The following is a 115,343-nucleotide window of genomic DNA, read 5'->3' on the forward strand; positions in this document are numbered from 1 at the left end:
CACGGGCTGTGGTGGTCAGTGTGGGTGTTTGTCATGCGTTTGCCTTCGTGCATGAAAGTAGCCGAAGGTTTGCCAGGTACCCGGCCGTCCGAGTGAGGCAAACCTGCTGGGCTGAATAGCTGGCGCTCTTGCGCCCAGGAGCAGTGCCAACGACACACCGAGCATGACCGTCAAAGAGCCTTCATTGGCCAGATTGACGCCATCAAGGCTTACGCCGGCATTGGCGAGCGCAAATAACGGCATGATTACATAGGCGACCCAGATGACCGGCGAAGAGCGAACCACGCCGTGGCGCACTTAGCGGATGGCAGCATTTTTTTCGACAGGGAGAGTTCATAGGCAGCGTAGATAGGGGGAGCAGGGACGGGCATAAAATTATTAAAATTACATATTTACAAATCTATATATGGCGAATAGCATTTGCATGTCCGTGAAGTAGCCACGCACCGGACACACAGACCGAAGCGACGTTGTAACGCGCGGGGCGGCTAACCTGCGCCAGCCAAGGGCTGGCTCGCTGCTCCCATCCCTCAATAGAAGGAGACCCAAAATGACCCGTGTTGTCCGTTTTCATCAGATCGGCGGCCCCGAAGTCTTGCAGATCGAAGAGCTCGAAGTTGGCGCTCCGGGCTCCGGCGAGCTGCGCATCCGCGTCGAGGCGATCGGCCTGAATCGCGCGGAAGCCATGTTCCGCTCGGGTGTGTACCTGGAGCCGACGCATCTGCCGGCCCGGCTCGGCTACGAAGCTTCCGGCATCGTCGAGGCGCTGGGCAGCGGCGTTCACGGCTTCGAGGTTGGCGAAGCGGTCAGCGTGATTCCGGCTTTTTCCATGAACAAGTTTGGCGTCTATGCCGAGCAGGCGATCGTGCCGGCCACGGGGGTTCTGAAGCGGCCGGCGGGCGTCGGCGCGGTGAAGGGGGCGGCGATCTGGATGCAGTATCTGACCGCCTATGGCGCACTGATCGAGATTGCCCAACTCAAGCGCGGTGATGCGGTGATCATCACGGCGGCTTCGAGCAGCGTCGGCTTGGCCGCGATCCAGATCGCCAACAGCGTCGGCGCCATTCCGATCGCGACGACCCGGACGCGCGCGAAGGAGGCGGCGCTACGCGAGGCGGGGGCGGCGCATGTGATCGCCACCGAGGAGCAGGACCTGGTCGCGGAGGTAATGCGGATCACCGACGGCCGCGGCGCGCGCATCGCCTTCGACCCGGTCGCGGGGCCGCAAGTCGAAACACTGGCGCAAGCGATGAGTCAGCAGGGCCTGCTTTTCATCTATGGCAATCTCAGCGGTCAGGAGACGCCGTTCCCGGCCTTGGTAGCGATGAACAAGGCCCTGAGCGTGCGCGGCTACACGCTGTTCGAACTGACCGGTGATCCGCAACGCTTGGCGCCTGCGCAAGCCTTTATCACGCGCGGCCTCGAGGCCGGACAGCTGAAGCCGATCATTGCCAAGACCTTCCCCTTCGAGCAGATCGTCGAAGCGCACCGTTACATGGAATCGAACCAGCAGTTCGGCAAGATCGTCGTCACGGTATCTCGGTAGAGGCAGTTCGTGAAAGACCAGGAGAGGGCAGAGTCGCCTTTCCCGCGACTGCGGAAATGACTCGACGCTGCCCCTTCATCCCCGCCACGCTGGAGCTGGGCGGCAAATCGGCGAATATCGCGTTGGGCTTACTGGAATACGTCACGCATGGTGATGTCGTCGTAACAACAGGAGGTACGTCATGGTCAAAGTAGCGTTGTTCGTTCGTCTGGAAGCAAAGCCTGGGAAAGAGAAAGAGGTAGAGAACTTTCTCTTGGATGGCCTTCCAATAGTGGAGGAAGAGCCAGCCACTACGGCGTGGTTCGGAATCCGCTTGGGGCCGTCCACCTTTGGCATCTTTGACGCCTTCCCGGATGAAGCAGGTCGGCAGGCTCATCTTTCGGGCAAGGTCGCAGCGGCGCTTATGGCAAAGGCTGCCGAGCTGTTTGCCAAACCGCCGTCAATCGAGAAGGTTGACGTCCTGGCGGCCAAGCTACCCGGCTAAGCAAACCCAACAAGGCGCTCCAGTCGCGTCCCTGCCGCTTTGCGGCGGCAGGGACGCGACTGGGCTTGGACGTCCACCGGCCTGTTCTAAACGGAGCGCTCGAGAGGTGCCTGTCCAGGCACTAGCATCTATTTATCTACAAACGCAAATATATAGGTAGTTACACATGAAAGATTCCATTCTTTTCGAAAGCACCACGCTGGGCCCCTACAGCCTGAAAAACCGCATCGTCCTGCCGCCGCTGACCCGTTCGCGTAGCTCGCAGCCAGGCAACATTCCCAATGACCTGATGGCGACCTACTACCGCCAGCGTACCGGTGCCGGCTTCATGGTCACCGAGGGCACCCAGATCGAGCCGCGCGGCCAGGGCTACGCCTGGACCCCGGGCATCCACAGTGCCGAACAGATCCTCGGCTGGCGCAAAGTGACCGATGCGGTACACGCCGAGGGCGGCACCATCTTCGCTCAGCTCTGGCATGTCGGCCGGGTCTCGCACACCTCGTTGCAACCCAATGGCGAAGCCCCGGTGGCGCCATCGGCGATCCCGGCCGAGGGCGTCAGCGTATTCATCGAGACAGGTCCCGGCACCGGCGCCCTGGCGCCGCCTTCGATGCCACGTGCACTGACCACCGCCGAGGTCAAGGAGCTGGTACAGCTCTATGCACAGGCCGCTCGCAACGCCCTCGACGCCGGTTTCGACGGCGTGGAAATCCACTCCGCCAACGGTTATCTGATCAACCAGTTCATTTCCGCGCACAGCAATCAGCGCGACGACGAGTACGGCAGCTCGTTGCAAAATCGCCTGCGCTTCCTCCGTGAGGTGACCCAGGCGGTGGCCGCGGTGGTCGGTAAAGACCGGCTCGGCGTGCGTTTCGCCCCGTTGTTCGCCAGCACCGACGAGGCCCGCGTATATCTCGGCCTGGTCGAAGAAAACCCACACGAGACCTATGTCGAAGCGGTCAAGGTGCTGGAAGAAGTCGGCATCGCTTACCTGTCGCTGGCCGAGGCGGATTGGGAAAACGCACCGGAGCTGCCGGAAAGCTTCCGCAGCGCGGTGCGCGAGGTCTTCAGCGGGCGCATCCTCTATGCCGGCAAATACACCGCCGAGCGAGGCAAGCGTGTGCTCGAGGCGGGCTGGGGCGATCTGGTCGCCTTCGGCCGTCCGTTCATCGCCAACCCGGACCTGCCCAAGCGGATTGCCAATGGCTGGCCGCTGAACCCGGTCGATCCGGCCAGCATGTACGGCGGAACCGCTGTCGGCTACACCGACTATCCGACCTATGGCGGATAGTCCGCTCGAGGTGCCGGCCCCCGAGCGATACGGTTCGGGGGCCGGCGCATTGTCGGTTGAGCGGGCATATCGTAATATAGCAAAAAATAGTTATCGTGCGTGACCTATGAGTATCGACGTAAGCGAAGCGCTGAAGGCGCTAGACAACCCAACACGCCTGAACATCCTCAGTTGGCTGAAGGATCCGCGTCATCATTTCCCCGAGCAGGAGGTGGATCCTGAGCAGGTCGGTGTCTGCGTGAGCATCATCCAGGATCGGGTAGGCCTGTCGCAGTCGACCGTCTCGCTGTATCTCGCTGCCTTGCAGCGGGCGCAACTGGTGACCTCACAACGCATCGGTCCCTGGACTTATTACAAACGCCATGAGCAGAACATCGCGGCGTTCCAGGTGGCCTTGAAAGCGCTGATTTGATGCCTGCTCGCAGGCGTTTTTTCAGCCCTTCAAAATCTATATTTTGAAATATGTAGGAGAGAAGATGTTAACTCCGAATTCCATTCCCTATCAGCAACAACCTGGCTTTCAGCACACCTACCGCCAAGGCCGCCTGAGCCTAGGTCTTTTCTTCCCCCTCGAAGCCTTTACCGGCGATACGCCGAGTATGCTCGACCAAGTGAACCTGGCCCAACGCGCCGAGAAGCTGGGTTTCTCTGCCCTCTGGTTTCGCGACGTGCCGTTACGCGACCCCAGCTTCGGTGATTCGGGCCAGGTCTTCGATCCCTGGGTCTACCTGGGTTTTATGGCGGCACACACTCGCTCGATTGCGCTGGGCACCGCGTCGGTCATCCTGCCAATCCGCAATCCCCTACACACCGCCAAGGCCGCAACTAGTGTCGATCAGCTCAGCGGTGGCCGCCTGTTACTCGGCGTGGCTTCCGGTGACCGTCCAGTAGAGTTTCCGGCATTCGGTGTCGACCCGGAGCAACGCGACAGCCTGTTCCGCGAATACCTCAAGGTATTTCGCGAGGTTCAGCGCAGCAGTTTCGTGCCTTTGACCTGGTCCGGCGGCACGCTTGAGGGGGCCGATCTGATTCCCAAGCCGACGACGGCGGAAATTCCTTTCTTCGTCACCGGCCATAGCCGCCAGACGCTGGAGTGGATCGCCCGCTGCAGTCATGGCTGGATCAGCTATCCGCGTGCACCGAAGACTCAGCAGCTGATTGTCGAGGACTGGCGCAAGGCGGTTCGTGCCGAATGTGGTGAACTGTTCAAACCCTTCACCCAGTCGCTATACATCGACCTGACAGATAACCCGCAGACACCACCTCGGCCGATCCACCTGGGCTATCAACTGGGGCGACATCACCTGATCCCGCTGCTGCACAGCTTGCAGGAGATCGGCGTTAACCATGTGATCATCAATTTGAAATACGGCCAACGCCCCGCAGGTGAGGTCATTGAGGAACTCGGTCAGTTCGTTCTACCTGACTTCGTCATGTCAGCATAAGCCGGCGTGGTGAGGCATCAAATCATTATCCGTGGGGATTGCTCATGAGTTTCAAGGCAGTATTGCTTAACAAGGACCAGCAGGGGTTCTCTGCTCGTGTGACTGAGCTTGGTTGATACCACGGCCGCTGGCGATTCGTTCAACGCGGGTTATCTCGCCAGCAGGCTGGACGGCGGCACTCCACAACATGCAGCTGCCGAAGGCCATAGGCTGGCCGGGCGGGTGATTCAGTATCCGGGGGCATTGATTGCAAGGGAGGTGATGCCGGATTGACAACATGTAGCCGTTTGACTCCGGCCGGAATGGCTCAGGTAACGTCGCGGTGAAGCTGGTAGGCGATGCTACGCAACGGCACTGATAATCAACCGGATCGGGCAACTGCCTGACCCATTCATCCCGAAAGAAGCACCCTCATACCGCGATTGCGAAGCAACCCGAACAATAGTAAACCGGTCGAACCGGCGTCGGCAAAACCCTCGAATGACCAGGTGCGTAAAGTACGTAATAGCAATTGGGAACCGACGCGCGAATAGCCCATCATGGCTCTGCTGGTGCAGATGTCACTCGTCTATCAGAGGTCGGTGACCAACCCTCCGCAGCCCACGTGACCTATCAAAGGGTCAGCGAAGTACCATCAAATAGACACCGCAGGCGAGTGCCATTAGCCCAGCCGGGATGGCCAGCAAGGAGATCCGGTCGATCAGCTTGGACTGATAAATGACATCGGCGAGGTCGTCTGTCTCTGCGGATGCACGTCGCTTCAGTACGGGCACAAGGCACAGTGCATTGCCGAGAACAGCGATGCCTCCTGCCACAACTTTTAGGGCATAAATGCCGTCGAAGCGCGCAGGCTCGATGAGCAGCAATCCGGTCACCAGCACCACGCTGAAGGCGGGCATCTCGAAGAACAGATCGATCTGGCTGTGCAGCCTGGCGACTGTGAAGCCCTGACTCCGACTCTGTGCTCGGGTGCGTTCAAGCAGGTACTCGACCGCTACGACGCCCAGCCAGAAGGCCACGGCGAAAAGATGTAGTTGAAGCAAAAGGTTAAATCGCATGGTGTTCTCCTCAGTCCCTGATCAAACCTGGCGTCTTAGTTGGTGCATCGGAGCGTCTGTCGGGATGATCGCGCTCAAGAAAGCGACGCAGCCCCTCGCGGGTCTCGGGTTGATGGATGGAACGGTTGAAGCACTCCGCCTCGATGCGCAAGCCCTCAGCCAGGGGTTGACCATAGCCGCGGATCGCGGCCTCCTTGTCCGCGCACATGGCGGGTTGAGGGAGGGCACAGAGGAATTTGGCCAGCTCCATCGCACGCTCCAGTGAGCGCCCTTTGGGGACCACTTCATTGGCCAAGCCAATGGAGAGGGCTTCAGAGGCCGAGATGACCTTGCCTGTCAGGATCAGCTCCATTGCCCTGCCCAACCCCACGATGCGCGGCAGGCGTTGGCTGCCGCCATCGGCCAGGCCAATGTTCCAGCGGCGACAGGTCACACCGAAGGAGGCGTGCTCCTCGGCGATGCGCATGTCTGCGAAGCAGGCCCATTCCAGGCCGCCGGCGTAGGCAGCGCCATTCACAGCAGCGATCACGGGCTTGTAGATGTCCGTCCAACGGCTGGGTCCGAGAATACCCGGGCGCTCGCCGCGGTCGTGCGCAGCAATCTCGTCCGCGGTGGAAGGCACCAGGTCAAATCCTGCCTCAAGGTCTCCACCGGTACAGAAAGCTTTGTCGCCGGCACCAGTGATGATCGCAACCAGAGCACTCTGGTCATCCCGGAAACGTGTCCAGGCCTCCACCAGCTCCAAGTGGGTGGTTGGCCCAATGCAGTTGCGCTTGTCTGGGCGATTGAAACGGATGACCCTGATAGGGCCGTGTGTCTCATAGTCGATTTGGGTAAAAGCCATAGCAGCTAGCCCTCTTGTTATTGTTCTGTGCGGATGATCAATGCCACGCCACGCGCTGATTGAGCGGGAAGCGCAACCGTGGGTTGTAGACCGCGCGTTCTCCCGGCATCCCGACCGCCAGCAGCATGACTGGGATTGCGCCTTTCGGAACGGGCAGCACCTGCTTCAGACGCTTCTCATCGAAGCCCTCCATGGGGCAGGTGCTGTAGCCGTGGCTCTGGAACGCCAGCATCAGGTTCTGCGCCGCCAGCGCTGTCGACTTCACGGCCCAGAGTCGCATCTGTTCCAGGCTATTGGGCGTGCGCATGACGGGGCGCCTGAAGCCCATCAGCCTGACCATCTGTCGTTTGAGCAAACCGCGCCAACCCAACCAGCCCTGGTTGTACTGGAATGGGGCGCTGTTCTTGTAGAAATGCTCAATCGCCTTGGGCACAGCGGGTTCTGGCCAAAGCCTGAGTACATCGGCACATGCCTGTTCCCAGGTGTTCGAATGTGCGAACACGGCAATGATCAGCGGTGCTTTCGCAGCGCTCTGGCCCAAACACACAGGCTGCAGTTGTTGCAGGAGATCGGGATTGCGTACGACATGAAAAGACCAAGGCTGCAGATTGCATGAGCTAGGTGCCAGCATTGCCAGCTCCAGGCACTCCTGGATAACCGCCTTGGGCACCGCTTCGGCCGTGAAACGTCGCACTGCGCGCCGACTTTCGACCAGTGAGCGGAATACCTTGGCGGATGCAGAAAACTCTGTGCGTGGCGCGGTGGTGCTCATCAGCGGCATCCCGTGCCAGCGCGACTTTGCGTCGTTGTACTGTTGCTCTGCGCCGCAAACCAGTTGAGCACCTCGTCCCAGGCATCCGTAGCTGAAGCCCGGAAATACCCCATGTGACCGATGGGGTGCTTTTTCGTCTCGGGATGGAGATCACGCGTCAGCAACGGAGCATTGCGATAACCCTTGAGGAAGGCGTCTCGCGAGGCAGGAGGCGCCCATGGGTCATCCACCGCATTGGCGAAGACGCAGGGCATGCGGACTTCTGCATAAAGGCTGGCGACCGGAGCCATTGAGGGATCGTCGAAGAAGTAATGGGGGTGGGCACACCAGCGCCGCCAGTCTTTGTAGACACCCAGCGGCAGGTCATCGCCCATCCCCAGCATGCTCCAGGCCATGTAGCCCTTGTACGCGACGATCAGCGGCAGAACACAAGACCACAGCAGGCGAACCTTGAAGGCTTCAAGCCTGGGCATCCACCCGGCCCATCCGGCGCCAGTACCGAAGCAATAGGCAGAAGTGATCTTGTGATGATTGGGCAGCAAGCCCAGAGCATGCCCACCAAAGGAGTGGCCGACCCAGAACAGCGGAGTCCTGCCATCGTCCATGTGCTCAACGGCTGCTGCCAGATCGCGAAAGCCCCAGTCCAGGTAGGACATCTCGAAACCTTTCAGGGATGTGGGCCTGGACTCTCCGATACCTCGGTAATCGACAGTCAGGACGTTGAAGCCTTGTTTACTGGCATGCTCGGCGAAGCGGCGGTAGAAACGCTGTTGCACACCGGTCGCACCGGCCATGATCAGGTTGCCCTTCAGATTGCCCTGTGCTGAATAGCGGGTGGCGGCGAGGCGGTAGCCGTCGTCGGCCACTAGCGTCAGTTGATCAATCACCGAGAAGGTGGCGGCTGAATTAGGCAGAGTCATTCAGAGCACTCCTGCTGTTCTGCGCCAACCAGTTCTTTTCGGAGAATCTTGCCCACATTGCTCTTGGGCAAGTCGTCTCGGAAGATGATGCGGCGGGGACGCTTGTAGCTGACTAGATACTTTTCGCAGTGTGCGATCACGTGGGCCTCATCCAGATAGGGTTGGCGACGAACGACGTAGGCGATGGGTATTTCTCCGGCCTTCTCGTCAGGAGCCGGCACGACCGCCGACTCCATCACCCCGGGGTGAGCATTCAGAACTCGCTCGATCTCCGAAGGGAAGACTTTGAATCCCGAGGAAATGATCATTTCCTTTTTGCGGTCGACCAGGCGCAGATAGCCGTCCGGGTCGAAGAGACCGATGTCCCCCGTGCGGAAGAAGCCATCGCTGGTGAATGCAGACGCGTTTTCTTCGGGCCGTCGCCAGTAACCGGCCATGATGGCGGGGCTGCGCACACATATCTCGCCGGCACCGACGGTGACCTCGTCGTCATTCTCGCTTCGTAGGGAAATTTCAATTCCCGCTACTGGCAAACCTACCGAGCCGGGGCGGGAGCGTCCGGCCGGGTTGCAGGAAATCAGTCCGGTTTCAGTCATACCGTAGGCTTCGGTGATATGGCAGCCAGTGATCCGGTGCCAGAACTTGGCCGTGGACTCGCTGACCGGCATGCCCGCACCGAGGCAGAGAGCGAGGTCCGTGAAGTCCTGCGAGTGAAATTCTTCGTTCTCCAGGAGCGAGTTGTAGAGGGTGTTGACGCCGGGGAAACTGCTTATGCGGTGCCGGGACCACTCTTTGACAAACGCCGTGGTATCGCGTGGATTCATCACCAATACCGCTTTACCGCCTTTGGTCAGGGTGAAGAGCAGATTGCCCAGGCCGAGAATGTGGTAGAGCGGCACCGCGAGCAGCAACACGTAATCCGGCTCGGCCCTGCCTAAAAGATGCGGACGCAGAGCCGAATGCTGTTGGCCAACGTTGAACAGCAAAGCCCGATGACTGATGGGCACTCCTTTGGGCTGCCCTGTAGTGCCACCGCTATAGATTATGAAGGCCGTCTGCTCGGCTGTAATGGGCGCGCGTTGACTTAGTTTGGTCGCACGAGTCGCTACGACCTTGCGCCAGTCGACGGCTCCTTCTATGCGGGTGAACTTACTACCCAAGCGTCGATGAGCTACCCAATTAACCAATGTCCGTCGCCAGCCTAGTTGATCACCTGGGGCGACTTGCACAGCAATACTTACACCGGCCTTGAGCATGGCCTGCTGGACACCCTGGCCCATGGGTTCGAAGAGAAATACAGCTTTGACTTCACTGTCCTTGAAAACCTGCGCCAGCTCCTGCGGCGTATACAAAGGGTTCACACAGACGGCGATCAAACCCGCCCGGATTATTCCCAGGCACGCCACCGGATGGGCGAGCATGTTCGGCAAAGCGACTGCAACCCGAGCTCCCGGTTGCAGCCCCTGGTTGATCAACCAGGTCGCTACCGCAGCACTCAGATTCTGTAATCGCTCGTAGCTTATGTTGGCACCCATTGCCGACACGGCCGGGGCTTTAGGCGTTTTCATAGCGCTACGCTGCAGCAGCTCTTCTATGGTGCAAACCCCAAGGTCAGCAAGCTCGCTGCCACTCTGCCGGGTACTGACTAACTTCAGTTTCTCATTATCTTTTTTATTTGAACGATTCATCTGTGGTCCGCCCTAGCAGAGTTGGATCTGTTCGAGCAGCCCAAGACGCGATGCATTGCGCTTCAGCTTTTCGATAAGTGAAGGAACACGTACTTCGGCTTCGGAAAAATACAGACGGGCCAGGGCAGGTTTGCTTCTGAGGAATTTTTCATCAGAAGTTGACGGCGCGGCGGCATCCGCGATCCATGCCCACAAATAGCCAAAAACAACGGTACCCAGCAGTTCAAGGAAGTCCGGCGCAACCAAACCCACAACGTCCCGGTTGAAAACCGTATCGACCGATAGTTGCTGAACCAATGGTTCGAACTCGGCCCCCCATGACGCCAAGGTCGTGACGACCCCTTCCAGTCCTGGACGCTGGCGCAGACGCTCGGCTAGCGCGGGGATGTGGCTGAGGAAGATCCCCAAGCGCTGTCCCTGATCGCTCAGGGTCTTGCGCCCCAGCAAGTCCAGAGACTGGATGTAGTTTGTGCCTTCATAGATCGGACAGATGGCCGCATCGCGCAGCAGCTGCTCCATGCCGGTTTCGACGATGTAACCGTGCCCACCGAACAGCTGGAGAGCGGACGAGATATGTGTACCCGCGTGCTGAGACAGGTAGCCCTTGACGATGGGGGTCAACAACTCTGCCAGCTGTGAGGCCTGCTTACGTCGCGCGTCATCCGGGTGGCAACGCGCTTCATCAAGCAGGGTGCCGACCCAGGCGCAGAGCAAGCGTGCTGGCTCAATAAACAGCCGCTGCTGAACAAGGCTCGACTTGACGCCAATATGACTTAACAGAGGGTCAGCGGGTTGATCGGGGTGCGTGGCACCATTCAGCGCGCGGCCTTGCAAGCGCTCCTGGGTGTAGCGCAGCGCGTTCTGGTAAGCGACCTCGGTCAAACCTACGGTTTGGACACCGACGGCGAGCCGTGCGCTGTTCATCAGCAGGAACATGCAGGCAAGGCCACGGTTCAATTCGCCGACGCGGTAGCCCCTGGCATTCTCGAATGCCAGGGCGCATGTGGCGTTGGCACGAATGCCATGCTTGTGCTCAAGCGCGATGACCGACACCCCGTTGGCTGAGGCAGGAACCTCCAATTGGTATTTCGGCACGACGAATAGGCTGAGGCCGCCAGTACCTGCCGGGGCCCCTTCCGTTCTGGCGAGCACCAGGTGAACGATGTTCTCGGTCAGGTCGTGATCGCCGTTCGAGATGAATATCTTGGTTCCACTCAGGAGGTAGGAGCCGTCCGACTGTGTGACTGCAGTCGTGCGAATCAAACCAAGATCGCTGCCAGCCTGAGGCTCGGTAAGGCACATGGTGCCAAGCCATTCGCCACTGGCTAGCTTGTCGGAAAACAGGGATCGAACCCGCTCATCGCCGAATCGGTCGACACAACGGAGAACACCTTCGCGCACGTTGGCGAAAATGCTGAAAGACAGGTTGGTGGAGGCGAGCATCTCGTCAAAAAAGACACCTGCCGTTCCTGGGAAACCTTGCCCCCCAATGGACAGTGGGACCGTCAGAGCAGGCCAGCCGTTCTCCTGAAACAGGCGGTAAGCTGACTTGAAGCCCTGTGGGGTTTTGACCCCACCCTGTTCAAGCCTGCAACCCTCGGCATCGCCGCTGCCGTTCAAGGGCAGCAGTTGCTCTTGGGTGAGCTCGGCACCGACCTCCAGAGTGGCCCTGAACAGGTCGGCGTCGATATGGTGGTGCTCTGGCAGCAGAGGCAACAGCTCTGAAAGTCGAAGAACCTTGTGAGCGAGGAAGTTGAACTCCTCCAGTGGTGCTTGGTACTGCAGCATCTCTTGCCCCTGCCTTATTGGTTAACGACCTTTGAACACCGGTTCGCGCTTCTGCATCATCGCCATGACGCCTTCACGCACGTCTTCGCTCTTGATCAGCGTGAACAGCAGTTCGTTGAGCTTGGAGAGCGCAGCATCGTCACCCTCGTCGCGCGCCTGGAAGGCAGACTGCAGGGTGGCCTTGATGGCCAGCGGTGCGGCTTTGGCGATGCGCTCGGCGTACTCGATGGCGCGCACCAGCTCTTGGCCGGACTCAACGACCTCTGTCAGCAGACGCATACGCAGAGCATCGTCAGCACCGAACTCTTCACCGGTCAGCATGTAGCGCATGGCATCGGTCCAGCCGGCAGCTTGGGTAAAGCGCACGGTGGAACCGCCAGATGGCGGAATGCCGCGCAGTACTTCCAGGTGAGCGAAGCGGGTGTTGCTGGCGGCGATTGCGATGTCGGCGTTGAGCACCAGCTCGATGCCCGCGGTCCAGCAGGTGCCTTGCACGGCGAGGACCACTGGTTTGGTGCGGCGCGGCTTCGAGACACCCCACGGGTCGATACCCTCGTCCGGGTACTTGAAGCCGCCCGAAGCCAGCTTCGGCGTCAGCTCCATTAGATCAAGGCCTGCCGTGAAATGGTCGCCGTGGGCGAACACGACGGCGCAGCGCATTTCATCGTTGCGCTCGAATTCACCCATGGCCAGGGCCAAGTCATTGAGCATGGCGCTGTCGAAAGCATTGCGTTTGCCGGCCCGGTCGAGGCCGATAAGGAACAGATGACCACGCTGCTCTCGAGTGACGCGACCCGGACCGCTGTTTGCTTCGCTCATGAGAGCTTCTCCTGACTTTATGAGGGGCTGCCTGGTTTTTTCCAAGCTGAAGATACTTACCGAATGTTCGGTTAGCTGAAACTAAACAAACATTCGGTAACCGTCAAATTGTTGCAGCAAGGCTTATGACGTAGAATCAGCGAGGATTATCGAGAGCAGGTTTACCCCGTGCGCCCATTGAAAGTATCCCGCGATGAACTGCTGCAGCGCTGCGCCAACACTTTTAAGCGTCTCGGCTACCACGGCACCACCATGGATGCCTTGTCGGTTGCTTGCGGGCTGACCAAGGCGTCCTTCTACCATCACTATCCCAACAAGGAGTCGCTTCTGAGGGATGTGCTGGAGTGGACCCATGGGCGCTTGAAGCAATCGCTGTTCTCCATCGCTTTCGATGAAAGCCTGACTCCTCAGGAGCGACTCACAAGCATGGGGCGCAAGGCAAAGAAACTCTTCCAGGACGACTCGATTGGATGCTTGATGGGTGTTGTGGCAGTCGATGCCGCTTATGGGAAGGTCGATCTCATGAAGCCGATTCGGCACTTCATGGATGACTGGGCCGCCGCATTCTTCAAGCTCTACAGCGTCGGGCACAGCCAGGAGGACGCGCAGAATCTGGCGCGACAGCTGGTGGCTGATTTCGAAGGGGCTATTCTGCTGGCTCGTATCTATGGCGATCCGAGATACATAGATGCGGTCACTGAGCGTGGACTGCGGCAGCTGGAGCCCGCGGGTGCTGGTGGCTAGGCCAGTTCCCGTGCAAAACTCCGTTTCACTTCCTGCCAGATAAGGTCGAGCGGTGCCGCGCTGCGCGCGGCTCGGCACAGGGCAACAGAGCCCTCGATAGAGGCAATGGCCAGCAGCGCCAGGCTACGTGAGCGAACGTCGGTCACTCCGGCCTCCTGCAGCGACCGGCCGACAATCTCCTGCCACTCACCAAAGATAGCGTTGGCTTGATCCAGTAACTGCAGCTGGATCTGAGCTTCGAGCTCCGGTTCAGGCTCGCCGCGCTGGTCGGAAGAGTACTGCTCAACCGCCACGGCCAGCACTGCACAGCCGGCTTGGAAGGCTGTCTCTTCAAGCGTTTTTCGCCACAAGGCAACGAAGAGCTCCATGCCTTTCACAGGGCCATGTTTGCTCAGCAGCTGTGCCAGCGGCTCGCTGACTTCCCGGCCGGCGTGCTCCACGGCTGCTTCGAGCAGTTGGCGCTTACCGCCAGGGAAGTGGTGGGTGATGGAGCCGCGTGGCGTGTTCGAGTGGCGCACGACCTCGCGCATGCTGGTTGCAGTCATCCCCTTGCGGCGCAGTAGATCCGCAGCGCCGACGATCATTCGGTCACGAGTGGAAGTAGTCATCTTAATAAATTATGCCATCTGTCATATTATGGTGTAGCCTCAGGCTCGACTATGCCACTTGTCATAGTCGTACATCCACCTATTCCGCTACGAGGCACCGAAAAGATGACTGCTCGTCCTAAGCTCCCCAATCCGATCGATTCTGTAGTTCTGGCATCGTTGGACACTCCCGATGGATGGCTTGAGTACCCGCTGGGCAATGATGTGATCGAGGGCAATCCGGACACTCGGATGAAGCTCTTGCGAACCGTTGGCGTGAAAACCCCGCACAAGTCCGTGGCGTTCTTCACCTCTCGTCCTGCGAAGTTTCATTGGCGCTTCGAAAACGATGAGGCTTTTGTGCTGATCGAAGGTCGTATCGCAATCACTATGGACACTGGTGAGAGGTTCGAAATGGTTGCGGGGGATGCCGTATCGATTCCGGCTGGGCACACGGGGGTCTGCGAGGTCTTCGAGTTCAGCCGGAAATTCACCGTGGTTACCAGTGGAATCGCTGATTAACGGTAGACCTATGAAGGTGACCATGTCTCTGTAGCCGCGTACGCTGGAAAAGACATCATCGACTCGGTCGGTGGGTGTTCGTAGGTTGAGGACAACACGGCACCGAGTCGATCACCCAACAGATTCCAGGCGCGTTTCTTCTCTTCGGCATAATCGTGATGCAGATAGTGTCGCCTCACCCGGGAGCCGGCAAGCACATGGTTCTGACATCGATCAATGACGTCCAGGCTGACCCCCAAGGCCTGCATCATGGTCGCGCCTGTGCGGCGTAGGTCATGCGGTGTCCAGTCGCCATTCTGGCCGTCGGCAAGCACCAGTGTATCGTCATGGCGACGTCTGGAGAGGGCTTTGCGGTTTTTGAATCGGGCCTGGCGGTCACCCACCTGCTTACTCACCACTTTCACGTCCACATGCCCATCATCCTGCTTGTTCGGAAAGCACCATTGAGTATCGCCCGTCATGGTCTTGAGTTCCTGAAAGAAGTGCAGGGCAAAGGGTGAGAGGAAAACATAATGGTCTTGTTTTTTGCGCCGGCTGCCTTTGACGTTCCCGCTCGGGATGAACCAGGTATGGTTCTCCAGATCGACATTCTTCCATTCGGCCTGAAGCAGTTCACCGATCCGGCATAACGTTCCCAAACAGATCCAAAGCGCAAGTTGGGACTCTGGTTTCAGGGGGCGAATTCCACCGTACTTCTCGCCGGCAGGTAGCGCTGCATAGTCGGTAGTCATTTTCTGAAAGCGTTGGTGTAATTCTTGAAGTTCGGTGGAGGAGAGGGTCCGAGTACGTTCCTCTTGGTAGTCACTGGGTACAAGCTTATCGATTTCGACCAAGTCTGCTGGATTTCCGTCGATCAGCAGTGTTCGCCATGGCTGTCGTTTCTGGGCCCATCCAAACATCTGAACGATATCCGAAAAAAGACTAATGGCTTGGCGAGTAGCGCCGCGAGCCATGACGGAACGCACCAGACCCCGCAGGTCATGCTCACTGACTGTACTGATGACTTTTGAGCCAACGGCGGGGTAAAGATCTTTCGCGAATTTTCTCCGTAGCTCGGCATTACCATCCTTTCGTGCCACACCATCGCGAAGCCATTCTCCCGCTAGGTCTAGCAGCGTTAGCTCCATAGATTTTTGCTGATCGGCTTCTGCGAGTTGTGCAGCCAGCTCCGCTTTCAGTCTGACCTTCCCTGCGCGCTTGTTCTCATTAGGATTGATCCCTTTTGCTACAAGGTCTCGTGCTTCGTTGCGCTCCTTGCGGATTTCGGTCAACGACTTGTTTGGCCAGGTACCACACGAGAAGCGGGTGTAAATCCTTTCCCAGCGAAACTGGAAGTAAAAGGGGATGGCGATACCTTTTTTGCGGAGTGAAACCCTGCCCGCGAGGCTGCCTTCGTCGCGTATGATGATGCCGACATCCTGCTCGGTCAGTGCTTCCAATTCCTTGGCAGTGAGCTTGGCCATAATCAACCTCCTGATAAGTTTACTCCCACATTTACTCCCACTAATTCGTCAGCTAAGGGTAGATCAGGATAGAGGTCGTTGGAAGAGTGAAGCGCTCAAAGGCCTTGTTTTACTGGGTTTGAGGATTCTATAGGGGCGCAGCGCGAACCAGGGATGCATAATGCATAACTGAATGGGGTGCTAGGGGTCGAGTGTTCGAATCACTCCGTCCCGACCATATAAATCAAGGGGTTGCGAGATTTTATTTCGCGACCCCTTTTTATTTTTAGGCGTTTTTACCCCTACAAAACGACTGGCTCTCGGTGGAATCCTCACCACTTGTGTCCGAATTGAGGCCAGCTTTGGCAATTTCTCACGGTGTTTTTGGCGCATGGAGCTCCACGTGATCAGGCATACCTGCTTGCAGTTGTTCCTCTGAAGTGGGCATGGACCACTGCATATTAAGTATTCACATCCGTTCCTAACCTGACTGCCTCGCTCATCTCGGTTTATGACCTTTGATCCTTCGATATTTGCTCACCTGTTGAGCACAGTACCTCCACCACACCATTCAAAAACTTGTCTGCAATTGGGGACACCAGGCAGCGTCGATTTTTTCGTTACGTGAAGGGTGCGGGTTCCTCCCTGCTTGCCCGGTGACTCCGCATTTAGCGGAATTCCCGGCCTTCATTGAAAAACTTTCCCTCGCCTGAATAGGTAAGCACTTGCTGAAAGCCTCACATGGACGTTCGCTTACGGCTGAGCAGGTCGCCGCAGGCTCGATGAAGCCGCAGGACTGCGGCATTCATCGGTACTGGCGGCGGAATTAATCAAGGCACTGGCGATTCTGTGGGGGGGCGGTATCGAACCTGACCTTGGTCTTTGCAATGCCGCTGCTTACCTGGGCCTGTTCGTTCCAGTGCTGGTTGGCTGGCTTTGGTTACGCCAGGCGTTAGTTGCAGGGCGGAGGCAAGGCACGATGGCGGGACATCAAACTTTTAATTTCGTTCTGATAATAGAATTAAATACTGTATAAAGAATAATGCAGGATAAATTGCCAGCCTAGTCACGCCCTATAAAAACAAAAACGGTAACCAACATGTCATTTCTGAAAGGCTTCTCAATCGGCGCCAAGCTCCTCGTGCTGCCCGGGTTATTTGTGCTCGCTCTACTGGTTGTCTCGGGTCTGGCCTACCGCGGGCTGGCTAAGCAACAAGCGGTAATCGAGGAAATCGACCAGTTGCGTTTCCAGCAGTATCGGCAAGTGTTAGAAACCTCGGCCGCCTCGCAGGCGGCGATGGTCGGCGCATATGCCACAGGCGCGCGCATCCTTGAATCCAGTGGGCAAGCTTCCGCGGAAGACCTTGAGTCATATCTTGAAGATATGCAGGCCAGTGTTGACGACATGCGTGCCGGGCTGGACAAGGTGGCCCGTGAAACTCGCCTGGGCGAAGAGGAGAGAGCGCTCTATCAAGCGGTGCAGGAGCAGGCCGCAGTGGTCGGCGAGGGGCTTGCCGAATTCAAGCGCACTGCTTTGAGTGACCAGATACAGGCTGCCTCGCTGCTGGGTCGGGTGCGTGCCGACAACAATGGCCTGCAAGGTCAATTCAACCGGCTGTTGGGCCTACAAGCCGAGCTGACCTCTGGCGCCTTCGCTGAGGCGGGCGCAACACAACAGCAGGTCTCACGGATGCTCGTCGCGGTGCTGCTGGGTGGCAGCTTACTGGCTGTGTTAGTCAGTCTTTTGTTGCGTGCGCAAATCATCCGGCCCATTCGGGAAATCGAGAGGGCGTCGATCGAGTTGCGCGATGGCGACCTGACCCGACGCGTGCGGGTCATGGGTCGAGACGAGATTGCCCACACGGCTCAGGCATTCAACGAACTCATTGATAGCTTCCAGCAGGCAATGCGCAAGGTAGCCGGAGTCGCGGCATCGGTCGGCGCCTCGGCAGAGGAGCTGGTGGGCGCTTCGGCGCGTGTGGCGCAAAGCTCTACGGCGCAGGCCGGTGCGGTGGGCGCGGTGTCGATGACCATCGAGCAGATGAGCGACGGGATTGCGGCAATCTCCAGTCATGCTGAAAGCCTGCGCAGCTGCACCGAAGCCAGTTTGCGCGGTGCGCAGGATGGACACTTGGCCTTGTCGCGACTGCTCGAGAAAATCGACAGCGTGCGCCATGCATTCTCCGCCATCCGTGGCTCGGTGGGCGATTTTGTCGAAAGCACTACTGCGATCACCGCCAGCATCGGTCAGGTCAAGGACCTTTCCGCGCAGACCAGCATGCTGGCGCTCAATGCGGCGATCGAGGCGGCACGGGCTGGCGAGAGTGGACGCGGCTTCAGCGTGGTGGCGGACGAAGTGCGTAATCTGGCACAACGCTCTGCGCTGGCAGCCAACTCGATCAACCAGTTGACGGTAAAGCTCGAGAGCCAGTCCGAGGTGGTCGACGAAGCCCTGCGCGCCGGCACGGTGGCATTGGACGACAGCGGCCGACTGCTGAGTGAGTTGGAAAGTACCCTGCAACAGGCAGCGGAACTGGTCGGCGACTCCACGCGTGGGGTGGACCGGATTGCCGATGCGGTGAGCGTGCAGAACGAGGGTGGGCGGGGCATCGTTGCCAACGTCGAGCACATCGCACGCATGGCCGGCGAGGGCGATGCGATCACTCATCAGGTGTCCGGAGCTGTGGTGTCTTTGCGCGAACTGTCCGATGAGCTGAATGTAGCAGTGGGACGTTTTCGCTACGAGGCCTGATTTGCTTGAGACTTCGGTGTCCTGAATATCAGCAGCAGGGGTATGACGCCAATGGATAACCACATCAGCAGCTTGAAGTCATCCAGGTAGGCCACCCAGCTGGCCTGCACAGTGATCATGCCATCCAGCGCCGCACGCCCGCCGGCGGTTAATGGATTGAGTTGGTTGTTTACAGGCCAGGCATCGAACAGGCGGTTGAACGGCGTAACGTATGCGCCGATTTCGGCATGATTGATCTGAGTGTTTTGAGCCAGCAGCACCGTAACGATCGAGATGCCAACGCTTGAGCCGACATTGCGTGACAGGTTGTACAGACCAGTGGCTTCGCCACGCAAATGCGGCGCTAGGGTGGTAAAGGCGATGGTGGTCAGTGGGACGAACAACAGACCCAGGCTCGCGCCCTGAATAAAGCCGACGTACACGATGGTGTTGATGGACACTGCCGGCGTCCAGCCGGTCATCATGTACATCGACCAGGCGGACAGCAACAAACCGCAAAACAGTATCCAGCGAATATCCACTTTGCCGATGATCTTCCCGGCAAGGAACATGCTAAGCATGGTCCCCAGTCCGCGTGGCCCCATGACCATGCCGGCGGTGAGCACCGGGTAACCCATCAGGGTTTGCAGGTAGGGTGTCATCAGCGCCAATGACGCTAAATAGGTAATGCCGATGATGAAGATAAACACGACCGCCACCGAGTAATTGCGGTCCTTGAACAGTTTCAGACTGATAAAGGGCTTGTCGTGGGTGAAGGTGTGGACGATGAAAATGTACGAAGCGATGGCGGCCACCAGCGCCTCCAGGATGATTTCTCCTGAATCGAACCAGCCCAGCTGTTCACCGCGGTCGAGGAACAATTGAATCGACAGGATCGCCACGCTGAGCGAGCCAAAGCCTAGCCAGTCCAAGCGGGCGGTTCTGTCGGCCGGGGTTTCCTGAATGAAGCGCATCATGCCGACAAAGGCCAGCAATCCGATAGGCAAGTTGATGAAGAACACCCAGCGCCAGCTGAGGTGTTCTGTTAGCCAGCCGCCGATCATCGGACCCAGCACCGGACCAACCATCACCGACACGCCGAACAAGGCCACTGCCGAGCCACGGTCTTTCTGCGGGTAAATATCCAGCAGAATGCCTTGCGATAACGGCACCAATGCTGCCCCTGCCAGCCCTTGCAGCAAACGGAACAGGATGATTTCTTCCAGGGACCGGGCAATGCCACAGAGCACCGACGCCAATACAAAACCGAAGATCGACCACAGCAATACGCGCTTGCGACCGAAGCGTCGGGCAAGGAATGCCGAGGGCGGCGTCATGATGGCGGTGGCGACGATGTAGGAAGTCAGTACCCAGTTAATCTGGTCGGCACTGGCCGACACACTGCCCTGCATATAGGGTAGGGCGACGTTGGCGATGGTGGTGTCCAAGGCTTGCATGACCACTGCCAGCACCACACACAGCGTAATCAGTACTCGTAGCGGCGAAGGTGGCAGCGGCCCAGTTACTTCACTCATGATGGCGGGCGAGCAGGTTGGCCAGCGGTTTCGGCAGACCACGGGCGGTTCCGGTATCGATCTCTACCAAGGCACTCATGCCGTGGCGCAGCGCGGGTTTGCCTACGGCATCGTCGATACGGATCCTCACCGGAATACGCTGCACAACCTTCACCCAATTGCCCGTGGTGTTCTGTGCCGGCAGTAGCGAAAAGCTGGAGCTGGAAGCCGGGCTGATGCTTTCCACGGTGCCGTGCCAGGTCACGCCGGGATAAGTGTCTACCTCAATGGTTGCGTCCTGGCCGACGTGAGCGTTGGTCAGCTCGGTTTCTTTCGGCGAGGCAGCCACCCATAGGTGTTCGCTGGACACCAGGCTAAAGCCTGATTGTGGGGGTTGCAGGTAGGCGCCCACTTGCAACGAGTCCACGTTGGTCACCACGCCGTCGAACGGGGCGGTCACCACCGAGTTACGCAGGTTGCGTTCGGCTTCATTGAGCGCTGCTTGTGCTTGTAGGTAGGAGGGATGTTGCTCGAGAGGCCTGTCCAGCCGTCCTCCCAGTTGGGCTAATGCCGCAGCAGCCTGGGACTTGGCTACCAAAACCTGCTGGCGGGTATTGTCGAGGTCCTGATGGGCGTCGTCGTAGATTGTCTTGGAGACGGCGGCAACGCTGACCAGTTTTTCCAGCCGTTGGAAATTGGTCTGGTAGTAGGGCAGCCTGGCTTCAGCCTGGGCGATTTCGGCCAGTGACTGGTTGTAGCTGGCCTTGAGGTAAAGGATCTGGTTGCGCGCGCCTTCCAGTTGCGCGCTGGCACTGGCCAAGGCGATTTCAAAGGGTTCTGGCTTCAAGCGAAATAACACTTGGCCCTTGCTCACGACTTGGTTGTCACTGACCTCAATGGCCGCCACGATCCCGGCCACATCGGTCGAAACGCCCACCCGTTCGGCCTGAACGTAGGCGTTGTCGGTACTGACCACTTGGCCACCCAACACATACCAGGCGCCACAGGCCACGACGACAATCGGCGCCAGCAAAAACAGGCCGACGCGCCAGCGTTGCCGTGGAGCGCCGGAGGATTCTGGCCCATGACGATCAAGGGTGGGAGCTTCAGGCGCCTGCGCGTCAGGTTTCGCCAGTCGGTCGAGTGGACGGGCTTCTGCCTGCACCGCATGACGCTGCAATGTGGACTCAGCCATGCGTCACCTCGTCTGCCCCGCAGTCAGTGAGCTCATCCACCGGCTGGCTGCAAGCCGTCAGCAAGTGTTCACGCATGCGTTCGAGGTACTGCAGCAATTGATCGTGCTCCTGAACGGAAAAGTCGGCCATGGTTTCCACTCGAGTCTGCTCGCCAATGGTGCGCATGAATTGCAGCAGCGGATGGGCATCCGGAGTGAGAAATAACAAGGAAAAACGGCGATCGGTGGGGTGGTTGCGACGTTCGATCAGACCGCGCTCCTGCATTTTGTCCAGCAAGCGCACCAGCGTGACCGACTCGATTTCAAGCAAGTCGGCCAGACCCTTCTGGTGAATGCCTTCATGCGTGGACAGTTTGGCCAGAACTTGCCATTGAGAGCGCGTGAGACCGGCTGCGCGGGCCCATTGTTCGAAGCGTTTACGCATCAAACGAGCAACATCATGGAGGACAAAGCCGAGGGTGGATTGGGTCATCGTCAGCGCACCTGAAGTAAATGAGCATGCTCATGGTGATCAGGCTTATAGGTTTTCTGCTGATCCTTTTCAAGGAAAAAATGGGCATTAAAGTTAAAAATGTTCATATTTATCGATTTATTTGGCTGATAATCCATTTTGTTGAGCAGTGTTCGGAGTATTTCTGGGTTTTAGATAGGGTTTTATGATTGTGAACATAAATCATTAAAATGTTTATTTATGGTTGCCCTCACAGCATTGTGCCGCTACCGTTAGCGTTGATTGCATTGCAAACAAAAGCCCAAAAACACAACAACAATGAGGCAAACCGATGACGACCCCTGGCTGGTGGGCCATGGCGCTTTCCGAGGCTGTGAATGATCAAAAGCCATTGGCGGTGGCCTTTGGTGGCGAGGAACTGGTCCTGTTTCGCAACGCAGCCGGGCAGGCTTTTGCTCTGGAAGACCGTTGTCCACATCGGCGGGTGCCGTTGGCTCTGGGACGAGTTGTCGAGTCTGGTTTGCAATGTGGTTACCACGGCTGGACCTTCGATGGTGCCAGTGGCGGTTGTACAAAAATTCCCAACCTTAATGATGATGAGCGCGTACCGCCACGCTACGCCGTGCGGGCCTTTCAGGTGAGCGAAGCCAATGGCTTCGTCCATGTGTGGTTGGGTGAGGGCGCATCGCAAGGGGAGCTCCCCAGCAGCGATTACCGGCCAAGCGGTCGCGAATTTACCGGTTCCACCGTCGTCAACATGAGTCACGACCAGTATCTGGCGGCGATGCTCGACGGCCCGGAATGCTTGCTCGGCTTTACCCATGTGCGCCTCACCGATTTCTTCCTTGGCGATCTACGCAGAGAGCAGGGCCGCGTGGTTCTGGAGCGCGGTGCGGTATGGTCCACACAATTTCTGCCATCGCAGTTTGTGGTGGACTACCCCTTGATTGTGCGCACCGCAGTACCCCTGAGCGGCGGCAGTATTCGGGTGGATTTGCTCAACGAAGAAGAAATGCCGCTCGTTACCCTGATGATCGCAACCGGGGCCAACCGCCGTGGCACCACCAGCCTGTGCTGGCGAGGATTCGTGACTGAGCACGTGCCGGCCAAGGCACCGTTGCGTTGGCGTATTGCCCGTGCATTCAGCAGGTCGCCGTTCCGGGTGAACCACCTGATTGACGGCGTAGCCGTCGCGGCCCTGCTGCAAGCCCCATCCCGCGACCTGCGTGCCTTGCGCCGACCGCATCTGATTCCCGCAAGCGCGATCGTCTGAGCACAGGAGAACTCACCATGCATACCGTGCCTTCCTCTACCGATACTCCGTCGCGCAAAGTGCGGGGTGACTGGACACCGATCAACTATGACCTGCGTGACACCTGGTTTCCGGTCTCCCATAGTCGCGACCTCAGTGCCCAGCCAATCCGTCGAATCATTCATGCCCAACCCTATTACCTGTGGCGGGAAAACGGGCAGCCGAGAGCAGCTGAATTCCATCCCTATCGTCTGCGTGAAAATACGTGCGTGCTGACGGCATTCACTGGCGGCAGCGGGTTTTATCCGCTGGTCGAGCGTTACGGCTACATTTGGGTCTGGTACGGCAACCCGGATGCCGCCGATACATTGCTGCTGCCGCATATCCCGTTCCTGCCGCAAGACGGCAGTCTTCCTGGCTACACCCAGCGCACCGTGCGATTCGATGCGACCTCTGCGCTCTCTGTAGAAAACCTGATTGACCTGACCCACGCCGATTTCCTGCATGCCAATACCATCGGCGACGGCATCAGCGAGTCGGACGAGGTCGAGGTGCAATGGACCTCTGAAACGGTGACCCGCACCCGTACAGTCGCACAAAAATCAGTGGCGCCGATCATGCGTTGGGTCGGCGGGGTGCGCGCCAAATACCAGGATTTTCGCGCGGTGCTGCACATCCATTTGCGCAGTAATGTGTGCATCTCCTACCCGCGATTTCGTCCCGGTTATGACGTTCCTAACTTGCAACCGTTCTTGCCGGTGGGCAAGCATCGCTCGCGCTGTGACGTCACGTTCAATACCACCGCTGCACCGTCACCGTTTCGCTACGTGATGCCGCGCATCAACTACATCATCCAGCCCCAGGACAACTCGGTGGTGCGTCCGCAGAATCAGCGCTATTTCGAGACCGATGAGCGACGTGACCTGCATTCGCGTTTCGATACGCCAGGTACTCGTTATCGCTACCAGATGGAACAACTGGTCGAACGCCAGCGCGCCGGTCAGTTCGCCTACGGCAGCGATGCTGAACCCGGACGCGATATCAGCACGTTGTTGGGCATGAAAGACTGACCCCATCACGCAAGGAGTACGGCTATGGATCTGGGCATTGGCGGGCGCATGGCGGTGGTATGCGCGTCTTCACGAGGGCTTGGCAAAGCCTGTGCGCTGGCATTGGCGCAGGAGGGTTGCGAGATACTGATCAACGGCCGCAATGCCGAGACCCTGGCGCAAACCGCGCAGGACATTTTTCTCGGCACTGGCCGGCTGCCCCGCACGGTGGTGGCGGATCTGTCCACCTCTGCCGGGCGGGCGACATTGTTGGCCGCGTGCCCGGTAGTCGACATTCTGGTGACCAACAATGGCGGCCCTGCGCCGGGTCGTCTGGAGGATTGGGATCACACCGCCTGGCTGGCTGCCATTGAGGCCAATATGCTCTCGGGTATCCTGCTGATTCAGGCTGTGGTCAGCGGTATGCGTGCGCGAGGTTTCGGCCGTATCGTCAATATCACCTCGGCGATGGTCAAATCGCCACGCTTGCCCTTGGGTTTGTCCACGGCTGCACGTGCCGGGCTGACCGCTTTTTGCAAAGCCCTGTCGGTCGAAGTGGTACGGGACAATGTGACGATCAACAATCTGCTGCCGGAGCGCATTGAGACGGACCGTCTGCGCTTTATGACCGAGCAGCTGGCGGAACTTCGCCAGCTCAGTTTTGAGCAAGCACGGGTGGAAATGCTCAAGCCGATAGCGGCGCGACGATTTGGCCAGCCGAGCGAATTGGCAGCCGCCTGCGCGTTTCTCTGTTCGGCGCAGGCTGGCTATATCTCCGGGCAAAATCTGCAGATCGACGGCGGCAGTTATGCCGGATTGATTTAGCCGCCCCGGCGTTCCTTCCAGTTGGCGGGCGGCACTTCGCTGGCGTCGAAATCCAACTCCACTTCAACTCCATTGGGGTCCTGCATGAACAGCTGCCACGTGCGCTCGGCACCGGGAGCACGGATCACCTTGAATCGCACGCCGTACTCATCCAGGTGCGTCCACATCTTCTGCAAGCCCCGGACACGAAACGCCATATGGTCGAGCACGCCACGTCGCGGCTCCGGCATTTGTGATACGCCTACCACATGCAGAACTGGTTGTTCCTGGGTGTACAGCCAGAACCCGGGAACCGGGAAGGGCGGGCGTGGCCCGTCGACCAGACCCAGTACCTCAACATAGAAATCCCGTGTCGCCTCCAGTTGGTTGGTGACGATGGTGAAGTGGTCCATGCGCAGGATCATATCGAGCCCCTCGATCGGCGTATTCTGGTTATCTGAACGTATTTTTATTTATTGTTTATATTCAGGCTTATGATTCTATATTCGGAATACTAATCTATCTATGGAATATTATTGGGGCGGCGTAGGGTGACGCGATGGGATGCGTTCTGCAGCTTTGCTGCAGAACGCTATGAACACAACAAGACACTCGAAGGTGCTGCATGAACCAGGCAATCCTCGAAGGTATTCGCGTCATCAGCCTGTGTTCCGGCATTGCCGGGTCTGCTGCCGGCTTGCAACTGTGCGAAGCGGGCGCCGAAGTGGTGATGGTTGAACCACCCAGCAACCCTGCCAGAGATCAACAGGCACTCTTTGCGGTGCTTAACCGAGGCAAGCGCAGTGTCATCCTTAGCCTTGATAACGCCGAAGATCGCCAGCAGTTGCAACTGCTGCTAGCCAGCGCCGATGTGCTGCTGCATGACTTCACCCCCGCGGTAGCGGAGGCCCATGGTCTGGCAGACGCGCAGCTCACTGCAGACTTTCCTCGATTGGTGATCTCGGCGATCAGCGGCTGGCCGCAACGGCATGCACTGGCGAATGCCATCCCCCGCGAGACGTTGATCCTGGCGCGCCTGGGACTGTTGGACGAGCAGCCGGCGCATCGCCCCGGCCCGGTATTCGTGCGCATGCCCTTTGCCAATTGGCTGGCCAACTGGTTGTGTGTAGTCGGGGTGATGGCGCGGTTATTGGCGCGTGACCGTGATGGCTGCGGCGGCATCGCTCATACGAGTCTGGCGCAGGCGGCGTTGGTGCCAATGACCATGCATTGGAACCGCGCACAAACACCGACCTCGGCCTTTGCGAAAGGTCTGAATAAACACATTCCAATTCCATTGCACCAGTGCGCCGATGGTCGCTGGCTGCATGTGCATTACTCCCCGGACAAATCACCGTGGATGGCTGCGGCCCTCAGTGAGTTGGGTGAAGCCGAAGTGGCGCGCCTGAATGCGCTGTGGCCACCCAGTCATGTGGCACCCAACTTCGGCGCCAACAAGGCCGTCATCGCCACACGACCAGCACAGGACTGGGTCGAGCATTTCTGGCAGCACGATGTGGCCGCACAAATGGCCGCTCCCTTTGGCGATATTTACTTCGACGAGCAAGCCCGCCTGAATGGCTACGTGGTTGAAGTCGACGACGTGCAGTTGGGAAAGACCCTGCAACCAGGCCCGGCCTGGCAGGTGCAGCCACCCGCGCGAGTGGGCGGTAGCGCGCCACTGGCGGGTGAAGGGAACGCCGGATTTTCAAGCGCTGACGCCACGACACCGACACAACGGCCCGGATTCGCGCCAGCGTCTTTGCCGCCGCTTCACGGATTAAAAGTGTTGGACCTGGGCGCCTACCTGGCCGGGCCGTTTGCTTGCATGCTTCTGGCGGACCTCGGCGCCGAAGTCATTAAAGTCGAAGCGCCCAAAGGCGATGCCATGCGCCGCCTGGAGCGGATTTTCAGCGGCACCCAGCGTGGCAAGTTGGGGGTAGCGCTGCAGTTGGGCGATCAGCAAACCGAGCCCGCCGTAGAAGCGTTGGCCCGTTGGGCCGATGTTGTTCACCACAACATGCGGCTGCCGGCCGCACGCAAACTCAAGGTCGACTACGAGAGCCTCAAAGTGCTCAACCCGCAGCTGGTGTATTGCCATGTCAGTGCCTACGGACCGACCGGACCGCGCGCGGATTGGCCGGGTTTTGACCAATTGATGCAGGCTTCCTGCGGCTGGGAGAGGGAGCAGGGCGGAGAGGGGCAGGCGCCGATGTGGCTGCGTTTTGGCGTGGGCGATTTCTTTGCCGGTTTATCCTCGCTCTATGCCTTGCTGCTGGGATTGTACGAGCGCAACCGCAGTGGCGTCGGGCAAATGGTCAGCTCGTCATTGTTGGGCGCTACGTTGCTATCGATGAGCGAAGCGGTGGTGCTTGAAGACGGCAGCCTGACCCCAATCGAACATATGGATGCGCAACAGACTGGTGTGAGTGACGCACACCGTTTGTATCTATGTAGCGATGCCTGGCTGGTGGTGGCAGCGCTGCAACCGGATGAGGTCCAGCGTTTCAAGGCGCTCATGGGCGATCAGCCCGAAACCTGGTTTGCAGGTCTTACCCGGCAAGCGGCGCTCGCAGCATTGGCTGAAGTGCAAGTTCCTGCGCAGGCCGTCCTGGAGGCGCAGATGGATGCCTTTCTCGACAGCCCCGAACACGCCGCCGCGGGTCTGCACGCGCATTACTCACATGCTGTTTACGGCGATTTGCAACAGATCGGCGCGTTCTGGGATTTCGGCAACTTGCCGTTATCGCTGCAGCGCCCACCGCCCGCCCTCGGCCAACATACCCGGCAAGTTCTGGAAGGCCTCGGCTTTACCGGCAGCGAGCTCGAACGATTGGCCTCGGCTGGCCTGGTGGCGCTGTAACGGTGGGCCTATTGCCCGGCAGCATTTTTCGACAAGCACAAGGAATACCCATGTACGAGTTGGATTTCAGCGGTAAAACCGTGCTGGTAGTCGGCGGGTCCAGTGGCATCGGCAATGGCATTGCGCAGAACTTTCGCCAGCGCGGTGCCGAAGTGCATGTCTGGGGTACGCGTGCCTCGGCGGCGGCCTATCACGACTCACCCGACTCTAACCTTGAAGGCTTGCATTACGCGCAGGTCGACGTCGCGGATGCAGCGTTGATCGAAGCGGTCTGTGTGCCATTCACCCGTCTGGATGTGTTGGTGCAAGCGCAAGGCACGGTGCTCTACGACCGTCAGGAATTCCTCGCTGAGGGCTTCAAGCGCGTGCTCGACATCAACCTCACCAGCCTGATGGTCTGCGCGCAGAAATTTCACCCGCTGCTGATGGAAGCCAAGGGTTCGATGATCACGGTCAGTTCGGCAGCAGCGTTCCATTCTACCCGTGGCAACCCTGCCTACAACGCCTCGAAAACCGGCGCTTTCGGGCTGACTCGCACCTTGGCCGAAGCCTGGGCTCGTGATGGTATCCGGGTGAATGGCATTGCCCCGGGGCTGGTGGAAACCAAGCTGACACGGGTGACCACCAGCAACCCGAAGCGCCTGGAAGGTGCGCTGCGCGCCATTCCTCAAGGGCGCCTCGGCACGCCTCAGGACATGGCTAATGTGGCTCTGTTTCTCGCCTCGCCGCTGGCCAGCTATGTGCTCGGCCAAACCCTATTGGTCGACGGCGGCATGCTGCTGGCCTGATCGCTATTTGCTAGGAGAAACACCATGGCCTGGGACTTTCAGACCGACCCCGAGATTCAAGTGGAACTGGATTGGATCGAGCAGTTCGTGCGTGAGGAAGTCGAGCCTCTCGACCACGTGTTGGGCAGCCCGTGGAATATCCACGACCCGCTGTTCAAGCAACTGGTCAAACCGTTGCAAGCGCAGGTGAAGGCGCGCAACTTGTGGGCTTGTCACCTGGGCCCGGAACTGGGCGGGGCAGGGTATGGCCAGGTGCGCCTTGCGTTGATCAATGAAATTCTCGGCCGCTCGCTGTTCGGACCGATTGTGTTTGGTTGTCAGGCACCGGACTCCGGTAACGGTGAAATCCTCGCCCATTACGGCACGCCGGCGCAGAAGCAGCGCTACCTGCAACCCTTGCTCGACGGCGATATCGTGTCCTGCTTCGCCATGACCGAACCCCAAGGCGGCGCAGACCCTGCGGTGTTCACCACCGAAGCGGTGCGTGAGGGTGATGACTGGCTGCTGAGCGGCGAAAAATGGTTTGCCTCCAATGCCCGCTACGCCGCGTTCTATATCGTGATGGCGGTCACCGATAAAAACGTGTCGGTGTATGAAGGCATGTCGATGTTTATTGTTGCCGCCGATGCTCCGGGGGTGAGCATTATCCGCAACGTCGGTATCGCCGATGACCCGGCCGCAACCCATGCCTACCTGTCGTTCGACAAGGTGCGAGTGCCTGCTGGCGACATGCTCGGCGCGCCCGGTCAGGCGTTTGTCGTGGCCCAGGTACGACTGGGTGGCGGCCGCGTGCACCATGCGATGCGGGTGATTGGCCAAGCGCAGAAAGCCCTGGATGCACTCTGTGAACGATCCCTGTCGCGTAGTACCCAGGGCAGCCGCCTGGCGGACAAGCAGATGGTCCAGGAAAAAATTGCCGACTCGTGGATCGAGCTCGAACAATTTCGTTTGCTGGTCATGCGCACGGCATGGCGCATCGACCAGTATCAGGACTACAAACGGGTACGCAAAGACATCGCTGCGGTGAAAGCCGCCATGCCCAAGGTGCTGCATGACATCGCCGCGCGCGCCCTGCATGTACATGGCTCGTTAGGGGTAAGCGAAGAAATGCCGTTTACCGGGTACATCGTCCGCTCCTTCCAGATGGGGCTGGCCGACGGGCCCACCGAAGTGCACAAAATCACGGTCGCCAAACAACTGCTACGCGATTATCAACCCTGCGACGAACTGTTCCCCGATTACCACCGGCCCACCGCGGCGGCCCGAGCCCGGGAAAAATACGCCGATGCATTGGCCAGTCTGGGCGAGTACGACGCATGAACGACTGGCAGGATCTGGTCGAACTCGAGCGCCTGGCTCTATGGATGGACTCAAAGGGTCTGGAAAGTGGCTCCATCGAGGCCCCACTGCGATTAACCGGAGGCACTCAGAATCTGTTGCTGCGCTTTCGGCGTGGCACGCGCGAATTCGTATTGCGTCGGCCTTCCAGGGAGTTGCGCGAAGTCGGCAGTAAAACCATTGCCCGTGAAGCACGGTTGCTCAAAGCGTTGGCCGGATCGCCGGTGCCCCATGCCGGCCTGATAGCCGACTGCGCCGACCAAGACGTTCTGGGCGCCAGTTTCTATTTGATGGAACCAGTACAGGGCTTCAATCCCAACTGCGCGGCAGGTTTGCCGACGCCGCACGCGCAGCAGCCAGCAATGCGCCGACGTATGGGGCTGGCCATGGTGGACGCGTTATTGCGTCTGGGAGAAATCGACTATCAGGCGGTGGGCCTGGGGGATTTTGGGCGGCCCGAAGGTTTTCATCAACGCCAGGTCTCACGTTGGCTGGCGCAACTGGACAGCGTCAAAGACTACCCCGGTTGGCCGGGCGCGAGCGGTCTGCCGGGACTTGCCCGGTTGGCCAACTGGTTGAGCGAGCATTACCCGACGCAGTTCCAGACCGGTATCCAGCATGGTGACTTTCACTTGTCCAACGTCATGTTTCGCCACGACAGCGCGGAACTGGCCGCAGTTGTCGATTGGGAGCTGGCGACCATCGGCGATCCGTTGCTCGACCTTGCCTGGCTGGTAGTCACCTGGCCCGGTGCTGATGGTCGTGGTGCCGGCACCATTGAAGTTCGCCCCTGGGAAGGCTTTTGCAGCAGCGACGAACTGGTCGCCCATTACCGCGCCGGCAGCTCGCGCTCGTTGGCGGACTTCACCTGGTACCTGGTGTTGGCCGGCTTCAAGCTCGGCATCTTTCTCGAAGTCAGTTACGCCCGTGCGTGTGCGGGCAAAGCCTCGATGGTCTCGGGTGAAAAACACCACGCCTCAGCGTTGCGTCTGTTCGCTACGGCGTTGCAGCGCATCGATCAAACAGTCTGATATCAGAGGAACAGCCCATGCAACTGGCCGGTAAACGCATCATCGTCACGGGGGGCGCCAGGGGTATTGGCGCGGCAGTGGTCAAAGCATTTGTGGAGGAGGGAGCCTATGTCGTCAGCCTCGACCTGGGCGAAGCCGCCTCGATGACGGGGGACGGTGGCGGGTGGGCGCATACACGAGTCTGCGATATCGCTGACAGCCAATCCGTGGACGCCGCTTTCGCCTGGGCCAACGAACGGCTCAATGGTCTGGATGTGCTGGTACATGCTGCGGGTATCGCGCCGAATGCCAGTGCCGACAGCATCACGCTGGACGAGTGGGAAAAAGTCTTTGCGGTGAATACCCGTGGCACATTCCTGACCAACCGCGCGGCCTATGAGCTGCTGAAGGGCAGCGGTGGGCGGATCATCAACTTCGCCTCTGCGGCAGGCGTCATCGGACAGCCCGGCAAAGCCCATTACGCGGCCAGCAAGGGAGCCGTGCTGGCGTGGACGCGCACGGTGGCGCGGGAGTGGGGCCCATTGGGCATTACCGTCAACGCTATCGCCCCGGCGATGTGGACGCCGATGTACGAGGCGACTCGCGCGAGCATGAGCGCCGAACAACTGCAGCAGCACGATGCGTACATGGCAGGGCAAGTGCCCATCGGCGGACAACTGGGTGAACCGGCCCGGGATCTGGCGCCAGTGCTGGTATTTCTTGCCGGAGAAGGTTCTCGATTTGTCACCGGGCAGACGCTGATGATTGACGGCGGGATGCTGATGCTCAGTTGAGTTGAAGGTGGGGCGCCTGGCGCCTCGCCTAGCGGCTGCGGATCAGCTGCAAAAATTCCTGACGGGTGTTGTACGACTCGCGGAAGGCGCCAAGCATCACTGAAGTACTCATCACCGAGTTCTGCTTCTCCACACCGCGCATCATCATGCACATGTGTTTTGCCTCGATCACTACCGCCACTCCGGCGGCATCGGTCACTTGGGAAATCGCGTCGGCAATCTGCCGTGTCAGGTTTTCCTGAATCTGCAAACGGCGAGCGAACATATCGACAATGCGGGCCACTTTCGACAGCCCCAGCACCTTGCCGGTGGGAATATAGGCGACATGGGCCTTGCCAATAAACGGCAGGAGGTGGTGTTCGCAGAGTGAGTACAGTTCGATGTCACGGACGATGACCATCTCATCGTTGTCCGATTCAAACAGTGCGCCGTTGACGATTTCTTCCAGCGTTTGCCGGTAGCCATGGCAGAGGTAATGCATGGCCTTGGCCGCGCGTTCTGGCGTATCCAGCAAGCCTTCTCGCTGCGGATCTTCGCCCACTGCCTGGAGAATTTCCCGGTAGTTTTTAGCCAGTTCTTCGTTCATTGCTCGACCTTATTGTTTTAGCCAACTCCCGGGCTCACTGCATGCCGCCCGGGTTGCTGCTTACAGTTGAGTCACGGCGATTTTGCCGGTGACCTGGCTGGCATCGTGAAACGTGGCACTCGGACCATTACGCCATTGCCCAAGCAACTGCGCCTGGCGCTGTTCGGCGTGGCCGAGGAAACGCTCTTTCACCGGACCATAACCGCGAACGCTGTCTGGCAGCTCCGCCAACTCCTGAGCCAGGCTCAGCTTGTCGGCAGTCAAGCCAGTGAGTACTTCATCGAGGACGCTTTCGTAACTGGCCAGCCAGTTGCGCTCCACTTTGCGCTCGTGGGTGCGGCCGAACGGATCGAGCCAGGTGTTGCGCAGAAACTTGAGCCTGGCCAGCAGCTTGAAGCCTTGCAGCATCCACGGGCCGAAGCTGCGCTTTTTCGGCTCACGGCCGCTGCCGTTATCATTCAGCAACGGTGGCGCCAGGTGGAAGCGCAGGCGGTAGTCGCCCTCGAAGCCCGCCTGGATTTTTTCCAGGAATTGGCCATCGGTGAACAGGCGTGCCACTTCGTATTCATCCTTGATCGCCAGCACTTTAAAGTAGTAACGGGCGACGCTTGCCGACAGCTTGCCCGGTTGCCCGAGCAGCGCCGTTTCCGCCTTCATGAATTGCTCGACCCGTTGTCGGTAACGTTGGGCATAGGCCTTGTTCTGGTACGCCGTGAGAAATTCCATGCGTCGTTCCAGTGTTTCTTCAAGGCTCTGCGACAACAGGCGGTCTGCGTTCTGTACTTTGCCTGCTTCCAGTTTGCGCAAGACCCGTGGCAAGTCTTCGGCACTGCGCCGGCCCCAGGCAAAGGCTGCGAGATTGAAGGGCACCGCAGTGCCATTCAGTTCGATAGCCTGCAGCAGCGCGGCTTCGCCCACCGGCAACCAGCCTTTCTGGTAGGCGTAGCCGAGCATGAAGGTGTTGGTGGCAATCGAATCGCCCATCAATGCCGTGGCGATTTTGCTCGCGTCGACAAAGTCCGCCTGGGCATGGCCAACCGCTTCGGCGATTTGTGCCGACATGTTGTGGGTGTGGAATTTCGGGTCCGGGTGCTTCAGCAAATCTCCGCTTTCCGCCTGTTGGGCGAAGGTCCGCACGAATGCGCTGGTGATGGTTTCTTCGCTGTTGATCAGGGCATGGGTAACGCCTTGACGTAGCTTGGACAAAGTTTCGGTGTTGGCACTGACCACCAGGTCGCAGCCTAACAGCAGCGCCGCTTCACCTTCGGCAATCCGGGGAGCGAACAATTGATCCTGGTGCGCGGCAATGCGGATGTGCGACCACACCGCGCCGCCTTTTTGCGCCATGCCGGCCATGTCCAGATTGAGCGTGCCTTTGCCTTCGATAAACGCTGCCATTCCTAGCAAGGCGCCGATGGTCACCACGCCGGTGCCACCCACGCCGGTCACCAGAATGCTGTAGGGCTCATCCAGCGTAACGGTTGATGGCGTGGGCAATGCCCATACTTCATCCGCTTTGGCTGCCAGCGCTTTGGGTTTGCGCAACGAGCCCCCTTCGACCGTGACGAAACTCGGGCAAAAGCCGTTAAGGCAGGTGAAATCTTTGTTGCACGAGGACTGGTCGATTTCCCGTTTGCGGCCGAACTCGGTTTCCACCGCCACCACCGACATGCAGTTGGATTTGCTGCTGCAATCTCCACAGCCTTCACACACCGCTTCGTTGATCACGACCCGGCGTGCCGGGTCCGGGAACTTGCCGCGCTTGCGACGCCGACGTTTTTCCGCAGCGCAGGTCTGGTCATAGATGATTGCGGATACGCCTTGGAACTGGCGCAGCTGTTCCTGCACTTCGTCCATCTGGTCGCGACGCAGCACCGGCACGCCGTCTGCCAGTTCATGGATGTGCTGATATTTCTCGACATCTTCGCTGACCACCACCACACGCTGCACGCCTTCGGCAACGAGTTGCCGGCTGATTTGCGCCACGCTGAGGCTGCCGTCCACCGGTTGGCCGCCGGTCATGGCCACGGCGTCGTTGTAGAGAATCTTGTAGGTGATCTGCACCTTGGCCGCGATGGCAGCCCGAATCGCGAGAATGCCGGAGTGGAAATAGGTTCCGTCACCGAGGTTGGCGAACACATGTTGAGTAGTGGTGAACGGTGCCTGGCCGATCCACGCCACGCCTTCGCCGCCCATCTGACTGAAAGTCTGGGTTTGCGGGTAGATCCAGGCGGCCATGTAATGGCAGCCAATGCCCGCCAGTGCGCGACTGCCCTGCGGGACTTTGGTCGATGTATTATGCGGGCAACCGGAACAGTAGTGGGGCACGCGTTCCATCAGGTTACTGAATTGGTCTTTGCTAGCCAGTTGCGCATCCAGCACGGCCAGGCGCACTTGCAGCGGGCCACTTTGATGCAGACGCAGAATACGCTTGGCCAGCGCACGGGCGATCATCGCCGGGGTCAGGTCGTTGATGGCTGGTAGCAACCAACCCGTGTGCGGCAGGCTCCACTCACCCTTGTCGTCAAACTTGCCGACGATGCGCGGGCGTACGTCCTCGCGCCAGTTGTAGAGTTCTTCTTTCAACTGGTATTCGATCATGTGGCGTTTTTCTTCCACCACCACGATTTCTTCCAGGCCCTCGGCAAACTGCCGGACGCCTTCAGCCTCCAGCGGCCAAACCATGCCGACCTTGTAGACCCGCAGGCCAATCTGCTGGGCGAGTGTTTCGTCGATGCCGAGGATTTTCAGTGCCTGGCAAACGTCGAGGTACGATTTGCCTGACGTGATGATGCCGATGCGCGCTTTCGCTGAGTCCATCACGACACGGTCGAGGCGGTTGGCCCGGGCATAGGCGAGGGCAGCATATAGCTTGTGTTCCAGCAGGCGCTGTTCCTGTGCCAGGGGCGGGTCTGGCCAACGGATATTCAAGCCACCTTCGGGCAGCGGGATATCGGGAATGATCGGTTGTACGCGATGAATGTCGATGTCGACGACGGCCGCGCTCTCTACGGTGTCGGCCACCGCTTTGAGGGCGACCCAGCAGCCGGAATAGCGCGACATGGCCCAGCCATGCATGCCGTAGTCGAGGTATTCCTGCACCCCCGATGGCGCCAGCACCGGCATCATCACCGCTTTGAAAATGTGCTCGGTCTGGTGCGGTAGTGAGGAGGAGCGCGCGCCATGGTCATCTCCGGCAATGGCCAGCACACCGCCAAATTGCGAGGTGCCGGCGGCGTTGGCGTGGCGGAACACATCGCCGCAGCGGTCGACGCCCGGCCCCTTGCCGTACCACATGCCAAACACGCCATCGTAGGTGGCGCCTTCGAAGAGATTGACCTGTTGCGTACCCCAGATTGAGGTAGCAGCGAGGTCTTCGTTCATGCCTGGATGGAACACCGTGTGGTGTTCCTTGAGGTAGTCGCGCGCCTTCCACAATGCCTGGTCGAAACCACCCAGCGGCGAGCCACGGTACCCGGAAATAAACCCGGCGGTGTTCAGACCATTGGCCAGATCGCGTTGGCGCTGCATCAGTGGCAGACGCACCAGCGCCTGAATGCCGGTGAGCAAGACTTTTCCAGTGTGCTGGACGTATTTGTCATCCAGAGATGGGGGCGCACTCATGTTCATCCTCCAGGCTTTATTGTCATGGCGGCGCCAGGAGAGCGGCGTTGCCTAGTTATTGGCTGGAGTCTAGGGAGCGGTTTTGCCATCGTAAAATCACAAAAACAATGGGGCGGTATCGGTTATTCAAATACCGGTATGCACACTGTTCTTCACGCTGTTGTAGATAAAGCCGGTTACCGGTCTGGTGTCATTTTCACCTTGTTTCTGGCTTGATATCCCCACAGAAAATATCCACGTTGCCATCGGCCGGTGTGGTCCTTACCACTAAGTAATATCCACCAGAAAGCAGCTCTGACAGCGCCACTGGCGCACTTCGTGAATAGGTCCAGCCGCGCGTTGCAGAAATGCGATTGGTGTTGATCCGGTCATTCATTGCATAGGCGACAGACCCGGGCCGCTCGCAGCTGCCTTTGTTGATAAACGTGTAGAGATTCAAGGGCCGAAGAGTGCCGCTTGGAACTCCACTGACGACAAAGGAAAACGCTGTCTCATTGCCCTGAACGGCCAGCGTTGTATTGGCGATCTGACCGCCGTTGCGTGGTGTAGCGTTCAAGGGAACAGTCACTGTCTGGCTTGATGAAGTCGTACAGCCGACGATTATCGCAGCGGCTAGGAGTGCCGCTGTCTGGGTTCCCGATTTCATGGTCACCTCCTGTACTCAAAAAAGCACAATCCAGGGCCTTTGAGTATAGGTCGGGAGTATTTGACCAATACCAAAATGCATTTCAGCAATACTCCCAATCGTTGTCTCAAACCTCCCCGTCCCGTCTACTTCAGTCCATACCGAAAGCCCACGGATCAGCGCTCATTGGCGCGGTCCAGACGGCCCAACGCTTCGGCTGCCAACAACAATAAAAAAGTAATGGGAGTGTTGATGATCGACGCAAAGCTAAAGCCGTTAAGCCTGGCTGTCTGGTTCAGCGTGACCGGGTGTGCCTTGACTGTTGGCGCTGTGCAGGCCGCCGAGTTTGATACCGGCAATCCGGACTGGACCGCGCGCTGGGACAACACCGTGCGCTACAACCTCGGGATCCGGGCCGAGGGGCGCGACTCCGCGTTGGCCAACAACGCCAGCTACGACGAGTCCGATGCCAAGTTTGATCGCGGCGATGTGGTGACCAATCGGGTCGATTTGATGAGCGAAATGGAGGTCGCGTACAAGCAGTACAACGGCTTTCGCATCAGTGGCGCTGGCTGGTACGACCAGGCATATGAAAACACTGATGTCGAAACCAGCCCCGGCAATGTTTACTACCCAGGCGCGTTTCCCGGTACCAGCACGCCGAGCTACAACAACGGCAAATACTCCAGCTTCACCAAGCGTTACCACCGCGGACCCAGCGGCGAGTTGCTGGACGCCTTTGCGTTTACCCGCTTCGACCTGGGTGAGATTCCGGTCAGCGTGCGTGCCGGCCGGCATACCGTGTACTGGGGCAACGGCCTGCTGATTGCCGGGCATGCGGTGTCCTACTCGCAAGCACCGTTGGATGGGCGCAAGGCGGTGAGCAACCCCGGTACCGAGACCCGTGAAATCTTCCTGCCGCTGGCGCAGATTTCAACCCAGGCTCAGGTCACCGACAAGTTGTCGCTGGCAGCGCAATACTTCTTCGAATGGGACACCACGCGCGCGCCTGAAGGCGGTACCTATCTGGCCTCCGCCGACGTCGCCCTGGAAGGGCCGGACCGTTTGCCGTTGTTCAGCGGTGTTTCGCGGCCTTTGATTGATCCGGTCAAACCCAAGGACAGGGGCAACTGGGGCGTGATGGGCACCTACAGCTTCGACTTCCTGCATTCGGAGGTCAGCGCGTTCTATCGCGAGTTCGATGACTACAACCCGTGGGGCCTGCAAGTGGCGCCGACCTTCGCCCGTTACGTGTACGCCGAGAACGTCAAGCTCTATGGCCTGGGTTACTCCGCAGGCCCGGTGTTGGGGGGCGGCTCCCTTGGCGTAGACCTGTCGTATCGCCAGAACACCTCGCTGGTCTCCAGCAACATCAGCACTGCCGACAATCAGGGTGCTCGCGGTGACACCTGGCACATGGTGGTCAACGGCCTGTGGCTGCTACCGCGCACCGATTACTTCGACACCGGCAGCCTGATCACCGAAATGGCGTTCAGTCATGTGCAACGGGTGACCAAGCACGAGGAACTGTTCAAAGGTGAAGGCTATGGCGGCTGCCCGGAGGGGCAGGACAAGCACTACGGCTGCGCCACCAAGAACTATGTCGGTCTGGCCGTCAGTTTTGCGCCGCAATGGCTGGGGGTGTTTCCCGGCTGGAATATTTCCACTCCCATGAGTGTGGATTACGGCGTAAACGGCAATGCCGCCACGGGCGGTGGCAACGAAGGGAAATACACCTGGAAAGCGGGTGTGAAGGGCACCTACGACGAGCGCGTCGACGTGACTCTGTCGTACATCGGCTACGGCAGCGAACGCAAATATGCAGACGTCGCCGGCGTCGGAAAAACCGTCGTCGGGGGCACCGGCGACGTCGGCCTGACCGACCGCAACTGGGTCTCGCTGACCCTCAGCACTGCGTTCTGAGCCGCGCCTGAACTGCAATGCAGTGATCACCGGACTCGGCGATCACCCATCTGAATGGAGAACGTTATGACGGTTAATGCATATGCGATGGGCCTTGTAGCCATTGCTTTGGCGGGGTCGGCTGTGGCCGATGAGGGCGCTACCACCGCCGACCTGGGCGGCAAGCTGACGACCTTTGGCGCGATTGTGGCGGGTAACGCGGCAGGCACTATTCCGCCCTACGACGGTGGCCTGAAAGTGCCCGCAGGGCTGGTGCCGGGCGACGGCAACTGGCCCAACCCGTTTGCCAATGAAAAACCCCGCTTGCGCATTACGGCGGCCAACGCCGACCAGTACGCCGACCAATTGGCGGCCGGGCAGCTGCAACTGCTCAAGCAGAACCCCGACACCTATTACCTTGAGGTGTACCCCACCCACAGGACGGCAACCTTTCCGGCGAATTTCCTGGCAGCCACCCAGCGCAACGCCAGCCGCAAGGACTGCAAAACCGAGAACGACGGGCTGTCGATCAGCGAAGGGTGCCGGGGCGGCCTGCCATTCCCGCTGCCGCGAGATGGCCGGGAATTGATGTGGAACTACATCCTCAACTATCAGGGCGTGAATGGCTGGGACTGGAACCACAGTGCCTACGTGGTCAATGAAGGCCACGCGACGCTAACCAACACCAATCGGTCCACCGGCGAAAAACCCTTCTACCAGATGGATGTTCCCGGGCGTGATCCGAAAATCGCCCAGCGTATCTGGTCGCGCATCGTCGCGCCGGCCCGTACGGCCGGGCAGGCATCCGGGTATTGGGACTATCTCGACCCGGTCTCCGACTCGCGCTACGCCTGGAGCTACAGCACCGGCCAGCGCCGCGTGCGCAAGGCTCCGGAATTCAACTACGACACCCCCAACTCGGCGTTCGGCGGGGTGGCGTTCTACGACGAAATCTTCCTGTTCTCCGGAAAGATGGACCGTTTCGACTGGAAGCTGGTGGGCAAAAAGGAAATGTTCATCCCCTACAGCAACTACACGCTGAAATGGGGTTGCGACATGGACAAAAAACTCATGCCCAAACACATCAATCCCGCGTGTGAGCGCTGGGAACTGCACCGTGTCTGGGTGGTGGAAGCGACCCGCAAGGACGGCGTCCGCCACGCGCAGAAAAAACGTCGCTACTACATCGACGAGGACACCTTTGGTGCTGCGGTCTACGACGCCTGGGACGACAGCGGCGCGCTGTTCCGTACCGGCTCGCAATACAACATCGAGGCCTATGGCATTCCCAATAACCCGCAACAGGATTCCTACTCGTTGTACGACTTCACCCGTGACCAGTACGGCATGTTCGGCAACGGCTCGACGCGCTACCGCCAGGAACCGGTCGCCGAGCGTGAAGCCAATCCGCAGACCATCGCCGGTGGCCAGACCCGCTGACCTCATGCTCCTTTTCGGCGCTCGTCACGGGCGCCGATTTTTTTATCCGTCCCGAGACCCTTTTATGAGCGAGATTGTGCAACGTTTAGACGGCAAGGTCTGCGTGATCACCGGCGCCGGCAGTGGCATCGGCCGCGCCTCGGCACTGCGTTTTGCCCGGGAGGGCGCCACGGTAGTGGTCACCGACCTTTTCGTCGAATCGGCGCAGGCCGTGGCAGCTGAAATAGGTGCCAAGGCAATGGCCATGCAAGTGGATGTTGGTGAGGAAGACGCCTTGCGGCAGATGGTCGAGCAGACCGTCGAGACCTTCGGTCGTATCGACGTGTTGTTCAATAACGCCGTGTACAGAAACCCGGCCACCACCCGCGATATCGACTTCATCAACTTCAACACCGAGCTGTTCCACAACTGCATGCGCGTCAACGTGTTGGGCGGCGTGTTGGCGTGCAAATACGCCTTGCCGCACATGCTCGCCCAGGGCAGCGGTTCGATTCTGTTCACCTCGTCCACCAGCTCGATTGCCGGCGAAATTTCTCAGTTCAGCTACGGCGCCTCCAAGGCCGCGCTCAACTGGTACGTGCAAAGCATTGCCGCCACCTTTGGCAAACGCGGCATTCGTTGCAACGGCATCCTGCCGGGAGTGATTCGCACGCCAGCCATGGAAAGTTGGGCCAACGAGGCGATGAAGTCGGCCTTTCTCGACCTGCAAAACGTACCGCAACTGGGCGAGCCGGAAGACATCGCCGCCATGGCCGCTTTCCTCGCCAGCGACGACGCCGCCTATGTCAACGGCACGCTGATGCGCGTGGACGGCGGTATGAGTTGCGGCACACCGATGGTGCCGGTGGTGCGCAACTTCCTGCTGCCCCAAACCTCGGTCTGATCCCGATCCATTCACTGCACTGGAGCCCGTTTTATGGCACTCGAACAGGAACGCTTCATCCTCGACATGCTGGCCGCCTGGGGCGATGGCAGCGACGGCAGCCGCCCCGATATCGAACGCATCATGGCCACCTTCGCCGACGACGCCGTCTGGCAACTGTGGGTGCCCGGTGGTCCTGTGATCCGGGGGCGCGACGCGTTACGCCGGGAGATAGAGCGACAGATGAGTTATGTCACGCATAACCGTTGCACCACGCGCCACATCGTCTCTTCGGAGCGCGTGGTGATGACCGAACGCGACGATTACTGCGTCAGCAACGGCGTCCCCATGCCGCACTCGATGGTGGCGGTGTATGAGCTGGACGAACACGGACTGATCTGTGCCTGGCGCGAGTACCTGGACACCGCCGACCTGGCGAAGAAAAAGGGCGTGCCGCTGGAGCAGGTAGGCGGGCCGAACGCTGGTAGCACCAGCACCCATTGAGAGCGGCGCTGAACATCAGCGCCTGAGGAAGACCCCGTATGCCAACAACAATAAATGCGACTGTTGATCCGGTCGAAGAAAAGCTGCGCACCTTTGTCGAAGGGCTGCTGGGCGGGAACATCACGGCCATGCAACGCCTGCTGCGCTGGCGTCCGGCGTGGAACCTTGAACTGCAACGCGATGGCGAAACCCTTCAATTGCATATTCGTGGCGAGCGAGGTGGTGATGTCAGCCCATTCCCAGATCTGCGCCGGGAGGCGGATATTCTCACCTTGCTCGGCCAGCAAGGTGTGCCGGTGCCGCGTATCTACGGCTTCTGCGAAGACCCGCAAGCCATCGTGATGGAGTTAGTGCCGGGCAGTCGTGATGTCAGCACGGCGACCAGTGATGCCGAGCGCCATGCTGTCGCACGCCAGTGGGTCTACGCCATGGCGCGCATGCACCAACTGCCGTTGCAACCCTTCATTGAGCAGGGCATTCATCTGCCGACCAGTGCCGAGGACATCACCCTCGCAGGCCTAGAGGCTTATTACCCGCTGTATGCGCGCAATAAAACCAGGCCTCAGCCGCTGGCTGAATTCGCCCTCGGCTGGTTGCGCCGCAATGTGCCGCAGCACCGTACCCGGCCTGCTTTCGTGCAGTACGATTCAGGGCAATATCTGTTCGAGAACGGACAGGTACAGGGTCTCTACGATTTCGAATTTGCCATGATCGGCGATCCCTTGGCCGACCTGGCGTCGGCGCGCATGCGTGACAATTACGAGCCGCTCGGGGACAGCTTCGCGGCCCTGTATCGCTACTATCAGCAAGTAACCGGCGAACCGGCGGACCCCGATGTGGTGCGTTACCACACGGCACTGTTTGCCACCGTCAGCACGATGCAGTTCTCGGCGTCGGTGGCCACGCCACAACCGGGCGACCCACATGACACCTACACCGAGTTTGACATCGCCCTGCGCCGGGTGGTGGTGCATGCGCTGGCCGAAGCCATGGGTGTGCCTCTGCAAACGCCGAAACTGGACATGGTCAGCAGCGGCCCGAATGCCCAGTTGCTGACCATGCTCGCCGATGCCCTGGCGCAGGTGGAGGTCGGCAGTGACTTCCAGAAAACCAAGCTGAGCGCGGTGAGCAAACTGGTGGAGTACCTGGGCCGTGGCGATGCCATGGAATTGCACTTGCGCGAGCTGGAACAGCAGGAGGCGCAAGTCCTGCTGGACCGCACGTTCAACGATTACAGCGAGATTGACACAGCGCTGGAAGCCTTCGTCAACAGCGCCGGGCCGGAATACGACGAACCCTTGCTGCGCCTGTTCATGGCGCAAATCGAACGACGTGTTCTGGTCTACGGCAGCACCGCCATTGGCGCCTCCGCCAGCCACATCGACCTGCCACCCGTCGCCTGACAGGGTGAAACCTTTCTCGCCCGGTGGCTGGTCGCCGGGCCTTCGTTTTCGGAGTGCTTATGTCTGTTTCTGATAATGCCTTCCTGCATCGCTATGGTCCGTGGGCGGTGATTGCCGGTGCCTCCCATGGAGTGGGCGCGGCGTTTGCCCGTGCCCTCGCCGAGCGTGGCCTCAACTGCGTGCTGGTGGCGCGCCGTGGCGACGCCCTGGCGCAATTGAAAGGCGAATTAGAGCAACGTTACGCCATCGAAGTGCTGGTGGTAATCCAGGACCTTTCTCAGCCCGATACCTGTGAGCGATTGCTCGCGGCTGTCGGTGAACGTCAAGTTGGTCTGTTTATCTACAACGCGGGTGGCGACCCCTACATCACGCGCTTCCTCGATACCTCGACCGAGAACTGGGGCGCGTTGCTGCGCCTCAACTGCTTGACTGTGATGCAATGCAGCCATGCCTTTGGTGCCGCGATGCTGGAGCGCGGGCAGGGCGGCTTGCTGCTGGTCGGTTCCCAGGCTGCATTGGGGGGCATTCGCAAACTGGCGATGTACACCGCCACCAAAGGGTTTGCGCTGAACCTCGGTGAGTCGTTATGGGCGGAGTGGAAAGACCGTGGCGTCGATGTGCTCAACCTGCTCATCGGCACTGTCGACACACCCACCATGCGCGATGCCATGGTCAAACTGAATATTCCCGACGCCCTGACCATGGCCTTGCCCAAGGCTGAAGACCTGGCGCTTCTGGCGCTTGAGCAATTGGGTAATGGCCCGACGCTGATTCACCCCGAAGACACCCTTGTCCAGGTCGCCAATGCACCTGGCCCGGCACGCCGTGCCCAGGTGCTGAGCAAGAGCGCGCAAGCGGCTGTGTTTATCGGTAACGACTGAGGTCACACACCATGAAAGGCTTTGATAACGCAGAATTCAAACGCGGCTGGCGAGTGCTGATTCTGGCGCTGGTGGGCGTTGCCACCAGTTCCAGTTCGTTGTTGCTGTACAGCTTCAGCTCCATGGTGATTCCGCTGGAACAGGCCATGGGCTGGGGCAGGGCGGAGTTGCAGGCGGCAATCACCGCACTGTCGCTGGGCACCATCGTCGCATCGCAATTGGCTGGCTGGCTCAACTCGCGCTACGGCTTGCGCCGGGTCACGTTGCTGTCGCTGCTGGCGTTGTCCCTGAGTGTCTTCACCCTGACCTGTATCAATGGCTCGATCTGGACCCTCTACCTTGGCTTTTTCCTGGTGCCGCTAGCCGGGCTGGGGACGTTGCAGGTGACCTGGTCGCACCTTGTGAACTTGTGGTTCCAGGAAAACCGTGGTCTGGCGCTGGCGATCATCCTCAGTGGCTCCGGACTGGCGGCCATCATGCTGCCGCTGATCACCGCCTGGACGATCAGCCGGTGGAATTGGCAGGCGGGATTCCTCGCGCTGGGTGTATTGCCGGTGCTGCTGGCGTTGCCCTTGGCCTTACGCTGGTTGTTGCCGACCGCCAATGTCAGCCACAACTCGACGCGACTCCCCGCCACCAGTGAACAAACCGGCGGGCTACTGCTGCGCGAGGCAATGCGCTCTTGGCGTTTCTGGGTGTGCAACCTGTCGATGACGTTGGTTGTGTCGTGCGTGGTGGGCATGGTCACCAACATCGTCCCGTTGCTGCAGGATCGTGGCCTGAGTGCCCTGCAGGCCAGCCAGATTTTCGCCAGCTTCGGCGTGTCGCTGATTCTTGGCCGGCTGCTGGTGGGCTACCTGATCGACCGGTTGTGGGCGCCCGGTGTCGCCTCTCTGGCGCTGCTGATGCCGGCATTTGCCTGTGGCATTTTTGCCTATGGGGATTCCAGTATTGCGATGTACACCCTCGCCACGTTGCTGGTGGGTGTGGGTGCGGGTGCCGAGTTCGATATCGCTGCTTTCCTGATCGCCCGCTACTTCGGCATGCGCGACTACGGCCGCTTGTTTGGCGCGCACCTGGGCTTGATTACCGCAGGTGCGGCTATCTCGCCGTTACTGTTCGCCGGGTTGTTCAAGCTCACCGGTGGCTACTCGGCCATGCTGCTGTTCAGTTTTATCTGCTTTGTCGTCGGCCCCTTGCTACTCCTGACGTTGGGTGGGTATCCGCGATATCAGTCCGAGCCATTAGTGGCCAGTTAGAGAAGCTGCCGAAGTAAATATAGACAAATAACAGAATAATGTTCAATTATTGCCTCAAGTGCAGCCTGACAATAAAACAGACAAGGAGAATGCCATGCGTGCAGCAATCATTTCCGAGCGCAATGCGCCGCCGGTAGTGGGTGAGTTTCGTGATCCGCAACTGCAAGACGGCTCGGTGTTGATCGATGTCGATACCGCTGGCCTTGGCGGCTGGGATGTACTCGGCGCCTACCGTCTGGGTGTTGAATATCCCTGTGTCATTCGCGGCGAAGGCGTCGGCCGTGCGCCGGATGGCCGCCGGGTGTATTTCGGCGAACGCTCGGTGTTGCCGTTTGGTGCGTGGGCAGAGCGCACCCTGGTGCCGCAAGCCGAAGTATGGAATGTGCCGGACGACGTGGACGATAAAACCGCGATCAGCATGGGCATTGCCGCGACCGGCGCCATCGTGCCCCTGGAAAAAGCCGCGATTCAGAAGGGCGAGAAAGTGCTGATCCTGGGCGCCACCGGCACTCTCGGCCAGATCGCCCTGCAACTGGCGCGCGGTCTGGGTGCGGGCAAGGTGGTCGGTGCTGCCCGGTCCGCTGAAGCACTGGGCCGGTTGAAATCGCGAGGCCTTGCCGATGAAGTGGTGACCCTGGGTGGCAGCGATGATGTCGCTGCGCTCAAGGATGCGGCCGATGGCGGATTTGATGTGGTGCTCGACCTCGTGTGCGGTCAACCGATGTTGACGTCCCTGAAAGCCACCAATTGGGGAGCGCGGATCATGACCATTGGCACGGGGGCTGGGCGTCAGCTCAATCTGGATATTGCCGATCTGTTGTTTCGCAACTTGTCGTGCATTGGCACTGGCCAGCGCCCGCCCGCAGACCGTGAACAGATCTGGCTGCGTCTGCTGAAGATCGCCAAGGAGCAGCAGATTCAGGTGGATTACCTGGATTTTACCCTCGATCAGGCGGCCGAAGCCTGGGCCGCGCAGGTCAATGGGCCACACGCCAAAATCACCGCCACGATTCGTCGTTGAAGCCGCGAGCGTTAGAAGGCGCCCTTGTCAGGGTGCCTTCTAACGCTGACGCTGGTGGCGAAATTCCTCGGGTGTGACACCGAGCTCTTTACGGAAGGCCGCACTGAAAGCGGCGGCATTGTTGAAGCCGGCCTGATAGGCCACTTGTTTGATCAGCAACCGTGGGTCAGCCAACAGCGCCACGGCTTTTTGCAAGCGGGTATGCGCGGCGTACTGGCGCAAGGTCATGCCCGTTGTGTTTTTGCAGCGACTGGACAGGGTCCGCAACGGCAGTTCGCAGGCCCGCGCCAAGTGGCCCAGAGAGCGGCCTTCGTCACTTGCGCTGTCGAGCAGTTCCCGCAGGATGTTGAGTTGCCGGGGGCTGAGTTTTTCAGCGTTGAGTGAGTCACTGCCGGACTCGTTGGGCGCGTCGATAAATTCGCGGCGCAGGTCCAGGGCAATGCTGGTGAGCAGGCACTCGGTGTGCAGTTCGCTGGCGAAGCCGGGGTTGGCGACTTCTTCGGCCAGCCGTTGCAGTGAGGCATGCAAGTAACCGCTTTGCAGGTTGAGCATGGCTGCGCTGACGTTGTCCTGCCAGTTCCAGCGATAGCTGCCGAGGACGCCGAGTGATGAGGGATCGAACAGACACACGAGGGCCTTTTGCTCACCGGCATCGTGGCGCAGGTGGAATTCGGTGCCATGGGGAATGAACAACAGCTTGCCCAGAGGCTGGAATTGAGGCACGCCGTGGCTGGAAAAACCGCCGCAGTTAGGCTTGATCTGCGAACTGGCAGGCAGCATCAGACGTAACAGGCAACTGTCGCCGGTTTCGATCAAGGCTGTGCCGGTGTTGGACCATTGCGCATGTTCAACCCGGATGTCGAAGCCTTGCCTGGCCAATGAAGCTTCGGTCAGGAAATTACCCGACGCTTCACAGTCGTACTCGCTGTAGTGGATCGCGTTCATTTTTCAACCTTCAGCCATTTTTATTATTGGCGCTGAAATTCGAAGGATAACGATACGTCAGGGCAGCTACCCGGTCTCGAGTGTAACCAGCGTGAGGACCGAGCTGTTTCATATATTCAGGCGCCAGGTATCAGAAAATCAGATGACAAAAGGCAAAGATATTTCGATGCGTCAACTGCGCTATTTCGTTGCCGCCGCCGACGCCGGGCAGTTTTCCCAGGCGGCACTGAAGGCGCATGTCTCGCAATCGGCGATTACTGCAGCGGTGTTGCATCTGGAGCAGTCGATGGGCGTCAGCCTGTTCGACCGCTTGCCCCATGGCGTGACGCTGACTGCTGAAGGCAATAAGTTTTCCCAGCATGCACGGCACATTCTCGACACCCTGCAGGACGCCCTCAGTGAACCGCTGTTCCTTGGCCATGCGATGCAGGGCACCGTGCGTGTCGGTGCCTCCTACACTGTGCTGGGCTATTTTCTGCCAGCGCTGCTGGCACGCTTCAAGCGTAGCTATCCTCAGGTAGAGATCGACCTGATCGACATGGACCGCCAAAGCATTGAAGCAGCCCTGAGCAATGGCGACCTCGACGTGGGCCTGGCGATTGTCTCCAACACGCCGAACTTGCACGGTTTTTCTCACCATGTGCTGATTCGTTCGCGCCGCCAACTCTGGTTGGCCAGTCAGCACCCATTGATGTCTGCCACCTCGATCAATCTCGAAGACGTCGCCGAGCATGCCTATATCCTGGCCACGGTCGATGAGGGGGAGACCTCGACCATGCGCTATTGGGAATCCCGCGGACTGGCACCCAAGGTGGCTTTTCGTACCTCATCCATGGAGGCATTGCGCGGGCTTGTGGGGCATGGATTCGGCGTGACCATTCTCTCGGACATGCTGTACCGGGCCTGGTCTCTGGAAGGCAAGAAGATTGAAATCCGGCCGCTGGTGGATGTGATTCCACCCATGGAACTGGGGCTGATCTGGCTGCCGGATAACTGTTTGTCGGCACCGGCCCAGGCATTCCGACAGTTTCTGATCATGGCCTGCGCCTCTTGATCCCGCTACTGGCGCACGTTGTTGTCAGGCGGCCAGGTGCCGTTGTTCATCAGGCTGTCGAAGGTTTCGGTCATTTCCCGCGCCGGGTTCGGATAGTCGTGGCGCACCCACCACAACCACAGCCCCACCAAGGCACCGACGAAACAGCGCACGGCGGCCTCGCCACGCAGTTGATCGATTTGGTACAGGCCCTGTTTCCGGTAGTGTTCCCGGACCTGGATGATCAAGATATTTTCCAGGTGCGCGAGAATCACGTTCTGTCCCGGGCCGCTGAAGAACGCCGTCGTCAGTGCCGCATGACGTTCGGTGGCGCTGAACAGCCAGGCCGAAACATCCAGCAGGACACGGCGGTCGCCATCGACTTCGGTGACCTTGGTCGAGGGAACGCCAATGGCTTCGTACCCGGCGACGATCAGATCCTCCTTGTCACGAAAGTGCGCGTAGAAGGTGGAGCGCGCGACCCCTGTACTGTCCAGTAATTGCTGGACCGTAATTCCTTCGTAGCCCTTTTCCAGCGCCAGGCGATACATGTGGTCCAGCAGCAATTCCCGGGTGCGTTGGGAACGTAAGGCGTGGCGTTGACTGGCGTGATTTTTATCGGCTGTTTGCACGGAAGCTAGGTGAGACATTCTGAACCTCGGCAGCGCTTTTTATTGGTTTCATGGCGTCGGGTACAACGGCTTCCCGGCGGTGATGGGCACACAATGACAGAGGATGTTTTGCACCAGCAGGGTTAGTTTTAGAACATTTTCAGTGAAAGTGTTAATTAATTCCGTTTGTGCCGTACAGATTTGCGCTTCTGTTCGTTGTGGCTTTGTTCCTGCGGCCTTACCGTTTCTCCAGTCCGATAGAGACCTGGAGAACAATAATGAATAACGCTCCTGAAACGCCTGCACCTGTTCCTGCGCACATTCCCAAGCACCTTGTCCGCGATTTCGATCTATGGGCAGAGCTCACCGCCCAGGCTGAAAATGCTTACACCTGGGCCGCCGAACTGCACCAGACGACCCCACCGATTTTCTGGATTCCACGTCTAGGCTTTTTACCCGGCACTTGGGTACCTCGGCGTGCCGAGGACCTGCGGCGCATTTTGCAAGACCCTCAGACCTTCAGCAGTGTCGGCTTGACACCCTACGCGATGTTGCTCGGGGAAAGCTGGCGCCTGGCGCCACTGGAAATCGATCCACCTGAACACGCCAAATATCGCGCATTGCTCAACCCGCTGTTCACACCGAAAAAGGTTGAGGCGCTGGAGCAGAACATTCGCCAGTTGGCCAACCAGCTGATTGACGAGGTGCAAGCCGACGGTCGTTGCGATTTCAACGAAGCGTTCGCCAAACCGTTTCCCACGTTGATCTTCTTGACCCTGATGGGCTGGCCGCTGGAAGACCGGCCATTGTTCCAGCACTGGACGCAGACGCTGATCAAAAGCGTCGACCTGCAAACGGTGACCGACAACGCGCGGGCGATCACCGCCTGGATCCGCAACCACATCGCCGAGCGTCGTGCCGATCCCGGTGATGACTTCACCAGCTATCTGCTGAACAGTCAGATCGACGGTCGGCCGCTGACGGACGATGAAATGCTCGGCATCAACTTCCTGATATTCATTGCCGGCCTGGATACGGTGACCTCTTGCCTGGGGCTATTTTTCCGGCATCTTGCGCGCAATCCGGAGCAGCAAACCCAACTGAGGGCCACCCCCGAGCTGATTGGCGATGCGGTGGAAGAACTGCTGCGCTCGTACTCGATCGTCAATATGCGCCGCACGGTCACCTGCGACGTGCAGATCGGCGAGGTCATGATGAAGAAGGGCGACATGGTGCTGATCAGCACCGAGCTGGCCAATCTCGATCCCGAAGTGTTCGAAGAGGCTGACAAAGTCGACTTCCAGCGCAGTACCGGTGCGTCTCCGCACATGGCGTTTTCCTATGGTGTGCACCGTTGCGTCGGCTCGCACCTGGCGCGCCGTGAACTTCGGATTGCCCTGGAGTTGTGGTTGCAACGGCTGCCGCCCCTGCGCATCGCTGACGACACCACGCCCAAATTCAACGCCTTTGGCGTATTTGGCATGGAAGACCTGCACCTGCAATGGGACCAGCCGGGTACCACGGCAACCGCCTCGAACAAACAGGCAGCCAACGCATGAAAGTGTTGATCAACCAATCCGGCTGCGTAGGTCATGCCCGCTGCAACAACGTCGCGCCCGCGCTCTATCCACTCGATGACAACGGCTACATCGCCAGCAGCGGCTTCAGTGTGCCGATTGGGCAAGAGGGGCTGGCAAAACGCGGTGCCCGTGCCTGCCCGGAACGGGTCATCGAGGTTCGCGATACATCCGACGAACACCGGTGAGTACCGCCCTGGAGATGGAAGGCTTACAGCAACCAGCGAAAGTAGAACCACAATGAGCAAAACCTACGACTACATCATTATCGGTGCGGGGTCATCCGGCTGCGTCCTGGCCAATCGCTTGTCTGCCGACTCGACCGTTTCGGTGCTGCTGATCGAGAGCGGACCGGATCACACCAGCCCGTTGATTGCCATGCCCCGTGGCATTGGCAAACTGCTCAGCCCTGGCAATCCGCATGTGTGGAGCTACAAGGCCGCACGCGGCGAGGGTATGACCGACGAGCAATGGCTCAAGGGCAAAACAATCGGCGGCTCCAGTTCGGTCAACGGCATGGTCTATGTGCGCGGAGCGCCAGCCGACTATGACCATTGGGAAGCGCAAGGCTGCGCGGGCTGGGGCTGGAAAGACATGGGCCGGCAGTTTGTCGCCCTCGAAGACCACCAGTTGGGCAAGAGCCAATGGCGCGGAGTCGGTGGCCCGCTCAAAGTCACCGTGCACCCGTCGGGCCACGCCCTGTGCGATGCCGTCATCAACGCGGCCGGTGAGCTGGGTGTGGCGCGTACTGAAGACACTAATCATATCGACTCGGTCACCCAGGGTGGCTTTGGCTATCAGCCGCAAACCACTTGGAAAGGCCAGCGATTCAGCGCAGCTAAAGCCTTTCTCGACCCGGTGCGTACACGCCCGAACTTGACGGTTATGACCAGCACGGATGTGCAACGCATCGAGTTCAGCAATCACCGTGCCTGTGCCGTGCTGGTCAACAACAATGCCGGCAAGGGACGCTTCGACGTGCGGCGCGAGGTGTTGTTGTGCGCCGGTGCCATTGAATCGCCGAAGCTCTTGCAACTGTCTGGCATCGGCCCGGCCGCATTGTTGAATTCGCTGGGTATCAGTGTGCTGCACGACGCCCCCGAGGTCGGGCGCAACCTGCGTGAGCACGTGTACATGGCCATGCAGTACCGGGTCACCCGTGGCAGCTTCAATCACTGCTTCCATGGGATTGGGTTACTCGGTGCAGTGGCCCAATACTTTTTGCGCAAGAAGGGACCGATGACCCATGCCGCCCACGAGGCCGGTGGTTTCATCAAGACGCGCCCGGAGCTGGATCGTCCGGACGCGCAAATCGGCGTCAGCCTCTATTCCATGGACGGCGACGGCAACAAAGTCGAAATCGACAAGCAGCCCGGCCTGACCATCGGTGGCTATTTCCTGCGTCCGCAGAGCCAGGGTGAGGTGCGCATTCAATCGGCGGACGCCACGGTTCCACCCCGGATCAACGCCAATTACTTGAGCGCCGAGATCGATCGTACCTCCGCGATTGCCTTGTTTCGCTGGTTCCGCCGTCTGGCTGCACAGCCGGTGCTCAAGCCATTCATTGTCGGCGAGCTGACACCGGGGCCGAAGGTAGAAAGCGACGCGCAAATTCTTGCCGCGTTCCGCCGCTTCGGCCAGACCGCCTATCACGTTTCCGGGACCTGTCGCATGGGGGCCGACAGCGCGTCGGTGCTCGACCCCGAACTGCGAGTGCGTGGCGTCGAGGGGCTGCGTGTGGTCGACACCTCGGTGATGCCGTGCCTGGTTTCTGGCAACACCAATGCCCCAGCCATGGCCATTGCCATGCGCGCTGCAGAAATTATCACCGGCAAAGTCTCAGGAGATCCAACACCATGAGAGTTCCCTTTACCCAGCTGGACAAGCTGTACATCGATGGTGCGTGGGTGGGTGTCAACGGTCCGCGCGAAGCGGTGCTCAACCCGGCCACCGAAGCGGTCATCGGTCATGCACCGAGCGGTGATCTGCACAGCGCCGACGCGGCCATTGCCGCTGCTCGCAACGCCTTTGATAACGGCCCTTGGCCGTGGTTGAGCATGGCCGAACGAGTCGGGTACATGCGGCGGATGCACGCCGCTTTGGTGGCCAAAAGGGAGCAGCTTGCCGCGCTGATCATCGCTGAAGTCGGTTGCTCGCAAGGCGTGACTTACGCCATGCAGGTGGACATGCCGCTGGGCCATGTGCTGACCGCGATCGAGCAGTCTCTGCACAGTGACAGCCTGCAGATTCCGGTGCAGGCCAATCCCAATTCGTTCAACCCGACCGGGCCGATGATCCTCGGCAGCGGCACGGTGGAGCGTGAGGCGATTGGGGTGGTGGCCGGTATCACCGGCTACAACTTTCCGTTTCTGCTCAATCTGGCCAAGGTGTTTCCAGCCTTGCTGGCCGGCAACACCCTGGTGCTCAAGCCTTCGCCATTTACCCCGTACTCGGCGCTGTTGTTCGGTCAGATCGCTGAAGAAATCGGCCTGCCCAAGGGCGTACTCAACATTGTCACCGGCGGTATTGAAGTGGGCAGCCTGCTGAGCAGCGACCCGCGGGTGGACATGGTCTCGTTCACCGGTTCGGAAACGGTGGGCATGAGCATCATGAGTCAAGCGGCGCCGACCCTGAAGCGCGTGCATCTGGAACTGGGTGGCAAATCGGCATTGATCGTGCGCGCCGATGCCGACATTCAGGCCACCGCCCTGGGGGCCGTCGCCGGGCTGGCGGTCAACGCGGGGCAGGGCTGTGCGTTGCTTACGCGCTTCGTGGTGCATCACTCGGTACGTGAGCAATTCGTGCAATGCGCCAAAGCCATTTCCGGGCAGTGGAAGGTCGGTGACCCGGCGGACCCCAGCGTGATGATGGGCCCGCTGATCCGCGAGTCCCAGCGCGCCAAGGTCGAGCATTTCATCGCCAGCGGCCGCGACGCCGGGGCCACGCTGGTGTGTGGTGGGGGGCGGCCTGCGCACCTGAGCCAGGGCTTCTTCAGCGACATCACCCTGTTCGATGACGTGCGCAACGACATGCTGATTGCCCAAGAGGAAATCTTCGGGCCGGTGGGGGTGGTGATCGGTTTCGACAGCGATGACGAAGCCGTGGCCATCGCCAATGATTCGCGCTTTGGCCTCAACGCTGCCGTGGCCTCGGCCGATGCCGCCACCGCCTACGCCCTGGCCAGACGCATTCGTGCGGGCAGCGTGTACCTCAATGGCGGCAGCGGCAGCCTGCCTTATGCGCCGATTGGCGGCTTCAAACGTTCAGGCCTGGGCCGCGAATTCGGGCCGAACTGGCTTAAAGAGTTCACCCAGGAAAAATCCATCATTTACCCCATCGGGCGCTAGCCATGACGCCCTGCGGCCGGGGTGCAGCCAAAACGACTGACAATAAAAACAAAAGGTGGTTTGCATGAAAAAGATGAGTAAACAGGGGCGCATGCGAGCCCAGCGGGCGATGGTACTGCTGGCGGTCGGGGAAATGGCGTTGGGTTACGGTGGTGCGGTGCTGGCGGCGCCGATCGAACTGTCCAACCCGGACTTTCACCTGCGTTGGGACAACACCCTGCGCTACAACCTGGGGATGCGCATGGAGGACCAGGACCGGCGCATCATGAACAACCCCAACTACGATGAATCCGACGGCAAGTTCGACAAGGGCGACATCGTCACCAACCGCATCGACTTGCTCACCGAACTCGATTTTGCCTACCGCAAGGACTGGGGAGCGCGGCTCAGCGCTGCCGGCTGGTATGACCAGGCGTACCACGATAACGATGTGCGCAGTCATGTTGCCGGCTTCCAGACCAGCTACGACAACGATCACTACAGCTCTGAAGTGAAGCGCTACGTCGAAGGGCCGTCGGGGGAAATTCTCGATGCCTTTGTCTGGAAGAACCTGCGCCTGGGCGATGCTTCGGTGAACGTCAAGATCGGCCGCCATACCAATTACTGGGGCGAGGGATTGCTATTCGGCGCCCATGCGATTTCCTATTCGCAAGCACCACTTGATGGGGCCAAGGCGGTGACCAGTCCCGGTATCGAAACCAAGGAAGTGTTCTTGCCCATCGGGCAGATTTCCGTCAAGGCCCAGGCCACCGACAACCTGACCCTGGCCGCGCAGTATTTCTACGAATGGGATTACACCCGTATCCCGTACGGCGGCACCTACTTCGGCGCGGCGGACCCGTTTTTCGAAGGCCCGGACCGCTTGCCGGTAGCCCCGGGTTTTTCCTTTAACCGGGAGAAATCGAAATACGGTCGCGACTCCGCCAACTGGGGTCTGATGGCCAAGTACGACGTTGAAGCAATTCAATCGACGTTGGGCGCGTATTACCGCCAGTTCGATGACTACCAACCCTGGCTGGCGCCAGAAGTCTCGGCCGCTACCGGCAGCTACCGTCTGGTGTACCCACGCAGCGTCAAACTGGTCGGCTTGAGTTTGTCGACTGTGCTCGACACGGTGTCGATCGGAAGCGAGATTTCGTATCGCAAGGGCGGTGCGTTGAATGCGGTCGGCGTCGATCCTTCTGACAACGAAGGGCCGCGTGGCGATACGTTCCACTTCGTCGCCAACGCCGTGTATGGCGTGCCGCGTAACTTTATCGCCAACAACGCCACGCTGATCGGCGAGTTCGCCTACAGCCACCTGCGCAAAGTAACCGAGCACGAAGAACTTTACCTGGGTGAGAACAGCAGCAACTGTGTCGATCCACGAGTCGGCACGCCCGGTTCAGGGGACAAACGCGACGGCTGTTCGACCCGAGATTACGCGGCCATCGCGGTCAATTACACACCGCAATACCTGTCGGTATTTCCGTCTTGGGACATGACCGTGCCGCTGACCGTCAATTATGGCCTGTCGGGCAACGCCGCCAGCGCCGGCGGTGGTAACGAAGGCGCGTTGACCTGGTCTGCCGGCGTGCAGCTGACGTATGCCCAGCGTTACGAATTTGGCTTGCGTTACTCCGACACCGACGCCCAATCGAAGCACATTCCCGGGGACACCGTCGGGGGTAACGGCGCCGTAGGCGGAACCGACCGTGGCTGGCTGGCCTTTACCTTCAAAACCTCCATCTAAAAAAGCCAAGAAGCGGAGTACCTGTTTATGAAAGGACAATTTCCATGGGCGGTGGCGCTGTTGAGCATTGCCACCGCCAGCCTGGCTGCGGCACCGGCCGACCAGGTTGCACAAATCGGTAAAACCCTGACGCCATTCGGTGCGATTATCGCGGGCAATGCCGATGGCAGCATTCCTCCGTACACGGGTGGCCTGACGCAGAGTCCGCCTGGCTTCAAGCCCGACAGCGGCTTCTGGGCCGACCCCTTCAAGGATGAAAAACCGCTGCTGCGGATCAACTCGAAAAACATGGAGCAGTACGCCGACCGCTTGAGCGGCGGGCAAAAAATGCTGCTGAGTAAATTTCCCGGCTACTACCTGGATATTTACCCGACCCACCGCACCGCGGCGTACCCGCAAGCGTTGCTCGATGCCTCGCAGCGCAACGCCAGCAACTGCCGCACGACCAAGGACAACCTCGCGGTCGATCCGGCGTGCCGAGGAGGGCTGCCGTTCCCGCTGCCGCAAAACGGCAATGAAGTCATCTGGAATCAGCAACTGCGCTACAAGGGCACGGGTTACACCACCACGGCATCGTCCAACAGTTGGGTAGTAGATTCCCAGGGTTCGGTGACCAAGACCGCCGAGTCCGCGACCATGGAAGAGGCGCCGTACTACCAGACTCAACAGGCCGATCGCGATCCGCAGTTGTACTACCGCGCCTGGGCACTGGACAGTTACCCGGCTCGCAGCGCCGGGCAACTGATCATCCTCGCCGACTACCTCGACCCGCAAAGCCAGCCACGGCGTGCCTGGAGCTACACCCCAGGGATGCGCCGCATCAAGTTGGCGCCGGAGTTCGCCTACGACACGCCGGTGCCCAACCAGGGCGGTGTGAACCTGTTCGACGAATTGCAGATGTTCTCCGGTAGCCAGGACCGTTTCGACTACAAACTGGTGGGCCGCAAGGAGATGTACATTCCGTACAACGCCTACAAGTTCTACTTCAGTTGCGGCCAGGAAGAACAGTTCAAGCCGCATCATGCCAACCCGGCTTGCGAGCGCTGGGAACTGCACCGGGTGTGGGTGGTGGAAGCGACTCTGAAACCGGGCAAACGCCACGTCTACAGCAAGCGCACCTACTACCTCGACGAAGACACCTTTGGTGCCGGCCTTTATGACGCCTGGGACCAGGGCGGGGTGCTGTATCGCGCGCTGTTCCAGAGCGGCGTGCAGCTGTACGACAAAAACCTGCCGTACACGGTGAAAAACGTCAGTTATGACTTCAACAAAGGCATGTGGTCATTGCTCAACGATGGCCTCAAGGGCGGGTATCGGGTGCACGATGCGCCGCTATCGGAGCGCGACATGAAACCTGAGTCGATTGTTTCCCAGGAGACCCAACGCTGATTTCATCGAGTGGACACGCATTTGCGGCCTGAGAGGGCCGCTTTTTTTTGTGCGGATTTTATAAAAAGGTAGCCCTGCGACTCATATTTAAATGAACACATATTAGAAATGTGTTTATATTATTGGAGGTGCAGTTATCCCTTAAATTGATCCGAATGCCCTGCGAGCGGGTCGTTCGGTCTGCTGGCTAATTACAACAAGGAGAACGCCATGCTGATTGATGTCCACGCCCACTTGCTGACTGAGGGCATGCTGAACCGCCACGAGTTCTGGGGGCCATTCATGAAAGTGCAGGGGCTGACCGTGGGGCATTTTTCCCTCGGCACCAAGCAACCGGCCAAAGCCGCGACGGATGCCGAAGCGCAGGCCAATATCCTCGCGCGTATGAGCCACGCCAGCCGTCGCAAGCTAATGGCCGAGCGGGGTGTCGACAAACTGGTGATGTCCACGCCGTCTCACTGTTTTATGTATTGGGCGGGTGATTTCGCCAATGAATACGCGCGCATTTGCAACGACGAGTTGTCGGCATTTTGCCGGGCTGATCCCGACCACTTCGATTTCTGGTGCCACGCCAACCTTGCGGACCCGCAAAACGCTGCGAAGGAAATTGAACGCGCGGTGACTCAGTTGGGCGCCAAGGGTGTGTGCGTCGGCGGGGCCAACTTCAATGGTCTGGAGGCTCACGACGAACGCCTGTTCCCCGTCTGGGAAAAACTCACCCAGCTGGATGTACCGATCATGGTGCATGGCTTCAACCAGTCGATTTACTGGGGCGAAAAACACACCGACGACAAGTTCGAAACCACCTCCATCGTCGGTGACTGCGTCGATGAAACGCTGTTCTTCTGGTACCTGATCTGCGGCGGCGCACTGGATGTTTTCCCGACGTTGAAAACCTACATCACCCACGCCGGTGGCATGGCGGTATTCCAGTTGGGACGCCTGAGCGAACTGAACCGGGCCATGGCACCGGACTCGCGCAACCAGCGACCGTTGATGGATTACCTGCAGAACTTTTACTTCGACCTTGACGTTCATGCGCCCGGCTTGCGCCGCGGTGTCGCCGAGGTGGTCGGCGCGGAGCGTCTGTTGTACGGCACCAACTTTGGTGGTGCGTATGACCATGGCGATCTGACCGAAGGCATCGGCTTGTCCGCTGAAGACCGCGAGCGGATTCGCAGCGGTAACGCGATCGAACTGCTCAAGCTGAAGGTGCCGGCCAACGCTGGTCGGGTGCTGACGCTGTGACTGATAGCTCGCTGGGGCGGCCCTACCCGCAGCGCAGCGGACGGTTGCCACGGCACCTGAGCGAGATCACCGCAGCCTGGCTAACTCAGCTATTGCAGCCGCGTTATCCGGGCATCCAGGTGCTGGCGTTGACGGCAGTGGAAGTTCGAAACGGTCACACCACCAAATTCCGCGTCAGGCTTGAGTTGAATGAGGTCGGTCAGCGCGCGGGGATTCCTGCGCACGTGTGCCTGAAGTCGAATTGGTCCGAGGGTTTCGAGAGCGGCGATATCTGTGAGCTGGAAGCGCGCTTTTATCATTTGGCGCGCGGCTGGTCCGATGCGCCACTGCCAGACACCTATCTCACCGACTGGGACGCCGATGGCGGCGGTCGAGGCGTGGTGATGATGGAAGACCTTGGCCTGGCCGCCGGGAAATTTGGCCATAGCACCGATCACCTGGGCGTGGACGGCGTCGCCGGGGGGCTGGAATCACTGGCGACGTTGCATGCTGCCACCTGGAACAGTCCGCAGCTACGGGGCCAGGGCTGGCTGCCGGTGTCGATGGCCAACCCGGTGGACAGCGACGGACTCTTGCGCATGTACAACTACATCAAGGTCAATCTGCGCAACCCGGAGTACCAGCGGTTGTTGCCGAAATGGATGTACGAGACGCCAGATCTGTTCAGCCATGCCTTCGACGAATTGGGAGCCTTCGAACGGGAGCAGACTTCACCCAGCTGTCTGATCCATGGCGACTCGCACCAGGGCAACAGCTTTTTACGCAGTGACGGTCAACGTATCTGGCTGGACTGGCAACTCGCCAGGTATGGCCGGCCATGGCGCGATGTCGCGTACTTCATGCTGGGTGCGTTGACCGTGGCGGAGCGCCGTGCCGATGCGCAGCGTTTGCTCAGCGTGTACCGCGAAAAACTGATCAGCCTCGGTGCCGAAGGCGTGCTCGACCAGGACGCGGCGTGGGAACAATTGCGGCGTTGGCCGGTTTGGGGGATGCAGACCTGGATGTCGAATATGGATGAATGGGGGCAGGCAGGGCTGCCGATGGTGGAACGTTTTTTCGCCGCTGCTGAAGATTTCGATACCCTGCACTTGCTGACTCACGGTCGTAAGCCACGCCGGACGCCGATACTGGGGCAGGGCGCGCGGCCATTGACACAGGCCTATCAGCACCTGTTGGAGAATTGAGCATGAGCAACCCGGAACACTTGCTGCTGCAAGGCGCGGATAACTTTCGCAGTTTGAAAGGCATGCCCACCCGGTGTGGTCGCCGCATTGGCGGCCATACCCTGTTACGGGCAGACCAATTGCATCGCCTGACCGCTGAAGACTGGCAGACATTACAGCGTATTGGGCTAAAGACCCTCTGCGACTTACGCAGCGCGGGCGAGCGTGAGCATTACCCGAGCCGTCTGCCTGATTCGGGTATGCACCTATTGCATCTGGAGGTCATCGGCGATCTGCGTGCCGATCCACAGATTGCCGCGATGCTGGCCGACAATCCGGCAGAGGAGGGGGCACGGTGCATGATGCTGGAGGTTTACCGGCAACTACCGGGAATGTTGGCGCCCCGGCTGTCAGCATTGTTTGAGCGGTTGTCTGGAGAGAATGCTTCGGTGCTGATTCACTGCGCGGCGGGCAAGGACCGCACCGGCGTGGCGGTCATGCTGCTGTTGCACGCCCTAGGCGTGGCGCCTGAACACATCATGGCCGACTACTTGCGTTCGGCACGACGTTTCAGCCAGCTGGATGCAGAACGTCAGGAGGCGATGAGTAATACGGTGAGTCGCATGGTGGGCCAGCCGGTAAGCGAATCAGCGATCGACGCTGTATTGGATGCCCGGCCCGAGTACTTGAATGCCGCTTATGCGGTGATCGAGGCCGAGTACGGTGGGGTGGATTGCTATCTGCAACGCTTCAGTGGTTTGAGCACCGAGCGTTTGCAGCGATTGCGAGATACCTTGCTGGTCGCCTAAGTCACGACTTCGGTCATGGCCCGCGCAGGTTTCCATTGCGCCAATCCAATTCCCAGCAAAATCAATCCGCCGCCGACCGCGTGGTACAGGTGCAATGTTTCCCCCAGCAACACAATCGCCAACACCGCGGTAAATAACGGGACCAGGTTCATCAGCACGGCGGTTTTTTCTGGCCCCAGGGTTTGCAAACCACGCATCCACAAGCCGGGCGCCAGCGCCGAGGCAAACAGACCCGCGAACAACACCAGCGGGACATTAGCGGTTGTCAGGGCTATCGAAGGGGCCAGCAAAAAGGGCGGCACCAACAGCAGGGTGCCGCAGATTATTTGCACGTAAAGGCTTTCCCAGGTCGGCAGGGGAATCTGCCAGCGCTTGACCAGCACGCAGTACAACGCGTACGACAGCGAGGCCAGCAACATCATCCATTCTCCTCGGCCAACTCCGTGTGCCCAGAGTGAGGGCAGGTCGCCTGCGGCCAGCAACCAGGTCAGTCCGGCAAACGACACCAGAGCGCCGACCAATAAGGTCGCGGTCGGTCGGGTATTGAGCACTGGAAAGGCGATCAGCACGGTGAGCAGGGGCATTGTCGCCAGGATCAGGCCCATGGAGGTGGCGCTGACAGTGTGCGCGGCGAAATATGCCAGCGACTGGTACAGCGACATGCCGAGCAAGCCCAGCAACCACAACTTGGGAAGGTGCGGCCGAATCTGCCGCCGCAACCGCCAGACCCTGGGCAACAACACCGGTGACAACACCAGCAACGCGACCAGCCAGCGGTAAAAGGAAATGGCGGCGGGGTCAATCACCCCAACCGACAGGCGATTGACCACGGTACTGGCGGCCCAGATCAGTGTGGCAAGAACAGGGAACAGCAAGTTCATCACAGGTGCGCCAACGTTGAGGGTGCCAGTGCGCACCGGAGCGGTTGTCGATGTGTAATCGCGTTATTCGCTGGCAGCGTTACGTGCGGCGATCGTCGCGGCAAAATCGCGTTTGAGGGTGGGGAAGTAGGCAATCTGCCCACCCATGCCACCGGCAATGTCGATCGAGGCGGCGCTGATGAAGCTGGCATATTCGCTGGCGAGAAACAGTGCCATACCGGCAACGTCTTCTGGTTTACCGTAGCGGCCGAGCGGTACGACTTTCATCACCATGGCATCGAATTCCTCGCGACTGACGCCCGGTCCCATCTCCTTGTAATGACGGTCCCACTGGCCGGTATCGATCCAGCCCATGTTCAGGCTGTTGACCAGAATATTGTCTTTGGGCAGCGACATGCCCAACGAGCGGGAGAGGGCGATGCACGATGCGCGGTTGATCACCGAAGGGATGCCGTCGGGCGTTGGAATCACCCCGGCCAGGGCGTTGATTTCGATGATCCGCCCCCAGCGCTGTTTACGCATGAACGGCACCACCGCCTGCACGAAACGGAAATGCCCCATCTGCAGAATGTTGGCATGTTCGAGGATCACTTCCGGGGTCAGGGTGTCGAGGTTGCCACCACGGCCTTGACCGGCGTTGTTCACCAACACATCGACCCCGCCCCACGCGTGTGCAACTTCAGCAACAAACGCCTTGACCCCCTCACTGTCCGTCACGTCGACAGCCCGGGCAATCACCGCCTGGGCGTGTTCCGCGAGTTGCGCGCCGACTTCGCGGACGTCTGCCTCGCTGCGTGCGCAAATCGCTACCCGTGCCCCCTCAGCGGCGAATGCCCGGGCGATGGCCAGACCAATCCCCCGGGAAGCGCCTGTGATGATCACGCGTTTGGCACTCAAATCAATATTCATGGTGGCTCCTCTTGTTTTTTTTCTGCCGGTTCAACTGCCGTTTTTCCTGCGCAACGCCACGAGTTCTGTGGTTGTGACAGGGCTATTGAAAGCCCAAAGCTGAAAAGCGTCAAAGTTTATTTGAACGTTTATTGGTTTTGTGTGCAGTATCTACCAGCGGAAGCACCTTCGCTGGAACGATTCTTCACTTTGATGGGCATAGAATTCTAGATAGAGAATTGAAATCTTTATGTGGAATTTTATTTTGCGATCCGTTACGGTGACTTTCAGCTGAGGAGGAAAGTGGTTCTGGATGCGTGCCAGACCTCTTGAGCGGACTGTCCAGGCGAGACATTCAACGATATTGTGGGGTTGCGCAAATCGCTGGAAGGACCGTTTGAACGCACATAGCGACTGAAAATAACAATAAAAGGTAGTGTGTATGAATCATAAGACCAAGCAGAGTCGGCTGGTACTGGCTCAAGGTGCGCTTACGCTGATGATGGTTGGGGGCGCTCAAAGCGTCATGGCGCTCTCATTCGATCTGCCGAACCCTGATTACCGCCTGCGTTGGGACAACACAGTCCGCTACAACCTGGGCATGCGGACTGACAGTCAGGACAGTCGCATCATGAACACGCCGAACTTCGACGAGTCCGACGGCAAGTTCGATAAAGGCGACATTGTTACAAATCGTCTCGATGTGTTGAGTGAACTCGACTTTTCCTACCTCAACGAGTGGGGCGGACGCCTCAGTGGTGCAGGCTGGTTCGACCAGGCTTATAACGATCACGATGTGGAAAGTAACGTTCCCGGCTACGCCACCAGCTATCACAACAATCGTTACAGCGATGAAGTGAAGCGCTACATGAACGGCCCGTCGGGAGAGATTCTCGATGCCTTCGTCTGGCGCAACTTCAACATCGGCGACACACCGGTCAACGTGAAGGTCGGTCGTCATACCAACTATTGGGGTGAAAGCCTGTTGTTCGGGGCGCACGCCGTGTCCTACTCCCAGGCACCCAGCGATGGCGTGAAAGCCTCGACCAGCCCGGGTATCGAAACCAAGGAAGTGTTCCTGCCGGTCGGGCAGATCTCGGCTAAGGCCCAGGTCACTGATCACCTCTCGGTTGCCGGTCAATACTTCTATGAATGGGAGCCCACGCGCATTCCTTATGGTGGTACCTATTTCGGCGCGGCCGACCCTTTGTTCGAAGGGCCGGACCAACTGCCGGTAGCGCCTAACGGAGCGACGTTTCAGCGTCAGGATTCGCGCTTCGGTCGCGATGGCAAGAACTGGGGCGTGATGGCCAAACTCAACGTTGAAGAAGTCGAATCGACGTTCGGCGCCTACTATCGGCAGTTCGACGACTACCAGCCTTGGCTGGCCCCACAGGTCAAGGCAGCGCTGGGTTCGTATCGGGTTGTTTACCCGCGCGGCGTGAAGCTGGCGGGCGTCAGTTTTGCCCGGGTTTTCAACACGGTTGCGGTCGGCTCTGAACTGTCCTACCGCATGAACGGTGCCTTGAATGCCACCGGCGTCAGCGCGCTGGACGACGAAGGCCCGCGCGGCGACACCATTCACTTTATTGCCAACGCTGTTTACGGCGTGCCGCGTAACTTCATTTCGAACAACGCGACACTGGTCGGCGAGTTCGCCTACAGCCACTTGCAGCGCGTGACCGAACACGAAGAGCTTTATAAAGGTGTCGGAAAAGCCGCTTGCACCAATGCCAGAACACCAGGCATCGCCGGGTCCGGCAGTGAGTCGGATGGCTGCTCCTCGAAAGACTATTACGCGGTCGCGGTCAACTACACTCCGCAATACATCTCGATCTTCCCCTCCTGGGACATGGATGTACCTCTCACCGTCAATTACGGCCTGCATGGCAACGCACCAACAGCCGGTGGCGGCAGCGAAGGTGCACTGGCTTACTCCGTCGGCGTCAAACTCACTTATGCCCAGTTGTATGAGTTCGGCCTGCGTTATGCCGATACAGCGGCCCAACCGAAGAACCTGGCCAATGGCACCGTCGCCGGTAACGGCAACGTAGGTGGTGAAGACCGCGGCTGGCTGGCTTTTACCTTCAAGACCTCCTTCTGATAAATCAAACAAGAATCGGAGAACGTGTTCATGAAACGTCCACTTGCATTAACTGCCGTCCTGATGAGTTTTGCGACCTGTAGCCTCACAGCAGCCGCTGCTGGCGACGCCTCGGACCTGGGTAAGAGCCTGACGCAGTTCGGAGCGATTCAGGCCGGTAACGCCGATGGCACGATCCCCGCTTACGCGGGCGGCCTTACCACCGCACCGGCGGGATTCAAGCCCGACAGCGGGTTTTGGGTCGATCCGTTCAAGGATGAAAAGCCACTGTTTCGCATTGACGCCAAAAACGTCGACAAGTATGCGGACAAGCTCAGCGAGGGGCAGAAAACCCTGATCAAGAAGTACCCGACTTACTACATCGACATTTACCCAAGCCATCGCACGACCGCCTATCCCCAAGCGGTACTCGATGCCACCGTGCGTAACGCCGGTAGCTGCACGATCCAGAAAGATGGCCTGGCCGTTGATCCATCTTGCCGTGGCGGCCTGCCGTTCCCGATTCCGAAGACCGGCAACGAAGTGATGTGGAACCAGCAGGTGCGCTACAAGATCGGCACCGGCTACTCGACCACGACTTCGTCCAACAGCTGGGTAGTCGATGCCAACGGCTCGATCACCAAGACCGCCGAACAGGCGACATTCGAAGAAACCCCGTACTACCAGGTGACTCAAGCGGATCGCGATCCACTGATGTACGCCCGGGTGTTCTCACGCAACGACTACCCGGCCCGGCGCTCCGGTGAAGTGGTGGTGCTCACTGACTTCCTCGATCCGCTGGCCAAGGCCCGTCGTTCGTTCAGTTATTCCCCAGGCCAGCGCCGGGTAAAACTGGCACCGGAATTTGCCTTCGATACACCCGTGGCCAGCCAGGGCGGCGTGACGCTGTTCGACGAACTGCAAATGTTCTCCGGCAGCCAGGACCGCTTTGACTACAAGCTGGTCGGTCGCAAGGAAATGTACATCCCGTACAACGCTTACAAATTCTACTTTGGCGTCGGCAAACAGGAAGATCAGTTCATGCCGCACCACGCCAACCCGGCGAACGAGCGTTGGGAGCTGCATCGGGTGTGGGTCGTGGAAGCGACGTTGAAGCCGGGCATGCGCCACGTCTACAGCAAACGCACCTACTACCTGGATGAAGATACTTTCGGCGTCGGCCTGTATGACGCCTGGGACAAGAGCGGCGCGTTGTATCGCTCGATCTTCCTCAGCGGCGTTCAGCTCTACGACAAAAACATTCCCTACAACGTGAAAAACGTCGTGTATGACTTCAACAAAGGCATGTACGCGTTGCTCAACGATGGTTTGAAAGGCGGCTACAAGTTCATCGACAAACCACTCTCCGAGCGTGACATGAACCCTGAAGCCATTGTGGCCCGGGTCACCCAGCGCTGATGTGATTTCGCCTGTCCTGCCTGCCGGTTTGCGCATCAAGCCGGGCAGGCAGAACAGGTGGGTTTGCCACGCGGGATGGTTAAGGAATAAAAATAATGACTAGCCCTTGCCCTGCTTCTTTTCTTCTTTCTACTTCGCGCCTGCTCCTGGCTGTCGCGTTGACGGTCGGCGCGAGCTCATTGCTGACGACGCCTGCCTACAGCGCCGTCGCGTTGTCGGCCGATTCGCTCGACGTGCCGGCGCAGCGGGTCGATGAACACCTGCCCGCACCTTTGCTGTCGGTCGCCACGGCAGGCAACACGATGATCGGCGTCGGCCTGCACGGGTTGATCCAGCGCTCCACCGATGAAGGCCGCACCTGGCAACAGGTCGCTAGCCCGGTGTCTAGCGATCTGGTGCAAGTACGGTTTCGCGGCGAGCGTGATGGCTGGATCGTCGGTCACGATGCGGTGGTCATGCACACCACCGATGGCGGTGACAGCTGGCAAGTGCAACTCGACGGGCGCCGCCTGTTGACCTTGCTTAACGCTTACTACGGCCCTCGCGCTGAACAAGGCGATGAAGTCGCCGCCCAGATGCTCAAGGAAGTAGCGATGGCCGCCAGTACCTCGGCGACGCCGGACGTATTGGCCGCACCCTTTCTCGATGTGATGTTCGATGAGCACGGCAACGGATTTGCAGTGGGTGCCTTCGGCATGTTGTTGCACAGCACGGATGACGGCCAGAACTGGCAGCCGTGGACCGAGCGCAGTGACAACGATCGGCGCATGCACCTGTATGGCCTGGCGGAACATGCGGGCATTTTTTACATCGGCGGTGAGCAGGGTCTGCTGCTGCGGCTGGATGGTCAGCAACAACGTTTCGTGAAAATCGATACGCCCTACACCGGCACTTACTTTGGCGTCCGCGCCTTCGACGGTCTGCTGCTGGCGTACGGACTGCGCGGCAACCTGTTTGCCAGCCGTGATGACGGCCAGCAATGGCAGCCTGTGGCAACCAATCTCAATAGCAGCCTGGTCAGCATTGTCGAGCAGGGTGATGCCTTGATCGTCGTGAGCCAGGGTGGGCAACTGGTCAGTGTTGACCGGCAGAGTTTGCAGGTCACCCCGCTGGCAGATGCGCGGGTAGGCGAGGTGTATGCAGCCAGTGCCACCAAACAGGCTGGGAGCCTGCTTGTCACGCGCTTCAGCGGCGCCAAGGTCATCGATATCGCCCAGGCCAACTAAAGCCCTCGGCACGATTCCCCTACGAGAAAGAAAAAATGGTCGAGCAAAAATTCAACAGCGGGATGCCAGTGATTGCCAACCTGGAGGACTTTGACAAAAACTCCGGTGGCTGGTTTGAACGGGTCATATTCCGTCATCGCATGGTGGTTGTCGTTGCCTGCTTGCTCGCCACCGTGGTGTTGGGCTTCTTTGCTACAAGGCTTCAGGTGAATGCCAGCTTCGAGAAAATGATTCCCAGCTCCAGCCCGTACATCAAGAATTACCTGGCCTATAAAAACCAGTTGCCAGGCCTGGGTAACAGCATTCGCGTCGTGGTGGAAAACAAATCCGGTGATATCTACGACGCCGACTATCTGCTGGCGCTGCAAAAGGTCAACGACACCCTGTACCTGATTCCGGGAATCGACCGTTCCTGGATGAAATCGCTGTGGATGCCCATCGTTCGCTGGAAAGAAGTGACGGAGGAGGGCATTGATGGCGGTGCGGTCATGCCATCGGATTACGACGGCAGCGACAAGTCGATCAAGGCCTTGCGCCGCAACATCATGCGCTCCGGGATCATTGGCAACCTGGTGGCTAACGACGGCCAGTCGAGCATGATCGTCGCGCCGCTGCTCGATACCAATCCGCAGACCGGACAACCCCTGGATTACGGTGATTTTTCCAAGCAACTGGAAGCGCAGATTCGCTCGCTGGAAAGTGACAAGGTTGGCATCCACATTGTCGGTTTCAGCAAGCTGGTGGGCGACCTGATCGACGGCCTGTATTCGGTCATGCTGTTCTTTGGCGCATCGGTGCTGATCGCCGGATTGTTCGTCTATTTCTATACCCGCTGCCTGCGCAGCACGTTGCTGCTGGTGAGCGTGGCGGTGGCGGGGGTGGTGTGGCTGCTGGGTTTGATGCAAATCCTCGGCTACGAGCTGGACCCTTACTCGATCCTGGTGCCGTTCCTGATTTTTGCCATCGGGATTTCCCATGGCACGCAAAAAATGAACGGCATTCTTCAGGACATTGGCCGTGGCACCCATAAATACATCGCTGCACGCTATACCTTCCGCCGTTTGTTTCTCACAGGCCTGACTGCGCTCCTGACCAATATCGTTGGTTTTGCCGTGCTGGTGATCATTGATATTCCGGTGATTCGCGACCTGGCCCTGACCACCAGCATCGGTGTCGCCGTGCTGATTTTCACCAAACTGCTGCTGATTCCGGTGGCGCTGTCGTACCTGGGCGTCAGTAAGAAAGCCGCGCGTATCGCCATCGCCAAAGATCAGGCCGGCGCAGAAAACCGGGGTTTTCTCGGGCGTCTGTGGAGCGGCCTGGATCGCTTCACGGAACGGCCGATGGCCACGGCGGTGATTGCCGTATCGCTGGTGGTGACGCTGATTGGCAGCGTGGTGATGATGCATCTCAAGGTGGGCGACCTCGATCCCGGTGCGCCGGAGTTGCGTGCGGATTCGCGCTATAACCGCGATAACGCCTACATCACTAGTCACTACGGACTTTCCAGTGACCAGTTCGTGGTCATCATGAAGACCAATGAAGACAGCTGCCGTCTATACCAGTCGTTGCAAAGCATGGACAAACTGGCCTGGCGGCTGCGCCAGACGCCCGGTGTACAGACGACCCAGTCGCTGGCCGAAACCGTGCGGATGATCAGCTCCGGCATGGCGGAAGGCAGCCCGAAATGGCTGAGCATAAGCCGTGACCAGGCGATCACCAACTCGGCGGTGGACGCGGCGATGATTTCTGCTCCGGGGATCACCAACCAGCAGTGCTCGGTCACTCCATTGATCGCCTATCTGGCCGATCACAAAGCCGACACCCTGAGCCGGGTATTGAAGGTCTCTGAAGAATTCGCCAAGGAAAACAACACGGTCGCTGGCGCTGAACAGCCTGTGGAGTTCCTCCTGGCTGCGGGTAACGCCGGGATCGAAGCTGCCACTAACATTGAGGTAGAGAAGGGCATCATCACCATGTACCTGGCCGTGTATGGCGCTACGGCCTTGCTCTGCCTGCTGACCTTCCGCAGTTGGCGCGCAACCCTGGTGGCGCTGATTCCTTTGCTGATGACCACGATCATCTGCAAGGCGCTGATGGTCTGGTTGGGGATCGGCCTGAAAGTAGCCACCTTGCCAGTGATCGCCGTGGGTGTCGGTGTCGGCGTGGACTACGCGCTGTATCTGCTCAGTGTGCAACTGGCGGTGCAGGAACGTGGCGGTAGCCTGGCGGTTGCGTATCGCCGCTCGCTGGACTTCACCGGTCGTGTCGTTGCCCTCGTTGGCCTGACCATGGCCGCCGGGGTGATTACCTGGGCCTGGTCGCCGATCAAGTTCCAGGCGGACATGGGCATTCTGCTGACCTTCATGTTCCTGTGGAACATGCTCGGTGCGCTGGTGCTGATCCCGGCACTCTCGCATTACCTGCTCAACCCGAAAGGCAACTCCAAGGCCGGCGTGACCCTCGATCTGGAGGACGCGCGCGCGCAACAGGAACCGCGCAAACCCGCGGCCAGCGCACCTACACCCCTATTGACCGAGCTCGCCTTACCCCGGCGTGTCCGCTGACTAATAGCCGGGCACAGACCTGGCTGGCAACTGCAAGGAGAGAACAATGTTCGAGTTATTGATGAGTGCCGACATGATGGTTCCGGACCCGGACGGCATGACGGAAATGTTGGTCGACAAGCTCGGCATCTACAAACACGAACGCTGGCGCCAGGCGTTCGATAATCACCCGTACATTGCGCATTTCCTGCGGGTACACAAATCCCTCGCGGTGTCGCCTACGCGCATCGAACCGCAGTGGCACCTGGATCGGCCGAACCCCGGTGATCCGTTGTTCCATGACTTTCTGGAAAGCCTGAAAGATTTCCAGGGGCATCATCGGCCGATGATCACGCACTCCATCGTGCTGGCCCTGCACGGGGACAAGTTCGACGCGCTGGTAGACAAACTGATGCGTCGTCGCTTGCCGTTCCGCATGGCGCAGCGCACCCCGGAAATGCCGTTCGACCGTTTGTGGCTGGGTGCTACTCCCGAGCAACCGTATTACCAACCCACTGTGGATGGCGGTTTGTGCATTGAGATCATGCCGACCGAGCCTTTGCAGATGCCGCCGGAAACCTATCAGTTGCCACCGATGCAGCCGCGTGATCTCAAGCCCGGCGACATGGTCCGCGTCACCGCCCGTGGCTTCCTGGTACGCGACCTCGATGAAACCCTGCGTAAGGTCTCGACCAACCTCGACTGGGAACCGAGCGGGCCGGTCGAGAGCATCGGCAGCGAAGGTTACCGCCGTGCGCGTATGGGTTTCACCGTGCCGAACAGTGCCACCCTCGATGTGCTCGAGGCGACCTACTGGAACACCGACGCCGGCCACTACGTCAATAACTGGGGGCCGGGTCCGTACTACATCCGCATCGGTGTCAACGATCTGGCTGCCAAGGCCGAGGATCTGCGGTCACGCGGCACGCGGTTCCAGTGGATCGAATCCTCAGAGGCCGTCGGCGGCCGTGCGTTGATCAAGATCGACCCACAAGAACTCAATGGCCAGGTCTTCGAGTTCGAGGAGTGCCCTGTATGAGCACAGCGCAAAAACCGCAGTCTCCCGTGCTGATCAACGATGCGGTGCGCCTTGAGCGTGATGCCATGGTGGGTTGGGTGGTACTGACCCGGCCCCGGCAGATCAACGCCATCAACGACGATATTCGTCAGGGCGTGCCGCAAGCACTGGCGCTGTTGCAGCAAGACCCGGACATTCGCGTGATCGTGATTCGCGGGGAAGGTGAGCGAGGCTTTTGTGCGGGTGCTGATATCAAGGAGCGCCGTGGCCCGGAATCGAGCCTGCAAGTGCGGCAGCGCATGGAACAGGTGCGCTGGATCGAAGCGCTGGATGGCATCAGCAAACCGGTGATCGCTGCCATTCATGGTTATTGCATGGGCGGTGGGTTGGAACTGGTGCTGGCGTGTGACATCCGCTTCGCCGCGCCCGATGCCGTGTTCGCCCTGCCGGAAACCGGCCTGGGGCTGATTCCCGGCGGCGGTGGTACGCAACGGCTTTCCCGAGTGGTTGCACCGGGCCAGGCGTTGGACATGTTGCTCACTGGAGACCGGGTGGGCGCCGAACAAGCGCAGCGCATTGGCCTGGTCAGTCGCTTGGCCAGTGACAATGCCAGCCTGGTGGACGAAGTGCGAGCCTTTGCTCAGCGCATCGCCAGCAAACCACCCACCGCGTCGGCTTTTGTCAAACAAGCGGCTCGGGCGGCACTGGACATGGACCTCAAGCGTGGCCTGGATCTGGAGCTTGATCTGTTCGCCTTGCTGGCCCCGACCAAGGATGCCCGAGAGGCAGCCCAGGCGTTCAGCGAGCGGCGCGAACCGCGGTTTACCGGCGAGTAAAGCGCCACCCAAAACAATAAGGAATAGAACATGAGCACAGGAAAACTGGCAGGGCGAGTGGCCATTATTACCGGCTCCGGTGGCGGCCTGGGCGCTGAGTGCGCACGGGTGCTGGCGTCGCATGGTGCAAGTATTGCGGTGGTCGATATCAATTTCGAGGGGGCCACAGCCGTGGCCCAATCACTCCTCGCCGAGGGTCATCAAGCCTTGGCAATCGCCACTGACGTGTCCTCGGAAGACGCCGTGCGGGCGATGGTTGCTCAGGTTAAACAGCATTTTGGCCGTATCGACATTCTGCACAACAACGCGGCGATCCTGAACGCCGAGCAACGTCAGCTGGACCGCGATTTTGTCAACCTCGACATGCAGGCCTGGGACCGGGCCATCGCCGTCAACCTGCGCGGCGCAGTGCTGTGCACCAAACATGTGATTCCGGTCATGCTGGAGAACGGCAAGGGCTCGATTATCTTCGCCACTTCGGGTCTGGGCATGCAGGGCGATATGTCCCTGACCGGCTACGCCACCTCCAAGGCGGGGCTGATGATGCTGCCGCGCATGGTCGCCTCGCAATACGGCAAACAAGGCATTCGCGGCAACGCCGTGCAGATCGGCCTGGCGCCTTCGGAACACGCCATGCCTGAACCCTTGCTCGACATCCTGCGCGACAACCACTGCACTGCCGAGCTGGGCACGCCTCGGCAGATTGCCGATGTGGTGGCGTTCCTGGCCAGTGACGAATCCTCCTTCGTCACCGGCACCACGCTGGTCGCCGACGGCGGTTTCAGCAGCCACACCCCCTCCCTGGTGGCGATGCGCGCGCTGTTTGCGCAGATGGGTCGCACCGGCATGTAACCCTTGCCCGGCGCACCCTGTGCGGTGCGCCGCGGTTGATCTTTGCCGCCATAGCCGCCGCGTGCCGCTGTGGTTGAACTTCGACTTGGAATTAATTGATGAACCAGAACCAAAATGCGAGCACTACGGATTTTGATGTGATCATCGTCGGCGGTGGCACCAATGGCCTTTCGGCTGGCTGCTACCTGGGCCTGGAAGGCAAGAAGGTGCTGGTTCTGGAGGCATTGGACAAGGTCGGCGGGATGGCCTCCTCGGGTTACCTGATACCCGAAGCGCCGCAGCATCTGGTTCATCCCTGTGCCCTGGACATGATGTCGATGCGCGTGCATTCCCATGTACCAGCGGAACTGGGACTTGATCGACACGGTTTCAAATCGATAGAGCTTGCGCCGGGGTATGTGTACTTGCACCCGGATGGGCAATCGCTGATCTTCTGGCGCGATCGCGAGAAAACCGCCGCCGAGATCCGCCGGTTCAGCAGCAAGGATGCCGAGGCGTTTCTGCAGTTCATGAAAGTCATCGACATGTTCCTCGATATCGCGCTGCCGATGATGCGTGTCGACCCGGCCAAAACGAACCTCGGCGTGAAGCTGAAAATGCTTGGCACCGCGATCAAACACAAAGCCTTGAAACCCGAATTGATGGCGCTGATGACGGGCTCTGCATTGCAGGCGGCGCGTGAGCGCTTCGAACACCCGGTGACCATTTCCGCAATGTGCGCACTCACTGGCCTGGCGGGGGACATCAGCGCCGATGGCGGTGGCATCTATTACGCCTTGCTTGGTTTCCTCCATCGTTTTGGCGTGGGCCGGGTATTGGGTGGCATGCAGCAGTTGAGCAATGCCATGCAGGCTCGACTGGAAGAGCTGGGCGGGCAAGTGCTGGTGTCGGCCAGCGTCAGTGAAATCGTTGCCAGGGACGGTCTGATCAAAGGCGTGAAACTGGCGGATGGTCGTCAGTTCACCGCACGGGCAGTCATTGCTGGCTGCCACCCCAAGCCGGCGCTGGATATGGTTACCCCCGGCGAGATTCCCAAACACCTGTTGACCCGCATCGCCATGGCGCCGGCCAACGGCAAAGGCTCGGGGCCACTAAAGATAGATGTTGCCTTGCGTGGGCAGATTTCTGTGCCACGTTTCGCTGCCATTCGCGGCGATGGCGTGGATTTGCGTAAAACCGTCATGCTGATCGGCACCGAAGAAGCCGTGCTGGAAAACTTCGCCGCCTGCGCCCGTGGCGAAGTACCGAAATTGCCCTATATCACCGTCGCCGCTCCGAGTTCGGCTGACCCTTCACAAGCGCCAGCCGGGCAGGATGTGTTGTACATCTATCCGCCGGTGATGCCGGTAAATCCCAATGAAGGTTGGGACGCGCTGCGTGAGCGGGTGGCTGATCAGGTACAGGAACAGCTGTATGACTACATCGATGGGATCGAGGGGCAGGTGATTGGCCGACACATCGAGGCGGCTCCGGATTTTACTGCGCGCTTGAACACGGTGAATGGCTGCGTGGTGCATATCGACACCACCTCGATGCGCTCGAGCACCATGCGCCCGGCGTACGGTTTGGGCGGCGATACCTTGCCTGTGGCGGGGTTGTATCTGGGCAGTGCCGGTATTCATCCGGGCGGCGGGGTCAATGGCATGGCCGGGCGCTTGGCGGCCAAGCGGGTGAGCAAGTATTTGCGTAAAAAGGCTGACTGAAGCGGGTCGCTGATTCCAAGCCCAACAGAGAACCCACTGTGGGAGCGAGCAGGCTCGCTCCCACAGGGAAAGCTTATTGGGCGAGAGTGTGTGAACGGTGCTTAAACGCCGTCGACGTTTTTTTCTGCCCCCAGCGAAATACTCGCCAGCACAAAATCCGCCGAGTACTGCCGCCACGTGGCCATGCCTTGCTCCGAGTCCGTATCCAGCCCGGCAAGCGCCGACATCGAATAGCGGTTGGTAAACCAGCCAGTAGTCACCAGCGAAGCGCTGGCCAACAACAGGCGCGGGTTGATGTCTGCGCGAAAATCACCACTGGCCGCCCCCCGCAACAGAATCGCATCGAGCTTGGCAATCAGCTTCGGTGCCATTTCCAGAAAGTGGTTACGCGGCGTTTCGTGGGTGTCATGGTAGCGAATGCCTTCCAGCGCCAGGCTGCCGAGGAAGGGGTCCAGACGGTACTGGTCGAAAAAATGGTTGAGCACGGCGCGCATCGCCACTGGCGGTGAAAGCTCTTCGACATTGAGATTGACCAGCTCGGACATGATGTTGTCCGAGGATTCATCCAGTACCGCTACAAACAGGCCTTCCTTGGAGTTGTAGTAGTGGTAGACCAGCTGCTTGGTGACGCCGGCTTCCCGGGCAATTTCTTCCACTCGCGCACCAGCCAGGCCTTTTCTGGCGAACTCCACGCGCGCTGCCGCGAGCAGGCGATTCATCGTATTGCGTTTGCCCTGTTCGCCACCTTCTCCTGCCTTTACCGCCACCTCGTCCTCCTCATGCCAGTTTTGGCCAGGTTATTCACACCTTGAAGCATTTCCCCGGGGGCCTTCGTTTGACCCCGAGTCAAACGAAGCGGACTACCGGGGCAGACACAACCACATACCATGGGTTGGCAGCCGGGTAATCTTGGTGTGCAAGAAGAATAAAAACAAGACAGGAGCTCCTGATGAGCAACGAAAGCGCAGCACTGGACCTGGCAACCGCATACTCCGCTGTGTCGGAAATGTATCGCGGCACCGACCTGGATATTCACGCGGTGTGCCGCGAGCAACGGTTGAAATCGCCCATCTATGAAGGCGACTTCATCACCCAGTTTGGCGTGCCGACCAATGCCGGCACCCAGCAGGGCACTCGCCCGACCTTCGCCTTGTTCAAATACCAGGATGTAATGACTGTTCTGCGCGACGGTGCGACCTATACCAGCGGTTTTATTGCCGAAGGTCTTGGAGCGTTTTTCGATGGTTTGATCATTCTTGCCATGGACGGTGACGAGCACCGCAAGGTGCGCGCCTTGCTGCAACCGGCCTTTATGCCGGAGACCGTGAACAAGTGGCGCCCCCAGATCGATCAAGTGATTCGCGAGGAGTACATCCAGCCGATGTTGCCGGCGAAGAAGGCCGACTTGATGAAGTTTGGCCTCGAGCTGCCGATTCGCGTCATGTACGCTTTGATGGGCTTCCCCTCGGATGAGCCCTCCAAGTACAAGCAATACGCTGCGTGGGCCTTGGCCATTGTCGGCGGCAACCAGATTGACCCGAGCAAAATGGTTGAAGCGCGACGTCAGGCCGGCATCGCCGTCAAAGGTCTGTACGACGCGCTTGCCGAGGTGGTGGTGCAACGTCGTGCAGAGGGCAGCCAAGGCGATGATGTAGTCGGGCGTTTGCTGCGCGCGGAGTACGAAGGGCGCACGCTGGATGACCACGAGGTGATCACCTTCACTCGCTCGCTGTTGCCAGCCGCGGGCGAAACCACCACGCGCATGTTCGGCTCGGTGATGACCTTGCTGCTCACCACGCCCGGGTTACTGGACCGAGTCAAGGCCGACCGCTCGCTGATCGGCAAGCTGATGGACGAAACCACGCGCTTTGAACCAGTGGCCACCTTCAAGGTGCGCGAAACCGCCAGGGAAGTGGAATTTCACGGCGTGAAAATCCCCAAGGGTTCGTTCGTCCAATGCATGGTGGTGTCCGCCAACCGCGACGAAGACGCCTTTGAAAACCCCGATGTATTCGACATTGATCGCAAGCCAAAACCCTCCTTTGGTTTCGGCTTCGGCCCGCACATGTGCATCGGTCAGTTCGTTGCCAAGGTGGAGATCAGCTGCGCGGTCAACGCGATCCTCGATCTGTTCCCAAACTTGCGCCTCGACCCGAGCGAGCCTGTGCCGCTGATAGGCGGTGCGCAACTGCGCGGCGTGTCCAAGCTCCCGGTGATCTGGGACTGAACCAGGCTGAAAATCCGTTTCCAGGCCTCAACAAAAACAACAGAGGGCATTATGAGAACGTTTAAAACCATTCCAGAACGCGGTGATTTCGGCTTCCAACAATTGGTTGGGCCGCACCAGGTCACAGGCGCGTCGATGTCATCGGAACGCGGCTTCTTCGGCCTGCACCTGAGCAAGAGTTCGCCGTTCGGATCTGTGCGCGATGAGCAAGGCAATATCTATTCCTTCGTCCGCTCGCTGATGGCGCCCAACGGCACACCGAACCCGACCAAGTTCTTTTACCTGAACAATCACGTCGATAACGTCAACCTGCGCATGGACCACGAAAAAATGGCCCGCCAGGCGCTGACACCGCTGCCGGTGCACAGCCTGGAAGGCGATGTCGCGCGCTGGGCCAGCCAACCGGGTGAAGCCGGCAACGGCTGGGAAATCACTGCTAGCAGCGAACGGCTGACCTGGAAAGAAGAAGGCCTGTTTCACCTCGAAGGGCGTCTGCTCGGTCCGGGACTGCAGTGGTATTTGCCCGGCGTGGAATGGGGCACCTTCTACGTTTCGCAGTTGTGGGACATCGCCGGTGTCTGTGAGGGGCGTCCGGTCAAGGGCGCCATGGCACTGGACCAGTTCTACATGGCCGAAGGCGGCGCCATTCACTTCAAGAAAGACCTGGTGGTGAACAACAACAAGCATGTGATCTGGTGGTCCTTTGTCACCGTTTATAAAGACGGCACCTGGGATACCGGCTCTTTCATGGTCGGTCACGACCATTTGGGCTACGCCATTTTCAACAATGAGAAAGGCGAGGTTCGGGTCACCACCGATATCGAAGGACAAACCGAACACAAGGACGGCAGCTACTTCCTGAAGTCCGCGAAAATCGTGCTGGAAGGCAAGGAAGAGTGGGAGTTTTTGCCTGATGAGAAGGGCGAGATGATCGACTTCGTCGGCGGCTTCCCGATCACGGCGCAGCAGGAAGGGCGCTGGCGTCGGGTTGGCGATACCCGCGAGCCTTCGCACTGGCTGGGCTGGGGCGAATCGGACCGGCGTAACGGCTCGGCCCGCAACGTTCCAGGCAAGGACCTGTAATCAGCCGGGTGCGCCGGGTTGCGATCATTATCCGGCGCATACGCTGCATCAGTAGCCTCTCTAATAACAACAATGAGGAATCACGATGAAATTCCGTGACAAAGTCGTGCTGGTCACTGGTGCCGGCCGAGGCATGGGCCGCGCCATTGCCCTGGCCTATGCCCGAGAAGGCGCCAAGGTGGTGGTGTCGGCACGCACCGCTCGATACGGTGAAGAAACGATCGCACAGATCAAGGCCCTGGGTGCGCAAGCCTGCCTGGTCGGTGGCGACATCGCCGACCGCGAGGCGATCAAGTCAATGGTGCAAGGTGGTGTAGAGCACTTTGGTGGCCTGGACATCGTGGTGCATTGCGCCGCCGATACTAGTCACGGGCTGATCGCCGAAATGGCCGATGACACTTTTGATCACATCGTTCGCAGCAATATTCAATCGTTGTTCTGGTTGGCCAAGGACTGCGCACCTTATCTGTCGAAAGCCGCCGACAAAGGCCGGCTGATTTTCATCTCGTCCGGCGAAGCCAACCGCAAATACACCCCTCGACTGATTGCCTATGGTTCCAGCAAAGCCTTCATGAATGCCTTCGCCCGTGGCCTGGCGGTGGAATTCGGCGCCATGAATATTCTGGTCAACGTCGTCGAGCCCGGACTGATCGGCACTGACCACATGCTCGAAACCCTTGGCAATGAACTGCCGCATAAACTCGCTGCACATTTCCCGGTAGGGCGTCTGGGCGAGTCCGCCGACATTGCCAACGCCGTACTGTTTCTGACCTCCAACGAGGCTTCCTATATCACTGGCACCTCGTTGCTGGTGGATGGCGGCGCCACCATGATCGCGTTGCCCAAGGTCGAAGAAATCCTCAAGGGCCATTAATCAAGTCGCACGTCCGCGATGGGAGTCAGGTCATGACATCGGATACACGCAGTAGCAACACCACGGCCCACGCTGGCAATGATTTTACCGAGTTCAAGCGCGGCTGGCGCGTGGTTGTGTTAGGCCTGTTTGGCATCTGCACCAGCATTACCGCTGCGTTGCTGTACGCCTTCGGCACCCTGGTGATTCCGCTGGAACAGGCGTTCGGCTGGAGCCGGGGCGACTTGCAAGCCTCCATCACCTTTCTCTTCGCCGGGGTGGCGATTTCCACGCAACTGGTCGGCTGGCTGTACCGTCGCTTCGGCCTGCGCCGGGTGGCGATTGTTTCGATCGTGCTGCAGATCGTCGGTTACTTTGCGATCACGCGGATTCAGGGTTCGATCGGCTGGTTGTACCTGGCGTTTTTCAGCATGCCGATCATCTGTGCCGGCACCATTGCGATCACCTGGACGCAATTGGTCAACCTTTGGTTCGAGCGTAACCGTGGACTGGCGCTGGCCGTGATTTTGTGTGGCACCGGGCTGATGGCAATGATTCTGCCACCCCTGTTGTCGCGGCTGATTGCCGCCTACGGTTGGCAAGCCGGGTTTATTGCATTGGGCGCAATGCCTTTGCTGTTTACGCTGCCCTTGTCATTGATGTGGCTGCGCATGCCGGCGCTGCTCGCCAGTCCTGACGCGACAACGCAGAAGGAACTTCCGGAGCTGTCCGGCATGTCCTTCAAACAAGCATTGCGCTCAGGCATGTACTGGGGCTTTAACGTCGCGTTGATATTGTCGGTGTCGTTGACCGTCGGCATGGTCACCAACATGGTGCCGATGCTGCAAAGCAAGGGCCTGAGTGCGCAGCAAGCCAGCCAGATCTTCAGCACCTTTGGTATTTCCATCATCGGCGGGCGTTTGTTGGTGGGTTATCTGCTGGACCGCTATTCACCTTCGGTGGTGGCCGCCGTGAGCCTGGCGCTACCCGCATTGGGCTGCGCGATCTTTCTCTTTGGCGGGGCGCAGAACACACCGTTGCTGGTGCTGGCGACCCTGTGCATCGGCGCCAGTGCCGGAGCTGAGTTCGATCTGGCGGCATTCCTGATGGCGCGCTATTTCGGCTTGAAGGACTACGCGCGGATATTTGGTCTGCACCTGTGCCTGATCACCATTGTTTCCGGTCTGGTGCCCATGCTGTTCGGCCATCTTTATGACCTGTACGGCAGCTATTCCGCCGTGCTGGTGTGCTGTTTCTGCTGCGCCATTATCGGCCCGACCATTCTGCTGTGGTTGAGGATGGAGCTAAGTTTCCTCGCCCGTCAGCAAAACCTCCAGCTACGACCACATGCCTGAACCCACTTGAGGATGAACGTGAAATGAGCATGGACAAACACACCATCGAGCACTTTCTGCACGGGCAGATCGACTGCTGGAACCGAGGCGATAAAGAGGGCTTTTTCGCTCACTATCGCAGCGTCTCGCCCAACGGCTTGAGTATCGAATACGTCGGCAAGCCGCAGGCTGATGCATGGCAGGTGCTGGAAGGCATGTGGGCGCAGCAGCAAACCAGGGTTCGCGTCGAGGTGCGCCAGTGCATCGTCAATGGCAATGAAGCGGCGTGCCATCACCTGAACGCCTTTCGTGAGCAGGAAGGTGGCATCGAAACGATCGAGTTGTATCGGTTCGAAGATGGAAAGTTGTCCGTACGTTACTTCATCAACCAGTAATCGTTGCGCACAGCCTCGTCAGAAAGGCTGTGCGCGTCGGCGCCTAGACGCCATCGGTGGAATGGGACAACTGCTGCCATTGCTCGATTTCCGCGAGCATCCTGTTGAGCTTGTCGCTGACCTGCTGATAAGCGTCGGAGCCCGCCAGATAACGCAACGGTGGATGTTCGCTGTTGGCCAGGTGCACCAGCGCATCGCCCAGTTTCGCCGGGTTGCCGGTTTGCTGATGGTTGTAGGCGGCCGAAGCGCTTTTGACCTTGGCGGTGAATGCAGCGTAATCCTCCAGCCCGCGGGTACCGAAGACCGCGGAGCTGGGGTCGAGAAAGTCCGTACGGAAAACCCCGGGCTCCACCAGCGTGACCTTGATGCCGAACTGCGTCACTTCCTGGACCAGGGATTCGGAAAAACCTTCCACGGCAAACTTGGATGCGCAGTACAACGCCGCACCGCCCATCCCGACCATGCCCCCCATTGAAGACACGTTGAACACCCGGCCGCTGCGTTGCTGACGCATGACAGGCAGCACGGCGCGGCAGACGTTGAACACACCAAACACATTGGTCGCGAATTGCTGGGCGGCGTCGCTGGCGAAATTGTCTTCAAACGGCGCCAGTTGGCCATAACCGGCGTTGTTGACCAGCACATCGATTCGTCCAAAACGCGCGACGGCAGTCTCTACGGCGGCAAGCGCCTGGGCTTCGTCGGTCACATCCAGGGCCACTGCCATAACGCGCTCACCGTACTCGGCGAAGACGTTTTCAAGCGGTTCGATACGCCGGCCGCTGACCACCACACGGTCACCGTCGGCCAACGCGGCTTTGGCGATCGCAGCACCCAAGCCTCGGGCCGCACCGGTAATAAACCAGACTTTGTTCATTGCATCGCTCCAGTCGTTGTGCAAAAAAAATGCCGCGTCAGCTTTGAGGCGGGCGCGGCAGCGGGCGTGAAAGATCAGTGCGACGCTCAGTCGCGGTTGGCCGCTTCCCAAGCTTTCAGATCGAACCCGTCAGTGGCGGCTTCGACTGCCGTCAGCTTGGGCGCGCGAGCGAGAATCTTGCGCGCCGCCATGTGATCGCCCATGCGATTACAGGACTCCACGGCCACCAGACGGTCATTGCGGAAGCACAGCACGGACGCTTGATGTTCTTCGACTGAACCGAGCACGACGGTACTGTCATAGCCATGGGAGAGTCCGGCGATCTGCAGTTTCAAGTTGCCTTGGTCGGTCCAGAACCAGGGGAGGGCGCTATAAGGCGCTGGTTTGCCCATCAAGCGTGCAGCCACTGCGCGGGCCTGGTCGATGGCGTTCTGCACCGACTCGAGGCGGGTGTGTAACTCATTGTTTTGCAGGCATGGGAAGCTGGCGACATCCCCCACTGCGGAAATTTGCGGGTCAGAGGTCAGCAGACTGGCGTCCACCTTGATGCCGTTCTCGATGTCCAGACCGGCTTCAGTCGCCAGTTGTGCATTGGGGATCACACCGATACCAAACACCACCAGGTCAGCTGGGAGCGCACGTCCATCACCGGTTTGCACCGCGCACACATTGCCGTTGTCGCCGTCGATGCGGCTCAAGCCTTGGCGAAAGTCAAAATGCACACCCCAGGCTTCATGTGCCTGGCGAAACAGCTCGGACATCTCCCGCGAAACGGCGCGGGCCATGGGACGCTCGCCCAGCTCCAGTACGTGCACGTTAGCCCCTAGGGCAGCGGCCACTGCCGCGAACTCGAGGCCGATAAACCCGGCACCAATCACCACCACGTTGCGCGCTTCTTTAGCCAGCGGCGCCAGCGAGTCGGCATCGGCTTTGGTTTTGATACCGAACACTTGCGGCAGCTCTGCGCCAGGAACCGGCAGGGGGCGGTTGTGCGCGCCGGTCGCCAGCACCAAATGGTCGTAACTGACGGCAGCACCCGAGGCCAATATCACGCGTCGGTTCAGGCGGTCGATCGCGGTTGCCTGGTCATGCAGCAGTTCAATGCGCTGGGTGGTGTAGAAATCCGCAGGACGAAACAGCAGATTGGTCGCCTGAATCTTGCCGAGCAGATAGGCCTTGGACAATGGCGGGCGCTGGTAGGGCAGGCCTGGCTCATCGCCGATCAGGGTGATGCGCCCGTCAAAGCCTTCCTGACGCAGGGAGGCAGCGACCTGAAATCCGGCCTGGCCAGCACCGACGATAACGACTGAGGCGAGGGTCATGGGAGCTCCTTCAAGCGCATTCAGAATTGCGACGACGGCAGGTGCAGAACCATGCCGTCCATGTCTTCGCTGATGATCATTTGACAGCTCAAGCGGCTGCTGTCACGGCGCTCGAAAGCGTACTCGAGCATGTCGTTCTCCATGCCTTCCGCCGCTTGCACTTTGCCCAGCCAGGCATCGTCAATGTAGGTGTGGCAGGTGGCACAACTGCATGCACCACCGCAGTCCGCAGAAATACCCGGCACCGAGGCGAAGGTCGCGGCTTGCATCACTGATTGGCCGATGTCGCCTTTGACCTGATGGGCGGTGCCGTTGTGTTCAATAAACGTCAATGTGGGCATGTTCTGCTCCGATCTTGTTGGGTGGGGCTCAGGATTGTCTGGGAATGGTTTGCGCATTGAAGCGCGGCACACGCCCCAGGGTCAGTAGCAACAGCGGACCGATCAGGCAGCAAGCGGCGCTGTACACCAGCATCGCGCTATACGAACCGGTGCGCGCCAGCATGTACGCGAAGAGCAGCGGGGCCAGCGCCGAGGCCACGGTATTCAGGCCCTGATGCACGCCGAACAGGCGGCCGTATTCGCGCAGGCCGAAGTAGCGGGCAATCAGGAATGCGGCAATATCGAACTCCGCCCCGGCGCCGAAACCAACCAGCACCGCCGCCAGCATGAGCGGGGCAAATTCGGTGGTTGGGCTCAGGTAGATGAAACAACCGACGGCGGGTAGCACCAGGCTTAGTGCAGACACGGCTGGCGGCCACAGGCGATCGAGCAAATAACCAATCAGCATTCGGCCGAAGATCAGCGAAATACCGAAACAGCTGAAGATGGTGGCCGCGTCCCCAGCGGACAGACCTCGGGATTGCAGCATGGGCACGGTGCTGGTGACCATGCCGACAATCGAAGAAATCACCAGGCTGAGCGCCAGGTTGCAGGTCCAGAATTTCAGCGAGCCCATACCTTCACGAAAAGACATGCCGGGCAATTGCTCCAGCGCATGGCCGTCGTCACGGTGACCTGCAACAGTGGGTAGCTTGAACCACAGCAGAATCAGCGGCAGCAGAACCAAAAGGTTGAGCAGCGCGAGAATCACGAAGGCCGCACGCCAGTCCCATTGCTCTATGCCCCAAGCCATCAGGCGGGGGATGGTGGCGGCGGTGACGCCGGTCCCGGACAGACCAATGGCTAGCGCCAGGCCGCGATTGCTGTCGAACCAAAGGCTGATCAGTTGGGTCCAGGTCACCGCCAGCGCGCCCATGCCGACGATGGGCAGTAGCGCAAAGGCGATGTACATCGACCATATCGATTGGGTCAGTTGCGTGGTCGCCAGGTAGCCGAGTGATAACAGCAGCAGGGAAATAACCGTAACGCGCTTCATGCCGTAGCGCAGGTTGAACCAACCCACCAACTGCAATGACACCACCGCGCCGCCAAACAGAAAGGTGATGCAGGCTTGCAGTTCACTTTTGCTCCAGCCAAAGGCATCGCCGAGCGGCACGACCAGTGTGCCGAAGCCATAGAGCAGGGCGGCGTTGATGCTGATGGCCACTCCGGCGACCGACAAAATCAGGATTTTCCAGCTTTGGCGGAACTCGCGCAGATCGATTGCCGCTTCGTTTCTAGACGGGTGCATGAAGTTGGCTTCCTTATAGGTTTTGTTGAGCCAAGCACTGCTACAAGTGGTGATGTGGACCACCGCCAGCAGATTCTTTGAACAGAATCTGGTTTTTTAATCAGAATAAAATCAGAAATTCGGATTTGTCCAGCGCAGCTATCTGACTAACGGACAAACGAATTTCATGCGTTGCACCCACTGTTGAATCACTCTGAAGCCAGCCGTGTTCAACATCCTGCTGCGATTCACCCGTTTTGATGCCAAGGCAGTGATTAGCGACAGCGGATGAGTCTCAGCATATCCGCGTTAAAAATTAATTGCACATAAAATAAATAAGTGTTCATAATTTGCAGAGGCTGAACCTGATAAAGGAGAAAAAAATGAGTTCAGAAAAAGCGCAATTCAAAGCGGTGGCCGACCGAAGCCGCTGCTGTGGTTATGGTTTGTGTGCTGCGATTTGTCCCAGCCTGTACAAGCTTGATGCCGATGGCATGGTGTACCTCGACGATGCCCGTGTGCCGCCGGAGTTGGAGGAGGAGGCTCGTGAGGGTGCAGCCGCCTGCCCTGCGGAGGCCATCTGGCTTGAGCCCATCACCCCGGATGACGAAGCTGTTTGATGGCGTGAGCGTCAGCCGCAACGTGATAACCACTGAGGTGAGGATGTGCTTATGGGACGATTACCAAACAAGGTCGCGCTGATTACCGGTACTGGCGGCGGCCAGGGCAGGGCGGCGGCGCTGCGTTTTGCCCGCGAAGGGGCGATTGTGGTCGGTTGCGATTTCAATGCCGAAGGCCACGAGGAGACGGCAGCCTTGATGCGAGCCGAGGGGTTTACCCTGTATGGCTCGGCACCCGTGGACCTGGGCGATCACGAACAGGCCAAGGCCTGGATCGATGCCGCCGTGGCTGAACACGGGCGCATCGACATTCTCTACAACAACGCTTCCGCCGCACGATTCGGGCTGGTCAGCGAGCTGTCGATCGAAGATTGGCAGTACACCATGCGCAACGAAATCGACCTGCTGTTCTATACCACCAAATATGCCTGGCACCACTTGGCCGAACAGCGCGGAGTGATCATCAACGTATCGTCCACCGCCGCGTGGGGTGGCTCGAAAGTCGCCGGCATTTCCGCGCATTCCGCTGCCAAGGGCGCTGTGGTGTCCTTCACTCGCCAGTTGGCGGTAGAAGGCGCGCCGTTCGGTATCCGTGCGGTCAGTTTGAGCCCGGGATTTGTCGCGACGCCGGGCACCCGGCCGTTTCTGGAAGACCCAAAAATGCGCGCGATGCTGCTGGATGGGGTATTGATGGATCGCCCCGGCGAACCCGAGGAAGTGGTGGCGATGGCGGTCTTTGTCGCCTCGGATGAAGCTTCATTCATTACCGGTTCGGACTTCGTCATCGACGGCGGGTTACTCGCGATCTAGCACGCGCGGCGCCCTGGCAAGGGCTACCGGCACCCTTTCATCTCGAACAATAACAAGGTGAATAACGTGGACATCATCGGTATCGGTTACATGGGCTTTGAGACCCCCAATCTCGACGCGTGGCGCGAGTACGGCCCGCAGGTGATGGGTTTTGGCATCGGCAAGAACCCCGAGAGTGACCCCGATTCGCTGTACTTCAAAATCGATGATCGCCGCCATCGCTTCGCTTTCCATCCAGGCAAGGTTGACCGAATTGTCTACATCGGTTGGGAAGCGGTGGGGCGCATGGCGTTCGAGGACGGTATCAAGAAGCTGGCGGCCGCCAATATCGACTTCACCCGCGGTGACGCTGAACTGTGCGAAAAGCGTGGCGTGCGTGAATTAGTGCGTTTTCGTGACCCGGTGGGGTATCAGCACGAATTGTTTTACGGGCAAAAATGGATGCCGCGCTCGTTCCAGCCGGGCCGTCCGCACAGTGGTTTCCTTGCCGACGAACGAGGTGCGGGTCATGTGGTGCTGATCACTCCGGACTACACGCCAGAACTGGAGGACTTCCTGCTTAACGTCATGGGTTTCAGTTGGTATGGCGCCGGTGCGGGCAAAGGACGAACCGGATTCTTCCGCTCCAAACTCAACCATCACACCAGTCATGACATCGCGTATGGCCACGGGCCGGGTCGCATGGGCGTGCAGCATGTCGGGTTGTTTGTACGCAACGTGCGTGATGTCGGTGAGACCTACGACATCGTGCGTCAGCGTGAACTGCCGATGATGATGACCCTCGGCCAACATGCCCAGGACCCCCATCTGTCGTTTTACCATTTCAATCCGTCCGGGTTTGCCTTCGAGACCATTGCTGAAATCGAGCCATGGCAAGGCGATCCCTACGAGCTGAATCCGGAAAAACTCAGCCTGTGGGGCCACGAAATGGTCGGGCCAATTCTCGGCGCCAGCGTCAAGACACCGGAAGAAGTGCTCGACGCCGAGTACCTGCCGACGTACCTGGCCAAGCGCTGACATGCGTCTGGCGCGGGTCGAAGTTGCAGGGCAAGCGTTCTGGGCGTTGCTGGATGCGCAAACTGACCGCCTGCGGCGTATTGATGCGCCGTTCACCCACTGGGCCGGGCTAGGGGCGGATCTTGCGTCAGACGCCCTGGACCTGAGTGGCGATTGGTTGCCGTTGTCGGCTGCGCGCCTGCTTGCGCCGCTGGAACCGGGCAGTCGGGTGTTTGGTGTGGGTCTCAATTACCTCAGCCACCTCAAGCGCCTCGGCAGTGATGCGCCGGCACACCCTCTGGCCTACATGAAACCTGAGTCAGCGCTGGTCGGCGCCAATGACGAGATCGAATATTCGCCGCTGACAACCCAGCTTGACTATGAGGTCGAATTGGTCGCAGTGGTGGGCCGACCGTTGCTGGATGAACCCCATGCCAGCGACTGCCTGCTGGGGTACACGGTGGGCAATGACATCAGTGCTCGAGATGCCGGTAAACAGATCGGCCGCCTGGACTTGTTGACCCAGAAAGCCATGGACCGCACTACTCCGGTAGGTCCCTGGATTGTGACGGCAGACGAATTGGGCGTAATGGGGCAACCGGCGCTGGATATACGCCTCAGCGTCAACTACGAACTGCGCCAGCAGGACAATACGCGGCAGATGATTTTTCCTTTGGATGAGTTGCTCAATTATCTGGATGCACGCATCAGTCTGCGTCCTGGCGACCTGGTGTTTACCGGTTCTACCCACGGTGTGGGCCTGGAAAGCGGGCGCTTTTTGCGGCCGGGTGATCGGGTCGAGGCCGAAATCCAAGGCGTCGGCCGACTGCGCAATACCGTCGCTCTGCCACGCCAGCTCTGCCCCGCACGTGCGGCTGGGCGACTGGGTCAGCCGCTGGGTAACTAACCCGCTGATTTTGACAGGAATAGACGCTGAGGAGTGATGATGAGCGAGGGTTCGGCGTGGGCGCCGTTTCGCAACAAAGCGTTCCGCGGCTTATGGCTGGCAGCCGCAGTGGTCAACATGGCTATCTGGATGCAGACGGTCGCCGCGGCGTGGATCATGACCACATTGACGACGTCGGCAGCCATGGTCTCTCTGGTGCAAACCGCCGTGACCCTGCCGGTATTCCTGTTTGCCTTTCCCGGTGGGGTGATTGCCGATCGGGTGGACCGTCGCAGTTGGCTGATCATTACCCAGTGCATGATGCTGTTCGCCGCACTGGTGTTGTGTGTGCTGGCGTACAGCGCGCACCTGGAAACCTGGGGCTTGTTGGCGTTTACCTTTGTGCTCGGTACTGGCAGTGCGCTGGGCATGTCGGCGTGGATGGTGACCATGGTAGGTGTACTGCCCCGCGACCAGGTGCCGGCCGCAGTGTCCTTGAACGGAATTTCCATCAACGCCACCCGCGCTTTGGGCCCCGCGTTGGCGGGTGCACTGATTGCATACTGGAACACGACCTCGGTATTTCTGGTGATCGCGCTGTGTATGTTCGCGGTGCTGCTATTCCTCTTTCGTATCGCTCCCAACCCGCCTGCCGTGGGCTTGCCACCGGAAACCCTGACCGGTGGCATGCGCAGTGGCCTGCGCTATATCCGGCATTCAGCGGTCCTGTTCAGCGCCATGAAGCAGGTTCTGGTGTTCACCACGAGTGCCAGCGCTTTGTGGGCCTTGATGCCGCTGGTGGCCAAGCAGGAATTGGGTATGGATGCCGGTGGTTATGGCTTGCTCATGGCGTTTCTTGGCGCCGGTGCAGTGTTGGCTGCGCTCAGCTTGCCGCGGCTGTATCGCGTATTGGGCATGCGTCATCTGCTGGTTTGCGGCGCCATCTCCTTTGCCCTCGCCACCCTCACTGCCGCGCTATCCAACAACCGCTATGCGGTCTGCGCGATGATGCTGCTGGCGGGGTTCGGCTGGATGGCGGTCAACGCGACCATTTCCACGGTGGTGCAAACCTATGCCGCCAATTGGGTGCGCGCACGGGTCGCATCGGTCTATGTGTTGATCCTGATGGGCGCGATGGCGGCCGGCGGTGCGATATGGGGGGCATTGGCCGAGTATCTGGGGTTGAGCCAGAGCTTGTTGCTCTCGACACTGTTGTTGCTGGTCGGCATCGCGCTGACCCGAAATGGCCATGTGGAACTGGGCCAGGAAGCAGACTTTGCCGAGGTGCAGTTGACCGACACACTCCAGCTGGCCAGTCCGGTGTCCCATTCCGATGGACCGGTATCGGTGGAGATTGTGTACCAGGTGGCTGCGCCGGACCGCGATGACTTTCTGGCCGCTGTGTACACGGTAGGCAAGGCGCGACGGCGCAACGGCGCGCAAAACTGGCGTCTGTACCGCGACATGGCGGACCCGCAACTCTACAGCGAGCGCTTTATTGTCGAGTCCTGGCTGGAATACTTGCGCCAACAGGTTCGGGTGACCCAGGCCGACCATGCCCAAGAGCGTCTCATCGAGCGTTTTCGTCGCGAAGATCTGCAAACCCGTCGTTTGATCTATCAGCCGCCAGTGAAACTAACCGATTGAAGTGATCGAATAATTCCCAGATAAAACTTTTACGACGCCAATCATTCTCAGGTTAGAATGGCGCCACTCTAAAGTTACTGGATCGGGCATGGAACTCACTGACGTCAACGACAGCAGCAAATCGGCCGGCGCAACCCTCGTCAAACCCGTTTCCAACGCCATACGCATCTTGCGTTACCTCAGTCAGGTGGGTACGCCGGAACGTTCAGTGGACATCGCCCGGCAACTGAAAATCAATCCAAGCACCTGCTTCAACATCCTGCGTACCCTGGTGCAAGAGGATGTGGTCGATTTCAGTGCTCTTTCCAAGCGTTACACCGTGGGCCTGGGCCTGGCGCGTCTGGTCGAACAATTGGTTACCCAGGGTCATCGCGTTCAGATGGCCAAACCGCTGTTGCAGAACCTGGCTGCACGCCAGCGGGTGACCATCACCCTGTGGCGAAAAATGAGCCCTGACCGCATCGTCATTGTCAGTTCCGCTGCAAGCCCGACCGATGTGCGTATCGACATGGCCGAAGGTCAGCGTCTGCCGATTCTGATGGGCGCCAGCGGCCGGTTGTTCGCTACGCAGATCGACCTCGACGATCCGGAAGTACAGAGCAGTTTCGAGACGATTCGTTGGGCTCAACCTCTTTCGCTGGTGGTTTACCGTGAGGAAGTGAGACAGGCTGCCGAGCGTGGTTGGGCAATGGACGACGGGCATTTCTCGGGGGGGATTCTTGCGATTGCGGCGCCGGTCTTTTCACCGACCAACAGCATCGATTTCACCGTGTCAGCAGTGATGTTCCGTGGCCAACGGGACGAAGAGGGCCTTGCCGAACTGGGCAAGGCGTTGATCGAGTTCTGTAGCGAAGTGGCCGGCGTACTCTACTGAGGCGCGCCGTTACTCGCGAACCAGTAGCAGGCTGCCCCCCAGCGGGCCGCCTCCGGCTGCCACCGTACTGACGCGGTGTTCGCGGGTTTGCCGGCCTTCGGCACGGCCCCACAGTTGCAGGCAGGCTTCATGCACGTAACCCAGGCCGTGGGTGCGTCCGCCAGACAGCTGCCCGCCATTGGTATTGATGGGCAAGCTGCCCTCCAGTGCGATGCGCGTGCCACCCTCGACGAACGCACCACTTTCCCCGGTGGGGCACAGGCCCAGGGCTTCAAGCCAGATCAGGGTCAAGATCGAAAATCCGTCATACAACTGCGCAGATTCAACATCCTGCGGGGTGTAGTCGGTGCGTGCCCACATCATCTCTCCGACATCGAAGGCGGCCATTTTGGTCAGGGAGATCTGATCCCACGACCATGGCTGGTTCAACGCTGCGCCCATGGCCTCGATGCGGATCGGTTTGTTCGGCTGGTCCTGGGCGATATCGCGACGGGACAGGATGATGGCGGTGGACGCATCGCAATGCACGTCGCAGTCGAACATGCGCAGAGGCGTTGAAATCATCCGCGATGCCATGTAGTCGTCCATGCTCATCGGCGTGCGATACAGCGCCTTAGGGTTGCGCATGGCGTTCTGGCGACACGTCAGGGCTATCTGCGCCAGCTGCTCCGGTCGGGTGCCGTATTCATGGAAGTGACGCTGGGCATACAACGCCATCAGGTTGATGCCCGATTGCACATTGAACGGGGTAAACCACTGCCAGGCGTAGCTGCTGTCGCGACCCTGGGTTTTATTGGTCAGTGCGCCGGCCTGTTTGTTGACCATGCGCGCCGACGCTTCGGTGATGGTGCGAAACACCAGTACGTGCTTGCACAGGCCCGCCGCAATCGCCATGGCCCCGTTGATCACCCCGGTGAGCGGGCCGGGCCCTTCATAACCGCCACCGAACCAGTTGACGTTGAGCCCGAGGGCACTCTTCAGCGCACTGGGACCGACCGGTGAAAACGGGTCGCCATTGTTGTTGTCGCCCGGCCAGCAGGCCACGCCGTCGATGTCGCTGCGTTGCAGGCCGGCGTCCGCAATGGCTTCCAGGCAGGCATCCAGGGTCAGGCGCATCGCTGACTTGCTCGACGGTCGCCCGATCTCTGATTGACCGATACCGGTAATGGCTACGTCTTTTTCATAACGATGATCGAACATCACTGATCCTTCTCGAACAGAGGTAACCATACATCCTCGACATTGAGGAAGCTGACCCGTACCGGCATGTCGATCTGCACATCCGTGACCGGCATGCCCACCACGTTGCTCACGAACTGCAAGCCGGGTTGCTCAACCAACTCGATGATCGCCACCACATAGGGCACCTCCAGGTCGGGGGTCCAGGGCTGATAGTTGATGGTGAAGCTGAGCACTTTGCCCTTGCCGGACACCGCTTGCGGCGCCACGTCAAAGCTTGCGCAATGCGGGCAGAGCGGGGCGGGCGGGTGGAAATACCGGCTACAGGCCGCGCAGCGATGAACGAGCAGTTCGCCCTGTTGACCGCCTTGCCAGAAGGCGCGGTTGTCGGCGTTGAGTGCAGGCAGTTTTCTAGGCATCAGCGGTCCGCAGGTGAGTGTTTGACTTGAAGTCATACGGTATCATTTGTACATATTTTCTAAAAGTGTCATATATTCATCTGGACAAAGGCGCGAATCGACCGTTCGCGCCGTAAAACAACAACAAGAGGATTTCGCGATGTTCCAATCATTATTGGACAAGAGGGTAGTCGTCACCGGCGGGTTTGGTGCCCTCGGCAGCGCACTTGGCACATTTCTGCTGGCGCGAGGCGCGCGGGTTGCGTTGCTGGATCGCAACGAGGCCCCAGCTGCCTTGCTGGATACGGAAAACCTGCTGTGCCTGGGCGGTGTCGACCTGACCTCGAGCGAGTCGGCCAGCGCTGCGTTCGAGCAGGTCGCGGCGCATTTGGGTGGCATCGACGGTTTGGTCAATGTCGCGGGCGGTTTTGCCTGGGAGACCGTCGAAGGCGGCAGCCTGCTGACCTGGGATCGGCTTTACCAGATGAACGTGCGTACCGCCGTGGTCAGTTCCCAGTCTGCGTTGGCGCACCTGCTGGATTCCAAGGCCGGGCGCATCGTCAACATTGGCGCGCTGGCCTCGGTCAAAGCCGCAACCGGTATGGGGGCTTATGCCGCCTCCAAGGCCGGTGTAGCCCGGTTGACCGAGGCGTTGGCCGAGGAGCTGAAGGATCGTGGTGTAACGGTCAACGCTGTGCTGCCGAGCATCATTGACACCCCCGCCAACCGCGCCGACATGCCTGATGCCGACAGCGGCCGCTGGGTCACTCCGCAGGCGTTGGCGGCGGTAGTGGCGTTTCTGTTATCCGACGAAGCCGCAGCGGTAACCGGTGCACTGCTGCCTGTGAGTGGCCGCGTATGAGGCTGGTGACGTATACCGATGCCGAAGGTTTTGATCGCGCGGGGGCATTGCTCAATCGGGACCAGCAGGTGCTCGATCTGCAAAATGCTTACCGCCTGCGAGAAGGTCGTGACAGTGTGGCATTGAGCAGCATTCTGGCCTTGGTGGAGGCCGGTGAGCCGGCGTTGGACCTGGCCCGTGCGCTGGTTACCAAGGCACCCTCGGCGGCGGTGCTGGAGCGTGCCAGCGTGAAGCTGCGCGCACCGATCCAGCCACCTCCACAAATGCGCGACTGTTCCTGCTTCGAATTGCATCTGCGCCAGAGCTTCGCGGCGGCCCGTCGCGCGCGTGCGCTACGTACCGAAGACCCGGAAGCCACGCTGAAAGCGATGAACACTCGTGCTGACGATCGGGTCATCGAGACTTTCAACAAGCAGCCCATCTACTACAAGGGCAACCGTTTCGCGGTGATTGGCATCGACGATGAATTTCAATGGCCGAGCTACAGCCGGGCGATGGATTTCGAACTCGAGTTCGGTTGCTACATCGGTAAGCGCGGCAAGGACATCAGCCGTGAGGCCGCCCGGGCGCATATCGTCGGCTACACCATCTTCAACGACATGAGTGCCCGCGACGCCCAGGCCCTGGAAATGCCCGGCATGCTCGGCCCGGCCAAGAGCAAGGATTTTGATACGGCCAACATTATGGGGCCCTGCCTGGTGACAGCCGATGAACTGGGTGATCCCTATGACCTGAATATGGTTGCCCGGGTCAATGGCGAGGAGTGGGGGCGCGGTAATACCCGTGATATGCGCTGGAGTTTCGAAGACGTGATTGCCCACGTGTCCCGCTCGGAAACCCTGTACCCCGGTGAGTTTCTGGGCTCCGGCACGGTCGGCAACGGCTGCGGCCTGGAGCAATTACGTTATTTGAAGCCTGGCGATGTGGTTGAACTGGAGATCGACGGCATTGGTGTGCTGCGTACTCAAGCGGGCAAGCCATCGAGCAAGGATTGACGCATACGTGAATGACGGAAGAATTCACTTACAAGTAGAAAGTGAATTCTATGTACATAAATAGAGAAAGTGTCTTATATTTCGTTGTGACCACTGTCGTGACGCTCTGATCAGGAGGCAATCATGCTAACAAAAACAAGCCCCGTATTGTCTGATGGAACCAAGGTCTCGGACCTTATCTATCCATCCAGCCGTGAAGTACAAATGCGCGTGTTGTCTGACCGCGAAATCTACGAGCTGGAGATGGAAAAAATCTTCGGCAAGATCTGGGTACTCCTGGGTCACGAGTCGGAGATCCCCAATTCCGGGGACTTCATGGTCCGCGACCTGGGCTCCGACTCGGTCATTGTTGCCCGTGGCAAAGAGGGCGAGGTGTTTGTAAACCTCAATGTGTGCCCGCACCGCGGCATGCGCATCAGTACCGCTGATTGCGGCAATACACAAATTCATAAATGCATCTACCACGGCTGGGCCTTCCGCCCGAATGGCGACTTTGTCGGCTCACCCGTCGAGCGTGAATGCATGCACGGCAAAATGCTGCCCAAAGAAGAACTGGGCCTGAAAAAGGCTCGGGTCACGCTGTATGGCGGTCTGGTCTTTGCGACCTGGAATATCGATGGACCATCGTTCGACGAATTCCTGGGCGATGCCAAGTGGTATTACGACATGCTCTTCTGCCGCTCCGACAAAGGCATGGAAGTACTCGGTCCACCGCAGCGCTTTATCGTTAACGCCAACTGGAAGACGGCTGGCGAGCAATCGGCGGCCGACGGTTTCCACACACTGACCTTGCACCGCTGGTTAGGCGAAGTGGGTAACTACGCCAAGAAAGGCGAGGGCGAAACAGCCGACCTCAGCCCGGAAATGATCGGCGTCGAAATCAGCTCGCCGCACGGCCATGCGCTGCGTTGCATCGACCTGGCGCGCAAGATCAAGCGCCTCACCGGACTCGATCCGGCAGAGTTGAGTGTGCAGCAAAAGCTCGAAGCATTGCCGCCTGCCGGCATGACCGCCGACATGGTCGAACAGCTGGCACGCAACTTGACCGAAGATCAGTTGAAAGTGCTCACCAGCATGCCGCCGCAAGTCGGTGGGATGTTCCCGAATATTCTTTTCGGTTTTGTCTACATTCCGCAGCCGGATGGCACTGTCGTCGGCTCGATGACCCTGCACGCCTACGTGCCGCAAGGTCCGGACAAGCTCGAGTTCGTCAACTGGGTGTTTGCCGAGAAAGACGCTTCCCCGGAACTGCGCGACAAGATGCTCAAGCAAACCATCCAGCTGTTCGGCACGTCCGGCATGGTCGAGCAGGATGACTCCGATACCTGGCCGCACATGACGCTGGCTGCCAAGGGGGCGATGGGCCGCAAGAGCACGATGAAATACCAGGCAGTCTTTGAAACCGGAGCACCGGAAGGGTGGCCTGGCCCCGGCATCGTCAACGAAGGTTTCACCAAGGACGATACCCAGTGGCACTGGTGGTTGTACTGGCATGAGCTGATGACCGCATCGGACGAGAAATAAGCGTTCGCCAGTCCTGGTTCGACAGCGGTCCTAGCGGGCCGCAGTCGCCGGTAACAGCATTCACGAGTACAAGAATAAAAGTTAAGGAGTTACTCATGGCTCAGGTTCAACAACGCGGTGTGGAGGATATCCAGCCGGGTTCCCCAGTCGGTACCAAGCGAGTACCGGTGGGTTCGCCGATTTACAACGATGTGGTGACCTTTCTCTACGAGGAAGCCACGCTGCTCGACCAGATTCGCCTGCAGGAGTGGGCCGAACGCCTGGACACCGACCTGGTGTACACCGTGCCGCTGCGCCAGACGCGCTTGGCCGCCGAGTTGAAAACCACCATCGTGCGCAGCGTTCAGCATTACCACGATGACTACCGCTCGATCATGGGCCGAATCCTGCGCCTGTCCGGCAAAAGTGCCTGGGCGGAAGATCCTCCTTCGCGTACCCGACGTCTGGTGACTAACGTGTTTGTCGAAGAAACCGACAAGAGCGATGAGTTTGTGGTGACCAGTTACCTGCTGCTGACCCGTAGCCGTTTCAAAGATCACCATGTCGACATCATCAGTGGCGAACGGCGTGATGTGCTGCGTCTGAGTGAGGCGGGATTCAAGCTGGCGCGGCGCGAAGTCATCATCGACCAAGCGGTGCTTGGAACGCCAAATCTGGCCGTCTTCCTCTAGGCATTATCGGCGGTCTGGTTCGAATCCGGATCGCCGGGCCTTGCGGGTGATGGTCGCGCGGCTTTTGATATGGGAGCCGTGTGACTATTGGTGCTGCCTAAGCCACTCCTGGTCCTGGGCGCACAATCTGAACTGTTCATTGCTGAAGTCCAGCGTCGAACCCTTCATGCGCAGTGCCTGTTCCGCGCGTTCGGGTTGTTGGCTGTAGCAGCGGCCGGTGTTCAGGGCATGAATCTGCTCGTCGAGGTTGTACGCGCGCCCCATCGAAATCAGGGTGCAGCGGCGAAGTAAAAGAGCCGCTTCGGCGGCTTCTTCATTGAGGGCATTCAGTGCCCAGCGTGCCATGCCTTCGCGAAGATTGATGCCGCAATAGGGTGAGGGTCCTTCAATCATGGTGCCGTCTACTTCCCAGGTCAGGTCTTCATTGCCATCGCGTACCAACGTAGCGCGGGTGCGGTTGTCGATGCGCTGGCCCACGCTAATGTCATAGCGGCGCTGGCGGGTGCCACGTGCGGCAGCAGCAATGGCGAGCCCCGCGAGATCGAGCAAGTGGGTGCATTGATGACTGGCGTCGGTCTGCCGGGTGACTGAATGGGCTATCCGGTCCAGCTTCATCCCCCGCAATTGCTGTAATTGATTGCAAGCCTGCGGGCACAGGGAATAGGGATAGCGCAGCGCTTCACCGCCAATGGCGATGACTTCACCTGCGCGGTAGCTGACCCACACCCGGAAGTGGTGGAAGTCGTCTTCCAGAGCGGCGCGAGCTTCGCCCGTGCCATTGGCATGCTGAGCAATGATGTCTACGCGGCGACGAAATGCAGTCATCCTCAATATCCTTGTTTCAATGCTGTTCAGGCTGACGAAATAAGCTATATTTGAACACTATAACCAAAAATGTTCACTAAAAAACAAGAAGTGGAGTGACTATGGCACTGCTAAATGAACAGGTTGCGCTGATTACTGGCGCAGGTGGCGGAATCGGCCGCGGCATTGCGCTGAACTTTGCCAAAGAGGGCGCTGCCGTGGTGGTCGCCGAGCTGGATGTCACCAGTGGCGAGGCCGTAGTCGCCGAACTCAAAGCGCTGGGTGCCCAAGCGGTGTTCATCAAGACTGACGTGTGCAGCAAGGCCGATATCGAAGCCGCCGTGCAATTAGCCGTTGATCAATTTGGTGGCCTGGACATCCTGGTTAACAATGCCTTTGCACCCACCCCTAATGTCCTTCTGGAAGAAAAAACCGACGCGATGCTGGAGCAAACCCTCGGCTCTACGGTGTGGGCGGCCTGGTGGGCGATGAAAGCCGCACTGCCGCATATGAAAGCGCGGGGCGGTGGCAAGATCATCAACTTCTATTCAATCGATATCGAGATCGGCGCCTGGCTGCACGGCGATTACAACACGGCCAAGGCAGCGATCGTCGGGCTGACTCGCAGCGCCGCCTCTGAATGGGGGCGGTTCAACATTCGAACCAATGCCATCGCACCTACCGCGATGGGCGCCACCTTCCACAAACTTGCCGCAGAAAACCCGGGCTTTGCCGAAATGTCCGCTTCAATGCGTCCGCTGGGCCGCTGTGGCGAGCCTGAAGCCGACATTGGCCCGGTGGTGGTATTCCTCGCGTCGGAGATGTCGCGCTTTATCACCGGCGAGACCATTCACGTCGACGGTGGCCTGCACCTACCCGGTTACAACTCCCGCCCCAAAGGCATTCCCGTGCGCGAGTATTGATTTCACACGATTAATGCAGGAGCGAGCTTGCTCGCGATGGACGTTAACGATAACGCGCACGTTCTGGTAAAACGCGTTGTCCTTGAGTTCATCGCAAGCAAGCTCACTCATACAAAGGCGACACCAGGCCCAAGAGACGCGAAAGCCCGCTTCAAAGCGGGCTTTCGGCGTTGGATGGCCGACACATGCCAGGTAGTACTGTTACTTTTTGGACACCACGATCGATGTGGTTTCCAGATCCCAGGTGGCGTCGGTTTTACCTTCATCGCGCAGCAGATACTTCAACACCCGGCCCTGCGGGTTTTTCGGCAAGCTGCTGCGAAACTCGATGTAGCGCGGCAAGGCATAGTAGGGCACCGAGTCGGTGGCCCAATGGAACAGTTGCTCCGGCTCAAGCGTCACGCCTTCATGCAGCACGGCAGTCACCTTCACATCATCCTCGCCTTTATCTGAAGGCACGGCATGCACCGCCACTTCGGCCAGTGCCGGGTGAGAAGCAAAGGCTGCTTCCATTTCAAAGCTGGAAATGTTCTCCCCCCTGCGACGCATGTAGTCCTTCTTGCGGTCGACAAAGTAGAAGAAGCCAACATCATCGAATTTGCCAACGTCGCCGGTGTGGAACCACATATTGCGCATCAGCTTCTGGGTATCCTCCGGACGACGCCAGTAGCCCTGGAACATGATGTCGGGACGGAGCGGGCGCACCACGATTTCGCCAGGGGAGTTGGGCGGCACTTCCTGATCGAGGTCGTCGACGATCCTTACGTCAAAATCTGCAATACGTTTACCCGACGAGCCGGGCGCGGCGTATTCCCCGGCAGCCAGCGAAGTGATAACGCAGGCTTCGGTCAGGCCATAGCCGTTGCCGCCTACCAGCTTGGTGCCGAAGCGCTCGCGCCAGATCTTTTTGGTTTCTTCGGTATAAGGGTTGCCACGGGCGGTATGGATCTGCCCGACGCAGCGCAGCATCGCTTCGTTGTCTGGCGCCTGGGCGAGGAGGCCGCCCATGCCACCCAGGATCGAGGCAATGGTCGCGCCCGAGCGCTCCACTTCCGGCCAGAAATTCGAGACCGAGAATCGCGCAAGAATGGCGGCGCGCGCGCCCACCAGAATGCTGGCAATGATCGATACACACAGCGCATTCATGTGAAACAGCGGCAGCGGCGTGATGGTGACGTCGTCGGCACTGGCCGGACCGGCACGTAGTTGCAGGCGCGCCAGATTGCACATGAAGTTGTAGCTGATCATGCAGCCCTTGGAAGGGCCCGTGGTGCCCGAGGTGTAAATCAGGCAGGCAAGGTCTGAAGGTCGCGGTTTATTGGCGAGTGGGGTGGCGTCATGGCCACGCCATTCATCCAGTGGCGCAATACGAATCGGGCAATCAGGAACTGCCTCGAGGGTGCCACGGTGAAGAATGTGGTGTACGTCCTGCAGTTGTTCGGCGAGTGGTGTGATGCGCAGCAGGTAGGCCGCTTCGCAGATCACCACCGAGGTGCCGGTATCGGCGATCTGATGGCGGAGGAACTCGCCCTTGAGCGCGGTGTTGATCGGCACACTCACGGCGCAGAGCTTGTTGATGGCCAGCCAGGTGGTGACGGCATCGATGTTGTTATCCAGCATCGTCAGCACGGTTTCACCGGCCTTGACGCCCAGGGTGGCAAGTGCGTTGGCCATCTTGGTGGAAAGTGAGTCAACCTGAGCATATGTGTATAACTCACCGCTGAAATCCAGCAATATTTTGTCTGGATGCCTTGCTACCGCACGATCTAACGCATCAATGACAGTGTCTCGTTCTCCCACTGTCCAGGTGTCTGGATTTCCACTGCTACCCATCAGTTTTCTCCTTTTAGGCACCCATAACCGGTCGGGTTGCCTGATTTTATTTTGAAGAGAGAATCCGATTCTAAATACAAACTCATCAAATGTCTTTAGCAATAAGTTGAACATATAGTGTTATTTATGCACAGATCCTGTGGTAACGTTGCACAATCTTTACTCTTCATGAGCCCGTCACGCCATGCCAAAAGTCGCATCCAAGAAAGCAGAGGCGCCTGCGCCGGCTCCCAAATCCAAAAAAAATGCGCCATCTGAAGCAGGGGCGAGCCCGGCTAAACCCGTAGAGCGACGTGCTGCTGCCAACTCAGTGGCAGGCACCAAGGTAAAGCCGAATCGCCGTTCGGAAGAAACCATTGCCAACATCCTTAAAGCCACTGAAGAAGTCGTGCTGATGTCTGGCGCGGATCGTATTTCGATTCTGGATGTGTGCCAGGTAGCGGGCGTTTCCCGTGGCACCTTTTATCGCTATTTCGCCTCGCAGGAGGACTTGTTGGACACCTTTTCGCGCCACAAGCGCGAAAGTTTTCACAGCTCGCTGTCCCAGGAACTCGGTCACATCAGTGATCCGGAAGCGCGCTTGAATGCGCTATTTGCCTATCTCGATAACTATCTAGAGCAAAGTCGGGCTCGTCGTCTTCTTGTGGTTGCGCCCGACTACGCGCTGGGCTTCTTCCGACGGATTTTCCACGATTCGATCGTGCGCTTTCAGGATGGCCTGGGCATCGTTTTCGACGACTGGGACGAACGCCTCGGGGTGCGTCTTGACCGTGAGCTGATCTGCGAAATGATCATTCGTTACGTGTTGAGCGAAATCCTCGTGCCAGAAGCCGCAGGGCGTCGATTGTTCCCGGTCCGGGTGAAAAAACTCCTGGGCGCGCTGATCATGGGTTCTACCTCGCGCACCCGCCGCTGACCTTAAAGAACTACCCATCGCGCTAACCAAAGCCCCCGTTTATCGGGGGCTTTGCGTTTTCGTACGCGAATTTTCTGCCACCTGCATTCCATTCTTTTTCAAGGCTGACTCGTAGTTTTTAACCTCGCAAAGCATTTTTCGACTCGGGTCGAGGGCTCTGGGTCAGGCCTCTCCGCGCGCCAATAAAATAAATTGAACAGTATTTTGATTTCTGCTCAATTTAATCTTAAGCTCTGGTCTTAGCAGTGAGCCGTCGGCTTCCCCTTTTCGCGGCAATTTGATCCAGGCCGCGTGAAAGCACCGCGCAAATAACCAACAAAAAGTGCCAACTTCGAGGTACCTAAACATGCTTATCGATCTTCACGCCCACGCACCGCACCCTGGCTATTACAACCAGCACCCTCACTGGGGGCCGTTCTTCGAGCAGCACGCCGATGGCGATATCAAGCTGCGTGTAGGTGACTGGATTCTCGGTCTTGGGTCGCCAGAGCGTAAGGCTGCCGTGCGCTCCGGCAAGGGTCCCAAGCTTGAAGAGTATTTTGCGCGCTGGGCTGATCCGAAAGTACGCTTGGCTGGCATGGACGCAGCGGGACAGAATTTGCAGGTCGTTTCCGTCCCATCCCACTGCTACATGTACTGGACCGAAGCCGAATTCGCCGTACCTTTCGCCCGCACCGTCAACGAGACACTCGCGGAATACTGCTCCGCGGCCCCTGATCGCTTGATGTTCTGGGCTCACGTGCCTTTGAATGCGCCAGAAGCGGCGGCGGCTGAATTGCGTTACGCCTGCACCGTACTGGGCGCTAAAGGTCTGGTTGCTGGCGGCGCCAACTTCGGCGGCCTGGAGTTCGATTCGCCGGAACTCGACGTGGTGTGGAAAACCCTCTGTGACCTGGATCTGCCGATGTTTATTCACGGCTACAACCAGTCGGTCACCTGGGGCAAGAACGCCAACGACGACCGCTACGAAACTACCGCGATCGTGGGTATGCAATACGACGAAAGCCGTTGTTTCTGGAACCTGATTTGCGGCGGCGTGCTGGATCGCTTCCCCGACCTTAAGGTGTACATCACCCATGGCGGCGGCTATGTCCCGTACCAACTCGGTCGTCTGGCCAAGACCAACGAGAACCTCGACGTCAAATACAACAAAAAGCCGCTGCTCGAGTACATGAAAAACTTCTACTTCGACGTTGAGCTGCATGAAGTACCGATGCGCCAAGCCTTGGTCGATATCATCGGTGCAGACCATGTGCTGTACGGCAGCAACTTCGGCGGTAGCGATGCCGTGCGTCACGACCTGACCCATGGCCTGAAGTTGTCCGACGCCGACTTGCGCAAGATTCGCTATGAAAACGCATGCCGCTTGCTGCACATCGATCCTGCCAAGTTGGGCAAGGTAGGTGCCTGATGAAACTGGCGCGATGTGAGTATTTTGAAACGGGCGTTTTTTGGGCGGTGGTCGATGTCGCCCAAGATCAGGTGACACCGATTTCCGGCAATTTCAAGGATTGGGCGCCCGGCGTGGCTGCCGGACGCGGCATCAGTTCGTTGCGTTTCGCCGGGCCTGCGCTGCCACTCTCCAAAGTGCGCCTGCTGCCACCGATAGAACCCGTCAACCGGGTGGTCGTGGCAGGCGCCAATTACGCCAAGCATTTGGTGGAGTTTGGATTGAGTGCGCCGTCCCAGCCAGTCGCCTTTCTCAAGGCTTATGGCGCGCTGATTGGCGCCAATGACCCGATCCGCTTTCCACCGTTGACTGAGGAGCTCGATCACGAAGTTGAATTGGTGGCGGTCATCGGTACTGACGAGATTGACCTGGAAAACCCGCTCGCTTGCGTGCTCGGTTACACCGTTGGCAATGACGTCAGCGCGCGAGACCTGCAGCGTAGCGGGCCGGCGGGTATTGGCATGGATCTGTTCGCGGCCAAAAGCCAGGATCAGACCACCGGGCTGGGTCCCTGGATCGTCACGAAGGATGAATTTCCGCAAGGGTCACCAACGCTGCGCCTGACCTTGAAAGTAAATGGTGAAACGCGCCAGGACGGCTCCACCGGCGAAATGACCTGGGGTGTTGATCATCTGATCCGCTTTGTCCAGCAGCGCTCGAGTTTTGCCTGTGGCGATGTGTTGTTCACGGGTTCGCCGGCGGGAGTGGGGATGGGCACCGGTCTGTTCCTCAAGGAAGGCGATGTGGTCGAAGCCAGCGTCGAAGGCATTGGCACGTTGCGCAATGTGGTCAGTAAAAAGAACCGCGCCTAATCGAGAGCCAAACATGAACGCCAATAAAGAAAAAGTAGTCGTCGTCGGTGCGGGTCTGATGGGCACCGGTATTGCGCATGCGTTCGCCAGCTCCGGTTTCAGTACGTTGTTGGTCGATACCAATGCCACCTCCCTGACAAACGCCAGGACGAGCATCGAAAAAATCCTTGCCGATGGCGTGCGCCTGGGCAAAGTCAGCGAAGAAAAAGCCCAGCAATCGTTGGCCAATCTACTGACCTGCAGCGACTTGACTGAAGCAGCGAGTGGCGCCAATTGGCTGGTTGAGACGGTCTCCGAGCAGTTGGCAGTGAAGAAAGCGGTGCTCACGCAAGCGGCGCCACTGCTGGCACCGGACGCGATTATCGCGACCAATACGTCGGCCCTCAGCGTGACCGAAATTGCGGCGTCAGTGGAGTGTGCAGATCGCGTGATCGGCATGCACTTCTTCAACCCTGTGCACAAAATGAAACTGGTGGAGCTCGTGCGGGGGTTGGCTACCAGTGATGAAGTGGTGAATCGCACTCGCAACCTGTGCGATCAGATCGGCAAAACCTCCATCATCGTCAATGAATCGCCCGGACTGACCACCAGCCGCATGTCCGCACTATTGGGCAACGAGGCGATGTGGATGCTGCAGGAAGGCACCGCGACCGCCGAAGACATCGACACGGCACTACGTCTGGGTTTCAACCATCCGATGGGCCCGTTGGAACTGGGTGACCTGACCGGTTGGGATACGCGGCTGTCTGTTCTGCGTTATCTGCACCAGACCTTGGGCGAAAAATTTCGGCCCTGCCCACTGATCATCAAAATGGTCGCTGCCGGACGATTTGGGCGCAAGTCGGGGCAGGGGGTTTACCGCTACGAAGACGGTAAACAAGTACCGGGTTCAGGGCTCAAGGCGAGTGCGTTATGAAAGACATCGTCATAGTTGATGCGGTACGCACGCCAATCGGCAAGTTCCGCGGCAGCCTGGCCGGCGTGCGCGCCGATCACCTCGGGTCGCTGGTGCTCAGTCACTTGCTGGAACGGGTCGATGTGTCGCCGACGTTGGTCGACGATGTGATATTTGGCAATGTCACGCAAATTGGCGAACAGTCCGCCAACATTGCCCGCACGGCCTTGCTCGGCGCCGGTTGGCCGGTCAGCGTGCCGGGGCTGACCATCGACCGTAAATGTGGTTCGGGCGAAGTGGCCGTGCATTTGGCCGTTGGTGCTATCGCGGCGGGTTCCGCTGATATCGTGGTGGCGGGTGGCGCGGAAAACATGAGCCGCGTGCCCATGGGCAGTAATCGTGAAATCCACGGCGAGGCGTTTGGCTGGATGGCAGCGCAACGCTATGAACTGACCAGTCAGGGCGAGGCTGCTGAGCGTATCGCCGACAAGTGGGCGCTCAGTCGCGATGCGCTGGATGATTTCGCTTTTGCCAGCCATCAGCGCGCTGCCGCGGCGTCCGATGCCGGTTATTTCGATAATGAAATAGTGCCGGTTGCGGTCGAGGAGCTACGTGAGCAGGTGCTGACGGAGCCAGCTGTTGTGTTGCGCCACGATGAAACCATTCGTCGTGATACTTCGCGGGAAAAGCTGTCGACGCTTAAAACCAGTTTTCGTCCGGATACCGGCCGCATCACTGCTGGTAACTCGTCACAGATCTCCGACGGAGCAGCGGCATTGCTGTTGATGAGTGCCGAAACCGCGAAAAAACTCGGGCTCAGGGCTCGAGCGCGGATTGTGGCGTTCACAACCGTCGGTTCCGATCCGACATTAATGCTCACCGGCCCGATTGCTGCCACTCAAAAGGTGTTGAGCCAGGCTGGGCTGAACATCAACGACATCGACTTGTTCGAGGTCAATGAAGCGTTTGCCTCGGTGCCGCTAGCCTGGATGCAGGAGACAGGTGTGCCGCACGACAAGTTGAACGTCAATGGTGGCGCCATTGCCCTCGGTCATCCATTGGGCGCCAGTGGTGCACGATTGATGACCACGTTGTTGAACGAGCTTGAACGCCGAGGCGGGCGTTTTGGCTTGCAAGCCATTTGCTGCGCCGGCGGTATGGGCACGGCGACCATCATCGAACGGCTCGATTGAGATGGCACGCCTACCGCTGATCCCGCTGGATGCCATGCCGTCTGCGTTGCAAGACGCGGTAGAGCGGGGCCGGCGCAGTCGCATGCTCAGTTCAACGACGCCGGTGCAGGTCTGGGCTCACCGACCCAAGGTAGCCCTGGCCTGGCTGGGTTTGATGGAGAGCCTGCACAGCGACAGCCTGCTTGATGAGCGTTTGCGCGAGTTGGTGCGGCTGAAAATCGCCAGCATCACCACTTGCCAGGCCTGCCAACTGGCGCGCAAGTCCGACGCAGTGACGGAAGAGGATATTGCGTGCATGGCCACAGACAGCGAGTCCTTCACGCCAGTCGAACGTGCCGCGTTGCGTTATGCCGAATTGTTTGCCAGCGATTACCTGGAGATCGACGACACGCATTTCTTGCGACTCGGGGAGTTTTTCTCTGACGCCCAGGTGGCAGAGCTGGGGCTGTACTGCGCCCTGATGTTGGCGGGTGGCCGCATGACACTGGTGCAGCAGGCCTACTGACACGTCTCGCAGCACAAATAGTTGATCGAAATATTAATAAGTGTCCAATACAGATCTAGTCAGGCCTATTATCAGTCGGAAGGTATGGCCTTCAGCAGCTGCCTGACAAAAAATAATGACAAAAATAGCGGAGACGATCATGTCCACACCGGCACAGAACGACCTGACGAAGGCTTTCACCGATGTAGCCAGTAATTATCGCGGTACCAGCGATATCGACCTGCACGCGACCTACCGCGATATGCGCGCCAATTCGCCTGTGCTGCAAGGCAACTTCATGGCGAGTCTGGGCGTGCCGTCGATTGCCGGCCTGGATGCCAGCCGGCCGACCTTCACACTGTTCAAATACGACGATGTCATGGCGGTCATGCGTGACGCCGGCACCTTTACCAGCGGTTTTATCGCCGAGGGGCTGGGGGCGTTTTTCGATGGTTTGATCCTTACCGCAATGGACGGGGATGCTCACAAGAACATCCGTAACCTGCTGCAACCGGTATTCATGCCCGAGACGGTGAATCGCTGGAAGGAAACCAAGATCGATCGGGTGATTCGCGAGGAGTATCTCAAGCCGATGGTGCCGGCCAAGGGCGCCGACCTGATGGACTTTGCCCTGTATTTTCCGATCCGGGTGATTTACTCGTTGATCGGCTTTCCCGAGGATCGTCCCGAGCAGATCGAGCAGTACGCGGCCTGGGCGCTGGCCATCCTGGCGGGCCCGCAAGTCGATCCGGAAAAAGCCGCCGCGGCCCGCGGCGCCGCCATGCAGGCCGCTCAGGCTCTATACGATGTGGTGAAAGTGGTGGTGTCCGAGCGTCGCGCTGAGGGCGCATCGGGCGATGACCTGATCAGCCGGCTGATCAACGCGGAGTATCAAGGACGGTCGCTGGACGATCATGAAATCGCCACTTTTGTACGCTCACTGCTCCCGGCTGCCAGCGAAACCACGACTCGCACCTTCGGTACCTTGATGTCGTTGCTGCTGCAAAATCCGGATGTGCTGGAGCGGGTGCGTAATGACCGAAGCCTTGTAAACAAGGCCATCGACGAAGCGGTGCGCTTCGAGCCTGTGGCCACTTTCAAGGTGCGTCAGGCCGCCAAGGACCTGGAGATTCGCGGTGTAGCCATCCCCAAAGGGGCAATGGTGCAATGCATCGTGACCTCAGCCAATCGCGACGAAGATGCATTCGAAAACGCCGATAAATTCGACATCGACCGCAAGCCCAAACCTTCGTTTGGTTTTGGCTTTGGCCCACACATGTGTATCGGTCAATTCGTGGCCAAAACCGAGATCAACTGCGCACTGAATGCAATCCTCGATCTGATGCCCAACATCCGTCTCGACCCTGACAAACCCGGGCCGCAGATCGTCGGCGCACAGCTGCGCGGTCCGCACTATCTGCACGTGCTGTGGGACTGATGGGGGGATGCATTTGATTTAATATGAACAGATTCAAAAAATGTGTTTAATTAAGTCGAGATGTGCACTATGATTCAGGCACAACAACAAGCCCGAATGCGAAGGGGAAAACAATGAAAGTTGAAGATCTGATTCTTGTCAGTGTCGATGACCACGCGATCGAGCCGCCGAATGCTTTTGCTCGCCACATGCCTGCCCGCTTCAAGGGTCGTGAGCCGCATGTGGTCAAAAAGGGTGATCGTGATGTGTGGGTCTTCGAGGAACAGGCCACTGGCTACATGGGCCTCAATTCCGTGGTCGGTCGACCAAAAGAGGAATACGGCATGGAGCCGCTGGGCTACGAGCAAATGCGCCGTGGCACCTGGAACATCAAGGACCGCGTCGACGACATGAACGCCAACGGCGTGCTCGGTTCATTGTGCTTCCCCACCTTCCCGGGCTTTGCCGGGCAACGTTTCCAGGTACACGCTGATCGCGACGTGTCGATGGCGGCCATCCAGGCCTACAACGACTGGCATTTGCACGACTGGTGCAACGCTGCGCCAGGCCGCTTCATTCCGCTGATGATCGTGCCGTGGTGGGACATGAAAGCCGCTGCTGCCGAAGTCGAGCGTCTGGCCAAACAGGGCGTGCACGCACTTTCGCTGTCGGACAACCCGGCTATTCATGGCTACCCGTCGATCCACAGTGATTACTGGGACCCGCTGTGGAAAGCCTGCAGCGATAACAAGGTGGTGATCTGCTGTCATATCGGTACCGGCGTGAAAGCTCAACACGCTTCGGATTTGTCGCCTATCGACGCCTGGATCACCTCCATGCCGATTTCCATCGCCAACTCCGCCGCTGACTGGATCTGGGCGCCGATGTGGAAGAAATTCCCGGACCTGCGCATGGCGCTTTCCGAAGGCGGCATCGGCTGGATTCCTTATTTGCTGGAGCGTGCTGACTTCACCCACCGTCACCATAACGCGTGGACCAATTCAAACTTCGACGGGAAGATGCCTAGCGACATCTTCAACAAGCACTTCATCACCTGCTTCATTGAAGATAATTTCGGCCTGAAGAACCTCGATTATCTGAACGCCGAGATGGTCACATGGGAAAGCGATTACCCGCACTCCGACTGCACCTGGCCGAACTCGCCAGAGACCGCGTGGGAAGGGTTGCAGCACCTGCCTAAAGAAATGATCGACAAAGTCACTCACTTGAACGCCATGCGTGAGTTTTCCTTTGATCCGTTCTCCATCCATGGTCGGGAAAACTGCACCGTCGGCGCGCTGCGGGCTCAGGCCACGCACGTCAGCATCGAGCCAGCGCTGGGCTTGGGTGGTGCCGATCACGGTCGCCACGACAACAAGCCGGTCACCTCCGGCGACATCAATGCGATGTTCGCCGAGGCTGACGCGCAAACCGCGTTGTAAGTTGCCGCTGTTCCTACAGTCGCCGGCCAACGGCGACTGTGGAGCGGTTGCCGTTCTGTGGTCGCTTCGTTCGAAGCGATTGCGCCTGTGTTCAGCGTTAGAGAGCGCATATGGCCATCAGTCAATTTTCCTACAGCAATATTCCTCCCGAGGCGGAAGCGCTTCGCACCGAAGTGCGGGCGTTCATTCTCGACACACTGGCCGATTACCCACCCACCTTGAGTGCGCAGTCCTGGATGGGCTTCGACGCTGAATTCAGCAAGAAACTCGGCGCGCGAGGCTGGGTCGGCATGGCCTTGCCCAAAGCCTACGGCGGTGGCGAGGCGGGTCCTTTTGCACGCTACGTGATCATTGAAGAATTGCTGGCCTCCGGTGCGCCGGTATCGGCCCACTGGATCGCCGACCGGCAAAGCGGGCCGCTGATCAATCGCTTCGGTACCGAGCAACAAAAACAGCACTACCTGCCAGCCATTTGCCGGGGTGAAAGTTACTTCTGCATCGGCATGAGCGAGCCCAATTCCGGCTCGGACCTGGCTTCGATCAAAAGCACTGCTGTGCGTGATGGCGATAGCTGGCTAGTCAATGGCCAGAAGGTCTGGACCACAAACGCGCACCATTCGCAGTACATGATTACCCTGGTGCGTACCGGTGAGAAACAAGCGGCCCGGCATGAGGGCATGTCGCAATTCATCGTCGACCTTAGCCTGCCTGGCATCACCATCCGCCCGATTCGCGACCTGGCCGGTGGCGAGCACTTCAACGAAGTGTTTTTCGACAATGTGCGGCTGCCCGCCGATGCCTTGATTGGCACTGAGGGCAAGGGTTGGGATCAGGTGACCGCTGAACTGGCCTTCGAACGCAGCGGCCCTGAACGTTTCCTCAGTTGCATGGCGTTGTTGAAAACACTGATCGACGCAGTGGGCAAGACCCCTGACGCACTACAAGCGCGGGAGATCGGACGGCTGTCGGCCAAGCTGCTGACGCTGCGCAATATGTCGTTGTCGGTCACGGCACAGTTGGCGGCGGGTGAACATCCAGCCTGGGCGGCCTCCTGTGTGAAAGACCTTGGCAATGCTTTTGAGCAGGAAATCCCCGAGGTAGCCCAGCTGTTGCTGGAAACCGAGCCACGGCAGGACGGCGGCAGCGAGCATGCATGCGTGCTGGCCTACCTGACACAGATGGCGCCCTCATTCTCACTGCGCGGGGGCACTCGCGAAATTCTGCGCGGCATCATTGCCCGCGGCCTGGGGTTGCGATAATGCGCGAGATATTCGAAGCGACGATTGAACGCCTGTTTGCCGATCTGGCGACGCCGGCTTACGTGATGGGCTGTGAAGGCGGCGAATGGCCGGCCGAGTTGTGGGCCGCGCTGGACGAGTCGGGCTTCACCCAGGCGGGTGTATCCGAAGCGCTGGGCGGCGCTGAAGCCAGTTGGGCCGATATGTATGTGTTGGTCCGTGCCGCCGGGCGCTTTTCAGTGCCCGCGCCACTGGGTGAGGCCTTGCTCGGCAACTGGCTGCTGAGCAAGGCCGGCCTGGAGGGAAGGGCGGGTGCAATCAGCGTGGCCGCCAATTCCGATCTGGTGCTTGATGGCGAGCGCGTTTATGGCACCGCCTGCTCGGTCCCTTGGGGGCGCAACGTTGAAGCGGTCGTCGCCATCGCCAATAGCCCAGCCGGTGTTGCGCATGTGGTGCTGCTGCCGCGTAGCGCTGCAAGCGAACTGACGTTGAGTCTGAATGTGGCGGGCGAACCGCGCGATGATTTGGGTTTCACTAGTGCCAAGGTATTGGCGCAAGCACCGTTGCCCAGCGGGCTCGACGCCAATGTCCTGGAATTGGGCGGCGCGATGCTGCGCGCGGCGCAGTCCGCCGGGGCGTTGCACGCGCTACTGGACATGACCGCCAACTATGCCGGTGAACGCAAGCAGTTCGGCAAGGCAATCGGTTCTTTTCAAGCCATTCAACAACAGCTCGCAGTATTCGCTGAGCAGGCTGCCGCCGCCGGCATCGCGGCCGAGGCGGCCTTCACGGAATCCAGTGCGGGGCTCGCCGCGCTGACCATTGCCGCGGCAAAAATCAGCACAGCCGAAGCCGCCAGCGTCGGTGCCGGCATCGCCCATTCGGTGCATGGCGCCATCGGCTTTACCGAGGAATATCCGCTGCATCTGCTCACCCGTCGGTTGTGGGCGTGGCGCAGTGAATTCGGCTCGGCCAGCCTTTGGAGTCAGCGCCTGGGTACTCAAATATGCCAAGGCGGCAGCGATGGATACTGGCCGTTGCTCACCAGCCATGGCCAACAACCTTTAACCCGTCTCGCGAGTAATCCGGTATGAGCCCGTTTCTTCAGATTGAGCGTGAGGGCGGCATCGTCACTGTGCGCATGAACCATCCCGACACGCGCAATGCCCTGACGACGCGCGAGCAGATCCAGGAGTTTGTCGATCTCTGCGCCGAGCTGCGCCGTGATATGTCGGTGCGGGTCATGGTGCTTACCGGCAATGGCAGCGCTTTTTGTGCCGGTGGCAACGTCAAGGACATGCACGAGCGCGGCGGCATTTTCGCCGGCTCGCCGTATGAACTGCGCAATACCTACCGGGACGGCATTCAGCGTATTCCCCTGGCGATTTATGAGCTGGATATCCCGGTGATCGCCGCGGTTAACGGCCCGGCGATCGGTGCGGGCCTCGATCTTGCCTGTATGTGCGATATCCGGCTGGCGGCGCCCAAGGCGATCTTCGCCGAGAGTTTCGTGCGCCTGGGCATCGTTCCGGGTGACGGCGGCGCCTGGCTGTTGCCGCGCATCATTGGTATCCCGAAAGCCAGTCTGATGGCGTTTACCGGTGACGCTATCGATGCAGCCAAGGCGCTGGAATGGGGCCTGGTCGAGCAAGTCTGCACCCACGAAACGCTGCAATCGGAAGCGCAGGCGCTCGCGCGCCGAATCGCCAGCAACCCGGGTCATGCGTTACGCCTGTGCAAGCGTCTGCTGCGCGAAGGCCAACATATGCGCCTCGATTCGCTTCTGGAATTGTCGGCGGCGTATCAGGCGTTGGCGCATCACACCGAAGACCATCATGAAGCGGTGGCGGCTTTTGTCGACAAGCGCGATCCCAATTACCAGGACCGCTGATTACCCATCGCCCAATACAAGAATCGATCTGGAGTAAGCAAAATGCGTGGCGTATTTCGAGAAGACCACAACATGTTCCGTGATCAGGCCCGCCGTTTCGTCGACCGCGAAATCGTGCCCTACCTGCATGAGTGGGAAAAGAACGGCATCGTTCCCAAGGAAGTCTGGCTCAAGGCCGGTGAGAACGGCTTGTTATGCTCCACGGTGCCCGAAGAATACGGTGGCCCCGGAGGCGACTTCGGTCACTCGGCGGTTATGATCGAAGAGCTGGCGCGGGCCAACGCTACCGCCGTGGGTTTCACCACCCACTCGGAAATCGTCACGCCTTACATCGTTGCCTATGGCAGCGAAGAGCAGAAGCAGCAATGGCTGCCACGTATGGTCAGTGGTGAGTTGATCGGCGTGATCGCCATGAGCGAGCCGGGTATCGGCAGCGACCTGCGTGCCATGCGCACTTCGGCGCGGCGTGACGGTGATGACTACATCGTCAACGGCCAGAAGACCTTTATCACCAACGGCGGCAATGCCGGGCTGGTGGTCACCGCCACCAAGATTGATCCGGCGGCCAAGGAACTCACCCTGATCTGCGTTGAGGAAGACCGAGCCGGCTTCGCCAAGGGGCGTCTGCTGGAAAAGATTGGCCTGAAAGGGCAAGACACTGCCGAATTGTTTTTTGATGAAGTCCGGGTGCCCGTCGGCAATCGATTGGGTGAGGAGGGGATGGGATTCAAATACCTGACTCATCAATTGGCTTGGGAACGCCTGATCATCGCGATCCGTGCCGCGCAATCCATCGACACGCTGCTGGAAGAAACCATCGGCTACACCCGGGAGCGCAAGGTCTTCGGAAAACCGGTGCTCGACTTCCAGAACACCCGCTTCAAACTCGCTGAAGCCAAGGCCCAGGCCACCATGTTGCGGGTGTTCGTCGACGACTGCCTGGCCAAAGTGATGCGCGGTGAACTGACGCCGGAAATCGCGGCAATGGCCAAACTGCTGGGATCGGAAATGCAGGGCAAGCTGCTTGACGAATTCCTGCAATTACATGGCGGCTACGGGTTCATGAGCGAATACAAGATCAGCCGCGCCTGGGTCGACGCCCGAGTTGCGCGCATCTATGGCGGCACCTCGGAAATCATGAAAGAAATCATCGGCCGTACCCTTTGAAGCACATTTGCATGAGGCAAACAGATGAGTAATTCCCTTTACGACATTTCGATGAAGCAGATCGATGGAAGCGTCCGCACCCTTGGCGACTATCGGGGCAAGGTCCTGTTAGTGGTCAACGTCGCTTCAAAATGCGGGCTGACCCCGCAATACGAGGGCTTGGAAAAACTGTACCAAGACAAAAAATCCCAAGGCCTGGAAATACTGGGTTTCCCCGCCAACAACTTCAAGGAACAAGAACCGGGTAGCGATGTGGAAATCGTTGAGTTCTGTTCAGTGAACTATGACATTCACTTTCCGTTGTTCTCGAAAGTCTCGGTTGTCGGCGCGGACCAGCATCCTCTCTACGCCGAGCTGACTGCCGCACAACCTGAAACGACGGGTGAGGGCCCTTTTCGGGAGCGTCTGCAGGGTTATGGCATCGAGTCAGAAAACACAACGGACGTACTCTGGAATTTCGAAAAGTTTCTAATTGATCGGCAGGGCACGGTCGTTGCTCGTTTCGCTCCAGACATTGCGGCTGATGATCCTCGTTTGCTTGAAGCAATCGAAGCTCAATTAGTCCAAGAGGCGTGAAGCGGTGCTGACAGTCGATACGGTTAGCGCGCTTCGTGCGCTCGTGGCCCGTGCACGAGGTGAAAACAAGAAAGTCGCGCTGGTGCCGACAATGGGCAACTTGCATGACGGTCATATCGCCTTGATTCATTGCGCAAAGCAGCGAGCCGATTTTGTGGTCGCCAGCATCTTCGTCAATCCACTCCAGTTCGGGGCGAATGAGGATCTGGCCAACTATCCTCGGACCCCCGACGCCGATCTCGAAAGACTGGTCAACGCCGGGTGTGATGCGCTGTTTGCCCCTGCTGTCGAACAGATCTATCCAGATGGAATGCTCAATCAGGCCATCGTCAGTGTGCCGAACGTGTCTGAAGGTCTTTGCGGTGCGGCACGTCCTGGTCACTTTGATGGCATGGCCACTGTCGTCGTCAAGCTGCTGAACATTGTTCAGCCAGACGTGGCGGTTTTCGGGGAAAAGGACTATCAGCAGCTGGCAGTCGTCCGCTCGATGGTCAGGGATCTCAATATGGTGACTGACGTTGTCGGTGCACCGACGATCCGGGCCGCGGACGGCTTGGCATTATCGTCGCGCAACGGCTATCTGAGTGACCATGAGCGTTCGGTGGCCCCCGTCCTTTACGCTTGTTTGAAGCAAATGGCGGCGAGTATCCAGGTTGAGGGGCGGGTGACTGAGCGCCAGTTGATTGAATGTAATCAACGTATAAGCGACGCCGGTTTTCAGCCGGAATACTTTGAAGTCAGGAATGCTCAGGATTTAAAACCTCTGACCAGCTCCGATACTCACTTTGTGATTCTGGTGGCGGCGCGCATCGGCAAAACGCGGCTGATTGACAATCTGACGGTGGACCTTCGGCCATCAAAAAGATCACCAGAGGAACAACACCCATGAGCCTCTATCGAGCGTTCACTGTTCTTGGCCTGTGCCTTGTCTCTCTTGTCGGCATGGCTCAACAAGCGCCAGTGGATGCCTATGGTGCCGACACCCAGCGTGCCAACGCCTTGCTGTTAAAAGCTGTCGCCGAATACAAAGCCAAGGGCGACACCGCCCTGGCCGAGTTCAGTCGCCAGGGCGCCTATGTCGATGGTGAGCTGTACATCTACGTGGTCGATACCTCCGGTGTGATGCTTGTCAGCGGAGGGCCTTCGGTTTCACTGGTCGGAAAACCGGTGGTCAGCGTTCTGGACGACGACCTCAAGGCTGTATTTCAGCAAGCCATTTCGCAGCCAGAAGACGGCATCGTGCGTAGCGCCGAATACCGCTGGTGGAACTGGCAACACGGCAAGGTCGAGCGTAAGCGCGTGTTCTATCAACGAGTGAAAGATCGGGTGATCTCCGTGGGTTACTACATGCCACGGTCCAGCCCCGAGCAGGCACAACAGCTGCTGCGCCAGATTTCCGAGCAAGTTGCCAGCAACGCGAAAACCACCGTCGAGCTCATTAATCAGCACGATAAGCAGCTTACCCAGGATGATCTTTACGCCTTTGTGGTGGACCTGAAAACCAAGCGGTTCGTCGCTCACGGCTTTTCGCCCCGGCTGATCGGCACCGACTTCAAGTCATTGCGCTCAACCGACGGCAAGCCGATTGGCGAGGACATACTCAAGCAGATGAACGCGCATGAAGCAGGCGAGATCACCTATCAATGGCGCAACCCTATGACCGGGCAGAACGAATACAAGAGGACTTTTCTGCAGCGGGTTAATGGATACGTCGTCGCCGTGGGCTGCTATGCAATCAAGTGATCAAAACAGGGACCACCGGCGCCCGCAGCAAGGAGTGTGCGCATGACTGATTTAGTATTGCTGCATGGCGGCAACCATGGCTCGTGGTGTTGGGGGCCTTTTGTGGAGGCGTTAAACCAACACCCCGGATGTTTCGAACGAGTGATCACTCTGGATATGCCTGGGTGCGGCAAGAAACGCGGCCGAGATGTTGCGTCCCTGCGGCTCGACGATGTGGTCAAGGAACTTAATGACGACCTGCATGCACTCGGCGTGAACCAGGCCGTGTTGCTTGGGCATTCCATTGCGGGGGTCGTGCTGCCAATGATGGTGTTGGCTGCTCCGCAACTGTATTCGCAGCTGCTTTACCTGGCCTGCGCATTGCCCAGTGAAGGCCAATCGATTCTCGAGTTGCTTGGCACAACGCTGCATGGCGAAAGCCCGGAACATGTCGGCTGGCCGCTGGACCCCGCGCAAACAACCCCTCAAGCGCTGGCGGTGGCCATGTTCGGTCAGGACTTGAGTGAGCAAACCCTGAGTTGGTTGTTAAGCGAAGTGAGTCAGGACACGACGCCACTCTGTGTGGCGACAGACTCCATCAGTCGTGCGGGATACCTAGGAATGATTCCGGCGAGTTACATCATCACACTGCGCGACAACATCCTGCCCGTCGACTGGCAACGCCGTTTTGCGCAACGTGCCGGCGCGGGCGTGGTTATCGAGATAGATACGGCGCACGAGCCGTTCGTATCACACCCGCAGCTACTGGCGGATGTCATACGAGGTATAGAGCGGCATGAGTGATGAGCGATATCGGTGTTTCAATCCGTAGCAACGGCAAGGCAATCCGCAGCGATTGGTTGATCCTGTCCATTATCAGCTTCAACTTTATCTCGTACATATGCAGTGGCTTGCCGCTTGCGGTGTTGCCGGGCTATGTCCTCAATGACCTGGGCCTGACCTCGGTTTTCGCGGGTGTGGTGATCAGCTCGCAGTACCTGGCGACGCTCCTGGCCCGCCCCTTGGCCGGTGGCGTGGCTGATCGCCTGGGTGCCAAATACGCGGTTGTGTGCGGGTTCAGTGGCTTGATGTTGAGCGGCGCCCTGACGGCGCTCGCCATTATCCTGCCCACCCAACCCTGGTTGACCCTGACGCTATTACTGCTGGGGAGGCTGGTGTTGGGGGCGTCCACGGCCATGATCTCCACGCCCTGCTGCACCTGGGCCATCGGGTTATGTGGTGCCCCTCGGGCGGCACAGGTCATGTCGTGGAACGGAATAGCGGCTTACGGCGGCACGGCTGTTGGCGCGCCACTGGGTGTGCTGCTGCGCAATTCGATGGGTATCGCCAGTGTGGGGTTGTGCACCGTGTTGCTTGGCTTGGCGTTCCTGCTTTTGGCTCTGGGCAAGCGCCCAGCGCCATTGGTTGCAGGCGCCCGGCTGGCTTTTTATCGAGTCCTGTTCGCGGTCATGCCCAACGGCCTGGTCCTGGTTTGCAGCTCGGTAGGATTTGGCGGGCTTACGGCCTTCGTCGCACTGTATTTCGATAGTCTCGGCTGGAACCACGCCGCTTATTGCTTAAGTGGTTTCGGCGCAGGCTTTATCGTTGCCCGATTGTCGTCGCCGGGAATACTGCAGCGATTCAGAGGGTACAAAGTGGTGGGCGGCTGCCTGCTTGTGCAGACGTTGGGCATGCTGCTGATATGGCTCGCGCCTTCGCCTGCGCTGGCAATTGCCGGCGGCGCGCTGACCGGCATAGGGGTGTCATGGGTCTACCCGGGGCTTGGGGTGGAGACATTGGCCAGCACTCCGGCCGCGAACCGTAACTCGGCGCTCAGTGCCCTTTCATTATTCTTCGATATTGCAGTGGGGATGGCCGGTCCGGTGATGGGCCTGGTTGCGTCAGGTTTTGGTTTTGCTGCGATATTTCTCTGTGCAGCACTGATGTCGATGGGCGGGTTTCTGGTAGTGCTCTGCCTATGGCGGAAGGGGCGTATACGCGATTAGTGTTAGTTGTTTAATAGCATACCTCTGTTTCACATAACTGACGTGCAAGTAAGCTCTCCGACGATCTGTCAGCGGGAAAATAACAGAACCAGCTATACCGCTATTGGCCGATTGCTGCGTGTCATGTCGGGTCGGAATCGACCCGAACCGAGCTCTCAGCGATATATACATAACTACAAGGAGTTCAGCGTTATAAGAATTCGACTTATGACGACGGCAGAGTCTCTGCGGCTGCGTAGTCTGGAAAGGACATCATCG

106 protein-coding genes and 3 pseudogenes (2 of these 109 only partly in view) are annotated in these 115,343 nt (G+C 59.1%); 77 read left to right on the top strand and 32 right to left on the bottom strand.

Annotation, left to right across the window (positions count from 1 at the left end):
* Both FHL16_RS09155 and FHL16_RS34390 read right to left on the bottom strand, forming a co-directional pair.
* A pseudogene (locus FHL16_RS09155) lies at positions 1-35 on the bottom strand (chromate transporter) (its annotated part extends 181 nt beyond the left edge of the window); the annotation flags it as partial.
* A gap of 97 nt (positions 36-132) precedes the next feature.
* A pseudogene (locus FHL16_RS34390) lies at positions 133-261 on the bottom strand (Na+/H+ antiporter NhaA); the annotation flags it as partial.
* Positions 262-550: 289 nt separating this feature from the next.
* Between FHL16_RS34390 and FHL16_RS09165 the strand changes: the two are divergent.
* From FHL16_RS09165 to FHL16_RS09190, 6 genes and pseudogenes are all read left to right on the top strand, one after another.
* Positions 551-1,546, top strand: coding sequence for a zinc-dependent alcohol dehydrogenase family protein (locus FHL16_RS09165; protein ID WP_032902064.1), 996 nt, complete (start codon positions 551-553; stop codon positions 1,544-1,546).
* Positions 1,547-1,727: 181 nt separating this feature from the next.
* Entirely contained in the window at positions 1,728-2,030 is a 303-nt protein-coding gene (locus FHL16_RS09170; RefSeq protein ID WP_032902063.1) for a putative quinol monooxygenase, read from the top strand.
* Positions 2,031-2,196: 166 nt separating this feature from the next.
* Positions 2,197-3,321, top strand: coding sequence for an alkene reductase (locus FHL16_RS09175; protein WP_032902060.1), 1,125 nt, complete (start codon positions 2,197-2,199; stop codon positions 3,319-3,321).
* Positions 3,322-3,427: 106 nt separating this feature from the next.
* Complete coding sequence (locus FHL16_RS09180; RefSeq protein ID WP_017735055.1) at positions 3,428-3,733, top strand: ArsR/SmtB family transcription factor; 306 nt, start codon at positions 3,428-3,430, stop codon at positions 3,731-3,733.
* 64 nt (positions 3,734-3,797) lie between these two features.
* On the top strand, positions 3,798-4,766 hold the full coding sequence (locus FHL16_RS09185) for an LLM class oxidoreductase (protein WP_044275553.1): 969 nt from the start codon (positions 3,798-3,800) through the stop codon (positions 4,764-4,766).
* A gap of 108 nt (positions 4,767-4,874) precedes the next feature.
* Positions 4,875-5,039: pseudogene (locus FHL16_RS09190) on the top strand (PfkB family carbohydrate kinase); the annotation flags it as partial.
* Between the two features lie 347 nt (positions 5,040-5,386).
* Here FHL16_RS09190 and FHL16_RS09195 read toward each other — a convergent pair.
* Genes FHL16_RS09195 through FHL16_RS09225 form a run of 7 tightly spaced genes read right to left on the bottom strand, consistent with a single transcriptional unit; the run spans position 5,387 to position 12,655 of the window.
* Positions 5,387-5,824: a hypothetical protein gene (locus FHL16_RS09195; protein WP_032902057.1), complete on the bottom strand. Its 438-nt coding sequence runs from the start codon at positions 5,822-5,824 to the stop codon at positions 5,387-5,389.
* Positions 5,825-5,834: 10 nt separating this feature from the next.
* Entirely contained in the window at positions 5,835-6,668 is an 834-nt protein-coding gene (locus tag FHL16_RS09200; protein ID WP_032902055.1) for an enoyl-CoA hydratase/isomerase family protein, read from the bottom strand.
* A 37-nt stretch (positions 6,669-6,705) separates the two neighbouring features.
* Positions 6,706-7,440 carry a nitroreductase family protein gene (locus tag FHL16_RS09205; RefSeq protein WP_032902085.1) on the bottom strand — a complete coding sequence of 245 codons (735 nt, stop codon included), beginning with the start codon at positions 7,438-7,440 and terminating at the stop codon, positions 6,706-6,708.
* Positions 7,440-8,360 carry an alpha/beta hydrolase family protein gene (locus FHL16_RS09210; protein ID WP_032902053.1) on the bottom strand — a complete coding sequence of 307 codons (921 nt, stop codon included), beginning with the start codon at positions 8,358-8,360 and terminating at the stop codon, positions 7,440-7,442. The genes FHL16_RS09205 and FHL16_RS09210 overlap by 1 nt, the downstream gene beginning before the upstream one ends.
* Positions 8,357-10,048, bottom strand: coding sequence for an AMP-binding protein (locus FHL16_RS09215; protein ID WP_032902052.1), 1,692 nt, complete (start codon positions 10,046-10,048; stop codon positions 8,357-8,359). Before FHL16_RS09215 ends, FHL16_RS09210 begins: the two co-directional genes overlap by 4 nt.
* A gap of 12 nt (positions 10,049-10,060) precedes the next feature.
* Entirely contained in the window at positions 10,061-11,836 is a 1,776-nt protein-coding gene (locus FHL16_RS09220) for an acyl-CoA dehydrogenase family protein (RefSeq protein WP_050587209.1), read from the bottom strand.
* Between the two features lie 21 nt (positions 11,837-11,857).
* Positions 11,858-12,655, bottom strand: coding sequence for a crotonase/enoyl-CoA hydratase family protein (locus FHL16_RS09225; RefSeq protein WP_032902051.1), 798 nt, complete (start codon positions 12,653-12,655; stop codon positions 11,858-11,860).
* 168 nt (positions 12,656-12,823) lie between these two features.
* On the opposite strand from FHL16_RS09225, the gene FHL16_RS09230 reads away from it, so the two are divergent.
* Positions 12,824-13,399, top strand: coding sequence for a TetR/AcrR family transcriptional regulator (locus FHL16_RS09230; protein ID WP_032902049.1), 576 nt, complete (start codon positions 12,824-12,826; stop codon positions 13,397-13,399).
* Here FHL16_RS09230 and FHL16_RS09235 read toward each other — a convergent pair.
* The gene (locus tag FHL16_RS09235) at positions 13,396-13,983 is read right to left on the bottom strand and encodes a TetR/AcrR family transcriptional regulator (RefSeq protein WP_077748055.1); all 588 of its coding nucleotides are present in this window, start codon (positions 13,981-13,983) and stop codon (positions 13,396-13,398) included. The genes FHL16_RS09230 and FHL16_RS09235 overlap by 4 nt on opposite strands.
* 129 nt (positions 13,984-14,112) lie before the next feature.
* Here FHL16_RS09235 and FHL16_RS09240 point away from each other — a divergent pair, with 129 nt between their 5' ends.
* Positions 14,113-14,508 (top strand): cupin domain-containing protein, encoded by a 396-nt coding sequence (locus FHL16_RS09240; protein ID WP_050587208.1) that lies wholly within the window; start codon positions 14,113-14,115, stop codon positions 14,506-14,508.
* A gap of 8 nt (positions 14,509-14,516) precedes the next feature.
* On the opposite strand, the gene FHL16_RS09245 is transcribed toward FHL16_RS09240, so the two are convergent.
* Positions 14,517-15,971, bottom strand: a complete 1,455-nt coding sequence (locus tag FHL16_RS09245) for a tyrosine-type recombinase/integrase (RefSeq protein WP_032902046.1) — start codon at positions 15,969-15,971, stop codon at positions 14,517-14,519.
* An 808-nt stretch (positions 15,972-16,779) separates the two neighbouring features.
* Here FHL16_RS09245 and FHL16_RS09250 point away from each other — a divergent pair.
* Complete coding sequence (locus FHL16_RS09250; protein ID WP_256577983.1) at positions 16,780-16,986, top strand: acyl-CoA dehydrogenase C-terminal domain-containing protein; 207 nt, start codon at positions 16,780-16,782, stop codon at positions 16,984-16,986.
* 63 nt (positions 16,987-17,049) lie between these two features.
* The gene (locus FHL16_RS09255) at positions 17,050-18,702 is read left to right on the top strand and encodes a methyl-accepting chemotaxis protein (protein WP_077748057.1); all 1,653 of its coding nucleotides are present in this window, start codon (positions 17,050-17,052) and stop codon (positions 18,700-18,702) included.
* Here the strand turns inward: FHL16_RS09255 and FHL16_RS09260 are convergent.
* The 3 genes from FHL16_RS09260 to FHL16_RS09270 are packed head-to-tail and all read right to left on the bottom strand — an operon-like array spanning position 18,690 to position 21,862.
* Positions 18,690-20,216, bottom strand: a complete 1,527-nt coding sequence (locus tag FHL16_RS09260) for a DHA2 family efflux MFS transporter permease subunit (RefSeq protein ID WP_060765614.1) — start codon at positions 20,214-20,216, stop codon at positions 18,690-18,692. The two genes, FHL16_RS09255 and FHL16_RS09260, sit on opposite strands and share 13 nt — an antisense overlap.
* Positions 20,209-21,390 (bottom strand): HlyD family secretion protein, encoded by a 1,182-nt coding sequence (locus tag FHL16_RS09265; protein ID WP_077748058.1) that lies wholly within the window; start codon positions 21,388-21,390, stop codon positions 20,209-20,211. Before FHL16_RS09265 ends, FHL16_RS09260 begins: the two co-directional genes overlap by 8 nt.
* Entirely contained in the window at positions 21,383-21,862 is a 480-nt protein-coding gene (locus FHL16_RS09270; protein ID WP_077748059.1) for a MarR family winged helix-turn-helix transcriptional regulator, read from the bottom strand. The genes FHL16_RS09265 and FHL16_RS09270 overlap by 8 nt, the downstream gene beginning before the upstream one ends.
* Positions 21,863-22,172: 310 nt before the next feature.
* On the opposite strand from FHL16_RS09270, the gene FHL16_RS09275 reads away from it, so the two are divergent.
* From FHL16_RS09275 to FHL16_RS09285, 3 genes are read left to right on the top strand one after another with little or no spacing between them, the layout of a single operon-like run.
* A complete protein-coding gene (locus FHL16_RS09275; protein WP_077748060.1) occupies positions 22,173-23,114 on the top strand; it encodes a Rieske 2Fe-2S domain-containing protein in 942 nt (313 codons plus the stop codon).
* 17 nt (positions 23,115-23,131) lie between these two features.
* Positions 23,132-24,163 (top strand): aromatic ring-hydroxylating dioxygenase subunit alpha, encoded by a 1,032-nt coding sequence (locus FHL16_RS09280; RefSeq protein WP_077748061.1) that lies wholly within the window; start codon positions 23,132-23,134, stop codon positions 24,161-24,163.
* A gap of 24 nt (positions 24,164-24,187) precedes the next feature.
* Entirely contained in the window at positions 24,188-24,967 is a 780-nt protein-coding gene (locus FHL16_RS09285) for an SDR family oxidoreductase (protein ID WP_077748062.1), read from the top strand.
* Here the strand turns inward: FHL16_RS09285 and FHL16_RS09290 are convergent.
* A complete protein-coding gene (locus FHL16_RS09290) occupies positions 24,964-25,371 on the bottom strand; it encodes a VOC family protein (protein ID WP_077748063.1) in 408 nt (135 codons plus the stop codon). The two genes, FHL16_RS09285 and FHL16_RS09290, sit on opposite strands and share 4 nt — an antisense overlap.
* A gap of 200 nt (positions 25,372-25,571) precedes the next feature.
* Between FHL16_RS09290 and FHL16_RS09295 the strand changes: the two genes are divergently transcribed.
* Genes FHL16_RS09295 through FHL16_RS09315 form a run of 5 tightly spaced genes read left to right on the top strand, consistent with a single transcriptional unit; the run spans position 25,572 to position 31,739 of the window.
* Entirely contained in the window at positions 25,572-27,809 is a 2,238-nt protein-coding gene (locus tag FHL16_RS09295) for a CoA transferase (protein WP_077748064.1), read from the top strand.
* A gap of 50 nt (positions 27,810-27,859) precedes the next feature.
* Complete coding sequence (locus FHL16_RS09300; RefSeq protein WP_020300842.1) at positions 27,860-28,597, top strand: SDR family NAD(P)-dependent oxidoreductase; 738 nt, start codon at positions 27,860-27,862, stop codon at positions 28,595-28,597.
* A gap of 24 nt (positions 28,598-28,621) precedes the next feature.
* Positions 28,622-29,917: an acyl-CoA dehydrogenase family protein gene (locus tag FHL16_RS09305; RefSeq protein ID WP_020300841.1), complete on the top strand. Its 1,296-nt coding sequence runs from the start codon at positions 28,622-28,624 to the stop codon at positions 29,915-29,917.
* Entirely contained in the window at positions 29,914-30,966 is a 1,053-nt protein-coding gene (locus tag FHL16_RS09310) for a phosphotransferase family protein (protein WP_020300840.1), read from the top strand. The genes FHL16_RS09305 and FHL16_RS09310 overlap by 4 nt, the downstream gene beginning before the upstream one ends.
* A gap of 17 nt (positions 30,967-30,983) precedes the next feature.
* On the top strand, positions 30,984-31,739 hold the full coding sequence (locus tag FHL16_RS09315) for an SDR family NAD(P)-dependent oxidoreductase (RefSeq protein WP_077748065.1): 756 nt from the start codon (positions 30,984-30,986) through the stop codon (positions 31,737-31,739).
* A gap of 28 nt (positions 31,740-31,767) precedes the next feature.
* Here FHL16_RS09315 and folE read toward each other — a convergent pair whose 3' ends face one another.
* The 3 genes from folE to FHL16_RS09330 form a co-directional block, all read right to left on the bottom strand.
* On the bottom strand, positions 31,768-32,325 hold the full coding sequence (folE, locus tag FHL16_RS09320; RefSeq protein ID WP_077748066.1) for a GTP cyclohydrolase I FolE: 558 nt from the start codon (positions 32,323-32,325) through the stop codon (positions 31,768-31,770).
* 60 nt (positions 32,326-32,385) lie between these two features.
* On the bottom strand, positions 32,386-35,949 hold the full coding sequence (locus FHL16_RS09325) for an indolepyruvate ferredoxin oxidoreductase family protein (RefSeq protein WP_077748067.1): 3,564 nt from the start codon (positions 35,947-35,949) through the stop codon (positions 32,386-32,388).
* A gap of 196 nt (positions 35,950-36,145) precedes the next feature.
* On the bottom strand, positions 36,146-36,595 hold the full coding sequence (locus tag FHL16_RS09330) for a hypothetical protein (protein WP_077748068.1): 450 nt from the start codon (positions 36,593-36,595) through the stop codon (positions 36,146-36,148).
* A 231-nt stretch (positions 36,596-36,826) separates the two neighbouring features.
* Here FHL16_RS09330 and FHL16_RS09335 point away from each other — a divergent pair, with 231 nt between their 5' ends.
* From FHL16_RS09335 to FHL16_RS09370, 8 genes are all read left to right on the top strand, one after another.
* The gene (locus FHL16_RS09335) at positions 36,827-38,497 is read left to right on the top strand and encodes a DUF1302 domain-containing protein (RefSeq protein ID WP_138739027.1); all 1,671 of its coding nucleotides are present in this window, start codon (positions 36,827-36,829) and stop codon (positions 38,495-38,497) included.
* Between the two features lie 66 nt (positions 38,498-38,563).
* On the top strand, positions 38,564-39,916 hold the full coding sequence (locus FHL16_RS09340) for a DUF1329 domain-containing protein (RefSeq protein ID WP_077748069.1): 1,353 nt from the start codon (positions 38,564-38,566) through the stop codon (positions 39,914-39,916).
* Positions 39,917-39,980: 64 nt separating this feature from the next.
* Positions 39,981-40,799, top strand: a complete 819-nt coding sequence (locus FHL16_RS09345; protein WP_077748070.1) for an SDR family NAD(P)-dependent oxidoreductase — start codon at positions 39,981-39,983, stop codon at positions 40,797-40,799.
* 33 nt (positions 40,800-40,832) lie between these two features.
* Positions 40,833-41,282: a nuclear transport factor 2 family protein gene (locus FHL16_RS09350; RefSeq protein WP_020300831.1), complete on the top strand. Its 450-nt coding sequence runs from the start codon at positions 40,833-40,835 to the stop codon at positions 41,280-41,282.
* 38 nt (positions 41,283-41,320) lie between these two features.
* Complete coding sequence (locus FHL16_RS09355) at positions 41,321-42,685, top strand: phosphotransferase family protein (protein ID WP_077748071.1); 1,365 nt, start codon at positions 41,321-41,323, stop codon at positions 42,683-42,685.
* Positions 42,686-42,744: 59 nt separating this feature from the next.
* On the top strand, positions 42,745-43,566 hold the full coding sequence (locus FHL16_RS09360; RefSeq protein WP_077748072.1) for an SDR family NAD(P)-dependent oxidoreductase: 822 nt from the start codon (positions 42,745-42,747) through the stop codon (positions 43,564-43,566).
* A gap of 11 nt (positions 43,567-43,577) precedes the next feature.
* Positions 43,578-44,825, top strand: coding sequence for an MFS transporter (locus tag FHL16_RS09365; protein WP_077748073.1), 1,248 nt, complete (start codon positions 43,578-43,580; stop codon positions 44,823-44,825).
* A 94-nt stretch (positions 44,826-44,919) separates the two neighbouring features.
* Positions 44,920-45,846, top strand: coding sequence for a quinone oxidoreductase family protein (locus FHL16_RS09370; protein ID WP_077748074.1), 927 nt, complete (start codon positions 44,920-44,922; stop codon positions 45,844-45,846).
* 39 nt (positions 45,847-45,885) lie between these two features.
* Here the strand turns inward: FHL16_RS09370 and FHL16_RS09375 are convergent, their stop codons facing one another.
* The gene (locus FHL16_RS09375; protein WP_077748075.1) at positions 45,886-46,791 is read right to left on the bottom strand and encodes a helix-turn-helix domain-containing protein; all 906 of its coding nucleotides are present in this window, start codon (positions 46,789-46,791) and stop codon (positions 45,886-45,888) included.
* 142 nt (positions 46,792-46,933) lie between these two features.
* On the opposite strand from FHL16_RS09375, the gene FHL16_RS09380 reads away from it, so the two are divergent.
* Entirely contained in the window at positions 46,934-47,845 is a 912-nt protein-coding gene (locus tag FHL16_RS09380; protein ID WP_077748076.1) for a LysR family transcriptional regulator, read from the top strand.
* A gap of 5 nt (positions 47,846-47,850) precedes the next feature.
* Here the strand turns inward: FHL16_RS09380 and FHL16_RS09385 are convergent, their stop codons facing one another.
* Complete coding sequence (locus FHL16_RS09385; protein WP_032904483.1) at positions 47,851-48,474, bottom strand: TetR/AcrR family transcriptional regulator; 624 nt, start codon at positions 48,472-48,474, stop codon at positions 47,851-47,853.
* Positions 48,475-48,713: 239 nt separating this feature from the next.
* Between FHL16_RS09385 and FHL16_RS09390 the strand changes: the two genes are divergently transcribed.
* The 9 genes from FHL16_RS09390 (at position 48,714) to FHL16_RS09430 (ending at position 59,700) form a co-directional block, all read left to right on the top strand.
* Complete coding sequence (locus tag FHL16_RS09390) at positions 48,714-49,994, top strand: cytochrome P450 (RefSeq protein WP_077748077.1); 1,281 nt, start codon at positions 48,714-48,716, stop codon at positions 49,992-49,994.
* Positions 49,991-50,200, top strand: coding sequence for a ferredoxin (locus FHL16_RS09395; protein WP_077748078.1), 210 nt, complete (start codon positions 49,991-49,993; stop codon positions 50,198-50,200). Before FHL16_RS09390 ends, FHL16_RS09395 begins: the two co-directional genes overlap by 4 nt.
* Before the next feature lie 52 nt (positions 50,201-50,252).
* Positions 50,253-51,872 (top strand): GMC family oxidoreductase, encoded by a 1,620-nt coding sequence (locus FHL16_RS09400; RefSeq protein WP_077748079.1) that lies wholly within the window; start codon positions 50,253-50,255, stop codon positions 51,870-51,872.
* Positions 51,869-53,359: an aldehyde dehydrogenase family protein gene (locus FHL16_RS09405; protein WP_077748080.1), complete on the top strand. Its 1,491-nt coding sequence runs from the start codon at positions 51,869-51,871 to the stop codon at positions 53,357-53,359. Before FHL16_RS09400 ends, FHL16_RS09405 begins: the two co-directional genes overlap by 4 nt.
* Before the next feature lie 64 nt (positions 53,360-53,423).
* Positions 53,424-55,091 (top strand): DUF1302 domain-containing protein, encoded by a 1,668-nt coding sequence (locus FHL16_RS09410; RefSeq protein WP_047531047.1) that lies wholly within the window; start codon positions 53,424-53,426, stop codon positions 55,089-55,091.
* 27 nt (positions 55,092-55,118) lie between these two features.
* A complete protein-coding gene (locus FHL16_RS09415) occupies positions 55,119-56,480 on the top strand; it encodes a DUF1329 domain-containing protein (RefSeq protein WP_047531045.1) in 1,362 nt (453 codons plus the stop codon).
* A gap of 210 nt (positions 56,481-56,690) precedes the next feature.
* Positions 56,691-57,728, top strand: coding sequence for an amidohydrolase family protein (locus tag FHL16_RS09420; protein WP_077748081.1), 1,038 nt, complete (start codon positions 56,691-56,693; stop codon positions 57,726-57,728).
* Complete coding sequence (locus tag FHL16_RS09425; RefSeq protein ID WP_238706162.1) at positions 57,725-58,912, top strand: phosphotransferase; 1,188 nt, start codon at positions 57,725-57,727, stop codon at positions 58,910-58,912. The genes FHL16_RS09420 and FHL16_RS09425 overlap by 4 nt, the downstream gene beginning before the upstream one ends.
* A 2-nt stretch (positions 58,913-58,914) precedes the next feature.
* Positions 58,915-59,700 carry a tyrosine-protein phosphatase gene (locus tag FHL16_RS09430; protein WP_077748082.1) on the top strand — a complete coding sequence of 262 codons (786 nt, stop codon included), beginning with the start codon at positions 58,915-58,917 and terminating at the stop codon, positions 59,698-59,700.
* Here the strand turns inward: FHL16_RS09430 and FHL16_RS09435 are convergent.
* Together FHL16_RS09435 and FHL16_RS09440 are read right to left on the bottom strand one after the other, a co-directional pair.
* Positions 59,697-60,581, bottom strand: a complete 885-nt coding sequence (locus FHL16_RS09435; protein ID WP_077748083.1) for a DMT family transporter — start codon at positions 60,579-60,581, stop codon at positions 59,697-59,699. The genes FHL16_RS09430 and FHL16_RS09435 overlap by 4 nt on opposite strands.
* A gap of 63 nt (positions 60,582-60,644) precedes the next feature.
* On the bottom strand, positions 60,645-61,490 hold the full coding sequence (locus FHL16_RS09440; protein ID WP_077748084.1) for an SDR family oxidoreductase: 846 nt from the start codon (positions 61,488-61,490) through the stop codon (positions 60,645-60,647).
* Between the two features lie 421 nt (positions 61,491-61,911).
* Between FHL16_RS09440 and FHL16_RS09445 the strand changes: the two genes are divergently transcribed.
* From FHL16_RS09445 to FHL16_RS09480, 8 genes are all read left to right on the top strand, one after another.
* Positions 61,912-63,573 (top strand): DUF1302 domain-containing protein, encoded by a 1,662-nt coding sequence (locus FHL16_RS09445; protein WP_077748085.1) that lies wholly within the window; start codon positions 61,912-61,914, stop codon positions 63,571-63,573.
* A 30-nt stretch (positions 63,574-63,603) separates the two neighbouring features.
* Entirely contained in the window at positions 63,604-64,971 is a 1,368-nt protein-coding gene (locus tag FHL16_RS09450; RefSeq protein WP_077748086.1) for a DUF1329 domain-containing protein, read from the top strand.
* A 95-nt stretch (positions 64,972-65,066) separates the two neighbouring features.
* Positions 65,067-66,197: a YCF48-related protein gene (locus FHL16_RS09455; protein ID WP_047531031.1), complete on the top strand. Its 1,131-nt coding sequence runs from the start codon at positions 65,067-65,069 to the stop codon at positions 66,195-66,197.
* Positions 66,198-66,232: 35 nt separating this feature from the next.
* Positions 66,233-68,764 carry an efflux RND transporter permease subunit gene (locus tag FHL16_RS09460; RefSeq protein ID WP_047531029.1) on the top strand — a complete coding sequence of 844 codons (2,532 nt, stop codon included), beginning with the start codon at positions 66,233-66,235 and terminating at the stop codon, positions 68,762-68,764.
* 46 nt (positions 68,765-68,810) lie between these two features.
* Complete coding sequence (locus tag FHL16_RS09465; protein WP_020300811.1) at positions 68,811-69,782, top strand: hypothetical protein; 972 nt, start codon at positions 68,811-68,813, stop codon at positions 69,780-69,782.
* Positions 69,779-70,597, top strand: a complete 819-nt coding sequence (locus tag FHL16_RS09470) for an enoyl-CoA hydratase/isomerase family protein (RefSeq protein WP_047531027.1) — start codon at positions 69,779-69,781, stop codon at positions 70,595-70,597. The genes FHL16_RS09465 and FHL16_RS09470 overlap by 4 nt, the downstream gene beginning before the upstream one ends.
* A gap of 30 nt (positions 70,598-70,627) precedes the next feature.
* On the top strand, positions 70,628-71,449 hold the full coding sequence (locus FHL16_RS09475; protein ID WP_032904481.1) for an SDR family NAD(P)-dependent oxidoreductase: 822 nt from the start codon (positions 70,628-70,630) through the stop codon (positions 71,447-71,449).
* 98 nt (positions 71,450-71,547) lie between these two features.
* Entirely contained in the window at positions 71,548-73,152 is a 1,605-nt protein-coding gene (locus tag FHL16_RS09480; RefSeq protein WP_060766166.1) for a phytoene desaturase family protein, read from the top strand.
* A 101-nt stretch (positions 73,153-73,253) separates the two neighbouring features.
* Here the strand turns inward: FHL16_RS09480 and FHL16_RS09485 are convergent, their stop codons facing one another.
* Positions 73,254-73,919, bottom strand: a complete 666-nt coding sequence (locus FHL16_RS09485; RefSeq protein ID WP_020300807.1) for a TetR/AcrR family transcriptional regulator — start codon at positions 73,917-73,919, stop codon at positions 73,254-73,256.
* A 182-nt stretch (positions 73,920-74,101) separates the two neighbouring features.
* Between FHL16_RS09485 and FHL16_RS09490 the strand changes: the two genes are divergently transcribed.
* The 5 genes from FHL16_RS09490 (at position 74,102) to FHL16_RS09510 (ending at position 79,044) form a co-directional block, all read left to right on the top strand.
* Positions 74,102-75,379 (top strand): cytochrome P450, encoded by a 1,278-nt coding sequence (locus FHL16_RS09490; protein WP_177346229.1) that lies wholly within the window; start codon positions 74,102-74,104, stop codon positions 75,377-75,379.
* 51 nt (positions 75,380-75,430) lie between these two features.
* Positions 75,431-76,462: a hypothetical protein gene (locus FHL16_RS09495; protein WP_047531019.1), complete on the top strand. Its 1,032-nt coding sequence runs from the start codon at positions 75,431-75,433 to the stop codon at positions 76,460-76,462.
* A gap of 85 nt (positions 76,463-76,547) precedes the next feature.
* Positions 76,548-77,336 (top strand): SDR family NAD(P)-dependent oxidoreductase, encoded by a 789-nt coding sequence (locus FHL16_RS09500; RefSeq protein ID WP_047531017.1) that lies wholly within the window; start codon positions 76,548-76,550, stop codon positions 77,334-77,336.
* A 32-nt stretch (positions 77,337-77,368) separates the two neighbouring features.
* Positions 77,369-78,670: an MFS transporter gene (locus tag FHL16_RS09505; RefSeq protein WP_047531015.1), complete on the top strand. Its 1,302-nt coding sequence runs from the start codon at positions 77,369-77,371 to the stop codon at positions 78,668-78,670.
* 23 nt (positions 78,671-78,693) lie between these two features.
* On the top strand, positions 78,694-79,044 hold the full coding sequence (locus FHL16_RS09510) for a nuclear transport factor 2 family protein (protein WP_047531013.1): 351 nt from the start codon (positions 78,694-78,696) through the stop codon (positions 79,042-79,044).
* 43 nt (positions 79,045-79,087) lie between these two features.
* Here FHL16_RS09510 and FHL16_RS09515 read toward each other — a convergent pair whose 3' ends face one another.
* The 4 genes from FHL16_RS09515 to FHL16_RS09530 all read right to left on the bottom strand — a co-directional run bounded on the left by FHL16_RS09515 (position 79,088) and on the right by FHL16_RS09530 (position 82,875).
* On the bottom strand, positions 79,088-79,921 hold the full coding sequence (locus FHL16_RS09515; RefSeq protein WP_077748088.1) for an oxidoreductase: 834 nt from the start codon (positions 79,919-79,921) through the stop codon (positions 79,088-79,090).
* Positions 79,922-80,007: 86 nt separating this feature from the next.
* Positions 80,008-81,243 (bottom strand): NAD(P)/FAD-dependent oxidoreductase, encoded by a 1,236-nt coding sequence (locus tag FHL16_RS09520; RefSeq protein WP_060766162.1) that lies wholly within the window; start codon positions 81,241-81,243, stop codon positions 80,008-80,010.
* Between the two features lie 20 nt (positions 81,244-81,263).
* Positions 81,264-81,584: a 2Fe-2S iron-sulfur cluster-binding protein gene (locus FHL16_RS09525; RefSeq protein ID WP_047531008.1), complete on the bottom strand. Its 321-nt coding sequence runs from the start codon at positions 81,582-81,584 to the stop codon at positions 81,264-81,266.
* Between the two features lie 28 nt (positions 81,585-81,612).
* Positions 81,613-82,875 (bottom strand): MFS transporter, encoded by a 1,263-nt coding sequence (locus tag FHL16_RS09530; RefSeq protein ID WP_077748089.1) that lies wholly within the window; start codon positions 82,873-82,875, stop codon positions 81,613-81,615.
* Between the two features lie 362 nt (positions 82,876-83,237).
* On the opposite strand from FHL16_RS09530, the gene FHL16_RS09535 reads away from it, so the two are divergent.
* The 6 genes from FHL16_RS09535 (at position 83,238) to FHL16_RS09560 (ending at position 88,687) form a co-directional block, all read left to right on the top strand.
* Complete coding sequence (locus FHL16_RS09535; RefSeq protein WP_020300797.1) at positions 83,238-83,474, top strand: ferredoxin; 237 nt, start codon at positions 83,238-83,240, stop codon at positions 83,472-83,474.
* Positions 83,475-83,525: 51 nt separating this feature from the next.
* Positions 83,526-84,284 carry an SDR family NAD(P)-dependent oxidoreductase gene (locus tag FHL16_RS09540; protein WP_077748090.1) on the top strand — a complete coding sequence of 253 codons (759 nt, stop codon included), beginning with the start codon at positions 83,526-83,528 and terminating at the stop codon, positions 84,282-84,284.
* Positions 84,285-84,350: 66 nt separating this feature from the next.
* Positions 84,351-85,301, top strand: coding sequence for a VOC family protein (locus FHL16_RS09545; RefSeq protein WP_077748091.1), 951 nt, complete (start codon positions 84,351-84,353; stop codon positions 85,299-85,301).
* A gap of 1 nt (position 85,302) precedes the next feature.
* Positions 85,303-86,187 (top strand): fumarylacetoacetate hydrolase family protein, encoded by an 885-nt coding sequence (locus tag FHL16_RS09550; RefSeq protein ID WP_047531002.1) that lies wholly within the window; start codon positions 85,303-85,305, stop codon positions 86,185-86,187.
* Positions 86,188-86,226: 39 nt separating this feature from the next.
* Positions 86,227-87,813 (top strand): MFS transporter, encoded by a 1,587-nt coding sequence (locus tag FHL16_RS09555; RefSeq protein ID WP_077748092.1) that lies wholly within the window; start codon positions 86,227-86,229, stop codon positions 87,811-87,813.
* A gap of 88 nt (positions 87,814-87,901) precedes the next feature.
* A complete protein-coding gene (locus FHL16_RS09560; RefSeq protein ID WP_077748093.1) occupies positions 87,902-88,687 on the top strand; it encodes an IclR family transcriptional regulator in 786 nt (261 codons plus the stop codon).
* Positions 88,688-88,696: 9 nt separating this feature from the next.
* On the opposite strand, the gene FHL16_RS09565 is transcribed toward FHL16_RS09560, so the two are convergent.
* Both FHL16_RS09565 and FHL16_RS09570 read right to left on the bottom strand, forming a co-directional pair.
* Positions 88,697-89,887, bottom strand: coding sequence for a thiolase family protein (locus tag FHL16_RS09565; RefSeq protein WP_047530996.1), 1,191 nt, complete (start codon positions 89,885-89,887; stop codon positions 88,697-88,699).
* On the bottom strand, positions 89,887-90,285 hold the full coding sequence (locus FHL16_RS09570) for a Zn-ribbon domain-containing OB-fold protein (RefSeq protein ID WP_047538897.1): 399 nt from the start codon (positions 90,283-90,285) through the stop codon (positions 89,887-89,889). Before FHL16_RS09570 ends, FHL16_RS09565 begins: the two co-directional genes overlap by 1 nt.
* Before the next feature lie 139 nt (positions 90,286-90,424).
* Between FHL16_RS09570 and FHL16_RS09575 the strand changes: the two genes are divergently transcribed.
* The 4 genes from FHL16_RS09575 to FHL16_RS09590 all read left to right on the top strand — a co-directional run bounded on the left by FHL16_RS09575 (position 90,425) and on the right by FHL16_RS09590 (position 94,316).
* Positions 90,425-91,126: an SDR family NAD(P)-dependent oxidoreductase gene (locus FHL16_RS09575; RefSeq protein WP_047530994.1), complete on the top strand. Its 702-nt coding sequence runs from the start codon at positions 90,425-90,427 to the stop codon at positions 91,124-91,126.
* On the top strand, positions 91,123-92,121 hold the full coding sequence (locus tag FHL16_RS09580; RefSeq protein ID WP_077748094.1) for a fumarylacetoacetate hydrolase family protein: 999 nt from the start codon (positions 91,123-91,125) through the stop codon (positions 92,119-92,121). The genes FHL16_RS09575 and FHL16_RS09580 overlap by 4 nt, the downstream gene beginning before the upstream one ends.
* A 123-nt stretch (positions 92,122-92,244) precedes the next feature.
* Entirely contained in the window at positions 92,245-93,645 is a 1,401-nt protein-coding gene (locus FHL16_RS09585; RefSeq protein ID WP_047530990.1) for an aromatic ring-hydroxylating dioxygenase subunit alpha, read from the top strand.
* A gap of 95 nt (positions 93,646-93,740) precedes the next feature.
* Positions 93,741-94,316, top strand: a complete 576-nt coding sequence (locus FHL16_RS09590) for an aromatic-ring-hydroxylating dioxygenase subunit beta (protein ID WP_020300786.1) — start codon at positions 93,741-93,743, stop codon at positions 94,314-94,316.
* 84 nt (positions 94,317-94,400) lie between these two features.
* Here FHL16_RS09590 and FHL16_RS09595 read toward each other — a convergent pair whose 3' ends face one another.
* Positions 94,401-95,141 (bottom strand): DUF2889 domain-containing protein, encoded by a 741-nt coding sequence (locus FHL16_RS09595; RefSeq protein WP_077748095.1) that lies wholly within the window; start codon positions 95,139-95,141, stop codon positions 94,401-94,403.
* Positions 95,142-95,242: 101 nt separating this feature from the next.
* Between FHL16_RS09595 and FHL16_RS09600 the strand changes: the two genes are divergently transcribed.
* Positions 95,243-96,043, top strand: coding sequence for an SDR family NAD(P)-dependent oxidoreductase (locus FHL16_RS09600; RefSeq protein WP_020300784.1), 801 nt, complete (start codon positions 95,243-95,245; stop codon positions 96,041-96,043).
* 201 nt (positions 96,044-96,244) lie between these two features.
* Here the strand turns inward: FHL16_RS09600 and FHL16_RS09605 are convergent, their stop codons facing one another.
* A complete protein-coding gene (locus tag FHL16_RS09605; protein ID WP_032904478.1) occupies positions 96,245-97,876 on the bottom strand; it encodes an ATP-dependent acyl-CoA ligase in 1,632 nt (543 codons plus the stop codon).
* A gap of 184 nt (positions 97,877-98,060) precedes the next feature.
* Here FHL16_RS09605 and FHL16_RS09610 point away from each other — a divergent pair, with 184 nt between their 5' ends.
* The 17 genes from FHL16_RS09610 (at position 98,061) to FHL16_RS09690 (ending at position 115,085) form a co-directional block, all read left to right on the top strand.
* Positions 98,061-98,792: a TetR/AcrR family transcriptional regulator gene (locus tag FHL16_RS09610; protein WP_032904476.1), complete on the top strand. Its 732-nt coding sequence runs from the start codon at positions 98,061-98,063 to the stop codon at positions 98,790-98,792.
* A gap of 346 nt (positions 98,793-99,138) precedes the next feature.
* Positions 99,139-100,203, top strand: a complete 1,065-nt coding sequence (locus FHL16_RS09615) for an amidohydrolase family protein (RefSeq protein WP_020300781.1) — start codon at positions 99,139-99,141, stop codon at positions 100,201-100,203.
* Positions 100,203-101,054 carry a fumarylacetoacetate hydrolase family protein gene (locus tag FHL16_RS09620; RefSeq protein WP_020300780.1) on the top strand — a complete coding sequence of 284 codons (852 nt, stop codon included), beginning with the start codon at positions 100,203-100,205 and terminating at the stop codon, positions 101,052-101,054. Before FHL16_RS09615 ends, FHL16_RS09620 begins: the two co-directional genes overlap by 1 nt.
* Positions 101,055-101,067: 13 nt before the next feature.
* Entirely contained in the window at positions 101,068-101,970 is a 903-nt protein-coding gene (locus FHL16_RS09625; protein WP_020300779.1) for a 3-hydroxyacyl-CoA dehydrogenase, read from the top strand.
* On the top strand, positions 101,967-103,142 hold the full coding sequence (locus FHL16_RS09630) for a thiolase family protein (protein WP_020300778.1): 1,176 nt from the start codon (positions 101,967-101,969) through the stop codon (positions 103,140-103,142). Before FHL16_RS09625 ends, FHL16_RS09630 begins: the two co-directional genes overlap by 4 nt.
* Before the next feature lies 1 nt (position 103,143).
* Complete coding sequence (locus tag FHL16_RS09635) at positions 103,144-103,647, top strand: carboxymuconolactone decarboxylase family protein (protein ID WP_177346230.1); 504 nt, start codon at positions 103,144-103,146, stop codon at positions 103,645-103,647.
* 139 nt (positions 103,648-103,786) lie between these two features.
* On the top strand, positions 103,787-105,064 hold the full coding sequence (locus tag FHL16_RS09640) for a cytochrome P450 (RefSeq protein ID WP_060766155.1): 1,278 nt from the start codon (positions 103,787-103,789) through the stop codon (positions 105,062-105,064).
* Positions 105,065-105,177: 113 nt separating this feature from the next.
* Complete coding sequence (locus FHL16_RS09645) at positions 105,178-106,485, top strand: amidohydrolase family protein (RefSeq protein WP_020300775.1); 1,308 nt, start codon at positions 105,178-105,180, stop codon at positions 106,483-106,485.
* Positions 106,486-106,595: 110 nt separating this feature from the next.
* Entirely contained in the window at positions 106,596-107,744 is a 1,149-nt protein-coding gene (locus FHL16_RS09650) for an acyl-CoA dehydrogenase family protein (protein WP_077748096.1), read from the top strand.
* Complete coding sequence (locus tag FHL16_RS09655; protein ID WP_077748097.1) at positions 107,744-108,817, top strand: acyl-CoA dehydrogenase family protein; 1,074 nt, start codon at positions 107,744-107,746, stop codon at positions 108,815-108,817. Before FHL16_RS09650 ends, FHL16_RS09655 begins: the two co-directional genes overlap by 1 nt.
* Complete coding sequence (locus FHL16_RS09660; RefSeq protein WP_057005059.1) at positions 108,814-109,614, top strand: crotonase/enoyl-CoA hydratase family protein; 801 nt, start codon at positions 108,814-108,816, stop codon at positions 109,612-109,614. Before FHL16_RS09655 ends, FHL16_RS09660 begins: the two co-directional genes overlap by 4 nt.
* Positions 109,615-109,656: 42 nt before the next feature.
* The gene (locus tag FHL16_RS09665; protein WP_057005060.1) at positions 109,657-110,781 is read left to right on the top strand and encodes an acyl-CoA dehydrogenase family protein; all 1,125 of its coding nucleotides are present in this window, start codon (positions 109,657-109,659) and stop codon (positions 110,779-110,781) included.
* Between the two features lie 24 nt (positions 110,782-110,805).
* Positions 110,806-111,357: a glutathione peroxidase gene (locus FHL16_RS09670; protein ID WP_077748098.1), complete on the top strand. Its 552-nt coding sequence runs from the start codon at positions 110,806-110,808 to the stop codon at positions 111,355-111,357.
* Positions 111,358-111,361: 4 nt separating this feature from the next.
* Positions 111,362-112,246 (top strand): pantoate--beta-alanine ligase, encoded by an 885-nt coding sequence (panC, locus tag FHL16_RS09675; protein WP_077748099.1) that lies wholly within the window; start codon positions 111,362-111,364, stop codon positions 112,244-112,246.
* On the top strand, positions 112,243-113,100 hold the full coding sequence (locus FHL16_RS09680) for a cache domain-containing protein (RefSeq protein ID WP_077748100.1): 858 nt from the start codon (positions 112,243-112,245) through the stop codon (positions 113,098-113,100). The genes panC and FHL16_RS09680 overlap by 4 nt, the downstream gene beginning before the upstream one ends.
* Before the next feature lie 42 nt (positions 113,101-113,142).
* On the top strand, positions 113,143-113,883 hold the full coding sequence (locus tag FHL16_RS09685; protein WP_077748101.1) for an alpha/beta fold hydrolase: 741 nt from the start codon (positions 113,143-113,145) through the stop codon (positions 113,881-113,883).
* On the top strand, positions 113,883-115,085 hold the full coding sequence (locus FHL16_RS09690) for an MFS transporter (protein ID WP_077748102.1): 1,203 nt from the start codon (positions 113,883-113,885) through the stop codon (positions 115,083-115,085). Before FHL16_RS09685 ends, FHL16_RS09690 begins: the two co-directional genes overlap by 1 nt.
* Before the next feature lie 205 nt (positions 115,086-115,290).
* Here FHL16_RS09690 and FHL16_RS09695 read toward each other — a convergent pair whose 3' ends face one another.
* Positions 115,291-115,343 carry the 3' end of a tyrosine-type recombinase/integrase gene (locus FHL16_RS09695; RefSeq protein WP_077748103.1) on the bottom strand. The gene runs 1,402 nt beyond the window's last position, so the window shows 53 of its 1,455 coding nt (coding positions 1,403-1,455); the start codon falls outside the window, past its right edge; the stop codon is at positions 115,291-115,293.

It is taken from the genome of Pseudomonas sp. FSL W5-0299, assembly GCF_005930655.1.
GTDB classification, from domain to species: Bacteria; Pseudomonadota; Gammaproteobacteria; order Pseudomonadales; family Pseudomonadaceae; genus Aquipseudomonas; species Aquipseudomonas mandelii.

Coding starts and splice junctions, on each gene's coding strand:
- FHL16_RS09620 (WP_020300780.1), top strand. CDS start 100,203: ATGAAACTGGCGCGATGTGAGTATTTTGAAACGGGCGTTTTTTGGGCG.
- FHL16_RS09540 (WP_077748090.1), top strand. CDS start 83,526: ATGGGACGATTACCAAACAAGGTCGCGCTGATTACCGGTACTGGCGGC.
- FHL16_RS09410 (WP_047531047.1), top strand. CDS start 53,424: ATGAAAAAGATGAGTAAACAGGGGCGCATGCGAGCCCAGCGGGCGATG.
- FHL16_RS09395 (WP_077748078.1), top strand. CDS start 49,991: ATGAAAGTGTTGATCAACCAATCCGGCTGCGTAGGTCATGCCCGCTGC.
- FHL16_RS09490 (WP_177346229.1), top strand. CDS start 74,102: ATGAGCAACGAAAGCGCAGCACTGGACCTGGCAACCGCATACTCCGCT.
- FHL16_RS09550 (WP_047531002.1), top strand. CDS start 85,303: ATGCGTCTGGCGCGGGTCGAAGTTGCAGGGCAAGCGTTCTGGGCGTTG.
- FHL16_RS09565 (WP_047530996.1), bottom strand. CDS start 89,887: ATGTTCGATCATCGTTATGAAAAAGACGTAGCCATTACCGGTATCGGT.
- FHL16_RS09195 (WP_032902057.1), bottom strand. CDS start 5,824: ATGCGATTTAACCTTTTGCTTCAACTACATCTTTTCGCCGTGGCCTTC.
- FHL16_RS09435 (WP_077748083.1), bottom strand. CDS start 60,581: ATGAACTTGCTGTTCCCTGTTCTTGCCACACTGATCTGGGCCGCCAGT.
- FHL16_RS09210 (WP_032902053.1), bottom strand. CDS start 8,360: ATGACTCTGCCTAATTCAGCCGCCACCTTCTCGGTGATTGATCAACTG.
- FHL16_RS09535 (WP_020300797.1), top strand. CDS start 83,238: ATGAGTTCAGAAAAAGCGCAATTCAAAGCGGTGGCCGACCGAAGCCGC.
- FHL16_RS09400 (WP_077748079.1), top strand. CDS start 50,253: ATGAGCAAAACCTACGACTACATCATTATCGGTGCGGGGTCATCCGGC.
- FHL16_RS09285 (WP_077748062.1), top strand. CDS start 24,188: ATGGATCTGGGCATTGGCGGGCGCATGGCGGTGGTATGCGCGTCTTCA.
- FHL16_RS09505 (WP_047531015.1), top strand. CDS start 77,369: ATGACATCGGATACACGCAGTAGCAACACCACGGCCCACGCTGGCAAT.
- FHL16_RS09335 (WP_138739027.1), top strand. CDS start 36,827: ATGATCGACGCAAAGCTAAAGCCGTTAAGCCTGGCTGTCTGGTTCAGC.
- FHL16_RS09420 (WP_077748081.1), top strand. CDS start 56,691: ATGCTGATTGATGTCCACGCCCACTTGCTGACTGAGGGCATGCTGAAC.
- FHL16_RS09575 (WP_047530994.1), top strand. CDS start 90,425: ATGTTCCAATCATTATTGGACAAGAGGGTAGTCGTCACCGGCGGGTTT.
- FHL16_RS09220 (WP_050587209.1), bottom strand. CDS start 11,836: ATGCTGCAGTACCAAGCACCACTGGAGGAGTTCAACTTCCTCGCTCAC.
- FHL16_RS09665 (WP_057005060.1), top strand. CDS start 109,657: ATGCGTGGCGTATTTCGAGAAGACCACAACATGTTCCGTGATCAGGCC.
- FHL16_RS09470 (WP_047531027.1), top strand. CDS start 69,779: ATGAGCACAGCGCAAAAACCGCAGTCTCCCGTGCTGATCAACGATGCG.
- FHL16_RS09255 (WP_077748057.1), top strand. CDS start 17,050: ATGTCATTTCTGAAAGGCTTCTCAATCGGCGCCAAGCTCCTCGTGCTG.
- FHL16_RS09295 (WP_077748064.1), top strand. CDS start 25,572: ATGAACCAGGCAATCCTCGAAGGTATTCGCGTCATCAGCCTGTGTTCC.
- FHL16_RS09440 (WP_077748084.1), bottom strand. CDS start 61,490: ATGAATATTGATTTGAGTGCCAAACGCGTGATCATCACAGGCGCTTCC.
- FHL16_RS09225 (WP_032902051.1), bottom strand. CDS start 12,655: ATGAGCGAAGCAAACAGCGGTCCGGGTCGCGTCACTCGAGAGCAGCGT.
- FHL16_RS09625 (WP_020300779.1), top strand. CDS start 101,068: ATGAACGCCAATAAAGAAAAAGTAGTCGTCGTCGGTGCGGGTCTGATG.
- FHL16_RS09430 (WP_077748082.1), top strand. CDS start 58,915: ATGAGCAACCCGGAACACTTGCTGCTGCAAGGCGCGGATAACTTTCGC.
- FHL16_RS09350 (WP_020300831.1), top strand. CDS start 40,833: ATGGCACTCGAACAGGAACGCTTCATCCTCGACATGCTGGCCGCCTGG.
- FHL16_RS09600 (WP_020300784.1), top strand. CDS start 95,243: ATGGCACTGCTAAATGAACAGGTTGCGCTGATTACTGGCGCAGGTGGC.
- FHL16_RS09520 (WP_060766162.1), bottom strand. CDS start 81,243: ATGACCCTCGCCTCAGTCGTTATCGTCGGTGCTGGCCAGGCCGGATTT.
- FHL16_RS09635 (WP_177346230.1), top strand. CDS start 103,144: ATGGCACGCCTACCGCTGATCCCGCTGGATGCCATGCCGTCTGCGTTG.
- FHL16_RS09405 (WP_077748080.1), top strand. CDS start 51,869: ATGAGAGTTCCCTTTACCCAGCTGGACAAGCTGTACATCGATGGTGCG.
- FHL16_RS09205 (WP_032902085.1), bottom strand. CDS start 7,440: ATGAGCACCACCGCGCCACGCACAGAGTTTTCTGCATCCGCCAAGGTA.
- FHL16_RS09615 (WP_020300781.1), top strand. CDS start 99,139: ATGCTTATCGATCTTCACGCCCACGCACCGCACCCTGGCTATTACAAC.
- FHL16_RS09185 (WP_044275553.1), top strand. CDS start 3,798: ATGTTAACTCCGAATTCCATTCCCTATCAGCAACAACCTGGCTTTCAG.
- FHL16_RS09585 (WP_047530990.1), top strand. CDS start 92,245: ATGCTAACAAAAACAAGCCCCGTATTGTCTGATGGAACCAAGGTCTCG.
- FHL16_RS09680 (WP_077748100.1), top strand. CDS start 112,243: ATGAGCCTCTATCGAGCGTTCACTGTTCTTGGCCTGTGCCTTGTCTCT.
- FHL16_RS09630 (WP_020300778.1), top strand. CDS start 101,967: ATGAAAGACATCGTCATAGTTGATGCGGTACGCACGCCAATCGGCAAG.
- FHL16_RS09375 (WP_077748075.1), bottom strand. CDS start 46,791: ATGAACGCGATCCACTACAGCGAGTACGACTGTGAAGCGTCGGGTAAT.
- FHL16_RS09175 (WP_032902060.1), top strand. CDS start 2,197: ATGAAAGATTCCATTCTTTTCGAAAGCACCACGCTGGGCCCCTACAGC.
- FHL16_RS09235 (WP_077748055.1), bottom strand. CDS start 13,983: ATGATCGTCGGCGCTGCGGATCTACTGCGCCGCAAGGGGATGACTGCA.
- FHL16_RS09340 (WP_077748069.1), top strand. CDS start 38,564: ATGACGGTTAATGCATATGCGATGGGCCTTGTAGCCATTGCTTTGGCG.
- FHL16_RS09385 (WP_032904483.1), bottom strand. CDS start 48,474: ATGTCTCACCTAGCTTCCGTGCAAACAGCCGATAAAAATCACGCCAGT.
- FHL16_RS09415 (WP_047531045.1), top strand. CDS start 55,119: ATGAAAGGACAATTTCCATGGGCGGTGGCGCTGTTGAGCATTGCCACC.
- FHL16_RS09595 (WP_077748095.1), bottom strand. CDS start 95,141: ATGACTGCATTTCGTCGCCGCGTAGACATCATTGCTCAGCATGCCAAT.
- FHL16_RS09325 (WP_077748067.1), bottom strand. CDS start 35,949: ATGAGTGCGCCCCCATCTCTGGATGACAAATACGTCCAGCACACTGGA.
- FHL16_RS09330 (WP_077748068.1), bottom strand. CDS start 36,595: ATGAAATCGGGAACCCAGACAGCGGCACTCCTAGCCGCTGCGATAATC.
- FHL16_RS09655 (WP_077748097.1), top strand. CDS start 107,744: ATGCGCGAGATATTCGAAGCGACGATTGAACGCCTGTTTGCCGATCTG.
- FHL16_RS09590 (WP_020300786.1), top strand. CDS start 93,741: ATGGCTCAGGTTCAACAACGCGGTGTGGAGGATATCCAGCCGGGTTCC.
- FHL16_RS09530 (WP_077748089.1), bottom strand. CDS start 82,875: ATGCACCCGTCTAGAAACGAAGCGGCAATCGATCTGCGCGAGTTCCGC.
- folE (WP_077748066.1), bottom strand. CDS start 32,325: ATGAACGAAGAACTGGCTAAAAACTACCGGGAAATTCTCCAGGCAGTG.
- FHL16_RS09260 (WP_060765614.1), bottom strand. CDS start 20,216: ATGAGTGAAGTAACTGGGCCGCTGCCACCTTCGCCGCTACGAGTACTG.
- FHL16_RS09525 (WP_047531008.1), bottom strand. CDS start 81,584: ATGCCCACATTGACGTTTATTGAACACAACGGCACCGCCCATCAGGTC.
- FHL16_RS09300 (WP_020300842.1), top strand. CDS start 27,860: ATGTACGAGTTGGATTTCAGCGGTAAAACCGTGCTGGTAGTCGGCGGG.
- FHL16_RS09270 (WP_077748059.1), bottom strand. CDS start 21,862: ATGACCCAATCCACCCTCGGCTTTGTCCTCCATGATGTTGCTCGTTTG.
- FHL16_RS09500 (WP_047531017.1), top strand. CDS start 76,548: ATGAAATTCCGTGACAAAGTCGTGCTGGTCACTGGTGCCGGCCGAGGC.
- FHL16_RS09640 (WP_060766155.1), top strand. CDS start 103,787: ATGTCCACACCGGCACAGAACGACCTGACGAAGGCTTTCACCGATGTA.
- FHL16_RS09265 (WP_077748058.1), bottom strand. CDS start 21,390: ATGGCTGAGTCCACATTGCAGCGTCATGCGGTGCAGGCAGAAGCCCGT.
- FHL16_RS09390 (WP_077748077.1), top strand. CDS start 48,714: ATGAATAACGCTCCTGAAACGCCTGCACCTGTTCCTGCGCACATTCCC.
- FHL16_RS09360 (WP_077748072.1), top strand. CDS start 42,745: ATGTCTGTTTCTGATAATGCCTTCCTGCATCGCTATGGTCCGTGGGCG.
- FHL16_RS09495 (WP_047531019.1), top strand. CDS start 75,431: ATGAGAACGTTTAAAACCATTCCAGAACGCGGTGATTTCGGCTTCCAA.
- FHL16_RS09650 (WP_077748096.1), top strand. CDS start 106,596: ATGGCCATCAGTCAATTTTCCTACAGCAATATTCCTCCCGAGGCGGAA.
- FHL16_RS09240 (WP_050587208.1), top strand. CDS start 14,113: ATGACTGCTCGTCCTAAGCTCCCCAATCCGATCGATTCTGTAGTTCTG.
- FHL16_RS09170 (WP_032902063.1), top strand. CDS start 1,728: ATGGTCAAAGTAGCGTTGTTCGTTCGTCTGGAAGCAAAGCCTGGGAAA.
- FHL16_RS09450 (WP_077748086.1), top strand. CDS start 63,604: ATGAAACGTCCACTTGCATTAACTGCCGTCCTGATGAGTTTTGCGACC.
- FHL16_RS09455 (WP_047531031.1), top strand. CDS start 65,067: ATGACTAGCCCTTGCCCTGCTTCTTTTCTTCTTTCTACTTCGCGCCTG.
- FHL16_RS09480 (WP_060766166.1), top strand. CDS start 71,548: ATGAACCAGAACCAAAATGCGAGCACTACGGATTTTGATGTGATCATC.
- FHL16_RS09515 (WP_077748088.1), bottom strand. CDS start 79,921: ATGAACAAAGTCTGGTTTATTACCGGTGCGGCCCGAGGCTTGGGTGCT.
- FHL16_RS09370 (WP_077748074.1), top strand. CDS start 44,920: ATGCGTGCAGCAATCATTTCCGAGCGCAATGCGCCGCCGGTAGTGGGT.
- FHL16_RS09510 (WP_047531013.1), top strand. CDS start 78,694: ATGAGCATGGACAAACACACCATCGAGCACTTTCTGCACGGGCAGATC.
- FHL16_RS09445 (WP_077748085.1), top strand. CDS start 61,912: ATGAATCATAAGACCAAGCAGAGTCGGCTGGTACTGGCTCAAGGTGCG.
- FHL16_RS09200 (WP_032902055.1), bottom strand. CDS start 6,668: ATGGCTTTTACCCAAATCGACTATGAGACACACGGCCCTATCAGGGTC.
- FHL16_RS09290 (WP_077748063.1), bottom strand. CDS start 25,371: ATGATCCTGCGCATGGACCACTTCACCATCGTCACCAACCAACTGGAG.
- FHL16_RS09465 (WP_020300811.1), top strand. CDS start 68,811: ATGTTCGAGTTATTGATGAGTGCCGACATGATGGTTCCGGACCCGGAC.
- FHL16_RS09305 (WP_020300841.1), top strand. CDS start 28,622: ATGGCCTGGGACTTTCAGACCGACCCCGAGATTCAAGTGGAACTGGAT.
- FHL16_RS09660 (WP_057005059.1), top strand. CDS start 108,814: ATGAGCCCGTTTCTTCAGATTGAGCGTGAGGGCGGCATCGTCACTGTG.
- FHL16_RS09280 (WP_077748061.1), top strand. CDS start 23,132: ATGCATACCGTGCCTTCCTCTACCGATACTCCGTCGCGCAAAGTGCGG.
- FHL16_RS09610 (WP_032904476.1), top strand. CDS start 98,061: ATGCCAAAAGTCGCATCCAAGAAAGCAGAGGCGCCTGCGCCGGCTCCC.
- FHL16_RS09310 (WP_020300840.1), top strand. CDS start 29,914: ATGAACGACTGGCAGGATCTGGTCGAACTCGAGCGCCTGGCTCTATGG.
- FHL16_RS09245 (WP_032902046.1), bottom strand. CDS start 15,971: ATGGCCAAGCTCACTGCCAAGGAATTGGAAGCACTGACCGAGCAGGAT.
- FHL16_RS09670 (WP_077748098.1), top strand. CDS start 110,806: ATGAGTAATTCCCTTTACGACATTTCGATGAAGCAGATCGATGGAAGC.
- FHL16_RS09165 (WP_032902064.1), top strand. CDS start 551: ATGACCCGTGTTGTCCGTTTTCATCAGATCGGCGGCCCCGAAGTCTTG.
- FHL16_RS09355 (WP_077748071.1), top strand. CDS start 41,321: ATGCCAACAACAATAAATGCGACTGTTGATCCGGTCGAAGAAAAGCTG.
- FHL16_RS09570 (WP_047538897.1), bottom strand. CDS start 90,285: ATGCCTAGAAAACTGCCTGCACTCAACGCCGACAACCGCGCCTTCTGG.
- FHL16_RS09685 (WP_077748101.1), top strand. CDS start 113,143: ATGACTGATTTAGTATTGCTGCATGGCGGCAACCATGGCTCGTGGTGT.
- FHL16_RS09475 (WP_032904481.1), top strand. CDS start 70,628: ATGAGCACAGGAAAACTGGCAGGGCGAGTGGCCATTATTACCGGCTCC.
- FHL16_RS09580 (WP_077748094.1), top strand. CDS start 91,123: ATGAGGCTGGTGACGTATACCGATGCCGAAGGTTTTGATCGCGCGGGG.
- FHL16_RS09560 (WP_077748093.1), top strand. CDS start 87,902: ATGGAACTCACTGACGTCAACGACAGCAGCAAATCGGCCGGCGCAACC.
- FHL16_RS09275 (WP_077748060.1), top strand. CDS start 22,173: ATGACGACCCCTGGCTGGTGGGCCATGGCGCTTTCCGAGGCTGTGAAT.
- FHL16_RS09215 (WP_032902052.1), bottom strand. CDS start 10,048: ATGAATCGTTCAAATAAAAAAGATAATGAGAAACTGAAGTTAGTCAGT.
- FHL16_RS09365 (WP_077748073.1), top strand. CDS start 43,578: ATGAAAGGCTTTGATAACGCAGAATTCAAACGCGGCTGGCGAGTGCTG.
- FHL16_RS09605 (WP_032904478.1), bottom strand. CDS start 97,876: ATGGGTAGCAGTGGAAATCCAGACACCTGGACAGTGGGAGAACGAGAC.
- FHL16_RS09380 (WP_077748076.1), top strand. CDS start 46,934: ATGACAAAAGGCAAAGATATTTCGATGCGTCAACTGCGCTATTTCGTT.
- FHL16_RS09315 (WP_077748065.1), top strand. CDS start 30,984: ATGCAACTGGCCGGTAAACGCATCATCGTCACGGGGGGCGCCAGGGGT.
- FHL16_RS09555 (WP_077748092.1), top strand. CDS start 86,227: ATGAGCGAGGGTTCGGCGTGGGCGCCGTTTCGCAACAAAGCGTTCCGC.
- FHL16_RS09345 (WP_077748070.1), top strand. CDS start 39,981: ATGAGCGAGATTGTGCAACGTTTAGACGGCAAGGTCTGCGTGATCACC.
- FHL16_RS09690 (WP_077748102.1), top strand. CDS start 113,883: ATGAGCGATATCGGTGTTTCAATCCGTAGCAACGGCAAGGCAATCCGC.
- FHL16_RS09180 (WP_017735055.1), top strand. CDS start 3,428: ATGAGTATCGACGTAAGCGAAGCGCTGAAGGCGCTAGACAACCCAACA.
- FHL16_RS09645 (WP_020300775.1), top strand. CDS start 105,178: ATGAAAGTTGAAGATCTGATTCTTGTCAGTGTCGATGACCACGCGATC.
- FHL16_RS09460 (WP_047531029.1), top strand. CDS start 66,233: ATGGTCGAGCAAAAATTCAACAGCGGGATGCCAGTGATTGCCAACCTG.